Source organism: Kitasatospora sp. NPDC114501 (assembly GCF_055633695.1).
Genome location: NZ_JBVKDS010000008.1, coordinates 227,479 through 341,069 on the forward strand (window position 1 = coordinate 227,479; position 113,591 = coordinate 341,069).

At 72.9% G+C, this 113,591-nt stretch carries 96 protein-coding genes, 4 tRNA genes, 1 rRNA gene and 3 pseudogenes (2 of these 104 only partly in view); 65 read left to right on the forward strand and 39 right to left on the reverse strand.

Annotation, left to right across the window (positions count from 1 at the left end; translation table 11 throughout):
- The 12 genes from dnaN to ACZ7RU_RS17180 form a co-directional block, all read left to right on the forward strand.
- Positions 1–646, forward strand: partial view of a DNA polymerase III subunit beta gene (gene dnaN / locus ACZ7RU_RS17125; protein WP_470341749.1) — the 3' portion only. 485 nt of this gene lie to the left of the window's left edge; only the last 646 of its 1,131 coding nucleotides appear in the window; the start codon falls outside the window, past its left edge; the stop codon is at positions 644–646.
- Between the two features lie 169 nt (positions 647–815).
- Entirely contained in the window at positions 816–1,691 is an 876-nt protein-coding gene (gnd, locus tag ACZ7RU_RS17130; RefSeq protein ID WP_401081087.1) for a phosphogluconate dehydrogenase (NAD(+)-dependent, decarboxylating), read from the forward strand.
- Positions 1,692–1,732: 41 nt separating this feature from the next.
- Entirely contained in the window at positions 1,733–2,866 is a 1,134-nt protein-coding gene (gene recF, locus ACZ7RU_RS17135) for a DNA replication/repair protein RecF (RefSeq protein WP_470341750.1), read from the forward strand.
- A 133-nt stretch (positions 2,867–2,999) separates the two neighbouring features.
- Entirely contained in the window at positions 3,000–3,539 is a 540-nt protein-coding gene (locus ACZ7RU_RS17140) for a DciA family protein (protein ID WP_387760626.1), read from the forward strand.
- A gap of 268 nt (positions 3,540–3,807) precedes the next feature.
- Positions 3,808–5,823, forward strand: a complete 2,016-nt coding sequence (gene gyrB / locus ACZ7RU_RS17145; RefSeq protein ID WP_470341873.1) for a DNA topoisomerase (ATP-hydrolyzing) subunit B — start codon at positions 3,808–3,810, stop codon at positions 5,821–5,823.
- 131 nt (positions 5,824–5,954) lie between these two features.
- Entirely contained in the window at positions 5,955–8,492 is a 2,538-nt protein-coding gene (gene gyrA, locus ACZ7RU_RS17150) for a DNA gyrase subunit A (protein WP_470341874.1), read from the forward strand.
- A 225-nt stretch (positions 8,493–8,717) separates the two neighbouring features.
- Entirely contained in the window at positions 8,718–9,398 is a 681-nt protein-coding gene (locus ACZ7RU_RS17155; RefSeq protein WP_470341751.1) for a DUF3566 domain-containing protein, read from the forward strand.
- A 259-nt stretch (positions 9,399–9,657) separates the two neighbouring features.
- Positions 9,658–11,052: a class I SAM-dependent methyltransferase gene (locus ACZ7RU_RS17160; protein ID WP_470341752.1), complete on the forward strand. Its 1,395-nt coding sequence runs from the start codon at positions 9,658–9,660 to the stop codon at positions 11,050–11,052.
- Between the two features lie 16 nt (positions 11,053–11,068).
- A tRNA-Ile gene (locus ACZ7RU_RS17165) sits at positions 11,069–11,145 on the forward strand.
- Positions 11,146–11,247: 102 nt separating this feature from the next.
- Positions 11,248–11,321, forward strand: a tRNA-Ile gene (locus ACZ7RU_RS17170).
- A 410-nt stretch (positions 11,322–11,731) separates the two neighbouring features.
- Positions 11,732–11,860 (forward strand): DLW-39 family protein, encoded by a 129-nt coding sequence (locus tag ACZ7RU_RS17175; RefSeq protein WP_014137031.1) that lies wholly within the window; start codon positions 11,732–11,734, stop codon positions 11,858–11,860.
- 186 nt (positions 11,861–12,046) lie between these two features.
- A tRNA-Ala gene (locus tag ACZ7RU_RS17180) sits at positions 12,047–12,119 on the forward strand.
- A gap of 81 nt (positions 12,120–12,200) precedes the next feature.
- On the opposite strand, the gene ACZ7RU_RS17185 is transcribed toward ACZ7RU_RS17180, so the two are convergent.
- The gene (locus ACZ7RU_RS17185; RefSeq protein WP_470341753.1) at positions 12,201–12,938 is read right to left on the reverse strand and encodes a DUF5324 family protein; all 738 of its coding nucleotides are present in this window, start codon (positions 12,936–12,938) and stop codon (positions 12,201–12,203) included.
- 275 nt (positions 12,939–13,213) lie between these two features.
- On the opposite strand from ACZ7RU_RS17185, the gene ACZ7RU_RS17190 reads away from it, so the two are divergent.
- Positions 13,214–14,107, forward strand: a complete 894-nt coding sequence (locus ACZ7RU_RS17190; RefSeq protein ID WP_470341754.1) for a rhomboid family intramembrane serine protease — start codon at positions 13,214–13,216, stop codon at positions 14,105–14,107.
- 346 nt (positions 14,108–14,453) lie between these two features.
- Here ACZ7RU_RS17190 and crgA read toward each other — a convergent pair whose 3' ends face one another.
- Positions 14,454–14,702 carry a cell division protein CrgA gene (gene crgA, locus ACZ7RU_RS17195; RefSeq protein ID WP_470341755.1) on the reverse strand — a complete coding sequence of 83 codons (249 nt, stop codon included), beginning with the start codon at positions 14,700–14,702 and terminating at the stop codon, positions 14,454–14,456.
- 167 nt (positions 14,703–14,869) lie between these two features.
- On the opposite strand from crgA, the gene ACZ7RU_RS17200 reads away from it, so the two are divergent.
- From ACZ7RU_RS17200 to ACZ7RU_RS17220, 5 genes are all read left to right on the forward strand, one after another.
- Positions 14,870–15,634 carry a DUF881 domain-containing protein gene (locus ACZ7RU_RS17200; RefSeq protein ID WP_470341756.1) on the forward strand — a complete coding sequence of 255 codons (765 nt, stop codon included), beginning with the start codon at positions 14,870–14,872 and terminating at the stop codon, positions 15,632–15,634.
- A 69-nt stretch (positions 15,635–15,703) separates the two neighbouring features.
- A complete protein-coding gene (locus ACZ7RU_RS17205; protein ID WP_470341757.1) occupies positions 15,704–15,883 on the forward strand; it encodes a hypothetical protein in 180 nt (59 codons plus the stop codon).
- 55 nt (positions 15,884–15,938) lie between these two features.
- Complete coding sequence (locus ACZ7RU_RS17210) at positions 15,939–16,604, forward strand: aminodeoxychorismate/anthranilate synthase component II (protein ID WP_049656792.1); 666 nt, start codon at positions 15,939–15,941, stop codon at positions 16,602–16,604.
- 5 nt (positions 16,605–16,609) lie between these two features.
- Positions 16,610–17,713: a class E sortase gene (locus tag ACZ7RU_RS17215; protein ID WP_470341758.1), complete on the forward strand. Its 1,104-nt coding sequence runs from the start codon at positions 16,610–16,612 to the stop codon at positions 17,711–17,713.
- Positions 17,714–17,741: 28 nt separating this feature from the next.
- Positions 17,742–18,611 carry a class E sortase gene (locus tag ACZ7RU_RS17220; RefSeq protein ID WP_470341759.1) on the forward strand — a complete coding sequence of 290 codons (870 nt, stop codon included), beginning with the start codon at positions 17,742–17,744 and terminating at the stop codon, positions 18,609–18,611.
- A gap of 142 nt (positions 18,612–18,753) precedes the next feature.
- Here the strand turns inward: ACZ7RU_RS17220 and pknB are convergent, their stop codons facing one another.
- From pknB to ACZ7RU_RS17250, 6 genes are all read right to left on the reverse strand, one after another.
- Entirely contained in the window at positions 18,754–20,877 is a 2,124-nt protein-coding gene (pknB, locus tag ACZ7RU_RS17225; RefSeq protein ID WP_470341760.1) for a Stk1 family PASTA domain-containing Ser/Thr kinase, read from the reverse strand.
- Between the two features lie 259 nt (positions 20,878–21,136).
- On the reverse strand, positions 21,137–22,594 hold the full coding sequence (locus tag ACZ7RU_RS17230) for a peptidoglycan D,D-transpeptidase FtsI family protein (RefSeq protein ID WP_470341761.1): 1,458 nt from the start codon (positions 22,592–22,594) through the stop codon (positions 21,137–21,139).
- Positions 22,591–23,967 (reverse strand): FtsW/RodA/SpoVE family cell cycle protein, encoded by a 1,377-nt coding sequence (locus tag ACZ7RU_RS17235; protein WP_470341875.1) that lies wholly within the window; start codon positions 23,965–23,967, stop codon positions 22,591–22,593. Before ACZ7RU_RS17235 ends, ACZ7RU_RS17230 begins: the two co-directional genes overlap by 4 nt.
- 163 nt (positions 23,968–24,130) lie before the next feature.
- Positions 24,131–25,759, reverse strand: a complete 1,629-nt coding sequence (locus ACZ7RU_RS17240; RefSeq protein WP_470341762.1) for a PP2C family protein-serine/threonine phosphatase — start codon at positions 25,757–25,759, stop codon at positions 24,131–24,133.
- Positions 25,760–25,812: 53 nt separating this feature from the next.
- Positions 25,813–26,358, reverse strand: coding sequence for an FHA domain-containing protein FhaB/FipA (locus tag ACZ7RU_RS17245; RefSeq protein ID WP_470341763.1), 546 nt, complete (start codon positions 26,356–26,358; stop codon positions 25,813–25,815).
- 46 nt (positions 26,359–26,404) lie between these two features.
- The gene (locus tag ACZ7RU_RS17250) at positions 26,405–27,271 is read right to left on the reverse strand and encodes an FhaA domain-containing protein (protein ID WP_470341764.1); all 867 of its coding nucleotides are present in this window, start codon (positions 27,269–27,271) and stop codon (positions 26,405–26,407) included.
- 422 nt (positions 27,272–27,693) lie between these two features.
- Here ACZ7RU_RS17250 and ACZ7RU_RS17255 point away from each other — a divergent pair.
- Positions 27,694–27,777: transfer RNA gene (locus tag ACZ7RU_RS17255), tRNA-Leu, on the forward strand.
- A 103-nt stretch (positions 27,778–27,880) separates the two neighbouring features.
- Here ACZ7RU_RS17255 and ACZ7RU_RS17260 read toward each other — a convergent pair.
- Complete coding sequence (locus ACZ7RU_RS17260; protein ID WP_470341765.1) at positions 27,881–29,044, reverse strand: sensor histidine kinase; 1,164 nt, start codon at positions 29,042–29,044, stop codon at positions 27,881–27,883.
- Positions 29,041–29,694 carry a response regulator gene (locus ACZ7RU_RS17265; RefSeq protein ID WP_387760653.1) on the reverse strand — a complete coding sequence of 218 codons (654 nt, stop codon included), beginning with the start codon at positions 29,692–29,694 and terminating at the stop codon, positions 29,041–29,043. Before ACZ7RU_RS17265 ends, ACZ7RU_RS17260 begins: the two co-directional genes overlap by 4 nt.
- Before the next feature lie 349 nt (positions 29,695–30,043).
- Here ACZ7RU_RS17265 and ACZ7RU_RS17270 point away from each other — a divergent pair, with 349 nt between their 5' ends.
- Both ACZ7RU_RS17270 and ACZ7RU_RS17275 read left to right on the forward strand, forming a co-directional pair.
- Positions 30,044–31,873 (forward strand): phosphatidylglycerol lysyltransferase domain-containing protein, encoded by a 1,830-nt coding sequence (locus ACZ7RU_RS17270; RefSeq protein ID WP_470341766.1) that lies wholly within the window; start codon positions 30,044–30,046, stop codon positions 31,871–31,873.
- 194 nt (positions 31,874–32,067) lie between these two features.
- Positions 32,068–32,844 (forward strand): hypothetical protein, encoded by a 777-nt coding sequence (locus tag ACZ7RU_RS17275; RefSeq protein WP_470341767.1) that lies wholly within the window; start codon positions 32,068–32,070, stop codon positions 32,842–32,844.
- Between the two features lie 71 nt (positions 32,845–32,915).
- On the opposite strand, the gene ACZ7RU_RS17280 is transcribed toward ACZ7RU_RS17275, so the two are convergent.
- On the reverse strand, positions 32,916–35,789 hold the full coding sequence (locus ACZ7RU_RS17280; RefSeq protein ID WP_470341768.1) for an ATP-binding SpoIIE family protein phosphatase: 2,874 nt from the start codon (positions 35,787–35,789) through the stop codon (positions 32,916–32,918).
- A gap of 214 nt (positions 35,790–36,003) precedes the next feature.
- Here ACZ7RU_RS17280 and ACZ7RU_RS17285 point away from each other — a divergent pair, with 214 nt between their 5' ends.
- The 5 genes from ACZ7RU_RS17285 (at position 36,004) to ACZ7RU_RS17305 (ending at position 42,396) form a co-directional block, all read left to right on the forward strand.
- A complete protein-coding gene (locus ACZ7RU_RS17285) occupies positions 36,004–37,221 on the forward strand; it encodes a rhodanese-like domain-containing protein (protein ID WP_470341769.1) in 1,218 nt (405 codons plus the stop codon).
- Between the two features lie 92 nt (positions 37,222–37,313).
- Positions 37,314–37,976, forward strand: a complete 663-nt coding sequence (locus ACZ7RU_RS17290) for a DUF5819 family protein (protein WP_470341770.1) — start codon at positions 37,314–37,316, stop codon at positions 37,974–37,976.
- On the forward strand, positions 37,973–39,217 hold the full coding sequence (locus ACZ7RU_RS17295; protein WP_470341771.1) for an HTTM domain-containing protein: 1,245 nt from the start codon (positions 37,973–37,975) through the stop codon (positions 39,215–39,217). Before ACZ7RU_RS17290 ends, ACZ7RU_RS17295 begins: the two co-directional genes overlap by 4 nt.
- A 9-nt stretch (positions 39,218–39,226) precedes the next feature.
- Positions 39,227–41,398: an FUSC family protein gene (locus ACZ7RU_RS17300; protein ID WP_470341772.1), complete on the forward strand. Its 2,172-nt coding sequence runs from the start codon at positions 39,227–39,229 to the stop codon at positions 41,396–41,398.
- Between the two features lie 248 nt (positions 41,399–41,646).
- Positions 41,647–42,396: a TrmH family RNA methyltransferase gene (locus tag ACZ7RU_RS17305; protein ID WP_470341773.1), complete on the forward strand. Its 750-nt coding sequence runs from the start codon at positions 41,647–41,649 to the stop codon at positions 42,394–42,396.
- Between the two features lie 37 nt (positions 42,397–42,433).
- Here ACZ7RU_RS17305 and ACZ7RU_RS17310 read toward each other — a convergent pair whose 3' ends face one another.
- The 5 genes from ACZ7RU_RS17310 to ACZ7RU_RS17330 form a co-directional block, all read right to left on the reverse strand.
- Positions 42,434–43,780, reverse strand: coding sequence for a peptidoglycan-binding protein (locus tag ACZ7RU_RS17310; protein WP_470341774.1), 1,347 nt, complete (start codon positions 43,778–43,780; stop codon positions 42,434–42,436).
- Between the two features lie 206 nt (positions 43,781–43,986).
- Positions 43,987–44,898, reverse strand: coding sequence for a pyridoxamine 5'-phosphate oxidase family protein (locus ACZ7RU_RS17315; RefSeq protein ID WP_470341775.1), 912 nt, complete (start codon positions 44,896–44,898; stop codon positions 43,987–43,989).
- 21 nt (positions 44,899–44,919) lie between these two features.
- The gene (locus ACZ7RU_RS17320; protein WP_470341776.1) at positions 44,920–45,387 is read right to left on the reverse strand and encodes a VOC family protein; all 468 of its coding nucleotides are present in this window, start codon (positions 45,385–45,387) and stop codon (positions 44,920–44,922) included.
- Between the two features lie 189 nt (positions 45,388–45,576).
- Positions 45,577–46,605, reverse strand: coding sequence for an XRE family transcriptional regulator (locus ACZ7RU_RS17325; RefSeq protein ID WP_470341777.1), 1,029 nt, complete (start codon positions 46,603–46,605; stop codon positions 45,577–45,579).
- Positions 46,606–46,913: 308 nt separating this feature from the next.
- Positions 46,914–49,070, reverse strand: coding sequence for a S53 family peptidase (locus ACZ7RU_RS17330; RefSeq protein ID WP_470341778.1), 2,157 nt, complete (start codon positions 49,068–49,070; stop codon positions 46,914–46,916).
- A gap of 257 nt (positions 49,071–49,327) precedes the next feature.
- On the opposite strand from ACZ7RU_RS17330, the gene ACZ7RU_RS17335 reads away from it, so the two are divergent.
- On the forward strand, positions 49,328–49,894 hold the full coding sequence (locus tag ACZ7RU_RS17335; protein WP_470341779.1) for a CGNR zinc finger domain-containing protein: 567 nt from the start codon (positions 49,328–49,330) through the stop codon (positions 49,892–49,894).
- A gap of 124 nt (positions 49,895–50,018) precedes the next feature.
- Here the strand turns inward: ACZ7RU_RS17335 and ACZ7RU_RS17340 are convergent, their stop codons facing one another.
- The 3 genes from ACZ7RU_RS17340 to ACZ7RU_RS17350 form a co-directional block, all read right to left on the reverse strand.
- Positions 50,019–51,509 (reverse strand): FAD-dependent monooxygenase, encoded by a 1,491-nt coding sequence (locus ACZ7RU_RS17340; RefSeq protein ID WP_470341780.1) that lies wholly within the window; start codon positions 51,507–51,509, stop codon positions 50,019–50,021.
- Between the two features lie 145 nt (positions 51,510–51,654).
- Positions 51,655–53,355 (reverse strand): phenylacetic acid degradation protein PaaN, encoded by a 1,701-nt coding sequence (paaN, locus tag ACZ7RU_RS17345; RefSeq protein WP_470341781.1) that lies wholly within the window; start codon positions 53,353–53,355, stop codon positions 51,655–51,657.
- A 188-nt stretch (positions 53,356–53,543) separates the two neighbouring features.
- Positions 53,544–54,812, reverse strand: coding sequence for a hypothetical protein (locus ACZ7RU_RS17350; protein WP_470341782.1), 1,269 nt, complete (start codon positions 54,810–54,812; stop codon positions 53,544–53,546).
- 155 nt (positions 54,813–54,967) lie between these two features.
- Here ACZ7RU_RS17350 and ACZ7RU_RS17355 point away from each other — a divergent pair, with 155 nt between their 5' ends.
- Entirely contained in the window at positions 54,968–55,552 is a 585-nt protein-coding gene (locus tag ACZ7RU_RS17355) for a TetR/AcrR family transcriptional regulator (RefSeq protein ID WP_470341783.1), read from the forward strand.
- A gap of 18 nt (positions 55,553–55,570) precedes the next feature.
- Here the strand turns inward: ACZ7RU_RS17355 and ACZ7RU_RS17360 are convergent, their stop codons facing one another.
- Positions 55,571–56,032, reverse strand: a complete 462-nt coding sequence (locus ACZ7RU_RS17360) for an Lrp/AsnC family transcriptional regulator (protein ID WP_387759595.1) — start codon at positions 56,030–56,032, stop codon at positions 55,571–55,573.
- Positions 56,033–56,181: 149 nt separating this feature from the next.
- On the opposite strand from ACZ7RU_RS17360, the gene pdhA reads away from it, so the two are divergent.
- The 4 genes from pdhA (at position 56,182) to ACZ7RU_RS17380 (ending at position 61,483) form a co-directional block, all read left to right on the forward strand.
- Complete coding sequence (gene pdhA / locus ACZ7RU_RS17365) at positions 56,182–57,321, forward strand: pyruvate dehydrogenase (acetyl-transferring) E1 component subunit alpha (RefSeq protein WP_470341784.1); 1,140 nt, start codon at positions 56,182–56,184, stop codon at positions 57,319–57,321.
- Positions 57,321–58,322 carry an alpha-ketoacid dehydrogenase subunit beta gene (locus ACZ7RU_RS17370; protein ID WP_470341785.1) on the forward strand — a complete coding sequence of 334 codons (1,002 nt, stop codon included), beginning with the start codon at positions 57,321–57,323 and terminating at the stop codon, positions 58,320–58,322. The genes pdhA and ACZ7RU_RS17370 overlap by 1 nt, the downstream gene beginning before the upstream one ends.
- Complete coding sequence (locus ACZ7RU_RS17375; protein ID WP_470341876.1) at positions 58,322–59,629, forward strand: dihydrolipoamide acetyltransferase family protein; 1,308 nt, start codon at positions 58,322–58,324, stop codon at positions 59,627–59,629. The genes ACZ7RU_RS17370 and ACZ7RU_RS17375 overlap by 1 nt, the downstream gene beginning before the upstream one ends.
- 258 nt (positions 59,630–59,887) lie before the next feature.
- Complete coding sequence (locus ACZ7RU_RS17380; protein ID WP_470341786.1) at positions 59,888–61,483, forward strand: globin domain-containing protein; 1,596 nt, start codon at positions 59,888–59,890, stop codon at positions 61,481–61,483.
- On the opposite strand, the gene ACZ7RU_RS17385 is transcribed toward ACZ7RU_RS17380, so the two are convergent.
- Positions 61,484–62,026, reverse strand: a complete 543-nt coding sequence (locus ACZ7RU_RS17385; RefSeq protein WP_470341787.1) for an NUDIX domain-containing protein — start codon at positions 62,024–62,026, stop codon at positions 61,484–61,486. It lies immediately after the preceding gene.
- A 443-nt stretch (positions 62,027–62,469) separates the two neighbouring features.
- On the opposite strand from ACZ7RU_RS17385, the gene ACZ7RU_RS17390 reads away from it, so the two are divergent.
- Positions 62,470–62,895 carry an SsgA family sporulation/cell division regulator gene (locus tag ACZ7RU_RS17390; RefSeq protein ID WP_387726507.1) on the forward strand — a complete coding sequence of 142 codons (426 nt, stop codon included), beginning with the start codon at positions 62,470–62,472 and terminating at the stop codon, positions 62,893–62,895.
- Positions 62,896–62,988: 93 nt separating this feature from the next.
- Here the strand turns inward: ACZ7RU_RS17390 and ACZ7RU_RS17395 are convergent, their stop codons facing one another.
- Positions 62,989–63,369, reverse strand: coding sequence for a phage holin family protein (locus tag ACZ7RU_RS17395; RefSeq protein WP_470341788.1), 381 nt, complete (start codon positions 63,367–63,369; stop codon positions 62,989–62,991).
- 120 nt (positions 63,370–63,489) lie between these two features.
- On the opposite strand from ACZ7RU_RS17395, the gene ACZ7RU_RS17400 reads away from it, so the two are divergent.
- The 4 genes from ACZ7RU_RS17400 to thiC all read left to right on the forward strand — a co-directional run bounded on the left by ACZ7RU_RS17400 (position 63,490) and on the right by thiC (position 67,016).
- Entirely contained in the window at positions 63,490–63,807 is a 318-nt protein-coding gene (locus tag ACZ7RU_RS17400) for a cupin domain-containing protein (RefSeq protein ID WP_470341877.1), read from the forward strand.
- A gap of 47 nt (positions 63,808–63,854) precedes the next feature.
- Positions 63,855–64,526, forward strand: a complete 672-nt coding sequence (gene tenA, locus ACZ7RU_RS17405; protein ID WP_470341789.1) for a thiaminase II — start codon at positions 63,855–63,857, stop codon at positions 64,524–64,526.
- Positions 64,527–64,697: 171 nt separating this feature from the next.
- Positions 64,698–64,898 carry a DUF5326 family protein gene (locus ACZ7RU_RS17410; protein ID WP_387759609.1) on the forward strand — a complete coding sequence of 67 codons (201 nt, stop codon included), beginning with the start codon at positions 64,698–64,700 and terminating at the stop codon, positions 64,896–64,898.
- Positions 64,899–65,201: 303 nt separating this feature from the next.
- Positions 65,202–67,016 carry a phosphomethylpyrimidine synthase ThiC gene (gene thiC, locus ACZ7RU_RS17415; protein WP_470341790.1) on the forward strand — a complete coding sequence of 605 codons (1,815 nt, stop codon included), beginning with the start codon at positions 65,202–65,204 and terminating at the stop codon, positions 67,014–67,016.
- A gap of 342 nt (positions 67,017–67,358) precedes the next feature.
- On the opposite strand, the gene ACZ7RU_RS17420 is transcribed toward thiC, so the two are convergent.
- Complete coding sequence (locus ACZ7RU_RS17420; protein ID WP_470341791.1) at positions 67,359–67,745, reverse strand: VOC family protein; 387 nt, start codon at positions 67,743–67,745, stop codon at positions 67,359–67,361.
- A 178-nt stretch (positions 67,746–67,923) separates the two neighbouring features.
- Here ACZ7RU_RS17420 and ACZ7RU_RS17425 point away from each other — a divergent pair, with 178 nt between their 5' ends.
- Complete coding sequence (locus ACZ7RU_RS17425; RefSeq protein ID WP_470341792.1) at positions 67,924–68,850, forward strand: LysR family transcriptional regulator; 927 nt, start codon at positions 67,924–67,926, stop codon at positions 68,848–68,850.
- Positions 68,851–68,895: 45 nt separating this feature from the next.
- Here the strand turns inward: ACZ7RU_RS17425 and ACZ7RU_RS17430 are convergent, their stop codons facing one another.
- Positions 68,896–69,732 (reverse strand): helix-turn-helix transcriptional regulator, encoded by an 837-nt coding sequence (locus tag ACZ7RU_RS17430; RefSeq protein WP_470341793.1) that lies wholly within the window; start codon positions 69,730–69,732, stop codon positions 68,896–68,898.
- A gap of 101 nt (positions 69,733–69,833) precedes the next feature.
- On the opposite strand from ACZ7RU_RS17430, the gene ACZ7RU_RS17435 reads away from it, so the two are divergent.
- Together ACZ7RU_RS17435 and ACZ7RU_RS17440 are read left to right on the forward strand one after the other, a co-directional pair.
- Entirely contained in the window at positions 69,834–70,430 is a 597-nt protein-coding gene (locus ACZ7RU_RS17435; RefSeq protein ID WP_470341794.1) for an NADPH-dependent FMN reductase, read from the forward strand.
- Positions 70,431–70,500: 70 nt separating this feature from the next.
- Positions 70,501–71,169 (forward strand): annotated as a pseudogene (locus ACZ7RU_RS17440) (aldo/keto reductase); the annotation flags it as partial.
- A gap of 64 nt (positions 71,170–71,233) precedes the next feature.
- Here ACZ7RU_RS17440 and ACZ7RU_RS17445 read toward each other — a convergent pair.
- The 5 genes from ACZ7RU_RS17445 to ACZ7RU_RS17465 all read right to left on the reverse strand — a co-directional run bounded on the left by ACZ7RU_RS17445 (position 71,234) and on the right by ACZ7RU_RS17465 (position 76,909).
- Positions 71,234–71,797, reverse strand: coding sequence for a hypothetical protein (locus tag ACZ7RU_RS17445; protein WP_470341795.1), 564 nt, complete (start codon positions 71,795–71,797; stop codon positions 71,234–71,236).
- Positions 71,798–72,165: 368 nt separating this feature from the next.
- The gene (locus tag ACZ7RU_RS17450; protein ID WP_470341796.1) at positions 72,166–72,747 is read right to left on the reverse strand and encodes a hypothetical protein; all 582 of its coding nucleotides are present in this window, start codon (positions 72,745–72,747) and stop codon (positions 72,166–72,168) included.
- A 209-nt stretch (positions 72,748–72,956) separates the two neighbouring features.
- A complete protein-coding gene (locus ACZ7RU_RS17455; protein WP_470341797.1) occupies positions 72,957–73,862 on the reverse strand; it encodes a hypothetical protein in 906 nt (301 codons plus the stop codon).
- Positions 73,863–74,122: 260 nt separating this feature from the next.
- The gene (locus ACZ7RU_RS17460; protein WP_470341878.1) at positions 74,123–75,061 is read right to left on the reverse strand and encodes a metallophosphoesterase; all 939 of its coding nucleotides are present in this window, start codon (positions 75,059–75,061) and stop codon (positions 74,123–74,125) included.
- A 690-nt stretch (positions 75,062–75,751) separates the two neighbouring features.
- A complete protein-coding gene (locus ACZ7RU_RS17465) occupies positions 75,752–76,909 on the reverse strand; it encodes a LacI family DNA-binding transcriptional regulator (protein WP_387759635.1) in 1,158 nt (385 codons plus the stop codon).
- A 342-nt stretch (positions 76,910–77,251) separates the two neighbouring features.
- Here ACZ7RU_RS17465 and hisC point away from each other — a divergent pair, with 342 nt between their 5' ends.
- The 5 genes from hisC to ACZ7RU_RS17490 all read left to right on the forward strand — a co-directional run bounded on the left by hisC (position 77,252) and on the right by ACZ7RU_RS17490 (position 82,694).
- Entirely contained in the window at positions 77,252–78,331 is a 1,080-nt protein-coding gene (gene hisC / locus ACZ7RU_RS17470) for a histidinol-phosphate transaminase (protein ID WP_470341798.1), read from the forward strand.
- A gap of 363 nt (positions 78,332–78,694) precedes the next feature.
- Positions 78,695–80,098, forward strand: a complete 1,404-nt coding sequence (locus tag ACZ7RU_RS17475; protein ID WP_470341799.1) for an efflux RND transporter periplasmic adaptor subunit — start codon at positions 78,695–78,697, stop codon at positions 80,096–80,098.
- A gap of 8 nt (positions 80,099–80,106) precedes the next feature.
- Complete coding sequence (locus ACZ7RU_RS17480; protein ID WP_470341800.1) at positions 80,107–80,910, forward strand: ABC transporter ATP-binding protein; 804 nt, start codon at positions 80,107–80,109, stop codon at positions 80,908–80,910.
- Positions 80,907–82,118: an ABC transporter permease gene (locus tag ACZ7RU_RS17485; RefSeq protein WP_470341801.1), complete on the forward strand. Its 1,212-nt coding sequence runs from the start codon at positions 80,907–80,909 to the stop codon at positions 82,116–82,118. Before ACZ7RU_RS17480 ends, ACZ7RU_RS17485 begins: the two co-directional genes overlap by 4 nt.
- 12 nt (positions 82,119–82,130) lie before the next feature.
- Entirely contained in the window at positions 82,131–82,694 is a 564-nt protein-coding gene (locus ACZ7RU_RS17490) for a hypothetical protein (RefSeq protein ID WP_470341802.1), read from the forward strand.
- A 72-nt stretch (positions 82,695–82,766) separates the two neighbouring features.
- Here ACZ7RU_RS17490 and ACZ7RU_RS17495 read toward each other — a convergent pair whose 3' ends face one another.
- Positions 82,767–83,018 (reverse strand): hypothetical protein, encoded by a 252-nt coding sequence (locus ACZ7RU_RS17495; protein ID WP_470341803.1) that lies wholly within the window; start codon positions 83,016–83,018, stop codon positions 82,767–82,769.
- Positions 83,015–83,377, reverse strand: a complete 363-nt coding sequence (locus tag ACZ7RU_RS17500) for an ATP-binding protein (protein WP_470341804.1) — start codon at positions 83,375–83,377, stop codon at positions 83,015–83,017. The genes ACZ7RU_RS17495 and ACZ7RU_RS17500 overlap by 4 nt, the downstream gene beginning before the upstream one ends.
- A gap of 219 nt (positions 83,378–83,596) precedes the next feature.
- Here ACZ7RU_RS17500 and ACZ7RU_RS17505 point away from each other — a divergent pair, with 219 nt between their 5' ends.
- Positions 83,597–84,463, forward strand: a complete 867-nt coding sequence (locus tag ACZ7RU_RS17505; protein ID WP_470341805.1) for a helix-turn-helix domain-containing protein — start codon at positions 83,597–83,599, stop codon at positions 84,461–84,463.
- Positions 84,456–84,659, forward strand: a complete 204-nt coding sequence (locus tag ACZ7RU_RS17510) for a DUF397 domain-containing protein (protein WP_470341806.1) — start codon at positions 84,456–84,458, stop codon at positions 84,657–84,659. Before ACZ7RU_RS17505 ends, ACZ7RU_RS17510 begins: the two co-directional genes overlap by 8 nt.
- Before the next feature lie 55 nt (positions 84,660–84,714).
- Here the strand turns inward: ACZ7RU_RS17510 and ACZ7RU_RS17515 are convergent, their stop codons facing one another.
- Complete coding sequence (locus ACZ7RU_RS17515) at positions 84,715–85,149, reverse strand: VOC family protein (RefSeq protein ID WP_470341807.1); 435 nt, start codon at positions 85,147–85,149, stop codon at positions 84,715–84,717.
- 168 nt (positions 85,150–85,317) lie between these two features.
- Between ACZ7RU_RS17515 and ACZ7RU_RS17520 the strand changes: the two genes are divergently transcribed.
- From ACZ7RU_RS17520 to ACZ7RU_RS17550, 7 genes and pseudogenes are all read left to right on the forward strand, one after another.
- A complete protein-coding gene (locus tag ACZ7RU_RS17520) occupies positions 85,318–85,722 on the forward strand; it encodes a hypothetical protein (RefSeq protein ID WP_470341808.1) in 405 nt (134 codons plus the stop codon).
- 111 nt (positions 85,723–85,833) lie between these two features.
- A pseudogene (locus ACZ7RU_RS17525) lies at positions 85,834–86,361 on the forward strand (DUF6879 family protein).
- A gap of 205 nt (positions 86,362–86,566) precedes the next feature.
- Positions 86,567–86,758 carry a hypothetical protein gene (locus ACZ7RU_RS17530; protein ID WP_470341809.1) on the forward strand — a complete coding sequence of 64 codons (192 nt, stop codon included), beginning with the start codon at positions 86,567–86,569 and terminating at the stop codon, positions 86,756–86,758.
- Complete coding sequence (locus tag ACZ7RU_RS17535) at positions 86,742–87,254, forward strand: DUF6879 family protein (protein WP_470341810.1); 513 nt, start codon at positions 86,742–86,744, stop codon at positions 87,252–87,254. The genes ACZ7RU_RS17530 and ACZ7RU_RS17535 overlap by 17 nt, the downstream gene beginning before the upstream one ends.
- Positions 87,251–87,688 (forward strand): annotated as a pseudogene (locus ACZ7RU_RS17540) (helix-turn-helix domain-containing protein); the annotation flags it as partial. The gene ACZ7RU_RS17535 and the pseudogene ACZ7RU_RS17540, both read left to right, overlap by 4 nt.
- 124 nt (positions 87,689–87,812) lie before the next feature.
- Positions 87,813–88,598, forward strand: coding sequence for a methyltransferase domain-containing protein (locus ACZ7RU_RS17545; RefSeq protein WP_470341811.1), 786 nt, complete (start codon positions 87,813–87,815; stop codon positions 88,596–88,598).
- 583 nt (positions 88,599–89,181) lie between these two features.
- Complete coding sequence (locus ACZ7RU_RS17550; RefSeq protein ID WP_470341812.1) at positions 89,182–90,975, forward strand: RICIN domain-containing protein; 1,794 nt, start codon at positions 89,182–89,184, stop codon at positions 90,973–90,975.
- A gap of 68 nt (positions 90,976–91,043) precedes the next feature.
- Here the strand turns inward: ACZ7RU_RS17550 and ACZ7RU_RS17555 are convergent, their stop codons facing one another.
- Positions 91,044–93,260: a transglycosylase domain-containing protein gene (locus ACZ7RU_RS17555; protein WP_470341813.1), complete on the reverse strand. Its 2,217-nt coding sequence runs from the start codon at positions 93,258–93,260 to the stop codon at positions 91,044–91,046.
- Positions 93,261–93,525: 265 nt separating this feature from the next.
- Entirely contained in the window at positions 93,526–93,774 is a 249-nt protein-coding gene (locus tag ACZ7RU_RS17560) for a YceI family protein (protein ID WP_470341879.1), read from the reverse strand.
- 87 nt (positions 93,775–93,861) lie between these two features.
- On the opposite strand from ACZ7RU_RS17560, the gene aspS reads away from it, so the two are divergent.
- Positions 93,862–95,169, forward strand: coding sequence for an aspartate--tRNA(Asn) ligase (aspS, locus tag ACZ7RU_RS17565; RefSeq protein WP_470341814.1), 1,308 nt, complete (start codon positions 93,862–93,864; stop codon positions 95,167–95,169).
- Positions 95,170–95,251: 82 nt separating this feature from the next.
- Here the strand turns inward: aspS and ACZ7RU_RS17570 are convergent, their stop codons facing one another.
- On the reverse strand, positions 95,252–95,965 hold the full coding sequence (locus ACZ7RU_RS17570) for an IclR family transcriptional regulator (RefSeq protein WP_030246527.1): 714 nt from the start codon (positions 95,963–95,965) through the stop codon (positions 95,252–95,254).
- 230 nt (positions 95,966–96,195) lie between these two features.
- Positions 96,196–96,312, reverse strand: a 5S ribosomal RNA gene (gene rrf / locus ACZ7RU_RS17575).
- Between the two features lie 414 nt (positions 96,313–96,726).
- On the opposite strand from rrf, the gene ACZ7RU_RS17580 reads away from it, so the two are divergent.
- From ACZ7RU_RS17580 to ACZ7RU_RS17620, 9 genes are all read left to right on the forward strand, one after another.
- A complete protein-coding gene (locus ACZ7RU_RS17580; protein ID WP_470341815.1) occupies positions 96,727–97,515 on the forward strand; it encodes a response regulator transcription factor in 789 nt (262 codons plus the stop codon).
- A gap of 12 nt (positions 97,516–97,527) precedes the next feature.
- Positions 97,528–99,027 carry a sensor histidine kinase gene (locus ACZ7RU_RS17585; protein ID WP_470341816.1) on the forward strand — a complete coding sequence of 500 codons (1,500 nt, stop codon included), beginning with the start codon at positions 97,528–97,530 and terminating at the stop codon, positions 99,025–99,027.
- 256 nt (positions 99,028–99,283) lie between these two features.
- Positions 99,284–100,222: an LAETG motif-containing sortase-dependent surface protein gene (locus ACZ7RU_RS17590; RefSeq protein ID WP_470341817.1), complete on the forward strand. Its 939-nt coding sequence runs from the start codon at positions 99,284–99,286 to the stop codon at positions 100,220–100,222.
- Between the two features lie 225 nt (positions 100,223–100,447).
- Positions 100,448–100,888: a Uma2 family endonuclease gene (locus ACZ7RU_RS17595; RefSeq protein WP_470341818.1), complete on the forward strand. Its 441-nt coding sequence runs from the start codon at positions 100,448–100,450 to the stop codon at positions 100,886–100,888.
- Positions 100,881–102,239: an oxygenase MpaB family protein gene (locus ACZ7RU_RS17600; RefSeq protein ID WP_470341819.1), complete on the forward strand. Its 1,359-nt coding sequence runs from the start codon at positions 100,881–100,883 to the stop codon at positions 102,237–102,239. Before ACZ7RU_RS17595 ends, ACZ7RU_RS17600 begins: the two co-directional genes overlap by 8 nt.
- A 374-nt stretch (positions 102,240–102,613) precedes the next feature.
- Positions 102,614–104,158, forward strand: coding sequence for a cytochrome ubiquinol oxidase subunit I (locus ACZ7RU_RS17605; protein WP_470341820.1), 1,545 nt, complete (start codon positions 102,614–102,616; stop codon positions 104,156–104,158).
- A 34-nt stretch (positions 104,159–104,192) separates the two neighbouring features.
- Positions 104,193–105,263, forward strand: a complete 1,071-nt coding sequence (gene cydB / locus ACZ7RU_RS17610; RefSeq protein WP_470341821.1) for a cytochrome d ubiquinol oxidase subunit II — start codon at positions 104,193–104,195, stop codon at positions 105,261–105,263.
- A 4-nt stretch (positions 105,264–105,267) separates the two neighbouring features.
- Positions 105,268–108,759 carry a thiol reductant ABC exporter subunit CydD gene (gene cydD, locus ACZ7RU_RS17615; RefSeq protein WP_470341822.1) on the forward strand — a complete coding sequence of 1,164 codons (3,492 nt, stop codon included), beginning with the start codon at positions 105,268–105,270 and terminating at the stop codon, positions 108,757–108,759.
- A gap of 45 nt (positions 108,760–108,804) precedes the next feature.
- Complete coding sequence (locus tag ACZ7RU_RS17620) at positions 108,805–110,619, forward strand: sensor histidine kinase (protein ID WP_470341823.1); 1,815 nt, start codon at positions 108,805–108,807, stop codon at positions 110,617–110,619.
- Positions 110,620–110,926: 307 nt separating this feature from the next.
- Here ACZ7RU_RS17620 and ACZ7RU_RS17625 read toward each other — a convergent pair whose 3' ends face one another.
- Positions 110,927–111,769, reverse strand: coding sequence for an HAD family hydrolase (locus tag ACZ7RU_RS17625; RefSeq protein ID WP_401106285.1), 843 nt, complete (start codon positions 111,767–111,769; stop codon positions 110,927–110,929).
- Positions 111,770–111,930: 161 nt separating this feature from the next.
- Here ACZ7RU_RS17625 and ACZ7RU_RS17630 point away from each other — a divergent pair, with 161 nt between their 5' ends.
- Positions 111,931–112,137 (forward strand): hypothetical protein, encoded by a 207-nt coding sequence (locus ACZ7RU_RS17630; protein WP_470341824.1) that lies wholly within the window; start codon positions 111,931–111,933, stop codon positions 112,135–112,137.
- 115 nt (positions 112,138–112,252) lie between these two features.
- Here the strand turns inward: ACZ7RU_RS17630 and ACZ7RU_RS17635 are convergent, their stop codons facing one another.
- Together ACZ7RU_RS17635 and ACZ7RU_RS17640 are read right to left on the reverse strand one after the other, a co-directional pair.
- On the reverse strand, positions 112,253–112,966 hold the full coding sequence (locus tag ACZ7RU_RS17635; protein WP_470341825.1) for a hypothetical protein: 714 nt from the start codon (positions 112,964–112,966) through the stop codon (positions 112,253–112,255).
- Positions 112,967–113,060: 94 nt separating this feature from the next.
- Positions 113,061–113,591: the 3' portion of a hypothetical protein gene (locus ACZ7RU_RS17640; RefSeq protein WP_470341826.1), read on the reverse strand. It continues 324 nt past the right edge of the window; 531 of the gene's 855 nt are visible here — the last part of the coding sequence; its start codon lies beyond the right edge, outside the window — the gene reads right to left on this strand; its stop codon occupies positions 113,061–113,063.

The window sequence follows — 113,591 nt, forward strand, 5'->3', positions numbered from 1 at the left end:
CCGGATCACCCTGGCCGCCACCGACCGCTACCGCTTCGCCGTCCGCGAGCTGCTGTGGAAGCCCGAGCAGTCGGACATCTCCGCCGTCGCGCTGGTCCCGGCCAAGACCCTCCAGGACATCGCCAAGTCCCTGGGCAGCGGCGACACCGTCTCCATCGCGCTCTCCTCGGGCGGCGCGGGCGAGGGCCTGATCGGTTTCGAGGGCGCCGGCCGCCGGACCACCACCCGGCTGCTGGAGGGCGAGTTCCCCAAGTTCCGCAGCCTGTTCCCGACCGAGTTCAACGCGATCGCCGCGATCCAGACCCAGCCCTTCCTGGAGGCGCTCAAGCGCGTCTCGCTGGTCGCCGAGCGCAACACCCCGGTCCGCCTGAACTTCGAGGAGGGCGTGCTCACCCTCGAGGCCGGCTCCGGCGACGACGCCCAGGCCACCGAGCGGATCGAGGCCTCCCTGGAGGGCGACGCCATCTCGATCGCCTTCAACCCGGGCTACCTGGAGGAGGGCCTCAAGGCCATCGACTCCCCCTACGCCCAGCTCAGCTTCACCACCCCGACCAAGCCCGCGCTGCTCAGCGGCAAGGTCTCGGTGGACGCCGAGGAGGACAAGGCCTACCAGTACCTGATCATGCCGGTCCGCCTCTCCGGCTGATCCCCCGGTCCGACCGTCCACAGGCTGTGCACACCCGCTGTGCACAGCCTGTGGATGTCTCCCCCGTCCGGCCCGACCGCCGACGGGTGGGCCCGCTCCAGCGCGTAGGCTCAAGGAGCGCGGCAACGGCGCCGCCGGCAGGCACGTCACCACAGGTAAGGACTTGGTCATGGAGCTCGGCCTCATCGGTCTCGGCAAGATGGGCGGCAACATGCGCGAGCGGATCCGCCGCGCCGGCCACACCGTCATCGGCTACGACCGCAACCCTGACATCTCCGACGTCGAGAGCCTCCAGGAGCTCGTCACCAAGCTCCAGGGCCCGCGCGTGGTCTGGGTCATGGTCCCGGCGGGTGCCGCCACCCAGGCGACCGTCGACGAGCTCGCCGAGCTGCTCTCCCCCGGCGACGTGGTGGTCGACGGCGGCAACTCCCGCTGGACCGACGACATCAAGCACGCCGAGGCGCTGGCCGCCAAGGGCATCGGCTTCGTGGACTGCGGCGTCTCCGGCGGCGTCTGGGGCCTGGAGAACGGCTACGCGCTGATGTACGGCGGCGACGCCGAGCACGTCGCGAAGGTCCAGCCGGTCTTCGACGCCCTCAAGCCCGAGGGCGACTTCGGCTCGGTGCACGCGGGCGCGGTGGGCGCCGGCCACTTCGCCAAGATGGTCCACAACGGCATCGAGTACGCGATGATGCAGGCCTTCGCCGAGGGCTGGGAGCTGCTGGAGGCCGCCCCCGAGGTCACCGACGTGCGCGAGGTCTTCCGCAGCTGGCAGGAGGGCACCGTCATCCGCTCCTGGCTGCTGGACCTGGCCGTCCGCGCCCTGGACGAGGACGAGCACCTGAACAAGCTGCGCGGCTGGGCCGCCGACTCCGGCGAGGGCCGGTGGACCGTCGAGGCCGCGATCGACCACGCCGTGCCGCTGCCGGCGATCACCGCCTCGCTGTTCGCCCGCTTCGCCTCCCGCCAGGACGACTCGCCGCAGATGAAGATGATCGCCGCGCTGCGCAACCAGTTCGGCGGCCACGCGGTCGAGTCCAAGTAACCAGCAGGTCCTCCACAAGAAGGCGGGCGCAGTCCACAGCCATGCACGTCGCGCATCTGTCGCTCGCCGACTTCCGGTCGTACGCCCGGGCCGAGGTTCCCCTCGACCCGGGCGTGACGGCGTTCGTGGGGCCCAACGGCCAGGGCAAGACCAACCTGGTCGAGGCGATCGGCTACGTCGCCACCCTGGGCAGCCACCGGGTGGCCACCGACGCCCCGCTGATCCGGCTGGGCGCCGAGCGGGCCGTGGTCCGCACCTCGGTGGTGGACCGCGGCCGCTCCACCCTGATCGAGCTGGAGCTCACCCCGGGCAAGGCCAACCGGGCCCGGATCAACCGCTCCGACAACGTCCGCCCGCGCGACGTGCTGGGCCTGCTGCGCACCGTGCTGTTCGCCCCCGAGGACCTCAGCCTGGTCAAGGGGGACCCCGGTGAGCGGCGGCGTTTCCTGGACGAGCTGCTGACCGCCCGGGCACCCCGGCTGGCCGGGGTGCGGCAGGACTACGAGCGGGTGCTCAAGCAGCGCAACGCCCTGCTGAAGACCGCCGCGATGGCCCGCCGGGCCGGCGGCGGCAAGGGCGCCGACCTCTCCACCCTGGAGGTCTGGGACGGTCATCTGGCGCGTGCCGGCGCCGAGTTGACGGCCTTCCGGATCCAGCTGGTGGCCGCCCTTCAGCCGTTGGTGGCGGCCGCGTACGGGCAGCTGGCCCCCGGTGGCGGCGAGACCGCCCTGGAGTACCGCAGCTCCTTCGAGGGCGAGCTGCCGACCAGCCGCGAACAGGCCGAGGAGCAGCTGCTGAACGCGCTCCAGGCGGTCCGCAAGCAGGAGGTCGAGCGCGGCGTCACCCTGGTCGGCCCGCACCGCGACGAGCTGGTGCTCAAGCTCGGCCCGCTGCCCGCCAAGGGCTACGCCAGCCACGGCGAGTCCTGGTCGTTCGCGCTGGCGCTGCGGCTGGCCTCGTACGAGCTGCTGCGGGCCGACGGCGGCGAGCCGGTGCTGATCCTGGACGACGTGTTCGCCGAGCTGGACGCCGCCCGCCGGGACCGGCTGGCCGAGCTGGTGGCCGACGGCGAGCAGGTGCTGGTGACGGCCGCGGTCGCCGAGGACGTGCCGAAGGCGCTGTCCGGCGCCCGGTTCACGGTCTCCGACGGCGCGGTGCGCCGGATCGACGACTGACCGCCCCTCCCCTTCCCCTTCCCCTTCCTTCTCCTCCCGGACCGGTCGCACCGCACCCGGCCGTCCGTCGTCCGCGCCCTCCCGTACGCTGGATCGCTCAGCGTTGTCCACAGGCTGGGGAAAGGAGATCGCCGTGAGCGAGCCGGCGGAGAACTCCCCCCAGCCCGGTGCCCCCGCACCGACCGGCGCCGACCTCGCCCGCTCCGCGCTGCGGGCGGCCCGCGCCCAGGCCCGCCAGCGCGGCGAGCAGGTCCGGGAGAAGCGCGAGGCGAAGCGGCACGGCCTGCGCAGCGGCGCCCGCTCGGACGGCCGCGACCCCGTCCCGCTGGGGGCGGCGCTCAACCGGCTGCTGACCGAGCGCGGCTGGGAGTCCTCGGCCGCGGTCGGCGGGGTGATGGGCCGCTGGCCGCAGATCGTCGGCCCGGACATCGCCGCGCACTGCCACCCCTCTTCCTACGACGAGGCCGCCGCGGTGCTCACCGTGCAGTGCGACTCCACCGCCTGGGCCACCCAACTGCGTTGGCTGGCACGACAGTTGGTGGCACGTCTGAACCACGAGCTGGGGCACGGGACGGTCCGGACCATCAAGGTGCTCGGCCCGGCGGCGCCCGCCCGCGGCTACGGCCGGCTGCGCGCCCCGGGGAGCAAGGGGCCGGGCGACACCTGGGGGTGACCGGGACGTCGGCCCGCCGCCGGCGGCACGGATCGGATGGCGATCTTCCGGAACCCCTGACAGCCCTTCCAGGCGCCCTGGGCCCCCGGGTCGAGTATCGGGACATGTGCAGAGGGGATTCAGGGCGGCATATCTGCCCTCAAGGGCTGCCAAACGCCCATCTCTGTCAGTCGTACCGGTAGACTGAAAGCCAAACACTGTTGCTAGTGGCAACCGAGTCGAAACGCTGTGGTCGCACGCCCGCCCGCACGGGGTGGGCATGCGGCCCGTGCTGTGCCAGAGAGGGCGCTTCGTGGCCGATTCCGGCAACCCCAGCCAGACCCCAGACCAGTCCGACCAGGCTTCCTACACCGGTAGCAACATCCAGGTGCTGGAAGGCCTCGACGCCGTCCGCAAGCGCCCCGGTATGTACATCGGTTCGACGGGCGAGCGCGGTCTGCACCACCTGGTGCAGGAGGTCGTGGACAACTCCGTCGACGAGGCGATGGCCGGGTACGCCGACACCATCGACGTCACGATCATGGCAGACGGAGCGATCCGCTGCGTCGACAACGGCCGAGGCATCCCGGTGGACATCGTCCCCGGCCAGGACAAGCCGGCCGTCGAGGTCGTGCTCACCGTCCTGCACGCCGGCGGCAAGTTCGGCGGCGGCGGCTACGCCGTCTCCGGCGGTCTGCACGGCGTCGGCGTCTCCGTGGTGAACGCACTGTCCACCAGGCTCTCCGTGGAGATCCACAAGGACGGCCACATCTGGACGCAGGACTACAAGATGGGCGCCCCGACCGCCGCCCTGGTGAAGGGCGCGGAGACCGACCGCACCGGCACCACGGTGACCTTCTGGGCCGACCCGGACATCTTCGAGACCACCGTCTACTCCTTCGAGACGCTCTCCCGGCGCTTCCAGGAGATGGCCTTCCTCAACAAGGGCCTGTCCATCTCGCTGACCGACGAGCGCCCCGAGCACGTGGACGAGGAGGGCAAGCCGCTCACCGTCACGTACAAGTACGACGGCGGCATCGCCGACTTCGTCGCCCACCTCAACTCCCGCAAGGGCGAGGTCATCCACCCCTCGGTGATCGACTTCGAGGCGGAGGACAAGGACAGGGCGATCTCGGTGGAGATCGCGATGCAGTGGAACTCCTCCTACACCGAGGGGGTCTACAGCTTCGCCAACACCATCCACACCCACGGCGGCGGCACCCACGAGGAGGGCTTCCGCTCCGCGCTGACCGGCCTGGTCAACCGCTACGCGCGGGACAAGAAGCTGCTCCGGGAGAAGGACGACAACCTCTCCGGCGAGGACATCCGCGAGGGCCTGACCGCGATCATCTCGGTCAAGCTCGGCGAGCCGCAGTTCGAGGGCCAGACCAAGGACAAGCTCGGCAACACCGAGGCCAAGACCTTCGTCCAGAAGGTCGTCCACGAGCAGCTCAACGACTGGCTGGACCGCAACCCCAACGAGGCCGCGGACATCATCCGCAAGTCCATCCAGGCCGCCACCGCGCGCGTCGCCGCCCGCAAGGCCCGCGACCTGACCCGCCGCAAGGGCCTGCTGGAGTCCGCCTCGCTGCCGGGCAAGCTCTCGGACTGCCAGTCCAAGGACCCGTCCGAGTGCGAGATCTTCATCGTCGAGGGTGACTCCGCCGGCGGCTCGGCCAAGCAGGGCCGCGACCCGCGCACCCAGGCCATCCTGCCGATCCGCGGCAAGATCCTGAACGTCGAGAAGGCCCGGATCGACAAGGTCCTCCAGAACACCGAGGTCCAGGCCCTCATCTCGGCCTTCGGCTGCGGCATCCAGGAGGACTACGACGAGTCCAAGCTGCGGTACCACAAGATCGTCCTGATGGCCGACGCCGACGTCGACGGACAGCACATCCGCACCCTGCTGCTCACCCTGCTGTTCCGCTTCATGCGGCCGCTGGTCGAGTCCGGGTACGTCTACCTCGCCATGCCCCCGCTGTACAAGATCAAGTGGGGCAAGGACGACTTCGAGTACGCCTACTCCGACCGCGAGCGCGACGCCCTGATCGCCGCCGGGGTCGAGGCCGGGCGCCGGCTGCCCAAGGACGACGCGATCCAGCGCTTCAAGGGTCTCGGCGAGATGAACGCCGAGGAGCTCCGGGTCACCACCATGGACGCCGAGCACCGCCTGCTGCTCCAGGTCACCCTGGAGGACGCCGCCCGTGCCGACGAACTGTTCTCCGTGCTGATGGGCGAGGACGTCGAGGCCCGCCGCTCCTTCATCCAGCGCAACGCCAAGGACGTTCGCTTCCTGGACGTGTGACGCCTGCACCCCAGGCCCCGCACGTTCCAGTCCGCGTGAAAGGAAACTGACCACCAGTGGTCGACGACAACCGTCCCGAAGGCGACCAGCCCGAGACCCCCGAGCCCGCCGAGGCCACCGCCCAGGTGACGATGCGGATCGAGCCGGTCGAGCTCGAGACCGAGATGCAGCGCTCGTACCTCGACTACGCGATGAGCGTGATCGTCAGCCGTGCGCTGCCCGAGGTCCGCGACGGCCTCAAGCCGGTGCACCGCCGCGTGCTCTACGCGATGTACGACGGCGGGTACCGGCCCGAGAAGGGCTACTACAAGTGCGCCCGCGTCGTCGGCGACGTCATGGGCAACTACCACCCGCACGGTGACACCTCGATCTACGACACCGTGGTCCGCCTGGCCCAGCCGTGGTCGCTGCGGATGCCGCTGGTGGACGGCAACGGCAACTTCGGCTCCCCGGGCAACGACCCTGCCGCAGCCATGCGCTACACCGAGTGCAAGCTGATGCCGCTGGCCATGGAGATGATGCGCGACATCGACGAGGAGACCGTCGACTTCGCGCCCAACTACGACGGCCGCTCCCAGGAGCCGACCGTCCTCCCGGCCCGCTTCCCCAACCTGCTGGTCAACGGTGCCACCGGCATCGCGGTCGGCATGGCCACCAACATCCCGCCGCACAACCTGCGCGAGGTCGCCTCCGGCGCGCTCTGGTACCTGGAGAACCCCGAGGCCTCCGCCGAGGAGCTGCTGGACGCCCTGATCGAGCGGATCAAGGGCCCCGACTTCCCCACCGGCGCGCTGATCGTCGGCCGCCGCGGCATCGACGACTACTACCGCACCGGCCGCGGCTCGGTCACCATGCGCGCCGTCGTCGAGGTCGAGGAGATCCAGGGCCGCCAGTGCCTGGTGATCACCGAGCTGCCGTTCCAGGTCAACCCGGACAACCTCGCGCTGAAGATCGCGGACCTGGTCAAGGACGGCAAGATCGCCGGCATCGCCGACGTCCGCGACGAGTCCTCGTCGCGCACCGGCACCCGCCTGGTCGTCGTGCTCAAGCGCGACGCGGTCGCCAAGGTCGTGCTCAACAACCTGTACAAGCACACCGAGCTGCAGACCAACTTCGGCGCCAACATGCTGGCCCTGGTCGACGGCGTGCCGCGCACCCTGTCGCTGGACTCCTTCATCCGGCACTGGGTCAACCACCAGGTCGAGGTCATCGTCCGGCGCACCACCTTCCGCCTGCGCAAGGCCGAGGAGCGCGCCCACATCCTGCGCGCCCTGCTCAAGGCCCTGGACCTGATCGACGAGGTCATCGCGCTGATCCGGGCCTCGGCCAGCGCCGACGCCGCCCGCACCGGCCTGATGGGCCTGCTCGAGATCGACGAGCTCCAGGCCAACGCCATCCTGGAGATGCAGCTGCGCCGCCTGGCCGCCCTGGAGCGCCAGCGGATCATGGACGAGCACGACGAGCTCCAGCGCAAGATCGACGAGTACAACGCGATCCTGGCCTCGCCGACCCGTCAGCGGGAGATCATCTCCGAGGAGCTCACCGCGCTCGTCGAGAAGTACGGCGACGACCGGCGCTCCACGCTCATCCCGTCCGACGGCGACCTCTCCATCGAGGACCTCATCGCCGAGGAGGACATCGTCGTCACGATCACCCGTGGCGGCTACGTCAAGCGGACCCGCTCCGACCTCTACCGCTCGCAGAAGCGCGGCGGCAAGGGCGTGCGCGGCGCCCAGCTGAAGCAGGACGACATCGTCGACCACTTCTTCGTGACGACGACCCACAACTGGATCCTGTTCTTCACCAACAAGGGCCGGGTCTACCGCGCCAAGGGCTACGAGCTGCCGGACGCCGGGCGCGACGCCCGCGGCCAGCACGTCGCCAACCTGCTGGCCTTCCAGCCGGACGAGCACATCGCCCAGGTGATGGCCGTCCGCACGTACGAGGACAAGCCCTACCTGGTCCTCGCCACCCGGGCCGGCCTGGTGAAGAAGTCCCCGCTGAAGGACTACGACTCCCCGCGCTCCGGCGGCCTGATCGCGATCAACCTGCGCCAGGACGAGGAGGGCCGGGACGACGAGCTGATCGGCGCCGAGCTGGTCTCCGCCGAGGACGACCTGCTGCTGGTCTCCAAGAAGGCCCAGTCGATCCGCTTCACCGCGACCGACGACGCCCTGCGCTCCACCGGCCGCGCCACCTCCGGCGTCAAGGGCATGGCCTTCCGCGAGGACGACGAGCTGCTCTCGATGAACGTCGTCCGTCCGGGCACCTACGTCTTCACCGCCACGGACGGCGGGTACGCCAAGCGGACCGGTGTGGACGAGTACCGTGTCCAGGGACGCGGCGGCTACGGCACCAAGGCGGCGAAGATCGTCGAGGGCCGGGGCTCGCTGGTCGGCGCGCTCGTGGTGGACGAATCCGACGAGATCATGGCGATCACCCTCTCTGGTGGGGTGATCCGCACGAGGGTTTCCGAGGTTCGTGAAACCGGACGTGACACCATGGGCGTCCAACTGATCAACCTCGGAAAGCGCGACGCGGTCGTGGGCATGGCCCGCAACGCGGAGGCCGAGGACGAGGAGACGGCGGAGGACGAGGTGGCGGGTACCGAGTCCACCGAGACGGCCGAGGGTGCGGCGACGGTGGTCGACGGAGACGTCGAGGCCTGAGCCGAACCGCAGACCGGTGCTGCCGCGTTCGACCATGGGACGCGGCGGCACCGGACGCCGACCAGTTCCGGGCAATCCCGCCGGGCGCTGGATGACGAGTGACGAGGCAGGGCGGCGCCGCCGTCCTGGTGGGAAGTGCGGGAGGACCAGGTGAGTGGAGCCACGGGTGCTGCGGGAGGAACCTCCGGCGGCCGTCCGGGCGCACAGGGCGGGGGGTCGTACGGTGTGCCGCAGCCGCCGAACGAGCACTCGGCCGCGTCCACCTCGCTGATGCCACCGGTCGGCGGAGCGGGCCAGAGCGGTGCGACGTACGGGGGGCAGCCGCCCGTGCCGCCGAGCAGCCCGGCCCCCGGTTCGGGCGGCTTCTCGCAGCCGACCACGTACGCCAAGGGGCAGCCGACCCCGGCCCGGGGCACCCGGACCGGGGGCAGCACCCCGCCCGGCGGGACCCCGGTCGGCGGCGCCCCCGCCGCCGGCGCGGCGCGTCGGCCCGCCGCCGCCCCGCCCGCCGTGGCCGGCGGCGCCGGTCTCGGCCGGACGCGCAAGGCCCGGCTGCGGGTGACCAAGGTCGACCCGTGGTCCGTGATGAAGGTCAGCTTCCTGCTGTCGCTGGCCGTCGGCATCATCATCATCGTGGCCGCGGCCGTGCTGTGGATGACGCTGGACTCGCTCGGCGTCTTCGACTCGTTGACCAAGACCCTCAAGGACGTCACCGGCTCGGACAGCAGCGGCGGCCTCAACCTGATGGACTACGTCGGCTTCGGCAAGGTGATGACCTTCACCACGCTGATCGCCGTGGTCGACGTCGTCCTGCTGACCGCCCTGTCCACGCTCTCCGCGTTCATCTACAACGCGGCGGCCGGCTTCACCGGCGGCGTCGAGCTCACCCTGGCCGAGGAGGACTGATCCCGGCCGGATCCTGACCCCGGGTCAGTTCTCCGTCACAGGACGGAATGTACGGGCCCCACCGGCTGTTGCAGCCGGTGGGGCCCGTCGTCATTTCGGGTGACAGCCGGCCGCCCGCGGCGTGCCACCCGGAAACCGGGCGGCCGCGGTGGGCTTAGCTGGGTGCCGCCCGTCCCGCGCCCGGGAGTGCCGCAGGCCGCCCCCGGTCCGCCCGACCGGGTCAGCTGAGTTCCGCAGGACGACTGGACGGAGGCGCGCGGTGGCGAAGCTCGCAGGTCAACTGGTCGAGGCCCTGGAAGGGCTGTTGGGGGTCCCGGTACCGCTGCGGGTACAGGTCTGGGACGGCAGCGTCGCCGGGCCGCCGGGCGCGCCCACCCTGGTGCTGCGCAACCGCCGGGCGCTGCGCCGGCTGATCTGGCAGCCGGGCGAGCTGGGCCTGGCCCGGGCCTACGTCGCGGGGGACCTCGAACTCGCCCCCGGCACCGACCTGTACGAGACGCTCTCCGCCGTCGCCCTCTTCGCCGAGCGGCCGGACATCCGCGCCCGGGCCCTCGGGCCGCGCGACGCGCTCGGCGCCAGGGGCCGCCGGGTGCTCGCCGCCGCGCTGCGGGCCGGGGCGGTCGGCCTCGAGCCCGAACCGCCCCGCGAGGAGGTCCGCAGGGCCTCCGGGCGGCTGCACAGCCGCAGCCGGGACCGCGCGGCCATCAGCCACCACTACGACGTCGGGAACGACTTCTACCGGCTCGTGCTGGGCTCCTCGATGGTCTACTCGTGCGCCTACTGGACGCCGGAGGCGAAGAGCCTGGAGGCCGCCCAGGAGGCCAAGCTCGACCTCATCTGCCGCAAGCTCGGCCTGCGTCCCGGGATGCGCCTGCTGGACGTCGGCTGCGGCTGGGGTTCGCTGCTGCTGCACGCCGCGAAGCACTACGGGGTCACCGCGGTGGGCGTCTCCATCTCCCGGGAGCAGGTCGCGCTGGCCCGCGCCCGGGTCGAGGAGGCCGGGCTGTCCGACCGGGTCGAGGTCCGGCTCCAGGACTACCGGGAGATCGCCGACGGGCCCTTCGACGCGATCTCCAGCGTCGGGATGGCCGAGCACGTCGGCTCCGAGCAGTACCGGGTCTACGCCGAGGGCCTGTACCGGCTGCTGGTGCCCGGCGGCCGGCTGCTCAACCACCAGATCGCCCGCCGCCCCGACCTCCCCGGTGAGCAGCACCGCACCAGCCCCTTCATCGACCGCTACGTCTTCCCGGACGGCGAGCTCTCCCCGGTCGGTTCCACCGTGGCCCGGCTGGAGGAGGCCGGCTTCGAGGTCCGGGACGTCGAGTCGCTGCGCGAGCACTACGGGCTGACCCTGCGCGAGTGGGTGGCCAACCTGGAGGCGCACTGGACGGAGGCGGTCCGGCTGGTCGGCCGCGGCCGGGCCAGGGTCTGGCGGCTGTACATGGCGGCCTCCGCGCTGGCCTTCGAGCAGAACCGGATCGGGATCAACCAGGTGCTCGCCGTCCGCAGCACCGAGGAGGGCGCGGCGGGCCTCCCGCCGACCCGCGAGGAGTGGCTGCTGCGCCCCGCCACGGGTGCGGCGCGGCTGGTCGCGGGGGGCGCCGCCGCGGCCCCGGGCGATCCGGATTTGGGAGATCGGCGGTCGGTCCGCTAATCTTTCAGTGCGGCAAGGGCCTATAGCTCAGACGGTTAGAGCGCTTCCCTGATAAGGAAGAGGCCACAGGTTCAAGTCCTGTTAGGCCCACCACCGCGAAGGGCCCGGAGTGATCCACTCCGGGCCCTTCGACACGTCCCGAGATCGGACGGGGCCGCGGGCCGGCCGGAATCCGGTACGATCTCCTCTCGGTGAGGGCCTATAGCTCAGACGGTTAGAGCGCTTCCCTGATAAGGAAGAGGCCACAGGTTCAAGTCCTGTTAGGCCCACCTCCCCGAAGGGCCCGGAGTGATCCACTCCGGGCCCTTCGGCGTTTCCCGCCACGTTTCCCGCCAGGCCTCCCGCCACGCTTCCCGCCGTGTTTCCCTCCGCCGGGCCGGGGAGGGACGGTGGAGGGTTGGTGCCGCCGGGTGGCGATGTCGTGGGAGATGAGCCGTGGTGGCGGGGCCGGCCGGACCGCCCGCCAGGAGGTGCGCCGTCAATCCTGGGACCGGACCGCCGGGTTGGCCGTACCGGCGGCTGGTCACGATTGGGACACCGGTGTGTATCATCGGCCGCAAGGGCAGTCTGGCACCCGGCCGCCCTTTCGCGACGAAACGCAACTGGACTCGTCGGCCCGGTCAGTCCCGGCCGGATCCGGCTCTTGAGTCCACCAACGCAAGAAGGACGAGGTCCCGCGGTGAAGAAGCTTCTCCTGGTCGCCCTGGTCGCCCTCGGCGGCTTCTTTGTCTACCGTCAGGTCCAGGCGGACCGCGCCGAGCAGGACCTGTGGACCGAGGCCACCGACCCGGTCCCGGCCGGTCGCTGAGCCCCCGGCGATCTGACGATCGACGAACTCCGGAGGCGCCCGTCGGCGCCTCGCGGGCCGGCCGGCCCGGTCGACGCACCGGACCGGCCGACCCTCTGGAACGGCACTGCCGCAGGGGGACGGCGCTGGGAATCGCGCCGGAAACCGGTACGCTAGTGCCCGTTGGCACGCGCGCGGTGCCGTCGAGGGGCATTAGCTCAGTTGGTAGAGCGCTGCCTTTGCAAGGCAGATGTCAGGAGTTCGAGTCTCCTATGCTCCACAGTTCGCAGCAGTAGCCGATCGGCCGCCGACCAGGAATCCTGGTCGGCGGCCGATCGGCGTTTCCGGGGGTGCCGTGCGGTCAGCGCGGCTCCGGTCCGTCCTCGGCGGCGGTGCCGCCGTTCTCGGCGGACGGGGCGCCGTCCGTGGACTCGGCGGGGGCGTCCGGACCGGAGCCGTTCACCGGGGCGGAGGCGGCGTGCGCACCGGCCGGCCGGGGCTCCTGCGGGGCCGGGGGCTCGACCAGCCACTCCGGGTTGCTGTGCCGGCGCCACCACTGCCAGGCCACGATGCCGCCGCCGATCGCCAGCAGGCCGGCCACGGCGAGGCCGGTGGACAGCCGGTTGCAGTGCTGCTTCCTGGCGTTGCGGGCGGCCAGCTCGCTGATCTCGGCCGAGCTGACGTTGCCCTGGAGGGCGGTCAGCGCGGCCGCGCCGCGGGCCTGGGCCTCCTGGGCGACCGGGCCGACGGTCGCGCGGGCCTCCTCGACCGCCTGGGCGACCCTGGGGCCCACGGTGGCGCGGGCCTGGTCCGCGGCCCGGGCGGCGGACAGGCGGGCCGCCAGGGCGGCCTCCTGGGCCCGGTGGAGGGCCTTCAGGGTGTTCTGCTGGGCCTCCGGCGGCAGGCTGGCGAAGGCGTGGCCGAGCTGCGGGGCGAGGTGCCGCTCGTACTGGCTGCGGAGGCTGTGGGCGGCCAGCGCGGCCTTCGGCCCGAAGGCGTCCACGGCGGGGCCGAGGCGCTGCTTGGCGCTGTCCGCGAACTGTGCGGCGTTGTCCCGGGTCCTGGTGGCCGTCTCTCGGGCCGAATCCGAAAAGCTCACGAGTCTCTCCTCCTGGGTGGCGTCCTTTATGCACATATCCACCTGAATGCTGATCATGCATCCTGATTTGTCGGAAGGCACTCCGGATGGGCCGTACGCGGGGCCCCTGCGGGGCGGGCGGAGGGGGAGCGGGGACGGGGCGGCGTACCGGGGCAGGCGGAGGGCGCCGGGAGGCGGGCCCGGGGCGGGCGGCTGTGAAGGAGCCGGTCCGGGAGCCGGGGTGCGGCAGTAGGCTGGCGGTTTCGGAGGTCGTGTACGGGAAGGGGACTCCGCTGATGCTTCCGGACGAGCCGCGGTCGTCGGCCGATCGGTCCCCGGAGGCCGGGCCGCCCGGCTGCTACCGGCACCCGCAGACCCCCACCGGGGTCTCCTGCACCCGCTGCGAGCGGCCGATCTGCCCCCGCTGCATGGTGGCCGCCTCGGTGGGCTTCCAGTGCCCGGAGTGCGTCGGCGACGGCCGCGCCGGCTCGCGACAGGCGACCACCCGGTTCGGCGGGGCCCTGGTCGCCGACGGCGGGCTGGTCACCCGGGTGCTGATCGGGATCAACGTCGTGGTCTGGGTGCTGGCGGCCTACGTGCTCGCCCCGCGGCTGGGCCAGACCTGGTCGCTGTTCAGCGCCGGTCGGGACATCCTCGGCGGTCCGGCGGGCATCGCCGACGGCCCGGACCAGTGGTACCGGCTGCTGACCGCCGCCTTCCTCCACCTGGAGTGGTGGCACGTCGGGATGAACATGCTGGTGCTGTTCTGGCTCGGCCCGTCGCTGGAGGAGGCGCTCGGCCGGCTGCGCTTCCTGGCCCTCTACCTGGTCTCCGCCCTGGGCGGCAGCACCTTCGCCTTCCTGGTGGCCGGCGACTGGATGAACTCGGTGGGCGCCTCGGGAGCGGTCTTCGGGCTGATCGGCGCCACGATCGTGCTCCAGCTGCGGAACCGGGGCCCGCTCGGCCCGGCGATGGCGTTCCTGGTCTTCAACCTGATCGTCACCTTCTCCCGCCCCGGCATCGACTGGCGGGCGCACGTCGGCGGCCTGGTGCTCGGCTCGCTGACCGCGGCCGGTCTGATGTACGCCCCGCGCGAGCGCCGCGGCCCGGTCCAGGCGCTGGCGGTGGCGGGCGCGGTGGCGGTCGAGGCGGGGATGCTGCTCGTCGGGATGGCCCTGTACGGGGCCTGACGGGGCCCGACCTCTCGGACGTTTGTCCACAGCGGGTGCGGGGTTGTGCACAGGCTGTGCGACCGCCCGGTTGTGGACTGCTGTTCTACGCGCGTCCTGCTGTGCGGTTCTCCCGCTCCCCGGAGTCGTGCACAGCTGTGGACATGCCCTGCCGGGGAAGGTTATCCACAGGCCGGGGAGACTTTTCCCCAGTGTGGATAACCATGTGGATAAGCGTGAAGTCGGATGGTGGGGATAACCGGCCGGGTTCCCGCCCGGCTCCGGGCACGCCTGACCGCCGCCCCGGGACGAGCGATCCGGAGCGGCGGAAAACGGCTCGGAACCGAGCCTCAGGACGGGCGGGCCGTCACTTCCACTGGGTGGAGACGCCGAACCCGGCGGCGATGAAGCCGAAGCCGACCAGGATGTTCCAGTTGCGCCAGCCCTCGACGGGGTAGGTGCCGCTGGTCACGTAATAGGTGACGATCCACACCAGGCCGATCAGGAACAGTGCCAGCATCAGCGGGGCGACCCAACCACGGCCCGAGCTGATCTTCACCGCGGCCGTGGTCGGCGGGGTGTAGTCGGGCTTCTTGCGGAGTCGAGACTTCGGCACGAGGAGCTCTCCTGTCGATGCGCTGTGAGACCGCGCGGGGTGCAACGGGTGGAATCGGCCGGGTCGGCCGTGGAGAACGTCCTGGGGACCGCTCCGCCACCTGCCACCGGCGTCCGTTAGCGTAGTGGCTCTGCGGGTCTTGAGGAGATAAGGGTACGGTGACTAATTTGTCGATTCCCCCCGAGCCGGCCCGTACCCGCCGCTCCGGCACCCGAATTGTCGGCCGTGCCCTGACCTGCGCCGTCTTCGCGCTCGCCGGTCTGCTCTTCTACATCAGCGCGCAGACCGCCCGCGGCACCGACCTGCGGACCGACAACTCGCTGCTCAGCCTCGGCGACGTGGTCCGCCAGCGCAGCGCGCAGAACCAGCAGGCGCAGTCCCAGCTCGCCGACCTCCAGGACCGCGCCCGGCAGCTCACCGAGCAGCAGGGCCGCGACCCCGCCGACGCCGTCCGGCTGGACGGCCTGCGCTCCGGCGCCGCGCTGGAGCCGCTCCAGGGCGGCGGACTGACCGTCACCCTCAACGACGCCCCGCCGAACGCCACCGCGCGCATCCCCGGGGTGCCCGAGCCCGGCGTCAACGACCTGGTCATCCACCAGCAGGACATCCAGGCCGTGGTCAACGCGCTGTGGCGGGGCGGCGCCGAGGGCGTGCAGGTGATGGACCAGCGGCTGATCTCCACCAGCGCCGTCCGCTGCGTCGGCAACACCCTGCTGCTCCAGGGCCGGGTCTACTCCCCGCCGTACGTGGTCAAGGCGGTCGGGCGGACCGACGCCCTGCGCTCGGCCGTCGAGGCGGACCCGACGATCCGCAACTACCTCCAGTACGTCCAGGCGTACGGGCTGGGCTGGAAGGTCCAGGAGAGCGGCGAGCTGACCCTGCCCGGCTACTCCGGCACCACCGAACTGCGGTCGGCGGGCGGGCAGCAGTAGCGGACCCGCCCCGCGGCCGTGGACGGCGGGTCTACTCTTTAACCCAGTCCGCTACGTCGAGGGAGCACCATGTACGGCTGGATCTGGCGTCACCTCCCGGGGAACACCCTGGTCCGGTCCGTGATCTCGCTGCTCCTCGTCCTGGGGATCGTCTACCTCCTCTTCACCTACGTCTTCCCGTGGGCGGAACCGCTGCTCCCCTTCGGCGACGTCACAGTGGACGGCGGCGACGGCTCCGCGACCGGCTGAGCCGGCGGGCCCGGCACTCCCTTCCAGCACCGCACCCCACGGAGACCACGCGCGCATGACGACCCGGCCGACGACCCCGCCCCGCATCCTGGTGGTGGACAACTACGACAGCTTCGTCTTCAACCTGGTCCAGTACCTGTACCAGCTCGGCGCCACCTGCGAGGTGGTGCGCAACGACGAGGTGACCGTCGAGCACGCCGTCCGCCGCTCAGGCGAGGAGGGCTTCGACGGGGTGCTGCTCTCCCCCGGGCCCGGCGCCCCGGAGGAGGCCGGGGTCTGCATCGAGATGGTGCACCACTGCGCGCGGATCGGGCTGCCGGTGTTCGGCGTCTGTCTGGGCCTCCAGTCGATCGCGGCCGCGTACGGCGCGGTGGTCGGCCGGGCGCCCGAGCTGCTGCACGGCAAGACCTCGCCGGTCGAGCACGAGGACGGCGGGGTCTTCGAGGGCCTGCCCTCGCCGCTGACCGCGACCCGCTACCACTCGCTCGCGGTCGAACCGGCCACCGTACCGGCCGAGCTGGTGGTCACCGCGCGCACCGGGAGCGGCGTGATCATGGGCCTGAGGCACCGTGAACTGCCGGTCGAGGGCGTGCAGTTCCACCCCGAGTCGGTGCTCACCGAGGGCGGGCACCGGATGCTCGCCAACTGGCTCGCGGAGTGCGGCTTCCCGCAGGCGGTCGACCGGTCGGCCGGGCTCGCCCCGGTGATCGGCCGGGGCTGACCGGCGTGACCGCGCTGCGTCCGGAGGGGCGCTTCCAGCCGGAGGCGGGCCCGTACGGCACCGTGCAGCAGTACGGCGGGCCCGGGTACCAGGGCCCGGACGAGGGCACCGGGGGAGCGCCGTACCGGCAGGGGTACCCGGCGCAGACCGTGCCCGAGGACGCCTGGGGCGTGTACGAGCAGGCCCAGGAGCCCATCGTGGACGGGCCCGAGTACCCCTGGCTGCCCGACCAGACCCTCCAGCTGCGGCTGCCCCCGGACCTCGGCGGGCCGGCCGCCGAACCGGTCCCGACCGGCGGCCGGGCCGAGCGCCGCCGCGCCGCCCAGGGCCGCACCTCGCTGCGCTCCGGCAGCGGCCGGCGCCGGGCGGGCGGCCGGGCCGCCGGTCGGGTGCGCCCCAAGGAGTCCCTGCTGGTGGTGGCTGCCCGGGGCGTCGGCGAACTGTGCATCTCGCTCGGCGTGGTGATGCTGCTCTTCGTCGCGTACCAGCTCTGGTGGACCAACGTGCAGGCCGACGCGGCCGCCGACGGGGCCCGCAACCAGCTGGAGCAGCAGTTCGACGCGGTCGCGCCGCCCGTCCAGCCGGGGCAGCCCGGGCCGCCGGCCCCGGACCCGAACAAGCCCGAGGTGTTCGAGCCCAACAAGGGCTTCGCCATCGTCTACCTGCCCAAGCTGGGGCTGAAGTTCCCGATCGCGGAGGGCACCTCCAAGTCGGCGGTGCTCGACAAGGGCCTGGTCGGCCACTACGCCGGCACCGGGATGCCGGGCGACAAGGCGGGCAACTTCGCGCTGGCCGCCCACCGCAACACCCACGGCGAGCCGTTCCGGTACATCAACCAGCTCGGCAAGGGCGACAAGATCGTGGTGGAGACCGCCGCCGGCTACTACACCTACGAGGTCACCGGGGGCATCCCGGAGACCTCGCCCAACAACGTGGGCGTGATCAAGCCGGTGCCGAACGGCGCCGGGTACGCCGGTCCCGGCCGCTACATCACGCTGACGACCTGTACCCCGGAGTTCACCTCCAAGTTCCGTCTCATCGTCTTTGGCAAGATGATCGAGGAACGGCCGCGTGCCCAGGGCAAGCCGGCCGCGATCACGGGCGGGTAGCCGCCCGGCCCGGAGGGGGAGCAGGCAGATGCAGGACGAGACCGCGCAGTCGGCCGAACCGGCGCGGGAGGCCGTTCCCCCGCCCGAGCCGCGGGCCGGGCGGGGCCGGGGCAGGGCGCTGGCCGCGCTCGGGGTCTTCGGCGAGCTGCTGATCACCCTGGGCCTGGTGCTCGGCCTGTTCGTGGCCTACTCGCTGTGGTGGACCAACGTGCAGGCGGACCGCTCGGCCTCGGCCGCCGCCGACCGGCTGCGCAGCAGCTGGGCCGCCGGCCCGGCCCCCGGCTCCCCGGCCGTACCCGGCGCCGCTCCGGCCCCCGGCGCGTCCGGCGCCCCCGGTGCTCCCGGCACCGCAACCGCCGGTGCGTCCGGTGCCTCCGGCGCCGCGCCCGCGCCGGGGCAGTTCGCGGTCGGCGACGACGTGGGCTTCCTGCACGTCCCGGCGATGGGCCGGAACAACCAGGTGCTGATCCGGATGGGCACCTCCACCGAGGTGCTGGACGACGGCGTGGCGGGCGTCTACGAGCAGCCGTACCGGGCCGCCATGCCCTGGGACCAGGAGGGCAACTTCGCGCTGGCCGCCCACCGGGACGGCCACGGCGCCAAGTTCCACGACCTGGACGCCGTCCACAAGGGCGACGCGGTCGTGGTCGAGACCAAGGACAAGTGGTACGTCTACAAGGTGGACAGCACCCTGGCGGAGACGTCCAAGTACGACACCGGCATCGTCGCGCCCGTCCCGGCCCGCTCCGGCTACGCCGGCCCGGGCCGCTACATCACCCTGACCACCTGCACGCCGGTGTACACCTCGCGCTACCGGATGGCCGTCTGGGGGAGCCTGGTGCGGGTGGACGACATGGACGCCAGGCGCACCCCGCCGCCGGAGCTGCGGAACTCCTGACTCCCGGAGCCGCCGTACGGCTCTCCCGAGGGGCCGGGTACGGAAATGCCCGAGGGCCCGCCGCTGGTGTCGTGGCGGGCCCTCGGGCGTGCTCCGGACCGCTTCTCCTCCGGCTCAGTCGAACCAGGGGAATATCGGAGGCTTAGTGGTCCCCTTTGGGGGGCGTGGTGGTGGGGTCGCCCCCTTTGGTCGGCTCGGCCGCCTTGGTGTAGAGCTGGATCTGGGTGTTCGGGTCGACCAGGGTGCCGGCCGGCGGGTTGCTCTGCTGGACCGTCGCGTTCGGGTCCGGCGGACCGCTGGCCACGGTGTAGCCCAGGCCGAGCTTCGACAGCTGGGTGATGGCGTCCGACAGCTTGACGTTCGCCAGCGGCGGGACCTGGACCTTGTCCGGCGCCTTGTAGACGGTCAGCGTGATCTTGGTGTTGGCCGGGGCCTTGGTGTTGGCCGGGACCGACTGCGCGGAGACCGTGTTGACCTTGCTCGGGTCGGGCGCCGGCACGGTCTTCGAGGCGTCCACCTGGAAGCCGAGGCCCTGGAGGGTGGCCTGCGCGTCCTCCTTCTGGGAGCCGACCACGTTCGGGACGTTCACCTTGGCCTTGCCCTGCGACACGGTCAGCTTGATCGGCGTGCTCGGGTCGACGGCCGCGTTGGCCGCCGGGTCCTGGCCGGTGACGGTGTCCTGCGGGGCGTTGTCGTCGTCCTTGTACTCGGTGGTGACGTTGGCGAAGCCGGCGTCCGCGAGCAGCTTGACGGCCTGGTCCTTGGGCTTGCCGGTCACGCCGGGGAGCGGCGCCTTGGCCGGGCCCGAGGAGACCTGCACCGTGATGGTGGCGGTCTCGGCGACCTGGAGGCCCGCCGCCGGGTTCTGGGTGCAGACCTGGTCCTTCTTGACGTTGGCGTCCGGGCAGGCGACCTTCTCGCCCTCGGCCACCACGAGCTTCGAACCGGCCGCGGCGGCGGCCGTCTTGGCCTCGGCCAGGGTCTTGCCGACCAGGTTCGGTGCGGTGACCTTCACGGGGTCCTTGCCGCCCTTGTCGCCGAACATCGCCTGGGCGACGAAGAAGGTGCCCACCAGGACCAGCACGGCGGCCACCGCCAGCACGATCCAGGAGGTGTTGCTCTTCTTCGGCTGGTCGTCGCCCCGTCGGCCGCCGCCGCGGCCGTAGCCGTCGTCGTAGCCGTCGTTGCCGCCGCCCGCGGCGCCGGCGTAGCCCTGGCCGTAGCCGTCTTCCTGGTAGCCGCCCTGCTGCCCGTAGCCGGGCTGCCCGGAGGCCTGCGGCAGGACGGTGGTCGGGCCCCCGCCGGGCTGCTGCGGCAGCACGTTGGTCTGGCCGTACGGGTCGTGCGGCTGCGGGTAGCCGTTCTGGTCGTAGCCGTAGCCGGCCGCGCCCATGCCGTACGCGGCCTGCTGGGCGGCGGCCACCGGCAGGCCGTCGAGGAAGCGCTCGATGTCGTCGCGCATCTCGTCGGCGCTCTGGTAGCGGTAGTCGCGCTCCTTGGCGAGGGCCTTCAGCACGATGGCGTCGATCTCGGGGCGCACCTCGGGGTCGAAGACCGACGGCGGCTGCGGCTCCTCCCGGACGTGCTGGTAGGCCACCGCGACCGGCGAGTCGCCGACGAACGGCGGGCGGACGGTCAGCAGCTCGTAGAGCAGGCAGCCGGTGGAGTAGAGGTCGGAGCGGGCGTCGACCTGCTCGCCCTTGGCCTGCTCGGGGGAGAGGTACTGGGCGGTGCCGATGACGGCCGAGGTCTGCGTCATGGTCATCCCGGCGTCACCCATCGCACGGGCGATGCCGAAGTCCATGACCTTGACGTTGCCCTGCCGGGTCAGCATCACGTTGGCCGGCTTGATGTCGCGGTGCACGATGCCGGCCCGGTGCGAGTACTCCAGGGCCTGGAGGATGCCGATGGTCATCTCCAGCGCGCGCTCGGGCAGCAGCCGGCGGCCGGAGTGCAGCAGCTCGCGCAGCGTGGACCCCTCGACGTACTCCATCACGATGTACGGGATGGAGATGCCGTCGATGTAGTCCTCGCCGGTGTCGTACACGGCGACGATCGCGGGGTGGTTCAGGGACGCCGCCGACTGTGCCTCGCGGCGGAAGCGGGCCTGGAACGACGGATCCCGGGCCATGTCGGCCCGGAGCGTCTTCACTGCGACGGAGCGGCCGAGTCGGGTGTCATGGGCGAGGTACACCTCGGCCATGCCGCCGCGTCCGAGGACGCCGCCGAGCTCGTACCTGCCGCCGAGGCGACGAGGCTCTTCCATAGATCCGACCCTCTCCCTCACCCGCCGGTGAGGTTGTGACGTAGGTGTCCCCGCACGCTCTGGGTGACGCCGCGCGGTCCGCGACCGGTTCTCCGGCCGGGCCGTGCGGTGCCTCGCGGGCGGCAACGGGCACACCCGCTGCTGGCGGATACGCTACCGGTCGTACCGCATCGGACCTGAGTCAGCCGTCGGCCGATATCAGACCGGTATCCGGACGGGGCTGTCGTTCGTGACATTCCCCTCACCCCGGATCGCGCTCCTACTTGCCGAGTGCGGCCTGCATCACCGCCTTGGCGATCGGGGCCGCGAGCCGGCCGCCGCTGATGCCGTCGCGGTTCTGGGAACCGTCCTCGACCACCACGGCGACCGCGACCGACTGGCCGTCCGAGGTCTTGGCCCAGGACGTGAACCACGCGAACGGCAGTCCGGCGTTGTCCTCGCCGTGCTGCGCGGTGCCGGTCTTGCCGCCGACCTGGAGGCCGGGGATCTGGGCGTTCTTGCCGGTGCCGTTCTCGACCACCGAGACCATCAGGTCCTGCATCTTCTGCGCGGTGGCCGGGCTCATCGGCTGGGAGAACTGCTTCTCGGTGTGCTTGGAGATGGTGGTGAGCGAGGCCGAGCGCTCCTGGTCCACCAGGTACGGCTGCATCAGGCTGCCGTTGTTGGCGATCGCGGCGGAGACCATGGCCATCTGGAGCGGGGTGGCGCGGGTGTCGTGCTGGCCGATCGAGTCCTGGGCGGTGCCGTCCAGGCTGGGACTGTCCGGGAAGACGCTCTTCTCGGACCGGATCGGGGTGTCGATCGTGCTGTTGAAGCCGAACTTCTCGGCCTGCGCGCGCATCCGCTCCTTGCCCAGGTCCGCGCCCATCTTGGCGAAGACCGTGTTGCAGGACTGGTCCATCCCGGACTTGACGGTGGCGTTCTCGCAGCGCTCGTTGGGGCTCTCGTTCTTCAGCTGGGTGGTGGTGTACGGCAGGATGTACGGCTCCGGCGTGTCCGTGGCGTCGTCGATGCCCTGGTACCGGCCGTTCTCGAACGCCGCGGTCGCGGTGACCAGCTTGAAGGTCGAGCCGGGCGGATAGGTCTCCTTCAGCGCCCGGTTGAGCATCGGCTTGTTCGGGTCCGCGTTGAGGTCCGTCCAGGCCTTGGTGTCGGCGTCGTCGCCGCCGGCGAAGGTGCCCGGGTCGTAGGAGGGCGTGGAGACCAGCGCCAGGATCGCGCCGGTCTTCGGGTCGAGGGCGACCACCGCGCCCTTCTTGTTCCCCATGGCGTCGAACGCGGCCTTCTGGACCTTGGCGTTGATGGTGGTGACGACGTCGCCGCCGCGCTTCTGCTCGCCGGTCAGCATGTCCAGGGTGTTGCGGAAGAACAGCCGGTCGTCGGTGCCGGAGAGGATGCCGTCCTCCAGGTTCTCCAGCTGGTTGGAGCCGTAGGCCTGGGAGGAGTAGCCGGTCACCGGGGCGTACATCGGGCCGTCGACCCAGGCCCGCTTGTACTTGTAGCGCAGGCCGTTGACGTAGTCGGACTTCGTGACCGGCTGGCCGCTGACGATGATGTTGCCGCGCGGGTGGGCGTACCGGTCGTACAGCTGGCGCTTGTTGTTCTTGTTGGTCGCCCAGGACTCGGCCTGGACGCCCTGCACCCAGTTGGTGCGCACCATCAGGGCCAGGATCAGGACGAGGCAGAAGATCGAGACCCGGCGGATCGGCTTGTTCATCGGGCGGGTCCTCCCTGGCCCTCGGTGGCCGGGGCCGGTTCGGCCCCGGGGCGGCGGGCGCTGTCGCTGATCTTCAGCAGGATCGCGACCAGCGCCCAGTTGGCGACCACGGACGAACCGCCCTGCGCGAGGAACGGCATGGTCATACCGGTGAGCGGGATCAGCCCGGTGACACCGCCGGCCACGACGAACACCTGGATCGCCATCGCCGAGGAGAGGCCGACGGCGAACAGCTTGCCGAACGGGTCGCGGGCGGCGAGCGCGGTGCGTAGACCGCGCTGGACCAGCAGCGCGTACAGCAGGAAGATCGCCATCAGGCCGGTCAGCCCGAGCTCCTCGCCGAAGGAGCCCAGGATGAAGTCGCTCTTGGCGGCGAACGCGATCAGCCAGGAGCGGCCCTGGCCGAGGCCGGAGCCGGTGACCCCGCCGGAGCCGAGCGCCATCAGCGACTGGCCGATCTGCTCGGTGGCGCCCTTCGGCGGGTGCGGGTCGAAGGCGGCCATCGGGTCGAGCCAGGCGTTGATGCGGACCTTCACGTGGCTGGCGGTCGACGCGACCGCGACCGCGCCGCCGACCGACATCAGCAGGCCGAACAGGATCCAGCTGGTCCGCTCGGTGGCGACGTAGAGCATCACCACGAACAGGCCGAAGAACAGGAAGGACGTGCCCAGGTCGTTCTCGAAGATCAGGATCAGCAGGCTGAGCAGCCAGATCACGATGATCGGGCCGAGGTCGCGGCCGCGCGGCAGGTACAGGCCCATGAACCGGCGGCTGGCCAGTGCCAGGGCGTCCCGCTTGACCATCAGGTAGCCCGCGAAGAACACGGTCAGGATGATCTTGGCGAACTCGCCGGGCTGGATGGAGAAGCTGCCCAGCCGGATCCAGATCTTGGCGCCGAAGTCCTCCGCCCGGGACGGGAAGAAGGCCGGCGCGGCGAGCAGCACCAGGGCCACCACCATCGAGATGTAGGTGTAGCGCTGGAGCACCCGGTGGTCCTTCAGCAGCACCATCACCGCGATGAAGCCGGCGATCCCGAGGCCCGACCACATCAGCTGGTTCTCGGCCGCCGGGTAGTTGCCCCTGAGCAGCTTGCCCGCCTTGTCGAGCCGCCAGATCATCACCACCCCGAGCCCGTTGAGCAGGGTGGCGATCGGCAGCATCAGCGGGTCCGCGTACGGCGCGAAGCGGCGCACCAGCAGGTGCGCGACCACCGCCAGGGCGCCCATGCCGAGCCCGTAGCCGAGCATGCCGACGGGCAGCTTGCCGTCCATCGCGAGGCCGACGTTGGCGTACGCGAGGACCGGCAGCAGCACCGCGAAGACCAGCATGGCCAGCTCGGTGTTGCGTCGGTTGGGCGCCTCCTGGGGGGAGATCGTGGTGTTGCCCCGCCGACGGGGGACGGCGGCTCGGACGGCCGCCGCCCGGCGCCGGCCGGGCCGGGTGGACTCTTCGCTCAGGTCGTAGCTGCTCACGTGGTGACCGCTCCCTGACGGCCGGCAAGCCCGCTCGGGGCGGGCCCATGGCTGATCACGGACGTCACTGCTTCGGGCAGGAGTTGGCCCGGCTGAGTTCCTCTTCGGACAGCGGGGCCTGGTCGCCCTGCGCGCCGGCCGCCGGAGGAGTGGCGTTCGGCGCCGGGGCGGGTGCCACCGGGGCGGTCGGCGTCGGCGTGGCCGCGGGTGCGGTGGTCGGCGCCGCCGCGGCCGGGCCGCGGTTCTTCTCGGTCGGGGTGGGCGTGGCGGCCAGGTACACGGCCTGCGCCGCCGGGGTGGCCGGAGTGCCCGGGGCGGCCGGGGTGGCCGCCTTCGCGGCCCGCTGGCAGAGCTGGACCCAGCCGTCGAGTTCGTTGACCGTCGACTGGGCGTCCTTCATGCTGCCGACCGAGATGGTCTTCCGCACGTGGGCCTGCTGGTCCTCGGGCAGCCACTTCAGCTGGATCCGGCTGTACGAGGAGTGCACCGAGGACAGGCTCAGACCGGCCAGGTTCTGGTTGATGCCCTGGTAGATCGCGACGTGGTCGTCCTGGGTGCCGACGTAGTACTGGTCCTGGGTCCACCGGTAGCCGAACCAGCCGGCGCCGCCGAGCAGCCCGAGCGTGACCAGGACGGCCAGCGAGACCGTCAGGCCCTTGCGCCCGCGCTTGGCGGGGCGCTCCCCGTCGGGCGCCTCGGTGCCGTACACCGAGGGCTCGCCGGAGCCGTAGCCGTACTCGCCCTCGTAGCCTTCGGCGGGGCCGAAGCCGCCCTGGGCGGCGTCGTAGCCCTCCTCGTAGCCCTCGGCCGGGCCGAAGGCGCCCTGCGGGCCGCGGCCGAGGCCGGCGGCGCGGCCGGCCGGGGTGTCCGCGATCGAGCGGTCGGCAGCGGCCGAGGACGGCGGCGCGTCGGCGACCGCGCCGACCACCACCGGGACGTCGTTGAACTGGCCGCTCATGGTGTCCGTGGCGCCGACGTCGATGACGTCCGCCACGATGCAGGTGATGTTGTCCGGACCGCCGCCGCGCAGGGCGAGCTGGATCAGCTCCTGCACGGTCTGCTCGGGCGAGTAGTAGCTGCCGAGGGTGTCCTGGAGGGTCTGGTGGCTGACCGGGCCGGAGAGGCCGTCGGAGCAGATCAGGTAGCGGTCGCCGGCCCGGACCTCGCGGATCGACAGGTCGGGCTCGACCTGGCCGCGGCCGTCCAGCGCCCGCATCAGCAGCGAGCGCTGCGGGTGGGTCTCGGCCTCCTCGGGCGTGATCCGGCCCTCGTCGACCAGGCGCTGCACCCAGGTGTGGTCCTGGGTGATCTGCACCAGGGACCCGTCGCGCAGCAGGTAGGCGCGGGAGTCGCCGACGTGCACCAGGCCCATCCGCTGGCCCGTCCACAGCATGGCGGTCAGGGTGCAGCCCATGCCCTCCAGCTGCGGGTCCTCCTCGACCATCTGCCGGAGCCGGTCGTTGGCGCCCTGGACGGCGTCGCCCAGCAGGGTCAGCAGGTCGGCGCCCGGCACGTCCTCGTCCAGCCGGACGATCGAGCCGAGCACCTCGGAGGAAGCGACCTCGCCGGCCGCGGCGCCGCCCATGCCGTCGGCCACGGCCAGCAGCCGCGGCCCGGCGTAGCCGGAGTCCTCGTTCCCCTCCCGGATCAGTCCCTTGTGGGAGCCGGCGGCGAAGCGCAGCACCAGGGTCATGCGACCTGTGCCCCCCTCTGGGTCATGGACGGGATGCTGTCCCTCATGCGCTACTACTTCCGCAGTTCGATGACGGTCCTGCCGATACGGATCGGCGTACCCGGCTGGAGCGGGGTGGGCGCGGTCAGGCGCTGCCGGTCCAGATAGGTGCCGTTGGTGGAGCCTAGATCCTCGACCGTCCACTGCCCAGTCTGATCCGGATAGATCCTGGCATGCCGGGAGGACGCGTAGTCGTCGTCCAGCACGATGGTGGAGTCGTGCGCGCGGCCGAGCGTGATGGTCTGGCCCTGGAGCGCCACCGTGGTGCCGGCCAGCGAGCCCTGCACCACGACGAGCTGGGTCGGACCGCCGCGACGGCGCCCGCCGCCGCCCTGGGTCTGGCCCGCGGCGGGGGCGGCCTGCGGCGGTGCCGCGGCGCGTGCGGCGGTCGCGGTGGCCGCGCCGCCGCCCGTCGCGGCGCCGGCGCCACGACGGGAGGACCGCGGGTTCACCTTGGTGCCGAACAGGTCGCTGCGGATCACCTGGATCGCGACGATGACGAACAGCCACAACACGGCCAGGAAGCCCAGCCGCATGACCGTGAGGGTCAGTTCTGACATGACCGTCCCGCCAGTCGGTGAGCGAGGCGCGCGAACAATTCGGACACTACCCTTCGACCTGCCGGTAGACGATGGTGGTGGAGCCCACGACGATTCGCGAGCCGTCGCGGAGCGTAGCGCGCTGGGTGTGCTGTCCGTCCACCACGATGCCGTTGGTGGACCCCAGGTCGAGCACCATCGAAGGGGTGCCGGGCCGGATCTCGGCGTGCTTGCGGGAGACCCCGGGGTCGTCGATCCGCACGTCCGCCTCGGTCGACCGGCCGAGCACGCAGGCCGAGCCGGTGATCTGGTGCCGGGCGCCGTTCACCTCGACCCAGCGGCGCATCCCGGCGCCGCCGTGGCCCGCGCCGGGGAAGGCGCGGACGTTGCCGCCGGCGGGCGCGGGCTGGCCGGTGGGCATCGCGGGGGGCGCGGCGGGCGGCGGGGGCGCGTTGTACTGGCCGGCGCCGGGCTGCTGCCACGGTGCGCCGGGAGCCGGAGCGGCCGGCGGCCGGTCGTAGCCGGGCTGCTGCGGCGCGTACTGCTGCTGCTGGGGCTCCTCGGCGGCGAGGGTGCGGCTGCGCACCCGGTACAGCCCGGTGTCCAGGTCGTCGGCCTTCTCCAGGTTCACCTGGAGCGGACCCATGAAGGTGTACCGCTGGGCCTCCGCGTACTCGCGGACCATGCCGGCCAGCTCGGTGCCCAGCTGCCCGGAGTAGGGGCTGAGCCGCTCGTGGTCGTGCGGGCTCAGCTCGACGATGAAGTCGTTCGGCACGACGGTGCGGTCGCGGTTCCAGATGCTCGCGTTGTTGTCGCACTCGCGCTGCAGCGCTCCGGCGATCTCCACGGGCTGGACCTCGGACTTGAACACCTTGGCGAAGGTGCCGTTGACGAGACCCTCGAGCCGCTGCTCGAACTTCTTCAGCACTCCCATGGGGCACCCCCTTCCAGGGTTCGTTCGCCTGCCTGCCGGCCGGATCCCGCCCGGGACCCGGTCGCGCCTCCTACTTGCGGTACTTCCGTACTGATCGTATCCACGCCGGGCCCTTCCGTACGGTTCCCGGACCGTGTGGTGCCCGGGGGTGGGCTCGGACACACAGGGTGACGCATTTCGGGTACGGCACGCCAGGTGTGCCCGTCGGAGCGCCCTTCCGACAGTCGTACGGGTGTTCGTCGGGCATCGGTTCGGATGCCCGCGGCCTCCCCGGACAACGGATTCGGAGCAGCCCCCCAGGTCGTGCTAATGTTTTCCACGTCGGAAGGGCCGCCCGGAAGGGAAGCCGGACCAAGGAAGTGCGAAGTACCGATGGTACCGAGCAGTTCGGAGGATCGGTCGGCAACGAGGACAACACCCATGCGCGGGTGGCGGAATAGGCAGACGCGCTGGATTCAGGTTCCAGTGCCCGAAAGGGCGTGGGGGTTCAACTCCCCCCTCGCGCACAGCGAAGCCCCGCAGATCTACGGATCTGCGGGGCTTTCTCGTTGTCCGCTGCCGGTGGGCGCGGAGGCGGCCCGACGGCCGGGTCACCGCAGGGCAGCCGGGTCAGCCGGATCGCCCGGGCCGGCCGCGGTCGGCCGGGAGTTCGGCGCGGACCTCGAAGCCGCCGTCCGGGGTCGGTCCGGCGGTGAGGGTGCCGCCCAGCAGCTGGGCGCGCTCGCGCAGGCCGACCAGGCCGTGGCCGCCGCCCGGCAGGATCTCGGCCGGGTGCACCGGCGGGGCGTCGTTGCGGACCTCGACCCGCAGCCGGCGGCCCTTCGCCCGGACCCGCACGTGCACCGTCGCCTCCGGGGCGTACTTGGTGATGTTGGTGAGCGCCTCCTGGACGGTGCGGTAGGCGGCCCGTTCGACCGCCTCCGGCCACGGGCGGTCGCCGGGGACCAGCTCGGTGTCGGCGGCCAGCCCGCTCTCCTCGATCAGCCGGGGCAGGTCGGCCAGCCGGGGCTGGGGGGCGAGCGGGGCGTCCGGCAGTCCGCCGGTGCCGCGCAGCACCCCGACCATCTGGCGCAGCTCGTCCAGGGTCCGTACGGACAGTTCGCGGATGGTCCGGGCGGCGGTCACCGCGGCCGGGTCGGGGCTGCTCACCTGGAGCGCGCCGGCCTGGATGCTGATCAGGCTGACCTGGTGCGAGACCACGTCGTGCATCTCCCGGGCCAGCCGGCCGCGCTCGCTGATCAGCACGCGCTCGGCCAGCAGCCGGCTCTCCCGCTCCTGACCGCGGGTCAGCTGGTCCAGTCGGGCGGCCAGCTCCCGCCGGGTGCGGGCGAGCAGACCGGTGGCGGCCGGGCCGGCCGCCAGCATCACGGCCTGGATGGCGTCCAGCGCGGTGGCGCGGCTGAGGTCGAGGACGTCCGGGGGCAGCGGCCAGTGGAAGAACTCGACCAGGGCGAACAGGATGCCGCAGGGGACCACGATCCGGGGCCGGGGGCGCTCGGCGGCCACCGAGTAGACGGCCGTTATCGGGGCCAGCCAGATCTCGTCCACCCAGCTGCCCGGCATGGTGAGCAGCAGGACCGCCACCGGGAAGCGGCGGCGCCAGAACAGCGCGACGGCGGCCAGCGTGGACAGCGCCACCTGCCACCAGGCGGCCTCCCGGGCCACCAGGGCGGCGTCCAGCAGGGAGTAGAGGACGGGCAGCAGCAGCATCAGCCAGGGGGCGGTGCACCAGGGCGGCAGCCGTCTGGACGGCAGTTGGTCGGCGGTCGTCATGCCCCGTCGCCGGGCTTGGGCCGGACCAGACCGGCCCGGTGGGCCAGCACGGCGGCCTGGACCCGGTTGGCGGCACCGAGCTTGCCGAGGATCGCGCTGATGTGGTCCTTGACCGTGCCGGTGCCGAGGAAGAGCCGGTCGGCGATCTCGGCGTTGGACAGGCCCTCGCCGAGCAGCGAGAGCACGTCGAGCTCGCGGCCGGTGAGGGTGCGGGCCAGCGCGGTGGCCTCGGCGTCCGGGCCGCCGCCGTCCACGTAGCCGCCGATCACGGTGCGGGTGACGGTCGGGGAGAGGATGTTGCCGCCGGCCGCGAGCACCCGGACGGCGTGCACCAGCTGCTCGGGGGCGGTGTCCTTGAGCAGGAAGCCGGCCGCGCCGGCCCGCAGCGCGGTGCCGATGTACTCGTCGGTGTCGAAGGTGGTGAGCATCGCCACGGCGGGCGGGTCGGGCAGGGCGCGCAGGCGGCGCAGCACCGAGATGCCGTCGAGGTCGGGCATCCGGATGTCGAGCAGCACCACGTGCGGGCGCAGCCGCTGGACGTGCTCCTCGGCCTGACCGCCGGAGCAGTCGCCGACCACCTCCAGGTCGGTGGCGGAGCCGACGATCAGGCCCAGGCCGGAGCGGACCAGGATCTCGTCGTCGACGATCAGCACGCGGGTGGTGGTGATGGTGGCTCCTCGGTTCGGGCGGCCGGGTCGGGGCGGTCCGCGCGGGTCGTTTCGAGAGTAGGGCCTGCCGCTCGGGTCCGGTCGGATCAGGACGCGGCGTCGGGGGCGCCCACCCCCGCCGTTCGGCGGGGGTGGGAATCCGCTACCCGGTTCACGCGATTCTCAGGTTCGGTGGTGAAACATGGAGTTGGCTGACCCTTTTCCGGCCGCTTCTCCACCTCGGGCGGTCGGCCCGGGTGAGGTCGCCGGCCAGGCCGTCGGGCCCGAGCGGGCGCCCTGCGGCGGGCCGTTCGCGGATGCGCCCCACCATCTGATCGTTTGGAATTGAGCTGTGTCGTCCACTGTGAAGTCGGAGCCGTCCGCCACGTCCCCCGGCCCCCGGCTCGGTGGCGCGCTCGACCGCTGGCGCCCGAGGGCCGCCGCGGCGTCCGTCTGGTACCTGCGGCTGATCGCCCTGCTGAACGTGGCGACGGTGCTGCTGGTGCCGTTCCGTGACCAGGTCTACGAGCACAACGAGGGCGAGTACTTCACCCCGTACCTGATGACCGCCGGCCTGGCCAGCGCGGTGCTCTCGGTGTTCCTGGCGATCGCGATGCGGCGGCGCAAGCGGGCCGCGTGGATCTTCAACACCGCGCTCGGCGGCATGTTCGCGCTGCTGTACCTGACGGCCATGGTGGTGCCGGGCGAGAGCTTCGACACCCACCCGCTCAACTACGTCTCCACCGTCCTGACCTGCCTGTTCGTGCTGGCGCTGCTGATCGGGCGGAGGGAGTTCACCTCCAAGGGCGACAGCTCCAACCCGAAGACCGCGGCGGCCACCTTCGTCGGCGGGCTGGCGTTCGGCGGCGGCGTCGGCGCGCTGCTGGTCTGGCTGACCAACGAGCTGTCCGGCGCCGGATTCTGGGACCTGTTCCGGTACTCCGTCGGCCGCATGATCACGATCACCCCGTCCGAGCACCTGCGCTCGGTGATCGCCGCGCCGACCTGGGTGAACGCCGCGATCAACTTCATGGGCGCGGTGCTCTTCCTGCTGGTGCTGTACGTGGCCTTCCGCAGCCCGCGCGGCAAGGAGCTGCTGAGCGACGAGGACGAGGCGAAGCTGCGGGGCCTGCTGGACAAGCAGGGCGAGCGGGACTCGCTCGGCTACTTCGCGCTGCGCCGGGACAAGGCGGTGGTCTTCTCCCCCAGCGGCAAGGCGGCGGTCACCTACCGGGTGATCGGCGGGGTGTCGCTGGCCTCGGGCGACCCGATCGGGGACCCGGAGGCCTGGCCGGGGGCGATCGACGCCTGGCTGTCGGAGGCCCGGGAGCACGCCTGGGCGCCGGCCGTGATGGGCGCCTCCGAGGAGGCCGGGGTGATCTACGCCCGGCACGGGCTGGACGCGCTGGAGCTGGGCGACGAGGCGATCGTCGAGCTGGACGAGTTCTCGCTGGACGGCCGCGCGATGCGGGTGGTGCGCCAGGCGTACAACCGGGTCAAGCGGGCCGGGTACACGGTGCGGATCCGCCGCCACGAGTCCATCTCGGAGGCGGAGATGGCCGAGCTGGTGGCCAAGGCCGACGAGTGGCGCGACGGGGCGACCGAGCGCGGCTTCTCGATGGCGCTGGGCCGGCTGGGCGATCCGGGCGACGGGCGCTGCGTGATGCTGGAGTGCTTCGACGGGGACGGAGAGCTCAAGGCACTGCTGAGTTTCGTGCCGTGGGGCCCGGACGGGCTCTCGCTGGACCTGATGCGCCGGGCCCGGGACACCGAGAACGGCCTGATGGAGTTCATGGTGATCGAGCTGTTGCAGCGTGCCGAGGAGGTGGGGCTGAAGCGGGTGTCGCTGAACTTCGCGATGTTCCGCTCGGTCTTCGAGCGCGGTTCGCGGCTCGGTGCCGGTCCGGTGCTGCGGCTGTGGCGCTCGATCCTGGGATTCTTCTCGCGCTGGTGGCAGATCGAGTCGCTGTACCGCGCCAACGCCAAGTACCGGCCGATCTGGGAACCGCGTTACCTGCTCTTCGAGAAGAGCAGCGAGATTCCGCGGATCGGCATCGCCAGCGCCCGCGCCGAGGGTTTCATCGTCGCGCCCAGCCTTCCCGCCCTGTTCCGCCGCCGTCACGCCCGGGCCGCCGTGGTGGCGCCCCGGGTCCCGGTGGCGGCCCGGGACGGGAAGGGGTAGCCCTCCGCCGGGGGGCGGAGGGGGCCGGGCGGCCGAAATGGGGGGCTGATGGGGGGCCCGCCTCCCCCCAGAGGATGACCCCGCTCCACATCCGTGCCGATGTGGCTTTGTCAAGAGGCCTCTAATGTCGGAGTAGTCGAGAGTTTCGGGGATTCGGAGAAACGGCTGTGATTCACAGGACCCACGCGGGGGGCGTGCGAAAGGGGCCGCTGGCGATCGCCGGATCGGCCGCTGTCGCCGAGTGGGGAACGTTGTTCGCGACGGTCCGGGACGCGGTGGTGCGCAAGAAGTTCGCCGCCGTTCCGCTGGCCACGGCGGCGACTTTTCTGATCCTGCTGTTCAGCATCGTCCAGCACCTGCCGGGCGGCGAGCGTTTCGTCAACAACATCGGGGTGGTGCGGGCGGCGCTGCCGCTGGAGGTCTCGCTGCTGCGGACCCCGCTCTCCCTCTACGTGCCGGCGCTGGACCTTCCGGTCTGGGGGGCGCTGGCCCAGGTGTTCGTGGTCTTCGCGATCGCCGAGATCGTGCTCGGCCGGCGGATGACCCTGGTGGTCGCCTACACCTGCACCCTGGCGGGCACGCTGTTCGCCCGGGTCGGCGTGGCGATCGGGCCGCACCACCTGTTCGGCTTCCCGAAGTGGGTCGCCTACGTGCGGGACACCGGGCCCTCGGCCGCGGTGGTGGCCCTGGCGATCTGCATCGCGTTCCGCTGCCGGGCCTGGTTCACCGGCGGCCTGGTGGTGGCGGTGATGATCGGCGAGGCGGTCGTGCTGCCGAACCTGGCCGGTCTGGAGCACGTGGTCGCGGTGATCACCGCGCTGCTGATCGCCGTCTCGGTCGAGGTCTTCGGGGACTTCTGGCCGAGGGTGCTGGCCGGGGTCGGCGCCGCCGCCTCGGTGGCCGCGGCCGCCTCGATGGAGGTCGCGGTGGAGGCCCGGCGGCGCCGCTCGGCGGGAGCCGTCATCCCCTGACGGGAGTCGAGCGCTCCACCGGCCGCGTACGGGTGTCCGTACGCGGCCCTTTCGGTGTCCGGGGGCGGCCGTCAGGAGTGCGGGAGCGGCAGCTCGAACCAGACGACCTTGCCCACCGCCTTGCGGGCGGTGCCCCAGCGTTCGGCGAGCTTGGTGACCAGGGTGAGGCCGCGGCCGGTCTCGCCGAGCTGCTCGGCCGGCTCCAGCGAGGGCAGGTTGTGGTTGTCGTCGCTGACCTCGACGAGCAGCTTGTCCACCCGGATCAGCTGGAGCTTCACGGTGTCCCGGGCGACCCGGACGGCGTTCGTCACCAGCTCGCTGACCAGCAACTCGGTGGTGTCGCTGAGCGCCTCCAGGTGCCAGCCGGCCAGCTGCTCGCGCACCAGCGAGCGGGCCCGGCGGACCTCGCGGTGGTCCACGGTGAGGTCCCAGGTGGCCACCTCGGACGGGGCGACCCCGTCGAAGCGGGCCACCAGCAGGGCGACGTCGTCCTTGCGGTCGTCCGAGTGCAGCCGCCGCAGCACCTCGTCGCAGGCCTGCTCGGGGCTCTGTCGGGGGTCGATCAGGTTGCCGCAGAGCGCGGCCAGGCCGGCTCCTATGTCCCCGCCCCGGACCTCGACCAGACCGTCGGTGCAGAGCACCAGCATCGAGCCGTCCGAGACGTCGATGGTCTTGGCGACGAACGGCACCCCGCCGACGCCGATCGGTGCGCCGGCCGGGATCTCCAGCAGCTCGCCGGTGCCGTCCGGGTGCACCAGGACGGGCGGGACGTGGCCGGCGCTGGCCAGCTCGCAGGTCCGGTTGATCGGGTCGTACACCGCGTACAGGCAGGTCGCGAGGTGGTCGTCGCCGAGCTTGTGGGCCAGGTTGTCCAGGTGGCGCAGCAGCTGGCCGGGCGGCAGGTCCAGGGCGGCGAGGGTCTGCATGGCGGTGCGGAAGCGGCCCATCGCGGCCGCCGAGTGCAGGCCGTGGCCCATCACGTCGCCGACCACCAGGGCGACCCGGCTGCCGGGCAGCTGGATCGCGTCGAACCAGTCGCCGCCGACCTCGGCCCTGGGGTCGCCGGGCAGGTAGCGGTGGGCGATCTGCACGCCGGGGATCTGCGGCGGGCGGGTCGGGATCATCGAGCGTTGCAGTGTGGTGGCGACCCGGGCCTCGGCGCGGTGCAGCCGGGCGTTGTCCAGCGACAGCGCGGCGCGGACGGCCAGCTCCTTGAGGGTCGCGGCGTCGCTCTCGTCGAAGGGGGCGCGGTCCGGCAGCCGGAGCAGCTTGAGGATGCCCAGCACGGTGCCGCGGGCGGAGAGCGGCACGACCAGCATCGAGCGGCCGGAGACCACCGGGGCCAGCTGGGCACCGCCGAGCGCGATCGCGTAGTCGACCGCGACGTCCGCGCTGATCACCGGGACCAGCACCGGCTGGTTCAGCTGCAGGGCCATCCCGGGCGGGGTGTGGCGGGGCATGCTGACCAGCGAGCCCTCGGAGAGCACGTGGTCCCAGGCGCCGCCGGTCTCGTTGTAGACCAGGGCGACCCGGCGCAGCATGGTGTCGTCGTCCGGGCGGGCGGCCGGCAGCTCGGAGTCCGAGATCAGCCCGTCCACCAGGTCCACGCAGGCGAAGTCGGCGACCCGGGGGACCAGCACCTGGCACAGCTCGTGGGCGGTGAAGCCGAGGTCCAGGGTGGTGCCGACCTTGCCGCCGACCTCGTTCAGCAGGGCCAGTTGCTCGCCGGCCTGTCCGTTGGTGAGGAACGGGCTGAGCCGGCCGCCGGACAGGCCCTCGCCGGTGGCCGGCGCGGGGACCGGGACCGGGACGGGGACGGCGGCGGGCTGGGGCCGGTCGGTGGGCAGCGGCGGGTGGCCGTCGGCGGACGGCTCGACGGCGGTGTGCTCGATGGCGGCAGCTCCTGCGGTGGACTGGGGCGCCTCCCGGCCGGAGGCGGGAGGAGGGACGGACGGGCCGCCGACCGCGGCGCCGCCGACGGCGGCCACCGGCCGGACGGCGGACGGGACGGGGAACGGGACGGCGGTCGGGACGGGGAACGGGGCGGCGGGACGCTCGGCGGCCTCGCGCTGGCCGGGCAGCGGGCCGGCCGGCCGGCGGCGGGGCGTGCCCGGTTCGGGCTGCGGCGGGCCGAGCCGGGCGGCGCGCTGCTGGGGCGTCGGGTACCGGCGGACGAGGCCGGCGGCCGCGTGCGCCGTACCGGTCGGCGCGTCGGCGGGCAGCACCGGCAGCACGGTGGCCGGGTCCAGTCGCAGGGCGGGCAGCCCGCCCCGCTCCAGCGCCGCCAGCAGCGCCGGGCGGTGGGCGGCGGGCAGCAGCCGGGCCAGCGGCTCGGGCACCGGCCGGCCGGCCGGGGTGAGCGCCGCGGCCAGGGCGTGGAAGCCGCCCGGGGTGCCGGGTGCGGCGGCGAAGGGGAGCAGCCGCTCGCCGAGCGCGAGCCGCGGCCCGGTGGCGCGCAGCGGGCGGGCGTCGGCGGCCAGCGCCAGCAGTCCGCCGTACGGGCCGGGCAGCGGGTAGGCCCACCAGAACACGTCGCGCTGGTGCTCCTCGCGGTCGGTCACGGTCAGCCGGCCGATCCAGGGGCGGCCGTCGGCGGTCCGCTCGGCGAGGGTGTCGAAGGCGTCGCAGGGGCGGCGGACGGGGCGGCGTTCGAGCACCCGCGACTCCAGGGCGGGCAGCAGGCCGGAGGCCGGGCGGTCGTGGGCGACGTCGGCGCGGTGGCCGAACAGTTCCTCGGCGGCCCGGTCCCACCGGGCGATCCGGCCGGCCCGGTCGACCAGGACGGGGGCGAGCCGGACCAGGGCGGCCACCCCCGTCGGGTGGTCGCCCGGCGCGGTTCCGTCGCCCGCCGGCCGCGGTGTGGAGTTGGACTCGGCCACCATGGGTTCGCTCTGCTCCTGCCTGGCCGCCGCGCCCGGGGCGGCCGTATCTCCGGAGGAGGGCACGCTGTGCGGATACCAGCGAAGCACGGACCGGGCCGGGCTCGTCACCGAAACGGGGAGATTCCTCAGGATCGGTTGCGTGTCGTGTACCGCGCGCCGGTCCGTACCCCTGGTTCACCCGGACGGGGCCCGCGACCACGGCGGTAGGGTGGCAGGCCGGACCGCCCGTACGGGTGGCCCGTAGGACGCACTCGGCCGGACGAGACAGAGGCGAGAAGTGAGCGCGCAGAGCCCCGCCCGCTGGACGGACCCGGAGCAGCAGGAGCTGGAGGAGCGGGTCGCCGCCGCCGAGCTGGCCTGGCTCAGCATGGACGTGGACGTGCAGACGCTGCGGGTCGAGATCGACAACTTCGCGCTGATCCACCACCAGCTGCTCGGCCCGCTCTACGCCCGGCTGGACGAGCTGGACGCGCTGGTCGCCGAGGCCGTGGCGGCCCGCACCGGCCGGCCGGAGGACCTGCGCCGGGCCGCCGAGGCACGTCGGCAGGTCGAGGAACTCCCGGACCTGGACGCCCTGTTCGACTCGGTGCGGGAGCAGTCCGGCCCGGACGGGGAGTCGGCCCCGCCGCCCGCCGCGCCGGAGCGGGTGCGGCCCGGCAAGGAGGCCCAGCGGATCTACCGCGAACTGGTCCGCCGCGCCCACCCCGACCTGACCACCGACCCGGCCGAGCAGCAGCGCCGGGCCGCCTTCCTGGCCCGGGTCAACGAGGCCTACGCGTACGGGGACGCGGCCGCGCTGGGCGCGCTGGCCGCCGAGTGGTCCACCGCGCCGGAGGCGGCGCCCGCCGTCGACGCCCCCGACCGCGGGGACTGGCTGCGCCGCCGGCTGGACTGGCTGACCGCCAAGATCACCGAGACCGCCACCGAGCAGGTCCGGCTGGAGCAGACCCCGATGGGCCAGCTGCTCGCCCTCGCCCCGCAGGACCCTGACCGGCTGCTGGAGCAGCTCGCCGAGGAGCTGCTGGCCAAGGCCGCCGAGCGGCAGGCCGAGCTGCGGCGGCTGCTCGACGGCCCGGACCCGGCGGACGCCCCGTCCTCCGGAGCCCACGGCCCCGCGCCGGTGGGCGACAATGGCACGCACCCGAGCGAATCCCAGGAGAGCCACACGATGTTCCCGCAGATCCCCTCCGCCGACGCCGCCGCCGTGCCCGCCGACGCCGCCCTGCTGGACGTGCGCGAGCAGGACGAGTGGGACGCCGGCCACGTGGACGGCGCGCTGCACATCCCGATCGGCGAGGTGATCGCCCGCCTCGGCGAGCTGCCGGACGAGAGGCTGTACGTGCTCTGCCGGGTCGGCGGCCGCTCCGCGCAGGTCGTCCAGTACCTGGTGCAGCAGGGCCGGGACGCGGTGAACGTCGACGGCGGGATGCACGCCTGGCAGGGTGCGGGCCGTCCGATGGTGAGCAGCACCGGCCAGGAGGCCTTCGTCCTCTGAGGGCCCGGCACCCGTCCGGCCGTAGGGCAGGATGGGCGCGCGCGAGCGCGCCGGCACCGGGTCGGCGGCGCCCGCCGACCGGGCGGGGGGCCATGACCGAGACGACGGACCGGCCGGCTGCCGGGCGGCCCTGGTCCAGGCCCGCGCAGCTGGTCCTCGGCTTCGCCGGGGCGGTGCTGACCGCGGGCGCCGGGCTGTTCCTCGCCGCGGTGTTCCTGCACGTGGCGCCCGCCAACTCGGTGTCCCGGCAGTACCGGGAGGCGCTCGACGGCGTGGTGTACCCGGAGTTCGAGCAGAACTGGAAGCTGTTCGCGCCCAACCCGCTCCAGCAGAACGTGAGCGTGGACGCCCGGGTCCGCACCGTCGCCCCCGGCGGGGCCACCCGCACCCACGACTGGATCGGGCTGACCGCCCAGGACATCGCCGCGATCCGGGGCAATCCGGCACCCAGCCACGTCGAGCAGAACCTGCTGCGCCGGGCCTGGGACTTCTACGACGGCACGCACAACCAGCAGGACGAGACCCCGGCCTCCCCGCGCGGCCGGCTCGCCGAGCAGTACCTCAAGCGGATCGCCCTGCAGCGGATCGGCCGGACGGCGGACGGCGAACGGGTCCTGGAGATCCAGTTCCGGTCGACCGCGGCCACCGTCCCGCCGCCGTCCTGGAGCGGCGAGCCCGCGCCGCCGGCGCCCCGGGTGCGGGAGCTGCCGTGGTGGCCGGTGGCGGACGAGGACTACCGGGGACTGCTCGGATGAACGAGGCGACGGTGCGGGCCGGGCACCCGTACGGGACGGTGCCGCCGGAGGAGGCCGTACCGCGGCAGGGCGGGGACGGGCGGCCTGCGGAGCCGGGGGCGGCGGCACGGGCACGCGGGCCGCGGGCACCGCTCGGGCGGGCGGCGGAGGCCTTCACCGGGCGGGTGCTCGGCCGGCACCAGGCCGCGGTGGTGCGGATCGGCTTCGGACTGGTCTGGCTCGCCTACCTGCTGCGCGAGTGGCCGCACCGGCGGGTGCTGTACGGCGACCGCTCCCCCTGGTCGGCGGAGCTCGCCGAGCGGCTGCTGACCGACAACGGGGCGTTCACCGTGCTGCCCTGGTTCGGCGGACGGCTCTGGTTCGAGCTGGTCTACCACCTCGCGGTGCTGGCCGCCCTGGCCGTGCTGCTGGGCTGGCGGACCAGGGCGAGCACGGTGCTGTTCCTGGTCACCGTGCTGTCCCTGCAGAACCGCGACGTCTTCCTCGGCGACGGCGGAGACAACGTCGTCCACCTGATGGCGGTCTACCTGGTCTTCACCCGCTGCGCCGAGGTCTGGTCGCTGGACGCCCGGCGCCGGCGGCCCGGGCCGGCCGGGGTGGTGCTCTGGGCGGTGCTCGGCGCCGTCCTGGCGGCCTGCCAGTTCGGCGGCTTCGCCGGTGACAGCCTGACCTGGACCGACCGGGCCTTCCCGTACCTCGGCTGGTCGCCGCTGTTCTGGGGGTTGTGGGCGGTGGCCGGGCTCTGGTGGACGCTCGGCCGGCTGCGGCCGGACGGCGAGCCGCGGGCGGTACTGGACGCGCTGGCGAACATGGTGCACAACTGCGCGATGCTGGTGATCGCCGTCGAGGTGGTGCTGATCTACGCCACGGCCGGCTGGTACAAGGTGCAGGGCTCGCGCTGGCAGGACGGCACCGCGCTGTACTACCCGCTGCACCTGGACTACTTCACCCCCTGGCCGGGGCTGTCGGCACTGGTCGGCTCGGCACTGCTGCCGGTCTTCCTGGTCTCGTACGGCACCGTGATCCTCCAGGTGGCGTTCCCGTTCACGCTGCTCGACCGGCGGGTCAAGAACGTCCTCCTGGCCGTCATGGTGCTGGAGCACGTGGGGATCGCGGTGGTGCTCGGGCTGCCGGTCTTCTCACTGGCGATGATCGCGGCGGACGCGGTGTTCCTGCCGACCGGGGCACTGCTGTGGGTGGCGGCGCGGCTGAGCCGGATCCGACGGAGGTCCGCGGCCTAGGATGCTGGTATGTCCTGGTTCGCCGCACTTCGTGACACCGCGCGGACCGGGCTCACCCTGGACCGGGCGCTCACCGACCCCAAGCGGGCCCTGCGCGGGGCGGTCGCGGTGGCGCTGGTGCTCTTCCCCATCCTCGCGCTCGGCGGGGTCGCGCTCGCCACCTCGGCCGCGATGGGCGCGTTCATCGCCGGCGCGGCCACCTTCCAGCGCAGCTTCCGGCCCCGGGCCAGCCTCGCCGTCGCGGCCGGGGCCGGCCTCGGCATCAGCACCTTCCTCGGCTACCTCGCGGCCGGCGTCCCCGGGCTGTTCCCGGTGCTGCTCGCGGTGTGGGCCTTCGGCGCCGGACTGGCCTGGGCGATCGGGCCCACCGCCGGCGTGGTCACCACCAACACCGTCTCGGTGATGCTGATCGTCGTCCAGCTCCCGGTCAGCGCGATCACCGCGCTCGGCCACGGTCTGGTCGCCGCCCTCGGCGGAGTCGTCCAGGCCACCGTCATCACCGTCTGGCCGATCGGCAGCTGGACCGCCCAGCGCGAGGCCCTCGCCGACACCTACGCCGAACTCGCCGACTACGCGCGGCGGTTGCGGCAGGACCCGACGGCGCACGTGGACCCGGAGCCGTTCATGACGGCCCGCCACGCGGCCGCCCTCACCCCCTGGCAGGACCGCCACCGGCCGCCCGAACTGCGCGGCCTGCGCGGCATCGCCGAACGCATCCGGCCCACCCTCGCCGCACTCGCCGACCCCAAGGTCGGCGCCCCCGAGGAAGGGCCGGAGCGGGACCGGGCCCGGGAGGTGCTGGCGGCCGCCGCCGAGGTCATGGACGCCCTCGCCCGGGCGGTCCGCACCGGCGACCCGGTCCGGCTCCCCCGCTCCGCGCCCTCGCTCACCCTGGTCGGCTCGGACGACGGGCCGCGGCTCCAGGGGGCGGCCCGGCGCTCCGCCCGGCGGCTCGGCGGGCTGCTGCGGAAGGCCGCCGACACCCTGGACCGCAACGACGAGGACACCATCACCACGCCCGTGGTCGGGGCCGGCGGATCGCTGCGCAAGCCGACCATCGCCCGGATGCTGCCGGTCGCGGCGCGGGCCGTCCGGCGGCAGTTGCAACCGCGCTCGGCGATCTTCCAGCACGCCGTCCGGCTCGCCGGGGTGGTCACCGTCGCCTACCTGCTGGCCCGGCTCGCCGGGTTCCACCACGGGTACTGGGCGCCGATGACCGCCGCGATGGTGATGCGGCCGGACTTCGCGCAGACCTACAGCCGGGGCGTCGCCCGGCTGGCCGGGACGGTCGTCGGGGTCGCCGTCTCGACCCTGGTGGTGCAGCTCGCCCACCCCGGGGAGTGGGTGCTGGCCGCGCTGGCGGTGGTCTGCATCGGCGGGGCGTACCTGGCGTTCCGGACCGGGTACGCGCTCACCACCGTCGGGATCTCCACGTACGTGGTGTTCCTGCTCGGGCTGCAGGAGGGGAACCCGCTGGTGACGGCCGTCGAACGGGTCGGGCTGACGCTGCTCGGCGGGTCGATCGCGCTCGTCACGTACGCGCTGTTCCCGACCTGGCAGACCGCCCGGCTCGGCGAACGGCTCGCCGAGTGGCTGGCGGCGGCCGGACGGTACGCGGGGGCCGTCATCGCCTGCTACGAGGACCCGGCGGGGAGCCGGGGGCGGGCGGTGCGGAGCGCCCTGCTGGACTCGCGGGAGGCGCGCTCCGAACTGATCCAGGCGATGCAGCGGGCCGACGCCGAACCCGGGCGGCACGAGTCCGGGCTGGCCGGGGTGAGCCGGCGCCAGATCGACCGGGCCCGGGCGGCGGTCGGGGCCCTCGGGCGGGCGGCGGTGCTGCTGGAGGCCCATCTGCCGGCGGGCGACGCGGAGCCCGTGCCGGGGACCGCGGAGTACGCGGAGGAGCTGCGGCTGGCGACGGCGCTGGCGGCGGGGGCGCTGCTGACGGGGCAGGCGGTGGAGTTCGGGGCGGTGCGGGTGGCGCAGGCGCGGTTGGAGGAGGGGTTGGCGGGGGTGCCGGCGGGGGTGCAGCGGGATGTGGTGCGGGCGGGGACTCGGTTGGTGGGGCAGGCTCTGCGGGACTTGGAGCGGGCTTTGCGGGGGTCTTCTGAGGGGGTGGGCTTTCGGGAGGGTGGGGGGTCGGGGGCGGCTCCGGGGGTGGGTGCTGCGGGGGCTGGATGATTTTCAGACTGCCGGTGGCGTGGGTGGGGTCGTTGGGGGCGTTGGCAGTCTGAAAATCACCCGTCACGCCCCTCTCCGCACCCACCCCCTGCGCCGCCCCCTTCCGCAGCGCGTCCCTCTCGCGGGGGGAGGGGGGAGGGGGGTGGGTGCCTGTTGGTGGGGGAGGTCGGGGGTGCCTGCTGGTCGGGGAGGCGGGGGAAGGGTGTGCGTGGGTGGGGGTGGGGGTGGGGGGTGACAGAGTGAGTGGCATGGATGACGAGGTGGTGCGGGCGTGGCGGGCGGCTGAGCGGGGGGCGGGGGTGGTGGTGCTGGACGGGTTTCACGCGTTGAAGCACGCGTTGCGGTTCGGGGGGGAGGTGCGGGGGGTGTTGACCGTGGACCGGGGGGCCTTGCTGGGGTTGGCGGGGGAGTTGGCGCCGGATGTGGTTCCGGTGCTGGAGGGGCTCGCGGTGGAGGTGCCGGAGGCGGTGGTGCGGGGGTTGGTGCCGCGGCTGCATCCGACCGGGGTGGTGGCGTTGGCGGTGCGGCCGTCGGCGGAGGCGAACCGGGTGGTGCTGGGGGGTCGGCCGCGGAGGGCGCCGGTGGTGGTGTTGGAGAATCCGCGCAACCTGGGGAACGTCGGGGCGGTGATCCGGTTGGCGGCGGGGTTCGGTGCCACCGGGGTGGTGACCACCGGGGACCTGGATCCCTGGCACCCGAGCGTGTTGCGGGGGAGTGCGGGGCTGCACTTCGCCACCGCGGTGGAGCGGTTGGGTCTGTCGGAGCTGCCGGACGGGCCGTTGTTCGTGCTGGATCCGGAGGGGGCGGACATCCGGGACGTGCCGTTCCCGGACGACGCGCTGCTGGCGTTCGGTACCGAGCGGCACGGGGTGTCGGCGGAACTCAAGGGGCGTGCCGATCAGTTGGTGGCGGTGCCGATGCAGCCGGGGGTGTCCAGCTTCAACCTGGCGACCAGTGTGGCGATGGGACTCTTCCACTGGATGTCGGGGAAGCGCTGAGGCGCGGTGCCCGGGTGGGCACCGCGCCTCGGGGAGGTCAGGAGAAGAGCCGGCGCCAGGTGGCGGGGCCGGGGTAGCCGTCGGCCTCGCTGCCGCGCCAGCCCTGGGCCTGCTGGAAGGCCTGGACGGCACGGCGGTCGCTCTCCGTCCAGCGCGGGCCGGGGCCGACGCTGTACGAGGCGCCGAAGCCCTTGCGGACCAGCTGTTCGCCGAGCCGGCGGATGTGGTCGTTGCTCCGGCCGGGGCCGAAGTACTGCGCACCGGGGAAGGCGGAGGCCTCGGTGGTGGGCGGGGGCGGCAGCGGGGTGCCGCCTCCACCGCCGATGTCGCGGCCCTTGCCCTTGACCAGGTAGTCCCAGGTGTCCTTGCCGGGGATGCCGTCGGCCTCGCTGCCGCGCCAGCCCTGGGCCTGCTGGAAGGCCTGGGTGGCCCTGCGGTCGGCCTCGCTCCAGCGCGGGCCGGGGCCGGTGGAGTAGAACGAGCCGCCGCCGCGCTGCACCAGCATCTGGCCGAGCTTGGTGACGTAGGCGTTGTCGGCGCCGGGGCCGAACTTGTCGGCGCCGGGGAAGGCGGTGCTGGAGGTGCCGCCGCCGTCGTTGCTGCCGGAGGAGAGGCCGGTGTAGCGGTACGGGACGTAGCTGCCGGAGTTGTTCCAGTAGGCGTACGGGGTGGAGCGCTTCTTGGTGGAGGGTCCGGTCTGCTCGTAGGCGATGTACTTGGTGCGAGAGGAGTCGGCCCAGCCGCCGAAGATCGTCACGTGCGAACCGGCCTGCGGGCTGGCGGGGTTGTTGTAGACCAGGATGTCGCCGGGCTGGAGGTCGTTCCTGCCGATCCGCTCGGCGTAGTCGGGGAGGGTCCAGGTGGTCTGGCTGCTGCCCAGGCCCCAGGCCATCGAGACGAAGCCGGAGCAGTCCTGGCGGTAGCCGTCCGACCAGTAGCGGCTCATGCTGTACGGCACGCCCTGGTCGACCCAGGTCTGGGCGCGCTGGATGATCTGGGCCCGGGTGACCGGCGCCGCGGTGGCGCGCGGGGCGGCGAAGGTGCGGGCGCCGGGGGGTTGGCCGTAGAGGCCGCTGACCTCTCCCTGGGGGGTCTGCGACCGGGGGGCGCTGTTGCCGCCGGGCGTGGGACCGGGGGTCGGGGCCGGCGCCGCGGTGGCGGAGCCGGCGGCGGCCGCTCCGCCGCCGATCGCGGTGCCAACGGCGGCCACCAGGACGGCGGCCCGGCGGCGGACGCTGCGGGCGGCGGCGTGTCCGCCCTCGTGGACCGGTGCGGCGTGCAGCCGGGCGCGTCGGCGGGCGTTGCATCCCCCGCATATGCAGTCGTCCGCCGGCTCGACGTCGTCGAACGCCATGAGCGGGGACAGGGGGTCGGTCAGGGTCATGCTCCGCCTCTTTCCTGCGGTCTCTCCGGATCGCCGCCTGACGGCGGGACAGGAGTGGCCTTCCCGGGTCTATTCCGCGTGTTATCCGGACCAAAGTCCCAAAGTGGGCGGGATGCGTCACGGTGGGTTGGGCCGATCGGGTGAGATCGGTGCGACTCCCGGGCGTGGCGGGCGCCGAAAGGCGGCGGGGAGGGCGGACGGGCGGGTCAGCGCGGGATGGCGGGCGAGTACTCCGGGGCGGTCCAGGCCAGCGGGGTGGCGTCGGCCAGCTCGACCACGCCGGTGACGGTCAGTTCGACCATCCGCTCGGCGCCCGGCACGTCCTGCCGGGCCTCCTCGGACCAGTCGGTTCGGGCCTCACCGGTGACCAGCAGCGAACCGCCGGTCTCCCAGTCGGGCAGCAGCAGGCCGGCCCGCGGGTCCAGTTCCAGGTTGCCGAGCGTCAGGAACATGCTGTTGCCCGGGTACTCCGGCCAGCGCAACCGGTCCGGCGCCACCGGCTCCAGGAAGCCGGGGAAGCCGCCGCGGTGGGAGGCGTCCACGCTGCCGCCCGGCCCGGTGCTGGCGATGAAGAAGGTGTCCGCGGTGGCCACCGCCAGGCGCTGGGCGGTGGTCAGGACCGGGCCGGTGGCGACCGTGCGGGGCGGGCCGGCGGCCGGGCGGTCCGTCGGGGAGCGGCGCTGGATGTACTTCGGGCAGTTGGCGACCACCTCGTCGGCGTGCACCAGCAGCCCGCCCCGGCCGTCCGGGGCGGAGCGGCCGTTGAGCCGCATCCGGCGCCGGCCGGCCGGGTCCAGGGCGATGGTGCCGACCCGGGCCGGGCGGGCCAGCGCCTCGGCCAGCGGGTCGGCCGGGGCCGGGCGGGCGGCCACGGCCATGGTGCGTTCGTCCGGGGCCGAGAGGAAGCCAGCCGGGCCGGCCAGCTGGGTGGCCCAGACCCGCCCGGCCCGGTCGGCGGCGCCGACGACCAGCATCCGGCGCTCGGCCAGGAAGCGGGCGGCGACCGCCGGGACGGTGCCGCGGATCGCCCGGCCGGCGTGGTCGGCCCGCTCGGTCCGGCCGGCCCGGGCCTGGGCGGCCCGTTCGCCGGGGTGGTACGGCGTGCCGAGGGTGGTCATGGTCGGCTCCTGACGGTCGGTCTAGAAGAATCCGCAGGTCGGGGCGGCGGTGGTGGGGGCGGTGGCCTCGGTCTCGTCCACGCCGGTACGGGTGTAGATCTCCAGCCGGATGCCGTCCGGGTCGGTGAAGAAGATGCCGCCGGAGGCTGAGCCCTCGCTGTGCGGGACGACGCCGTCGTAGGCGAACTCGGCGCCCAGTTCGCGCAGCAGCTTCTCGGTGGCGCGGACCTCGTCGAGGCTCTCGACCTCGAAGGAGAGGTGGTGCAGGCCGGGGGCGGCGGGGGCGAAGGCGCCGGTGCTCTGCTGCCAGAGCGTCACCACCAGGCGGCCGTCGCGGCCGAGCAGGGCGTAGCGGCGCGCGGGGTCGGTGCCCTCGGCGGTGACGTCGAGGCCGAACACGGCGCGGTAGAAGTCGATAGAGCGGGCCAGGTCGGTGACGTTCAGACCCACGTGGCCGGTCTGCAGGGTGCGGAGCTGGGTGGTGGACATGCCTGGTCACTCCCGGAGGCTTCGGTGTCCGGTGAGGCTGCTGCCTAACCGGTATTCATGAGATTAGGAGTTAGGTGATGCATCGTCAACCGGTATTGAAGATCTGAACGGTTAGGTTGTGGGCGGGCATGCGAAAGCCCCGCCGGGCCTTCGGTGGCCGGCGGGGCTCGGGCGGGTCGGTGGAGGGGGTTAGGCCCACTCCCAGCGGATGCCGATGTGGCCCGGCTGCTGGTCCGGGGCCAGGACGTGGGCGCTCGCCGAGGCGCCGATCCAGAGTTGCTCGCGGCGGTGGTCGACGTCGGCGCCGGGCTCGCGGTCGTAGCGCTCGCAGTGGGCCGGGACGGCGGCCGGGTCGAAGTGCACCTGGAGCACGTACTCGCGGACGGGGGTGGCGAAGCGGCGGCTGTACTCCATGGTCGGGCCGCCGGGCGGGATCTCCACCTCGTACTCGAAGACCGTGCTGTCGCCCAGGCCGAGCGGGCGGTCCAGCATCAGCTCGGCGACGATCAGCCCGGCCTCCGGGCGGCGGCGCACCCGGCCCAGCCGGCCGTGCCGCACCGAGGTGATCTCCGGGCAGCCGGCCGCCTCCTCGTCGGCCATGTGCACCACCAGGCAGCGGCCGACGCCGCCGACCGTGGCGCGCACCACCTGGCGCATCCGCAGCAGGTTGCCGCGCCGCTCGGCGTCCACGTAGTAGGAGTCGTGGATGCTCAGCCGCTCCAGCTCGCCGGCCGGCGGGGCGTTCAGCTCGGCGAAGATGTTGGCGATCTCCTGCTCGCCCGGCCAGACGTCCTCCAGCCCGAGGTGGCAGGTGTTGGCGGCGGCGGCCCAGCGGCCGCGCGGGCGCGGCGGGCCGAGCAGCGAGGAGAGCGCGCTGTGCGGCAGGCCGAGCAGTTCCTCCAGCAGGTGGACGGCGCGCAGCGAGCTGGCCCGCTCGGGCTGGCTGCGGCCGCGCCGCCAGTAGCTCAGGGTGGTGACGCTGACCCTGACGCCGCGGCCGGCCAGGGCGGCGCGGATGCGGTCCAGGCTGAGGCCGCTGGCCTCGATGGCCAGGTGCAGGGTGTCCGCGAAGCCGCCGACCGGGGCGAGTCGGCCGGGGGACGGTGCGGGGGCGGCGGCGGGGACGACGGCGGGAGCCGGCCCGGGCGGACCGGGGTGCTCCGTGTGCGACCCGACCAGCCGCAGCCGCGCGGCGTCCTGAGGTTGCTGTGCGGCCATACGGTGACCCTCCCCACCAGGTGAGTTCGGTGGGACCGGGCCGGCGTCGGGACGCGCAGCCGACGGCTTCACCGAGCTTTGGGGAACCCTATGCACGGTCGAGAGGCTACGTCATCAGTCGTGCGTATGACAGTGGTCACGGCAGGTGGACCGAAGGGTTATCGATCTTGAAACAGTCCGGAAACACGGGCCGCCGGCCGGGCCCCGCGCGGCGTCGCGTCGGGGCCCGGGACGGACTCCGCCGGGGCGGGCCCTGACGGCTCCGCCCCGGCGGGGATCGGGTGGTGCGGTGTGCGGTCGGGCGGTGGTCAGCCGACGTTCAGCGCGACGTCGTCGATCACGAAGCTGGTCTGCTGCGACGCGTCCTCGACACCGGTGAACTTGACGGTCACGGTCTGGCCGGCGAAGGAGGTCAGGTCCACGGTGCGCTGGACGTAGCCGGCGGCGGCGTTCGCGTTGGAGTAGGTCGCCAGGGTGGTGCTGTTGGCCTGGACGGTCAGCTTGTCGTACGCGGTGGTGCCGGTCTCCGCGGTGTCGATGTGCAGCCAGAAGGTCAGCTTGGCGGAGGCGCAGCCGGCCGGGATCGAGACGGTCTGCGTCATGGAGTCGGTGTGGGCCGAGCCGTAGCCGTTCATCCAGGCCTTCCAGCTGCCCGAGTGGGCGGCCTGGGAGGAGCTGTTGTCGACCACGCCGCTGGAGGTGGTCCACGGGGTGGCGGTGCCGCTCTCGAAGCCGCCGTTGCCGACCAGCTGGGCGGCGGTGCAGCCGCCGGACGGCGGGGTGGTGGTGCCGCCGAGCAGGGCGGTGGTCAGCGCGTCGGCGACCGGGGAGCCCCAGCCGGTGACCTGGTCGTAGCCGGCCTTGGTGGAGAAGTCCTGGTTGGCGCCGGCGGTCACGTCGTGGAAGGTGCTGCCGTAGCTGCTGCTGTTCGCCACCGAGTACAGCCGCGGGCTCGCCTCGCCGAGGACCGGCTGGCCGGCCGCCTTGGCCTTCTGGTTGAACTGGGCCGCGTAGCCGGACCAGAGCGGCGCGGCGGCGCTGGTGCCGCCGTAGACCTGCCAGCCGCCGGCCGTGTAGATCGAGAAGCCGCTGGCCGGGTCGGCGTTGGAGGAGACGTCCGGGACGGTGCGCATGGTGCCGCTGACGCCGGTGCCGGTCTGCCAGCTCGGCTTGGCGAACACCGTGGAGACGCCGCCGCCGGCGGTGCTCCAGGCGCTCTCCGAGGAGTAGGTGTTGCTGCTGGACACCTTGAGGTTGGTGCCGCCGACACCGGTCTGGTGCGGGCTGGAGGCCGGGAAGTCGACGGCCTTGACGGACGAGCCGCTGGTGGAGCGGGTGCAGTCGCGGGAGCCGTCGTCGCCGGAGGCGGAGAAGATCGAGATGCCCTGGGCGGCGGCCTGCTTGAAGGCGTTGTCGACGGCCGTCATCGAGGAGGCGGTGGTGTCCGGCTCGCAGGAGCCCCAGGAGATCGAGATGACCGAGACCCGGTTGTCGGTCACGATCTTGTTGGCCATGTCGATCTCGCCCTGGTCGCTGTTGGGCGCCTCGTAGACCAGCTGGGTGGCCTTGGGCGCCGCGCCGCGGACGATCTCGCTGTCCAGCTCGACCTCGCCCTGGCCCTGGCCCGGCTTGGAGTCGTAGTTGGCGCCGTCGACCGAGACGGTGGTGACGGCCGGGCCGCTCAGGCCGAACTGGGAGTCGTAGGTGGTCAGGTTCGTCGACTTGTAGCCGTCGAACTCCCACAGCGCGACCGTCACGCCGGTGCCGTCCGCGCCGGTCCTGGTGAGGTTGTAGGCGCCGGTGTACTGGGCCGGGGACATGCCGCTCGGAGCGGCGGTGGCCGCGTTCGGGGTGACCGCGTTCGGCGTGGCCAGGCGGTTCTTGCGGACCGCGTGGTTGTCCAGGCCGCTGACGCCCTGGACCACGGCGGCCAGGTCGGACGGGATCGAGGCGGCGGCGTCGTTGGCGAAGAAGGCGCGCTGGAGCTGCGGGTCGAGGTACGCGCTCTCGTGCGTGCCGAAGGCCTGGGAGACCTGGGCGGTGGTGCCGTGGGCGTTGACCACCTGGCGGTTGGCGCTCACGTCGGTGACGGTCAGGCCCTGCTGGGCCAGGTACGTCCTGACCTGGTCGACGGCGGCCTGGGTCGGTCCGAACTGCGCGGTGAACTGCTCCGGCGTCAGGTAGTGGCCGTACTCCGGGGCGCCCGGGGTGGTGACCGCGGTGAGGAAGCGGTCCAGGGCGTCGGTGTTGCGCAGCTTCAGGCTGACGGACACCGAGATCTGCTGCTCCGCCGGAACGTCGCCCTTCTTCTCCGAGTGCGCCACCGCCGGATTCACGGTGTTCGGCAGGGCGACGCGCGGGGAGGCGTTGGGGGTGGCGGCCTGCGCGGTGGAGACACCGAGCGAGACGGCGGTCAGCGGCAGCACGGCTATCGCCGCGGCGAGGGCAAGGGAGCGGGGGCGCAACGGATCCTCCTCTGGCCGGCTGTGGGGGCCGGCAAGGGGCCAGGCGTTCAGGGGGTCCAGAACACTGGCTCGAACATGACAGAACCCGTGTGCGATTTGGCTCATGATCGGGCAATTCGTTGCTAAAAAACAGTCAACTGTGGACGTCTGGAAACTCGGTGGTTCCATTCAGTGAATGACCCGGATTCCGGGGAGGGTCCAGACCAATCCGGGCCGATCGGGCCGGACGTAGAATCGGTCCGAGCCGAGGGAGGACGATGACTGACGTGCAGCCGGACCCGAGGGACCCGCGACCGCTGATCGGCGAGCCGCTCGCGCTCGACCTGCTCAACACGCGCTGGGCCGGCACACCCGTCAACGACCTGCTCACCGGCGTCGAGGGGTACGCGGTCTGGCTCTCCTCCGCCGGACTGAGCGGACGCTGCGCGGCTGACGAGGCGGGCCTGGCGGCGATCCTCCGGGCCCGCGAGGCGATCCGGCTGGCCGCCCAGGACGCCCGCGAGCAGGGCGAGTTGGGCTCACCGGCCCGGGACGGGCTGGACGCGGTGCTGGCGCACGGACGGATCCGGCGGACGGCGGCACCGGGCGGGGCCGAGGACCGGATCGAGGTCGACCGGCCGGAGTGGCTGGCGCCCTGGCTGGCGGCGGACGGCTTCCTCGGGCTGCTCGGGCAGGGGGCGCACCGGATCAGGCAGTGCGCCCACGAGGCGTGCATCCTGCACTTCTTCGACGCCTCCCAGAACGGCCGCCGGCGGTGGTGCCGGATGGCGGTCTGCGGGAACCGGGCGAAGGCGGCGCGGCACTACGTGAAGGCGCGGGGTTAACCGACGACCGGACGCCGGACCGGGGCGCAAGGCGGTGGCGCCGGGGCGACGATCGGCCGACGGGCGGGCGAGGATCGGGCGACGGGCGGGCGCGCGGGGGGCCGCGCGCCCGCCCTGGGGCCGGTCAGGCCGGGGTGCCGAGCCAGTCGGTGAGGGCGGCGCGCAGCTCGCCCTGGCCCGGGTCGACGGAGGCCCAGGCGACGTAGCCGTCCGGGCGGATCAGCAGCACGGTGTCGCGCAGCTTGCCGTGCGGGTCGGCGGGGGCGGCGGAGACCATGCGGTCGGCCCAGGGCTCGGCGGCGACCAGCTCGTCATTGCTGACCAGGACGAACTTCCCGGCGCGCAGCGCCTCGTAGAGCCGCTCGGGGGCGGCCGGGGCACCCTCGACGGGCTTGCTCAGGGCGGTCAGCCGCAGGTCGGGGACGCGCTTGCCGACCTGCGGGTGGGCGTCCTTGGGAGCCGGGTAGGAGATGCCGATGCCGGAGACCAGCTTGGCGCCGCGCTCGGTGATCGGGTCGAGGTGCCCGCCCAGCGCGGTGAGCGCCCCGCGCAGGGCGCGGGTGGGGGCGGACTCGGCGAGCGCCAGCCGGATCAGCGCGCCGGAGGTGCGCAGGACCGTCTTCCCGACCGGGTGCCGCTCGGTCTGGTAGGTGTCCAGCAGGGCGTCGGTGGCATGGCCCCGGACCGCGGCGGCGAGCTTCCAGGACAGGTTGGCGGCGTCCTGGAGGCCGGTGTTCATGCCCTGGCCGCCGGCCGGGGAGTGGCAGTGCGCGGCGTCGCCGGCCAGGAAGACCCGGCCGGAGCGGTAGTTGGGGGCCTGCCGCTCGTCACTGTGGAAGGTGGAGCTCCAGCGCACCTCGTGCAGGCCGTAGTCCTCGCCGAGGATGGCGCCGACGAGGGCGGTGAGCTGCTCGGCCGAGGGGGTGGTGCCGTCCGGGTGGCGCTCCTCGCGGTCCCAGGCGATGACCCGGAACCAGCCGTCGCCGAACGGGGCGACGAAGGCGAAGCCGGCCTGGTTGGCGCCGACGGTGATCGCCTGGGCGGGCTCGCGCTCCAGCCGGACGTCGGCCAGCACCACCGAGTCGACCACCGACTCCCCGGGGAACGGGATGCCCAGCAGGTCGCGGACGGTGGAGTGGACGCCGTCGGTGGCGACCGCGTACGCGGCGCGGTGGCTCCGCCCGTCCCGGGTCTCCAGGGTCACGCCCTCGGCGTCCTGGTGCAGCCCGGTGACCTCGGCGCCGCGCAGCACGGTGGCCCCGGCCTTCTCCGCGCGCTCCAGCAGCAGCCGTTCGACGTTGTACTGCGGGGTGATCAGGACGAACGGGAAGCGAGTGGGCAGCGAGCCGAGGTCGATGCCGAAGCGGTCGAACATCCTCAGCTCGGCGAGCGGACGGCCGGTGGCGATCAGCTCCTCGGCCAGGCCCCGGGCGTCCAGCAGCTCCAGGCTGCGGGCGTGCACGGCGAAGGCCCGGGTGAGGTTGGACTCGGCGGCCCGCTTCTCCAGCACGGTGACGCCGACTCCGGCGGCGGCGAGATCGCCGGCCAGCAGCAGTCCGGTCGGTCCGGCACCGACGATCAGGACATCGGTTTCGGTCGTCGGCTTCACGGCCATGTACTCAGCTCCCGTTGTTCGGAGGACGGTCGGACGCCGTTCCCGGCGTTCTCCCAGCCTCCATCATCGCGGGCGCGGCCGGAGCTGTGAACCGCCGGGCCCCGGCGGTCGGTGACCGCCGGGGCCCGGCTGCGGATGGAGCGGCTCAGGCGTGGCGGCGGATCTCCACCGTGCGGAACCGGTTGGCGACGAACGCGCCGTCGCAGTAGGCCGAGTTGGCGGCCGGGTTGGCGCCGGTGCCGTGCAGGTCGGAGAAGGCCGCGGTCTGGTTGGGGTAGACCCCGCCGGTCAGGTTGAGCGAGAGCGAGACGCCGGCGTCCAGCGCCGCCTCGACCAGCAGCGCCTCCACCTCGGGCGAGGTGGTGTAGCCGGAGGCGGTCATGGCGCCCTTCTCGCGGACCGTGGTGCGCAGCAACTCGACGGCGGCGGCGGTGGATTCGACGGCGACGGCGAAGGAGACCGGGCCGAAGCACTCGCTGCGGAAGACCGCGCGGTCGTCCGGCTTGTCGGCGTCCAGCTTGACCAGCGCCGGGGTGCGGACGGTCGCGCCGGGGAAGTCCGGCGAGGTCACCGCGCGCGGGGCGAGGGCGAGTTCGCCGTACTCGCCGCCGGCCGCGGCCGCCGAGCGCTGGAGCACCCCGGGGTTGACCACGGCGCCGAGGATCGCGGCGGCGCGGGCGTCGTCGGAGAGCAGGCCCTCGATGGCGCCGGCCAGGTCGGTGACCACCTGGTCGTAGGACTTGTCGCCCTGGTCGGTGGTGATGCCGCCGCGCGGGATCAGCACGTTCTGCGGGGTGGTGCACATCTGCCCGCTGTAGAGCGAGAGCGCGAAGGCCAGGTTGCCCAGCATGCCCTTGTAGTCGTCGGTGGAGTCGATCACCACCGCGTTGACGCCGGCCTTCTCGGTGTACACCTGGGCCTGCCTGGCGTGCTCCTCCAGCCAGTCGCCGAAGGCGGTGGAGCCGGTGTAGTCGATCATCCGGATCTCCGGGCGGACCGCGAGGGTCGCGGCGACGGTGCCGCCCTCGTGCTCGGCGGCCAGGCAGACCAGGTTGGCGTCGAAGCCGGCCTCGGCGAGCACCTCGCGGGCGGTCCGGACGGTCAGCGCGAGCGGCAGCACGGCCCGCGGGTGCGGCTTGACCAGCACCGGGTTGCCGGTGGCCAGCGAGGCGAACAGGCCCGGGTAGCCGTTCCAGGTGGGGAAGGTGTTGCAGCCGATCAGCAGCGCGAGGCCGCGTGGGACGACGGTGAACTCCTTGGTCATCACCAGCGGCTCGCGCTTGCCCTGGGGCTTGGTCCAGCCGGCCTGCCGCGGCAGCCGGGTCTGCTCGGCGTAGGCGTAGGCGACGGCCTCCAGGCCGCGGTCCTGGGCGTGCGGGCCGCCGGCCTGGAAGGCCATGCCGTAGGCCTGGCCGGTGGTGTGCATGACGGCCTGGGCGAACTCGTGGGAGCGGGCGTTGATCCGGTGCAGGATCTCCAGGCAGACGGCGGCGCGCTCCAGCGGGGTGGCGGCGGCCCAGCCGGGGCGGGCGGCGGTGAGCGCGGCGATCAGCGCGTCCGGGCCGGCGTGCGGGTAGGTGATGCCCAGCTCGACGCCGTACGGGGAGGCCTCGCCGCCGACCTGGTCGCCGTCGGTGGGGTGGCCGTCGAGGGTGAAGGGCTTGCCGAGCAGGGCGTCGAAGGCGGCCTTGCCGTCCGCCGGGCCGCTCTCGCCGTACGCCTTCGGGAACTCGGGGTAGGGCGACCAGTAGTCGCGCTCGGCGGCGGCGGCGAGCGCGGCGTCCAGGGTGGCCTGGTGGCGCTCGACCAGCTCGCTGACGAGGGGGTGGGTGACCGCTGCGGACATCTGTGCGCTCCTCGGAGGGCCTCGAAAAGCAGGACGGGACACGTCACAGAGTAACCGAACGATCGGTCGGCTCAAGAGGGGCGGCGGAGGGGATCCCGGGAACGCGCGAGACGGCGGGGATCCCCCGGGAACGCGCAAGGGGGCGCGTCCGTGGCGGACGCGCCCCCGTGGGCTCGGACGATCCGGGTCTACGGCACGCCGAGCTCGAAGATGAGGTACCCGGCGTACCAGCCGGAGGCGACCGCCCCGGTGCCCAGGACGGTGGCCAGCACCGGCAGGCTGAGCTTGCGCATCCCCACCGCCAGCGCGATGAACAGCGGGAACACGGGCATCAGGTAGCGCGAGACGTTGCCGAAGATGCCCAGGCTGCCGAGCACCGAGACGATCGTGGCCAACGTGTAGGCGGTCAGCACCAGCGGCGGGCGCAGCCGGACCAGCAGCACGATCAGCACCGGCAGGCTGAACACGATCAGGGTGGCGAGGAGGTCCGGCGCCGGGAAGCCGTAGGGGTAGTCGGCGCGGCCCAGCAGCACCCCGCGGATCGCGTGCCAGGTGCCCTGGCCCCAGTCGAAGTAGTGCATCCAGGCGTCCTGCTGGATCCGGAAGTAGCCGCCCCACTCGCCGGTCCGCCAGCCCACCCAGCCGACGTAGCCGAGCAGGCCGAGCGGGGCCATCAGCATCGCCGCCACCGGGCGCAGGACGCCGCTCTCCCGGCGGTACAGCGCGACGATCGCGGCCAGGCCGACGGCGCCTATCAGGGCCGCCGAGGTCGGCCGGTTGAGCCCGGCGACCAGGGTGATCGCCCCGGCCGTGAGCCACTGCCCGGTCATCACGAAGTAGCAGGCCCAGGCGGCCAGCGCGACGAAGAGGGAGTCCGAGTAGACCGCCCACTCGGCGCCCGAACCCGGGACGATCGCCCACAGGCCGGCCGCGATCACGCCCGACCGCACGTCGCCGGTCAGCTTCTCCACCACGGCGTAGATGCCGGCCGCGGCGAACAGCGAGGCCACCACCGATACCAGCATCCCGGCGCCGTACAGGCCCAGGCCGGTGCCCTCCGAGACCAGCCGCATCAGGCCCGGGTAGAGCGGGAAGAACGCGGCCGAGTTCTGCTCGATGGTGTAGCCGAGCGGGCCGTTGGGGATCGGCACGAGCGCCGGGTGGTAGCCGAACTGGGCCACCTGCTGGTACCACCAGCCGTCCCAGCTGGCCACCACGTCCCAGGGGTTGGCGCCGCCGCCGAACCGGGCCGGCTTCTTGGCGTAGTCACCGGCGAAGGAGAGCAGCTTCATGAAGACGGTGAAGCCGACCAGCTTCAGCACCGCGTAGCACCACACGGCCGGTCCGAACCGGACCACCAGGGCGCGGCCGCGCTCCTGCCAGCTGCGCGCGGCGCCGTCCGGTTCCTCGCTGCGCTGCTCTGGCACGTCGGAGGCGACTGCCGGTATTGCGTTCATCAGCCGTGGACCCCAGTGCTCTGGACGTGAACGGATCGTCCGGAGAGTCTAGGGCCTGCCCCTTGCGGTTGGTGTGGACCATCGGGCCTTCCGGCCGGTGTGGACCGGCGGGCCCCGATCGCGTACCGCCGCGGGCGGCCGGGGATACTCGGAGGATGGCCGATCACACCACGCGCACCGCCTACACCGTGGAGTCACTGCTCGCGGTGACCGTCGACGTCTTCAACGAGCGCGGCTACGACGGCACCTCGATGGAGGACCTGTCCCGGGCGGCCGGGATCTCCAAGTCCTCCATCTACCACCACGTGCGCGGCAAGGAGGAACTGCTGCGGCTGGCGGTCGGGCGGGCGCTGGACGGGCTGTTCGCGATCCTGGCCGAGCCGGCCGCGGTCGCGGGGCCGGCGGTGGAGCGGCTGGAGCACGTGGTGCGGCGCACCGCGGAGGTGCTGCTGGCGGAGCTGCCGTACGTCACGCTGCTGCTGCGGGTGCGCGGCAACACGGCCACCGAGCAGTGGGCGCTGGAGCGCCGGCGGGACTTCGACCACCAGGTCGCCGAGCTGCTGCGGGCGGCGGTCGCGGACGGCTCGCTGCGCGCGGACGTGGAGCCGCGGCTGGCCACCCGGCTGCTGTTCGGGATGATCAACTCGATCGTGGAGTGGTACCGGCCGGGGCTCAAGGCCGCCGACGGCGTCGCGGACGCGGTGGTCCACCTGGCCTTCGACGGGCTGCGGGCGCGCTGACCGTCCGGAGCCGGCCGCTCAGAGCGGCGGCACCTGGTCCGTCTCCTCGAAGACCAGCATGGTGCGGGTGCCGAGCACCTGGGGGATGGACTGGATGCTGCCCAGCACCAGCTCCCGCAGGGCCTTGTTGTCGGCGGTGTGCACCAGCAGCAGGACGTCGAAGTCCCCGCCGACCAGCGCGATGTGCGCCACCCCCGGCAGCTCCAGCAGCTGCTCGCGCACCGTCCGCCAGGAGTTCTGGACGATCTTCAGGGTGACGTACGCCGACGCGCCCTGACCGGCCCGTTCGTGGTCCACCCTGGCGGTGAAGCCGCGGATGATGCCGTCCTCGACCATCCTGGAGATCCGGGCGTACGCGTTGGCCCGGGACACGTGCACCCGCTCGGCCACCGAGCGGATGGAAGCGCGACCGTCCTGTTGCAGCAGCCGCAGGATCGAGCGGTCGACCCGATCGAGCCTGGACGTCTGTTCAGCCGACATGACCCCCCACCCCCACCGTTTGGACGTACTGCCACCAGTCGACCGCCGAACAGGCCGAATGTCCACCACCTTGTCACGCTTCTGGTCAAGATGAACAGACGACCGAACAATCGGTAGGGAGCCCCCGCCACCCCTGGAGGTGCCCCGAGATGACCGTTCTCGACCACAGACACCACACCGGCGTGCCCGGTTGGCTGCCCGGCGCCACCGCTCCGCGCACCGACCCGGCGCCCCTTCTCCCGGACCTCTCCCCCGTCCGGGCGCTCGGCACCCCCGCGCTGGAGAAGTACGACCCGGCCCTGCTGCGCGAGCTCTACCGCCGACTGGTCGTCGGCCGCCGGTACAACCAGCAGGCCACCACCCTGACCAAGCAGGGCAGGCTCGCCGTCTACCCGGCGTCCACCGGCCAGGAGGCCTGCCAGGTCGCCGCCGCGCTGGTGCTCGGCGAGCGCGACTGGCTCTTCCCCAGCTACCGCGACACCCTCGCCGTGGTCTCCCGGGGCGTCGACCCGCTGGAGGCGCTGACCCTGCTGCGCGGCAGCGCCCACACCGGCTACGACCCGCGCGCCAGCCGCACCGCCCCGCTCTGCACCCCGCTCGCCACCCAGGCCCCGCACGCCGTCGGGCTGGCGCACGCCGCCCGGCTGCGCGGCGAGCCGGTGGTCGCGCTGGCGATGCTCGGCGACGGCGGCACCAGCGAGGGCGACTTCCACGAGGCGCTGAACTTCGCGGCCGTGCTGGGCGCCCCGGTGGTCTTCCTGGTGCAGAACAACGGCTACGCGATCTCCGTCCCGCTCAGCGCCCAGTCCGCCGCGCCGAGCCTGGCCCACAAGGCCGTCGGCTACGGCATGCCCGGTCGGCTGGTGGACGGCAACGACGCGCCCGCCGTGCACTCGGTGCTGACCGAGGCGGTCGAGCGGGCCCGGGCCGGCGGCGGCCCGACCCTGGTCGAGGCGCTGACCTACCGGATCGACGCCCACACCAACGCCGACGACGCTACCCGCTACCGCACCGAGCCCGAGGTGGCCGCCTGGCGGGAGCACGACCCGATCCTGCTGATGGAGCGCGCGCTGCGCGGCCTCGGCGTGCTGGACGACCGGCTGGTCCGGGAGGCGGCCGACGAGGCGGAGGCGCTGGCGGCCCGGATGCGGGCCGAGTTCCACGCCGACCCGGACCTGGACCCGATGTCGCTCTTCGCCCACGTCTACGCCGAACCGACCCCCCAACTGCGCGAGCAGGCCGCTCAGTTGGCCGCCGAGCTGGCCGCCGAGGCGGAGGTGGCGGACTGATGGCGACCGCGACACCCGTGCGCACCGCGTCCATGGCGCAGGCGCTCAACTCCGCGCTGCGGGACGCCATGCGCGAGGACCCGGCGGTGCACGTGCTCGGCGAGGACGTCGGCGCGCTCGGCGGCGTCTTCCGGATCACCGACGGGCTCACCGCCGAGTTCGGCCCGGAGCGCTGCCTGGACACCCCGCTGGCCGAGGCCGGCATCCTCGGCACCGCGATCGGCATGGCGATGTACGGGCTGCGCCCGGTGGTCGAGATGCAGTTCGACGCCTTCGCCTACCCGGCGCTGGAGCAGCTGTTCTCGCACGTCGCCAAGATGCGCAACCGCACGGCGGGCAGGCTTCCGCTGCCGATCACCGTCCGGATCCCGTACGGCGGCGGCATCGGCGGCGTCGAGCACCACAGCGACGCCTCCGAGGCGTACTACACCAGCACCCCCGGCCTGCACGTGGTCACGCCGGGGACGGTGGCCGACGCGTACGGGCTGCTGCGCGCCTCGATCGCCTCCGACGACCCGGTGGTCTTCCTGGAGCCCAAGCGGCTCTACTGGGGCAAGGCCGGGTTCGACCCGACGGCGCCGGTCGAGCCGATCGGCCGGGCGGTGCTGCGGCGCACCGGCACCTCCGCCGTGCTGATCACCTACGGCCCCTCGCTGCCGGTCTGCCTGGAGGCGGCGGAGGCGGCGCGGGCCGAGGGCTGGGACCTCGCGGTGCTGGACCTGCGCACCCTGGTCCCGTTCGACGACGAGACGGTCTGCCGGGTGGTGCGCTCGCTCGGCCGGGCGGTGGTGGTGCACGAGGCCAGCGGCTTCGGCGGCACCGGGGCGGAGATCGCCGCCCGGGTCACCGAGCGCTGCTTCCACCACCTGGCCGCGCCCGTACTGCGGGTCACCGGCTTCGACGTCCCGTACCCGCCGCCGATGCTGGAGCACCACCACCTCCCCGGGGTGGACCGGATCCTGGACGCGGTCGCCCGGCTCCAGTGGGAGGACCGAGGATGATGCCCGTCGTACGGGAGTTCCGGCTGCCCGACCTCGGTGAGGGGCTCACCGGGGCGGAGGTGGTGCGCTGGATGGTCGAGGTCGGCGACGTGATCGCGGTCGACCAGCCGGTGGTGGAGGTGGAGACCGCCAAGGCCGTGGTGGAGGTGCCCTGCCCGTACGGCGGGGTGGTCACCGCGCGGTACGGCGAGGAGGGCGAGGAGATCGCCGTGGGCGCGCCGCTGGTGACGGTCGCGGTGGGGCCGACGGAGGGGGGCGTTCCCGGCGTTCCCGGCGTTCTCGGGGCTTCGGACGAGCCCGTCGCCAGGGCCGCGGAGGTCGAGCGGCCGCTGGTCGGGTTCGGGGTCGCCGAGCCGGGGCGGAGCGGGCGGCGGCGCCGGGTCGGGTCGGGTGCTGTTGCTGTGCGGGAGCCGGTCGCTCCGGCGGTTCCGGCGGTTCCGGTCGGGCCCGCGGTGGTGCCGGTGATCTCGCCGCTGGTGCGGCGGCTGGCCCGGGAGCAGGGGGTCGACCTGGCCGCGCTCACCGGCAGCGGGCCGGACGGGCTGATCATGCGCGCGGACGTCGAACGGGCGGTCGCGGCCAGGGTGGCCGCTCCGGCGCCCGCCGGGCCGGCCGCGCAGGACGGCGTGGTCCCGCTGCGCGGGCTGCGCAGGGCGGTGGCCGAGAAGCTCAGCCGCAGCCACCGGGAGATCCCGGCGGCGACCTGCTGGGTGGACGCGGATGCCACCGAACTGATGGCTCTGCGAAGGCAGTTGAACGCCACGCCGGGGCCGAAGGTGAGCGTGCTGGCGCTGCTGGCGCGGATCTGCACGGTCGCGTTGGCGCGCTTCCCGGAGCTCAATTCCTCGGTGACCGAGGACGGTTCGGGCATCGTCCGGCACTCGGCGGTGCACCTGGGCTTCGCCGCGCAGGGCGAGCGCGGACTGGTCGTCCCGGTGGTGCGGGACGCGCAGGGCCGCAGCACCGAGCAACTCGGTGAGGAGCTGGGCCGGTTGACCGAGGCGGCGCGCAGCGGCGCGCTCACCCCGGCCGAACTGACCGGCGGGACCTTCACGTTGAACAACTACGGGGTGTTCGGCGTGGACGGCTCCACCCCGATCCTCAACCACCCGGAGGCGGCGATGCTCGGCGTCGGCCGGATCGTCGCCAAACCCTGGGTCCACCAGGGGGAGTTGGCGGTGCGCGAGGTGACCCAGCTGTCGTTCACCTTCGACCACCGGGTCTGCGACGGCGGGACGGCCGGCGGCTTCCTGCGCTTCGTCGCGGACTGCGTGGAGCAGCCGGGGATGCTGCTGCGGCAGCTCTGAGCAGGGTCGTTTCCGGGCCGGGCGGCGCGGTCGCCCTGGGTGTGCGGAGGGGCACCCAGGGCGACCGCGGACCGAGGAGAGTAGCGCGTTCCGGGCCCGGATGTCCGGGCTTCGCGTGATTCGTCGGCCGGGCCGTCCGGCCGTGCCACGCTGCCTTGGCGTCAGCAGAGACAGGCCAGGTGGCGCAGGTCGGCCGGAGGCGAAACGATTCTCTTGGGTACTCGAAACGTAGCGGTGAAGTCCCGCGGAACAGTCCTGGTGCGCACCGCGCACGGCTCGGCGGGGGTCGCCTCCGTCCCGGGCCTGTCGGAGTCCGCGTCCCTGTCGGAGTCCGCGTCCGGGAAGGGCCCGTCGCGGCGTCCGGCCGTCCGGCCGCCGGTGCCGCTGGACCCGCCGGACCGGCCGCCGGTGGGGACGGCGGACGCGCCGACGGCGGTGCTGCCGCCGGTGCCGGTGCCGGTGCCGCCGGTCTCGCTGCTGGAGCCCGTCCGGCCGGTGATCCCGGCCCGACCGGTGCAGCCGCCGGCCGTCCCCGCGCCCGCCGCCCCGGCCGCTCCCTACCGCCCGCTGTTCGTCGACGCGCCCGGCCCCAACTGGGTCGGCCCGGGCGACCGGTGGAGCGACGCCTGGGGCGTGCGGGCCCCCGCCGGGCAGCTCCAGGCCGCGCCCGTCGCCGCCGCGCTCCCCGCTGCCGGGTGGGGCCGGGGCGCCGACCGGCCGCTCTCCGCCCGGGACGTCGAGCTGGTCCGGGCCGGCCTGGCCGCCGTCGAGCCGGTCGCGGACCGGGCCACCGCGCACTTCTTCGCGCTGCTCTTCCTGCGCCACCCCGAGCTGCGCTCGCTCTTCCCCGCCGCGATGGACGTCCACCGCGACCGGCTGTTCCGCACCCTGCTGGCCGTCGTGCGGGAGATCGACCGGCCGGCGGCCCTGCGCGCCCTGCTGGCCGGGATCGGCCGCGGCCACCGCCGGTACGGCACGCTGGCGAGCCACTACGCCGCGGTGGAGGAGTGCCTGGTGCAGACGCTGGCCCGGTACGCCGGCGGCCGCTGGGACGCCGAGGCGGAGTCGGCCTGGCGCCGCGCCTACCGGATGGCCTCCTCGACCGTGATCGAGGCCGCGGAGGAGGACGCCCGCACCTCGCCGCCCTGGTGGCAGGGCGAGATCGTCCGGCACGAGCGCCGCACCCGGGACGTCGCGGCGATCACCGTCCGGCCGGACCAGGCGTACCCGTTCCGAGCCGGGCAGTACGCCGCTCTGGAGACGCCCTGGTGGCCGAGGGTCTGGCGGCACTACTCCTTCGCCGCCGCGCCCCGCCCGGACGGACTGCTGACCTTCCACGTCAAGGCCGTCCAGGCGGGCTGGGTGAGCAACGCGCTGGTCCACCGGGCCGCACCCGGGGACGTGCTGCGGCTCGGCCCGGCGGCCGGCTCGATGACCGTCGACCACGCGGCCGGGCCGGACCTGCTCTGCCTCGGCGGCGGCACCGGCATCGCGCCGATCCGGGCCCTGGTCGAGGAGGCCGCCGCGCACGGCGCGTCCGGCCGCCGGGTCGAGGTGTTCTACGGGGCCCGCCGGGCCGAGGAGCTGTACGAGCTGGCCGGGCTGCGCGAGCTGGCCGCGCTGCACCCGTGGCTGACGGTCCGCCCGGTGCTGTCCGGCGGCGGGCCGGCCGGTGGCCTGCTGACCGGAGAACTGCCCGAGGTGGTGGGCCGGTTCGGCCCGTGGGCCGATCGTGAGGCGGTGCTCAGCGGACCGCCGGCGATGGTGCACCGGGGCGTGGGCGTGCTGGTGCGCGCCGGGGTGCCGGCCGAGCGGATCCGGCACGACCTGATCGGCGACCTGGCCGCCGGGTGATCACCCGAGATCGGGTGCCAGGAGTGCGCGGATGCCCTCGATGTTGGCCGCCAGGTACGCCCGCAGCCGGGGCGGGACCACGTTCACCGAGGTGACGCCCTCGCGGGTGAACGGCAGCCGGACCACCTCGTACTCGCCGTTGGGGTCGGTCACCTCGGGCCCGTGCCGCCGGCTGAGGTCCATCGAGGCGAGCCGGCAGACGAAGAAGTGCTGCACCTTGACCCCGTGCGGGTGCAGCAGGGTGCCGTCGTCATGGTGGGTGTGGCTGATGGTGTCGACGAAGGCGGGCACCACGTCCACGACCTTGCCGCCGAGCTCCTCGTCCACCTCGCGGTGCAGCGCCTCGACCACCGTCCGGTCCTCGCGCTCGACCCCGCCGCCGGGGGTGATCCAGTACGGGTGCGGCGAATCCGGCCGGACCCGCCGGATCAGCACGATCGAGGCCGGGCCGTCCGGATCGTCCGGATCCAGCTCCAGCAGGATCGCCCGCGCGGTGCGCTTGACGACCGGGCGCGGTGGCGGAGTGCGGTTCTCGGGATCCATGGCCACCTCCGGGACTGGCGCGTTGTGCGGGAGTCTCCCGCGCCGGGGAGGGGGCGAAACCCGGGGAACGGGTCGAAACACGCCGGGAACGGGTCGAAACGCCGACCTGGTCGGGTGCATCCCTTCGGGACCCCGCTGTGCTGCAATGAGCAGCCATCGGGCACACGGGAGGCTCCGCTCCGCATGCCCGTGCTGGGCAGGGACCTGTACGAGGGCCTCGGGCCGGGCCGTCGTTCATTCTCTGACCGGACTTGGTCTAGACCGATCCGGATTCGTTCACCATTTGAAAAAGCACGCCTTGTCCATCACATCCGCAAACATGGACGATGGTGATCGAACGTGGATTGGTTGCATAAACCGTCACAAAAACCGTCGAAACCATGTCCGGCCGCCATCGGACCAAGCGAACCGACGGCGCGGGCTGAACGAGAGGTACTGGCGCCATGCAGCACAGCACAGTCCAGGGTCACCTGGTGATGAACCTCGTGGTCTCGCACGAGCTCTCCTTCCGCCTCCCGGTGGACCTGGCGTACGAGGCCGACGACCCGTACGCCGTCCGGCTCACCTTCCACCTGCCCGGCGACGCCCCGGTCACCTGGTACTTCGCGCGGGAGCTGCTGCTCGACGGGATCAGCGGGCCGGCGGGCGAGGGCGACGTGCACATCCGCCCGGTCGGCGAGGAGCTCTCGGAGGTCCGCATCGTGCTGCGCTCGCCCGACGGCGACGCCCTGCTGTGCGCCTCGTCCGCGCCGCTGATCGCCTTCCTGGCGCGCACCGACCGGCTGGTGCCGATGGGTCAGGAGTTCACCGGGCGGGACATCGACGCCCAGCTCGCCGACCTGCTCAAGGGGCGTGAGAACGCGGGGTGAGCGGTCCGGCAGGCGACGCAGGGACGAGGAAGGGGCCCGCACCCGGTGGAACACCCGGGCGCGGGCCCCTTTCGGCCGTCCGCACGGCACCGGTCAGTCGTCGTCCAGGGCCAGGTGCAGACCCCACGACACCAGGCTGATGATCAGTGAACCGACCAGCGCCGAGACGAAGTTGTTCACGTGGAAGTCCAGGCTCAGCTTCCCGGAGGCCCAGGAGGTGAGCAGGAGCATCAGGGCGTTGATCACGAAGGTGATCAGGCCCAGCGTGAGGATGAACAGCGGGAACGAGAACAGCTTGACCACCGGCTTGATCAGCCAGTTCACCACGCCGAAGACGACGGCGACGCCGAGCACCGTGAGCGCCTTGTGCTGCCAGTCCGCGTTCCCCTGGGCGAGTTGGATGCCGCTGACGATCCAGGCGGCGACCCAGATGGCCGCCGCGTTGATCAGTGTCTTGATGACGAAACCCTTCATGCCGCCCAAGCCTGACAGGAACCCCCGTCCCGGCGGAACCACCACACGGCGGGGTGGTGTTGAATGCCCCTGGTCCGGGAGGTGGACGGACCGGTCCGCGAACGAGGGAGGACGGCGGCGGTGAAGCTCTTCCGGCTGGACGAACTGGACGCCGAACGGGCGGCCAACGACGGCGCGTACCTGCGGTTCCTGCGCGAACCGCGGATGTCCGCCGGACTGTACGCGCTGGCCCCCGGCGACACCGACCCCCAGACCGCGCACGACCAGGACGAGATCTACCAGGTGATCAGCGGCCGGGCCGAACTCACCGTCGGCGCCGAGACCGCGACGGTCGGGCGCGGCACCGTGGTGTACGTGCCGGCCGGCACCCCGCACCGGTTCCACCACGTCACCGAGGAACTGCGGGTGCTGGTGGTGTTCTCCCCGCCGGAGGACTGAGCGCCCGGCCGCCGGGGGGTGCGCGGCCCGCCGGTTAGGGTCGCGTCATGAGCACCAAGACGCTGACCGAAGAACTCTGGGCGGCCATCGAGCCGGTGTACGCCGAGATCCTCGCCCACCCCTTCCTGGCCGGGCTCACCGACGGAACCCTGCCGCGCGAGGCCTTCCGCCACTTCGTCGTCCAGGACTCGCACTACCTGCGCGACTACGCCCGCGCGCTCGCCGTCTGCGCCGCCAAGGCGCCCGGCGAGGAGGACGTCCGGGCCTTCGCGGACGACGCGGTCGGCGCGCTGGCCGCCGAGCAGGGCATGCACGCCGAGTTCCTGACCGCCTTCGGCGGCAGCGCGGCGGAGGCCGCCGCCGAGCCGGTGCTGCCCACCACCCGGGCCTACACCAGCTACCTGCTGGCCACCGTCTACGGCGGCTCCTTCGCCGAGGCGGTCGGCGCGGTGCTGCCCTGCTACTGGATCTACGCCCGGGTCGGCGAGGCACTGCTCGCCCAGGGCTCGCCCGACCCGCTCTACGCCAAGTGGATCTCCACCTACGGCGACGAGGCCTTCCAGTCGGTGGTCCGCCGGGTGCTGGCGCTCACCGACCGGCTGGGCGAGGAGCTCTCCGCGGCCGAACGCCGCAGGGTGGTCGAGCACTTCGTGACCACCTCGCGCTACGAGTGGATGTTCTGGGACGCCGCCTGGCGCGGCGAGCGCTGGCCGGTCTGAGCGACGGAGCTCGGGGGTCACCCGGGGGGTCGGGATCGGGGTGATCTCGGGGTTCTCTCCGGGCCGCCGGGCCTCGTTCCGGCACTTGCGCCACCGTACGATCGAAGTACCGAAAGCAAGCGGGATGCGGCACCGGACGGCGGCCGACCCGAGGGGAGAAGAGGAACCGACATGGCTGAGCTCTGGAAGTCGCTGCCCTCCTGGGTGCGCAACATCGTCATCCCGGTGCTGGTCCTGGTGCTGGCCTGGAACGTCGTCGCCTTCGTCTTCGGCGTCGTCGGCGCACTGCTCTCGATCGTGATCAAGCTGCTGGTGGTGGTCGGCATCGCGGCCGCCGTGGTGGTCCTGGTGAAGAAGGCCGCCAGGAGCTGACCCGCCACCCCGCAACGCCGCCCTGAGGCCCGGCCCCCTTCCACGAGGGGCGCCGGGCCTCGGCCGTTCGCCGGTGGCCCACGCGGTGAGACGGCCGGGCAGGCGGGCCGGGAGGCGCTCTGGACCTGCGGCGATCCGCTCGCTACGGTGTTGGGCGTCGTGTGCAGGCAACACCGCCTGCGACGCGGGAGCTCGGAGCACCGGGCTGAGAGGGCGCTGACCGGGACGTCGACGGACGGACCGACGGCTGCGTCGACCGCAGGAACCTGACCGGGTAATGCCGGCGTAGGGAGTAGAGGTCAGATGACCACGTTCGAAGCACAGCCGCAGTCTGCCCAGGGCACCCCCAGCAGCGAGCGCACCGGCTACCCGACCCCGGCCTGGCGCAAGGCCCACCGCGAGGGATCGCGCCCCGACCTGCGCGTCCCGTACCGCGAGGTGCGGCTCACCAACGGCAGGACCGTCCCGCTGTACGACACCTCCGGCCCGTACACCGACCCGTCCTACGAGCCCGACGTGCGGCGCGGCCTGCCCGCGCTGCGGGACCCCTGGATCCGCCAGCGCGGCGACGTAGAGGAGTACGACGGCCGCGAGCCGCGTCCCGAGGACGACGGGATCAAGCACACCTCGCCGCGCGGCGGGAACCTGCGCAACCTGGACGCCGTCTTCCCCGGCCGCCCGCGCCGTCCGCTGCGCGGCCGCGACGGCGTCGCCGTCACCCAACTCGCCTACGCCAAGCGGGGCGTGGTGACGCCGGAGATGGAGTTCGTGGCGCTGCGGGAGGGCCTCGCGCCCGAGTTCGTGCGCGCCGAGGTGGCCCGCGGCCGGGCCGTCATCCCGGTCAACGTGAACCACCCGGAGGTGGAGCCGGCCATCATCGGCACCAACTTCCTGGTGAAGATCAACGCCAACATCGGCAACTCGGCCGTCACCTCCTCGATCGAGGAGGAGGTGGAGAAGATGACCTGGGCCACCCGCTGGGGCGCCGACACCGTCATGGACCTCTCCACCGGCCGCAACATCCACACCACCCGCGAGTGGATCCTGCGCAACTCCCCGGTGCCGATCGGCACCGTTCCGCTGTACCAGGCCCTGGAGAAGGTGGACGGCAAGGCCGAGGAGCTGAGCTGGGAGGTCTACCGGGACACCGTCATCGAGCAGTGCGAGCAGGGCGTCGACTACATGACCGTCCACGCCGGCGTGCTGCTGCGGTACGTCCCGCTCACCGCGCGCCGCAAGACCGGCATCGTCTCGCGCGGCGGCTCGATCATGGCGGCCTGGTGCCTGGCGCACCACCGGGAGAACTTCCTCTACACCAACTTCGAGGAGCTCTGCGACATCCTCGCCGCCTACGACGTCACCTTCTCGCTCGGTGACGGGCTGCGCCCGGGCTCGATCGCGGACGCCAACGACGAGGCGCAGTTCGCCGAGCTGAAGACCCTCGGCGAGCTCGGCCGGATCGCCCGCGAGCGGGACGTCCAGGTGATGATCGAGGGCCCGGGCCACGTCCCGATGCACAAGATCAAGGAGAACATGGATCTCCAGAAGGAGATCTGCGACGAGGCGCCGTTCTACACCCTCGGCCCGCTGACCACGGACGTCGCCCCCGGCTACGACCACATCACCTCGGGCATCGGCGCCGCGATGATCGCCTGGTGGGGCACCGCGATGCTCTGCTACGTGACCCCCAAGGAGCACCTGGGCCTGCCCAACCGGGACGACGTCAAGACCGGCGTGATCACCTACAAGATCGCCGCCCACGCCGCCGACCTGGCCAAGGGCCACCCCGGCGCCCAGGCCTGGGACGACGCCCTCTCCGACGCCCGCTTCGAGTTCCGCTGGGAGGACCAGTTCAACCTGGCCCTCGACCCGGAGACCGCCCGCGAGTTCCACGACGAGACCCTCCCCGCCGAGCCCGCCAAGACCGCCCACTTCTGCTCGATGTGCGGCCCGAAGTTCTGCTCGATGAAGATCAGTCAGAAGATCCGCGACGAGCACGGCGACGGTTCCACGGCCGTCTCCACCGAGTTCGACGCCGAGGCCCTGGCCGGCATGGCCGAGAAGTCCGCCGAGTTCGCGGCCCAGGGCAACCGGGTCTACCTCCCGCTCGCCGACTGAGGCAGGAGCCTGGCACCTGAGCGCCGCCCCGAGAGGTTCGCTTCTCGGAGCGGCGCTTCGGCGTTCCCGCTCCGGGAGGCTGCACGCCGACCTCGGCGCCTACGACTCCCAGTACGTCGCCCTGGCGGAAGCCCTGGGCGTACCACTGCTCACCAGCGATGCGAGGCTCGAACGCGGCGGTGCGGCGAGGTGCGAGATCGAGGTCTTCGCCTCGCTCCACCCCTGACTGACACAGCCCCGTGCGGTGGCGCCCCGGGAGGCGTGGCCTTCCGGGGCGGTGTCGCGCCGGAGGTCGGTGGGCCCGCCCCGGCCCAACCCCGTGGGGCCGGGGCGGGAGTCTGGTCAGGCGGTGGCGTCCTGGGGGTACCAGCGGAGTTCGACCGTGTTGCCGTCCGGGTCCTGGACGTAGACGGAGGTGGCGGTGCCGCGGGCGCCGTAGCGGGGGACGGGGCCTTCGAGGACGGTGAAGGTGCCCGCGTCGATGACCTCCTGCCAGTCGAGGGGTTCGACGGTGAGGCAGATGTGGTCGACGTTCGACTCGTTCCTGGGGCCCTTGGCCAGGTCGATGACGGTCTCGGGGCTGACGCGGACGGACGGGAACGACACCCGGCCGGCCCGCCACTCGTCGACCCGTACGGGGGCCAGGCCGAGGAGGCCGGTGTAGAAGGCCAGCGAGCGCTCGACGTCGGCGACGTTGAGGACGAGGTGATCGAAGGCTACGACGCGCATGGTGGGCACCTTCCGGATGCGGGGGAGAAGGGCGGGTAGGGGCACGGGGCGGTCGGCGCCGGCGGGTTCCCCGCTCGGCCGGTGACGTGTTCAACGATCCCCTGGTCCGGGCGTGGGATCAATGCGCGATCACCGTACGATCGTTGAGCCGGATTCAACGATCGAGGGGTGGGGCGGGATGCTGGAACGGCTGGAGGCCGAGGTCTTCCTCACGCTCGCCGAGGAGCTGCACTTCGGCCGGACCGCCGAGCGGCTGCACCTGACCACCGGGCGGGTCAGCCAGGTGGTGAAGAAGCTGGAGCGCCGGATCGGCGGTCCGCTCTTCGACCGCACCAGCCGGTCGGTCGGGCTCACCGCCGTGGGGCGGCAGTTGGCCGACGACCTGGTCCCGGTGGTGGCGGCGATGGCGGAGGCGCTGCGCCGGGCGGAGGACGCCAGCCGGGGTGTCACCGGGGAGCTGCGGGTGGCGTTCCTCGGGGAGTGGACGGCGCCGGTGCTGCTCAAGGCGGCCGCGCTGTTCGGCGAGCGGCACCCGGAGTGCCGGGTGGACGTGCGGGAGGTGCAGCTCTCCAGCTCCCGGGCCAGCCTGGTGGACGGCTCGATCGACGTGCTGATCGCTTCCTACCCGTTCGACGGCATGGCCCGCGGGCCGGTGCTGCTGACCGAGCGGCGGGTCCTGGCGGTGGCCGCCGGGCATCCGCTGGCCGTGGAGCCGTCGGTGTCGGTCGAGGTGCTCGCCGACCACCCGGTGGTGCAGTACCCGGCCGTCACCTCGGTGACCTTCAGGCGCGACCGCACCCCCGACCGCACCCCGTCGGGCCGACCGGTGCCCAAGGGGCCGTCCGGCAGCACCTTCTCCGAGATGCTCAGCCTGGTCGCGATGGGCCGCGGTGTGCTGCCGGTCGGCGAGCACTCCCGCCGCTACTACCCGCGTCCGGACGTCGCCTACGTGCCGATCCACGACGCGCCGCCGATCGAGCGCGGACCGGTCTGGATGGAGGGCAACACCACCGCCCGGGTCCGCGCCTTCGTCCGGGCGGCCGCGGACGCCGCCGGGGTGCGGGCCGACGGGGCGGCGCCGCCGTGCGTGGCGCCGGCGGGGTGACGGTGCGGCCGGGGCGACCGGTGCGGCCCGTCGCGAAGGCGGTCGTCAGGAGATCGCGCGCAGCCGGACCGGCCCCGGGGTGAGCAGCCGGTCGAGGTGGGCGGCCGTCTCCTCGTCGGCGGGGAGCAGGACGAGGAGCTGCTGGGCGTCGTCGGGGAGGTCCAGGGTCTCGCGCAGCAGCCGCAGTTCGGGGCCGGACGGGTGCCGGAGGCGGAGCGGGCCGCGGCGGGGGACGAGGTGGTTGCCGAGTCGGCGGGTGAACTCGGGGCCGGCGGTCTGGGCGAGTTCGGTGCTGAGCCACTCGGCGGATTCGACCGAGGGGCCGAGCCAGATGTCGAAGGCCTGTTCGTCGGCGATGTCGTCCCAGTCGGCGAAGAGCGTGCGGGCGCGCGGGTCGGTGAAGACGTAGCGGGTGAGGTTGGGCGCCGGGGTGTCGAGCAGTCCGGCGGCGCCGAGCACGGTCGCGTAGCCGCTGGTGTGGGCGAGGACGTCGCCGAGGCGGTTGGTGACGGCGGCGATGCCCGGTTCGAGCAGGCGCAGCGTCTCGCGGACGGTGGGGCGCAGTTCGCGCGGGGCCGGCGCTGGCCGGGTGCGGCCGGCGCACGCGCCGCCGGTGATCTTGGTGAGGTAGCGCAGGTGGTTGCGCTCTGCGGGGTCGAGGCCGAGGGCGTCGGCGAGGGCGTTGACCACGGCGGTGGAGGGGTTGCGGTCGCGGCCCTGTTCCAGCCTGGTCAGGTACTCGACGCTGATGCCGGCCCGGACGGCGAGGTCGGAGCGGCGCAGGCCGGGTGCGCGGCGGCGGCCGTGGTCGGGCAGGCCCAGCGTCTCGGGCTGGATGCTGTCCCGCTTCGCGCGGATGAAGTCCCCCAGTGGTGTGCCCATGTGACGAGCGTAGGGCTGATCACCGCGCGGAGGGTGGCCCTGCGGGGGCCAGCCTGGACACGGCCTGGTCGGGACCGTGCGGCGGGCGGAGGGTGGTGGCCATGGAGACGAACACGCACAAGATGGTGATCATCCTCGGCAGCGTCCGGGAGGGCCGGTTCGGTCCGGTGGTGTCCTCGTGGGTGGCCGAGCAGGCCGCCGCGCACGGGGGCTTCGAGATCGAGGTGGTGGACCTCGCCGAGGTCGAGCTGCCGCTCGGACTTCCCGCCGCCTCACCGAAGTTCGCGGGTGACGACTACCCGCGCCCGGCCGGGATGGCGAAGCTGACCGAGGCCCTGGAGGGCGCCGACGCCTTCGTCGTCGTCACTCCGGAGTACAACCACAGCTACCCGGCCTCGCTGAAGGCCGCGATCGACTGGCACTTCACCCAGTGGACGGCCAAGCCGGTCGCCTTCGTCAGCTACGGCGGCGCGGCCGGCGGCCGGCACGCCGTGCTGCACCTGGAGAACGTGCTGACCGAGCTGCACGCGGTGACCATCCGGGACGGCCTGGCCTTCCCGAACTACTTCACCGCCTGGTCGGACGGCCGCCCGGACGACCCGCAGGCGCCCGGCTACGCCAAGGTCCTGCTCGACCAACTGTCCTGGTGGGCCGGTGCGTTGAAGGCCGCGCGGGCCGCCGCGCCGTACCCGGCGTAGTCGCGGAAGCAGAGGGTCGGAGCACCCGGAGAAGGGGGAGGACGATGGACTACCTGAAGCCGGCCGGTCCGGGCTGTCCCGGCGGGCGGTCCTGGAGCAGGTGGACGGCTCGCTGGCCCGCCTCGGCACGGACCACATCGACCTCTTCCAACTGCACCGCTTCGACCCGGCGACGCCGGTGGAGGAGACGGTGGCGGCGCTGCGCGAGGTGGTCGAGGCGGGGAAGGTCCGGTACGTCGGGGTCTCCTCGATGTGGGCCTGGCGGTTCGCGGAGCTGCGGCACGCGGCGGCCGTGGCGGGCGGCCCGCCGTTCGTGTCGATGCAGCACCAGTACAGCCTGGTGCAGCGGGAGGAGGAGCGGGAGATGTTCCCGTTCCTCGCCGACCAGGGCGTGGCCAGCCTGGTCTGGTGCCCGCTGGCCTCGGGCCGGCTGGCCCGGCCGTACGGGCAGGGCACCACCCGCTCGGCCGGGGACCCGGTGGCCGGACGGTTCTTCGCGGACGTCGACCGCCCGATCGTGGACGCCGTCCAGCGCGTCGCGGAGGCCCGCGGCGTCCCGATGGCGCGGGTGGCGCTCGCCTGGGTGCTGCGCAACCCGGTGGTGGCCGCCCCGGTCGTCGGTGCGACCCGGCCGGACCACCTGGACGACGCGGCGGCCGCCCTCGGCCTCGGTCTCACCGACGCCGAGGCGGCGGCCCTGGAGGCCCCGTACACGCCCCGGCTGCCCACCGGTTTCTGAGGTTCCGAGGCTTCCGAGGCACCTGACGCCTCTGAGGCATCTGAGGCCTCCGAACCGCGACGGCTCAACTCGCCGTGCGCCGACGGTAGTAGTGCACGGTGAGCGCGGCGAGCAGCGGGCCCCAGGCGGCCAGTGGCAGGTAGCTGGCCCAGAACACGACGGTCTGCCAGCCGTGGGTGATCAGCCCCAGGTCCCGGTCGCCCCGGATGGTCAGGCCGAACGAGAACATCACCATCGCGTACGGGAAGACCATCAGCGCCGCCGAGCCCAGTCCGGCCGGGACCACGGCGGCGAGCACCGGGACCGGGCGGCCGCCGAGGACGGGGACCCAGCGCGGCCAGACCTCGCCCCAGCGGGCGACCAGGCCGAAGCAGAGCAGGGCCAGCCCCTCGCTGACCACGCTGAGCGCGAGGATGTACGCCCAGCCGCCGTCGAACGAGCCGGCGGCCCGGTCCGGGGGCGTCGGGCCGTGTTCGAGCAGTGGCAGGTCGAGGATGAAGCCGCCGATCCGCCAGAGGCAGGAGGGCAGGACGGCCAGGCTGATCGCGTACCCGGTCCGGACCGCCCAGCGGGGCACACCCGGTACGGGGGTGCCGTGCAGTCGTGCCGCGATCGTCCGTGCGCCCATGGTTTCCGCCTCCCGACTGGGCGGACGCCGTCCGTCCGCCACCGGTACCGACCCTCCCGGAGAACGCCGGCGGGGGCGTCCTCACCCGGGCCGAATCCGGGCCGGACCCGCTCCCCCGGGCGAGGGAGCGGGGTGCGCCCGGCGGTCGGCGTCGGCGGCGGTCGGCGTCGTACCCGGGTATGACGCGGGTCCGGCTCCCCGGTGCGACGACCGGCCGGGTCACGGCGCGGGATGGTGGCGGTGCGGCTGACGTACGGTCAGAGGCCGTCCACGGCTGGGGGTCCTGCCGCGGCAGCGGTCTGAGACGGTGCCGGTGGTCTGAGACGGTGCCGGTGGTCCGGAACGGCGGCCGCGGTCCTCACTCCGGGTCAGGGCAGCAGCAGCCCCCAGGGCACGAACACCAGCCCGGCCAGCAGCAGGACGCCCAGCCGGACCCGGTCCGCGGTGGTGGCGGCGGCCAGGGCGGCCCGCTCCCGCCGGGCGCCGGCCGCGGCGACGGCGGCCGCCCCGAGCGCGAACAGCGCGAGCAGCTGGACGGCCAGCCAGACCACCGGGCGGCCGAACAGGACCGGGCCGGGGGACATCGCGGCGGTGAGCACCAGGAAGAGCAGGTAGCCGAGGGCGCCCAGGCCGGCGGCCGTTCCGGCGAGGGCGGCCCAGCGGGCGGCCCGGGGCAGGGCGGCCGGGCGCGGGCGGCTGCGCGGGCGGCGGAGGGCGCCGGTCAGCGCGTAGCCCGCGAAGCCGGTCAGGCAGAGCAGGGTGGCGACGGCCTCGAACCAGGTGGACTCGTACCAGGGGAGCGGGTCGGGTGCGCGGCCCAACGGCGCGGCGCCGGACGGTCCGGCGGTGGGGAGCAGCACCGGCAGGGCCACCAGCAGGACCGCCAGCAGGGCGGTGACCGGCGGCAGCGCCGGTCCGGTGCGGGACGGTCGGACGGATCCGGTGCTCATCGCTGGTCTCCCCCGGGCGTTCTCCTCTGGTGGGTCCAGCCTGGCGGACGGCGCGGTTCGGGGCGATGGTGGCGGCACCCGGACCGGGGGTGGGGATGTCCCCCGGAAGGGGCCGCCGAGCTGGGTGAACGCCGACCTGGGGAACGCCGGCCCGGGACCGCGGGCCCGGGACCGCGGGCCCCGGAGCGCCGGCTCCCCGAGCGCCGGGCTCAGCGCACCTCGTCGGGCCCGGTGAAGTCGGGCGGCGTGTACCCGGGCCCGGTGAAGTCCGGCGGGGTGAAGGTGGCCGGGCGGGCGGTGCGGCCCTCGGGGTCGGTGAGCCCGTCGGGCCCCGGGCTGGTGAACGCGGGCGAGGTGTACCCGGGGCTGCTGAAGTCGGGGCTGCTGAAGTCGGGGCCGGGGGTGTCGGGCCCGGCGGTGTCCTGGCCGGTGGCGTCCTGGCCGGTGGTGTCGGGTCGGGCCGCCGTGCCGGGCACCGGCGGCAGCGAGTCGAGCAGGTACGGGACGAGGCCGCGCTCGCGCAGGGCGGTGCGCCACTCGCCGTGGGCGTCGCCGAGTTCGGCGGCGAGCTCCGGGTCGGTGCCGGCCGGGGCGCTCGCGGGGCCGTCGCGCAGGGCGGTGAGCAGCAGCCCGATGATGCCGATGGCCATCGCGGCGACCCCGGCGGCGAGCGCCACCCAGCCGGCCGTGATCAGGGAGCCGGCCAGCGCCGGGTCGGGGTCGGCGGCGCGCAGCAGGTAGCCGATCAGCAGCAGGAACAGGGCGGCGGCCCAGGCCAGGATCGGGGTGAGCACGGTGAGGACGGGGAAGAGCCCGGCGCCGCCGCTCCCGGAGCGCAGCTGGGTGAGCAGCCCGGGGGCGACGGGTTCGCTGCCGGGCGGCGGCGGGGGCGTGCTGTGCAGGCTCTCGCGCAGCCGGGTGTAGTGGGTGTACTCGGTGGCGGCCGCGGCGTTGACGCGGTCGGCGTCGCGCAGCGCGCGGATGCGCAGTTGGTCGCTGGTGAGCGCGCCGGGGGCGCGCAGGGCGGTGAGGACGGTGCGGTCGCGCAGGGCTTCCGTGAGGAGGCGCTCGTACTCCGGGCGGTCCTCGGCGAGCAGTGGCGGGGGGTTGGACATGGGGACCCCGTTCGTGCGGACCCCGTTCGCTCCGCCCCGGGGGCGCGCGGCCCTCAGGACGCCGAAACGGGCGCGGAGGCGGGCCGCCGGACGGGCGGCCGGGTGTGGTGTGCCTCATGGTAGGGGCGGGCGCGCCCGGGCTGACAGTCGGTTTCCGGAATTTCGCGCCCCCGGACGCGCGCGTGCGACGACCCGAGCGCCGGGAACAACTGTTCTATGACGATGGTCGGTTGACGATCGGTCGGTGGTTCGCGGACGCCTCAGTCGATCGGCAGCCGGGCGACCAGCAGCCGTCCCTCCATGGTGACGCCGCCGTCCATCGCCACCGCGAGGTCGTCCGCGTACACGTACGGCCCGGGGATGTGCGGCGGCTGGCCGTCGTCGTTGTGCACGGCGCCGGTGAGGTACGGGATGGGGCTGTGCCCGTGCACGATCCGGCTGCCGCCGTAGGTGTCCAGCAGCTCGTGGACGGCCAGCGGGCCGGCGTCGCCGCGGAAGGCGAACCGCTTGGTGAAGCGGCGGAAGCAGTCCCACCACTCGTCCACGCTGCCGTCGGCGAGCAGTCCGTGCACCGCGTCGTTGACGTCGGGGATGGACTCGCCGTACTCCAGGTACGCGGTGGTGTCGGAGTGCAGCAGCAGGTGGCCGTCCTCCAGCGCGATGGCGGGCAGCCGGGAGAGCCAGCTGATGTGGTGCGCCTCCAGCCGGTCCAGGTCGTTCTGCTGGCCGCCGTTGAGCCGCCAGGCGGCGAGGAAGGAGGCGGTGCCGGCGGTGGACTGGACGGGCTCGTCGCCGTACCTGGCGGCGCCGAGGAAGAGCAGTTCGTGGTTGCCCATCAGCGCGCGGCAGTAGCCGCCGGCCGCGGCGGCCTCGGCGGCCAGCTGCATGACCAGGTCGATGACGCCGATGCCGTCGGGGCCGCGGTCGGTGAAGTCGCCGAGGAACCAGATCCGGGCGCGGCCGGCCGACCAGTGGCCCTCGGCGTCGATCAGGCCCTGGCCGTGCAGCGCGGCGCGCAGCTCCTCCAGGTAGCCGTGCACGTCGCCGACGACGTAGACCGGGCCGGGGGGCTCGCCGGGGCCGGGGGCCGGGTACGGGTAGGTGGGCACGGCGGGGTCGGGCAGCGGCGGGCCGAGCTCGATGGTCGGCGGGTCGTCGCGGCCGTCGAGCTGGAGCGCCGGGGAGGGCTGGTCGGGCAGGGTGGGCTCGTAGCCCTTCTGCTCCTGGCCGTCGTAGCCGCCCTGGTCCGGAGCGTCGTAGCCGTTCTGTTCCCGGCCGTCGTAGCCGCCCTGGTCCGCGCCGTCGTAGCCGTTCTGCTCCCGGCCCTCGTAGTTCGGCCGCTCCTCGTACCCGGTGCGGTCCTCGTACCCGGCACGGTCCTCGTATCCCGGGCCCTCCTCGTAGCCGCCCTGTCCCTGGTTCGAGAAGGCCGGGGTCTGGTCCAGGCCGACCCCCTGGGCGTGCACGGTGTGGCCCTGGCCGTCGGCGGGCCAGTGCTGCTCCAGGTAGCGGGCTCCGCCGTAGCCGCTGTAGGTCTCCCCGTCGTACGTCCCCCCCTCGTAGGACGGGGCGGGGTAGCCGGTCGCGGGGTCGGGTTCGTAATAGGTGCCGTACGGCAGCACGTCGAGGTCCGGCTGGTGGCGGGGGCCCGAGTGGGGGTGCTCGGGCCCGGGGAAGCGGTCCTCGGGTGTCATTCGCCCATCATAGGAAGACCACTCTCCCGGCGTCGTCACCTGGTGGGTATCCAATCCTCCGGAGCGTCAGCCGGGCGGTCCCGCAAGGTCCGTTTTGTCCCGGCTGGTACGGTCTCGTCAGCTCTGGTCGCCTGCTCGTCACGGCCCTCGGCCCGCTCCCCGCGGGCCGGTCCCGAGCCGGGAGGGCGCAGTGGTCTACACCTCGCCCGGGGCCCGGGGCGGGCTGACGGTGGTGCGCGGACTCCGGCGCTGGGAGGACGCGCGGACGATCAGCTCGGTCGGCATCAGGGTGCCCGGCGGCGGCCCGGTGCCGGCGGTGCGGAAGCGCGGCGGGAAGAGCCGGGCGATGTCGACGCCCGTCCCCGAGTCCACGCCCTCGATCGCGTCGATGAGCAGGTTGACCACCGTGGTGCCGATCTTGCGCGGCTTGAGCGAGAGCGTGGTGATCGGCGGTTCGGTGGCCGCGTAGACGTCGCTCTCGCTACAGCAGACCAGCAGCAGGTCGTCCGGCACCCGCAGGCCGTACCGGCGGGCGGCGGCCAGCAGGTCGGTGCCGTTGGGGTCGAACAGTCCGTAGACGGCGTCCGGCCGGTCGGGGCGGGCGAGCAGCCGGTCGGCGGCGACGGCGCCGGCCGCCGGGTCGTGCGCGGGGTAGGTCTCGTACACTGGCTCCTGCCCGACCTTGGCGCACCAGCCGAGGTACGCCTCGGTGGAGAGCCGGGTGTAGGTGTCGGTGCTGGTGCCGGTGAGCAGGCCGATCCGGCGGGCGCCGGCCTCGGAGAGGTGGTCGAGGATGCCGAGCACGGCGGCCTCGTGGTCGTTGTCGACCCAGGCGGTGACCGGGCAGTTGCCGGGCTTGCCGTCGCTGACCACCGGGACGCCGGACCGGTACAGCTCGCTCACCAGGGGGTCCTGGTCGGGCGGGTCGATCACCACGGTGCCGTCCAGGGCGATGTTGCCCCAGACGTCGTGGCGGGAGGAGGCGGGCAGCACCACCAGCGCGTAGCCGCGGCCCAGGGCGGCGCTGGTGGCGGCCCGGGCCATCTCGGCGAAGTACGCGAACTCGGTGAAGGTGAACGGCTCTTCACCGTAGGTCGTGACGGTCAGCCCGATCAGGCCGGACCGTCCGGTGCGCAGGGTGCGGGCGGCCGCGGAGGGGCGGTAGCCGAGGCGCTCGGCGACCTCCCGCACCCGGCTGCGGGTCTCGTCGGGCAGGCGGCCCTTTCCGTTCAGCGCATCGGAGACAGTGGTGATCGACACTCCGGCGGCTGCTGCCACATCCCGGATGCCGGCCCGTTCCAGACGCCTTGAGGTGGTGGGACGCCGACCGCTCTGGTTGGCTGCTGCTGTCATGGCGGACCGATCGTATGGCTCCTGACAAGGGTCTGTGACCGGCGCATCGGGAGCCCGTGGAGATACGTTTCTCCAAGAGTGAGCCGGGGTGCGCCCCTTCGATACCCGCCTGAAACCAGCACTCTTACCTCTGACATGTGCCAAAGGAACCGGGCAGAATGGCTGATCTGCGCCTGTAACCCGGCCGGGCATCTCACTCCTACGGGTGAGGGCGGTCGGTATCGTGCAAGGCACCCGACCGGGGTGGTCCGGGTGCGACACGAGGTCCCGGGCACGGAGGCGAACCCGTCCGTGGCGGGCGAGCGCACCGGAGAGTTCCGCAACTGGAAACGGAGTACGACCGTGAGCAGTGGTACGTCAGCGCAGGGCCCGCGGCTGCGGCCGACCCTCGACGGCATCCCCACGTACAAGCCCGGCAAGCCGGCCGGCGCCGACGCCTACAAGCTGTCCTCGAACGAGAACCCCTACCCGCCGCTGCCCGGCGTGCTGGAGACGGCGGTCACCGCGGCCGGTTCGTTCAACCGTTACCCCGACATGGGCGTCACCGAGCTGACCTCGGTGCTCGCCGAGCGCTTCGGGGTGCCCGCCGAGCACATCGCCACCGGCACCGGCTCGGTCGGCATCGCCCAGTCGCTGGTGCTCGTCACGGCCGGCCCGGGCGACGAGGTGATCTTCGCCTGGCGCTCCTTCGAGGCGTACCCGATCGTCGCCACGGTCGCCGGGGCCACGCCCGTCCCGGTGCCGCTCAAGGCGAACGGCGACCACGACCTGGACGCGATGCTCGCCGCGATCACCCCGAACACCCGGCTGATCTTCGTCTGCAACCCCAACAACCCCACGGGCAACGTGATCCACCGCGCCGAGCTGGAGCGCTTCCTGGACGCCGTCCCGGGCGACGTCCTGGTCGTGGTGGACGAGGCCTACATCGAGTTCATCCGCGACCCCGAGGTGCCCAACGGCATCGACCTCTACCGGGACCGCCCGAACGTCTGCGTGCTGCGCACCTTCTCCAAGGCCTACGGCCTGGCGGGCCTGCGGGTCGGCTTCGCGATCGCGCACGAGCCGGTGGCCACCGCGCTGCGCAAGGTCGCCACCCCGTTCGGCGTGAGCCAGCTCGCCCAGAACGCCGCCGTCGCCTCGCTGCGCGCCGAGGAGGCGCTGCTGGTGCGGGTGGAGGCGCTGGTCGAGGAGCGCACCCGGGTGGTGGCCGGGCTGCGCGCCCAGGGCTGGGAGATCCCGGACTCGCAGGCCAACTTCGTCTGGCTCTGGCTGGGCGAGCGCTCGCAGGAGTTCGCCGCCGCGTGCGCCGAGGCCGGCGTGGTCGTGCGGCCGTTCCCGGAGGGCGTGCGGGTGTCGATCGGCGAGGCCGAGGGCAACACGATCTTCCTGTCGGTGGCGGAGGCCTTCCGCAAGTCGCTCTGACCTCTCGTTCTGACCTCTCGTTCTGACCTCTCGTTCTGAGCTCTTGCTCTGACCTCTTGCTCTGGCCTTTCGCTCTGGCCTTGCTCCGAGCTCTCGCTCGGGGCCCCGCAGGGGCGCGTCGGATCTCCGGCGCGCCCCTGCGGCGTTCCGTGTGGCTCCTCCTTCCGCGGCTCCTCGCACGTTCTCCCGGAAGGCTGTGGATCACTGGGAGCCCGCTGGGAGTTCGGCCAACGGCCGGCCACGGAGCGGCCAAGGCGCCGACGGAGGACGGGGCATCCGCCCGGAATGCCCGGATCCGGCCGGTCAGTCTTCTCCCAGCCGGTGCCCAGGACTCCGCAAGAGCCCACCGGGAAGCTGTCCGGCATGAAGGTGCTCCCACGGCGGCGAGGCGCCGTCCTCGTCAACTCCGCGCTCGGCGTGGCCCTGCTGGGCGGTGCCGCCCTGGTGTACGCCACGGTCAGCGGCAGCTCCGGACCGGCCGCCGCCAGGCCCGCGACCCGTACCGCGACGGTGTCCAAGGGCACCGTCCTGGCCACCGTGTCCGGAACCGGCACCCTGGTCTCACCGACCGACGCGGCCCAGGACTTCACCACCGGCGGCCGGCTCACCGAGGTCAAGGTCGCGGTCGGGGACGCCGTGAAGAAGGGCCAGGTGCTCGCCACCGTCGACACCACGGCGGCCCGGCAGCAGGTGGACGCGGCCGAGGCGGCGCTCACCACCGCCGAGGCCAACCTCGCCAAGGCCCAGGCCGGGGTCACCACCACGACCACCGAGCCGCTGCCGGGGGCCGGCTCCGGGGCCGCCACCCCCGGAGCCGGCAGCGCCGGTGGCGCTCGCGGGGCGGGCGGGAGCGGGGCGGGCGGGAGCAGTACGCCCGCCCCGCAGACCACCACGATCACCACCACCAAGGTCGACGACGCGGCCGTGGCCCAGGCCCAGCAGCAGGTCACCACCGCGCAGACCAACCTCGCCAACGCCCGGGCGGCGCTGGCCGGGACCACCCTGACCGCCTCGGTGGACGGCACCGTCGCCTCGATCGCCGGCAAGGTCGGCGACACCGTCGGGGCCACCGCCTCCGGCTCCTCCTCCACCGGCAAGTCCACGGGCACGGCCACGAGTCCGACGGCCGCCCCGAGCGGCTTCATCGTGCTCACCAACCCGACCGGGATGCAGGTCACCGCCAACTTCTCCGAGCTCGACTCGCTCAAGCTGAAGAAGGGCGAGGCGGCCACCGTCACCCTGAACGCCCAGTCGGACACCAAGCTCAACGCCACCGTCCTGTCCGTCAGTTCGCTGCCCAGCGGCAGTGGCGGCAATGGCGGCGGTGCGGGCTCCGCAGCCGTCCAGTACGCGGCCACGCTCCAGCTCGGCGGCGACACCAGCACGCTGCGCACCGGCCTGAGCGCCACCGTCCAGGTGATCACCGGCGAGGCCGACAACGCGCTCTCGCTGCCCACCTCCGCCCTGTCCGGCACCGGCGCCTCGCGCACCGCCACCCTGGTGCGGCCGGACGGCGCCTCCGAGCGGGTCACCGTCGGCGTCGGGGTCGAGGGCGACAGCACGGTGCAGGTCGTCTCCGGGCTGAAGGAGGGCGACAAGGTCGAACTCCCCACCACCAGCGGCGGGAACGGCTTCCCGAACGCCTCCTTCCCGGGCCTCGGCGGCAACCGGGGCTCCGGCGGCGGCTCGGTCTTCCCGGGCGGCGGCGGGTCCGGCGGTGGCGGTGCGGCCGGCGGTGGCGGGGCCGGTCGCGGCGGCAGGGGCTGAGGCCGGTCATGCGTCACGTCATCGACAAGCGCGTCCCGGCGCACCCCCTCCCGGTGATCCGGATCCGCCGGCTCACCAAGGCGTACGGGCACGGCGACGCCACCGTGCACGCGCTGCGCGGCCCGTCCGACCCCGCGAGCGGCGAGCCGCTGGGTGTCGACCTCGACGTCGAACAGGGCGACTACGTCGCCGTGATGGGCAGCTCGGGCTCAGGAAAGTCCACCCTGATGAACATCCTCGGCTGCCTGGACGTCCCGACCTCCGGCCGCTACCTGCTGGACGGCACCGACGTCGGCCACCTGGACGAGCGGCAGCTCGCGCTGGTGCGCAACCGCAGGATCGGCTTCGTCTTCCAGTCCTTCAACCTGGTCCCCCGCACCACCGCCCTCGCCCAGGTCGAGCTGCCGCTCGCCTACGCGGGCGTCCGCACCGCCGAACGGCGCCGCCGGGCGATGGCCGCGCTGTCCCTGGTCGGGCTCGCCGACCGGGCCGGCCACAAGCCCAACGAGCTCTCCGGAGGCCAGCAGCAGCGCGTCGCGGTGGCGCGGGCGCTGGTGACGGCGCCCGCGATGCTGCTCGCCGACGAGCCGACCGGCAACCTCGACAGCCGCTCGACGGAGGAGGTGCTGGCGTTGATCGACGGGCTCAACGCCACCGGCCGCACGGTCGTGCTGATCACCCACGAGGACGAGGTCGCCCGGCACGCCAAGCGGGTGCTGCGGCTGGTGGACGGGCAGATCGTGAGCGACCTCCGGCAGGCCCCGGTGGAAGGCCCGCCGCCCGCCCTCCACGAGGCGGAGGTGCCGGCGTGATCCTCTGGCAGACGCTCCGCTTCGCGGTCGGCGGCTTGGCCGCCAACAAGGTGCGCTCGGCGCTCACCATGCTCGGGGTGCTGATCGGCGTGGCCTCGGTGATCCTGCTGCTGGCGGTCGGCAACGGCTCGTCGGTGGCGGTGAAGGAGTCGATCACCTCGCTCGGCACCAACGCGCTGACGGTCAGCTCCGGTTCGGCGAGCGGCGGCTCCCGCGCCGCCTCCTCGGTGAAGAAGCTCACGGTCGCCGACGCCAAGGCGCTGGCGAGCGGCTCCTCGGCCGACGCGATCAGGTCCGTCGCCCCGGTGGTCACGACCGGCGGGACGGCGCTCTACGGGAACATCTCGTACAACCCGGGTTCGATCGTCGGCACCTACCCGTCGTACTTCGAGACCGCCAACCAGAAGGTCGCCCACGGCGAGTACTTCACGGACGACGATGTGCTCGCCTCGCGCAAGGTCGCGGTGCTCGGCGCGACGACGGCCAAGCAGCTGTTCGACACCGAGGACCCGGTCGGCCGGGCGGTCGTCCTCGGCGGCACGCCGTTCACCGTGGTCGGCGTGCTCCAGGCCAAGGGCGGCAGTGGCTTCACCGACCCGGACGACGTGGTGATCGCCCCGCTCCCGACGGTGCAGAACGCCTTCACCGGCTTCGGCCCGGTCAACCAGATCCTGGTGCAGGCCGCGTCCGCGGACAGCACCGTCCGGGCGCAGTCCGAGATCACCCGCGTGCTGCTCGGGACGCACGCCATCGCCGACCCGGCCAAGGCGGACTTCCGGATCACCAGCCAGGCCTCGCTGCTCACCGCCCGGGAGAGCACGACCAGGACCTTCACCGTGCTGCTCGGCGCGGTGGCGGCGATCTCGCTGCTGGTCGGCGGGATCGGGATCACCAACATCATGCTGGTGACGGTCACCGAGCGGACCAGGGAGATCGGCATCCGCAAGGCGCTCGGCGCCCCGCGCGCGGTGATCCTCGGGCAGTTCCTCACCGAGTCGACGCTGCTGTCGGTGATCGGCGCGGGGCTGGGAGTCGCGGCCGGGATCGCCGGCTCGCACTTCAGCGTCGTCGGCATCAGGCCGGTGGTGATCCCCGAATCGGTGCTCGGCGCGTTCGCCATCGCCGTCGCCATCGGGCTGTTCTTCGGCAGCTACCCCGCCAACCGGGCCGCCTCACTGCGGCCGATCGACGCCCTCCGGCACGAGTAGGAGATCCACGACATGAACCAGGCCGACCAGGTCGCGCTCCTCGCCACCCCGCCGGACGCCCGCGACGTGAGCGCGGAGCTGGCCGCCCCACCCCGGCGGAGGCTGCCGTGGCTCAGCCTGGGGCTGGCGGGCGGCGTGATCGCGACCAGCGCGTTCGCGGGCGGGGTCTGGTACCAGAAGGACCAGGGGACGTCCGGAGGGAAGTCCGCCGCCCGGCCGGCTGCGGCTGCTCAGGGCGGTGGCTACGGGCAGGGCAACTCCCGCCGTGGGGGCCAGGGGCAGGGCGGACAGGCCGGACAGGCCGGTCTCACCCGGGGCACCGTCAAGGCCGTCGACGGCACCACCGTGTATCTGACGGATGCCAACGGCAACACCGTCAAGGTCACCACCGGCGACGCGACGAAGGTGCAGCTCACCAAGGAGGGCAAGGTCGCCGACCTCCTGCCGGGCCAGAGCGTGACCGTCGTCGGCACCCCCGACGCCGACGGTGGCTACACGGCCAGCCAGTTGGTCGAAGGATCCGGTGTCGGAGTCGGTGTCGGAGCCGGAGTGCCGAGGAGCCCGTCCGGCGGCTGACCCGGAGCCGACGGACGACCGCGAGGCCCTCGCCCCTTTTCGATGGGCGAGGGCCTTCGCGCGTTCAGAGGTTCACCGGTGCCACGCCGCGTCCCGGTCCAGGTCCCGGAGCAGGTGGAGGAGGTTGAGGAGGGTGCTCACGGGCGCGTTGCCGAAGTCGACCAGGATGCGCCCGTCGAGGGTGGACTCCCCGGCCGAGGCCGAGCCCCAGAGGAGGCCGTAGGGGAGGCCGCGCCGGTGGAGCTCGCCGAGCAGGGCGGTGATGTGGGCGGGGGTGAAGTCCCGCATCCGGGGGTCGTCGGGAGCGACCGGTTCCCGGGTCACGCGATGGAGTCCAGCTCGTACCAGACGGTTTTGCCGCGCTTCTGGGGGTCCACGCCCCAGCGGTGGGTGAGCCCGGCGACGAGCTGGAGGCCCCGGCCGCTCTCGGCGAGGAGGTTGAGGGCCTGCTCGTCGGGGAGCTTGTCGCTCTCGTCCGCCACGCAGACCCGGAGGGTGCGGTCGCGGAGGGAGAAGTAGACGACGGGCGAGGCGGTGTGGGCGTGCCGCCACGCGTTGACGATCAGTTCGCCGAGGGCGAGTTCGGCGTTGAAGATGGTCTCGGTGTCCCAGGCGGCGCGGGTCAGGACGTCCCGCAGGGCCTGCCGGGTGAGAGTGAGCGAGGGGGTGTTGAGGGTGCACACGGGAACCTCCGGGAGGCTGTGGCGTGGGGAGTGGGAGCCGTGAGCCAGGCCAGGGGGGTGGTTGCTCTTCGGCGGGAGGGCAGCAGGCGCCTACTGCGCTGAACCAAGGCGTGTCTGACGACCCATCGGATCGTTCTGAGAGTGACGATATCGTGATCCGCCACAGATTTGTGGCGATCGGCGCGAAGTTCCCCCGAACGGGGCTGGCAGACTGGTCCCATGGCCCTTCGATCGAACCCAACGCTCCGCCAGCTGCGGTTGGGTGCCGAACTTCGCAGGATGCGGGAACAGGCCGGTCTCGGCGGCAGCCAGCTCGCCCGCGCACTGGGCATCAACCCCGCCCATGTGACCCAGATGGAGAGTGGCAGGACCGGCATCAGCGTCGAACGCCTGCGCACGATCGCCGCGTTGTGCATGTGCGTCAACGAGCCGTTGATCGATGCACTGGCGGACATCATCACGGACCGCGACAAGGGCGGCTGGTGGGAGGAGTATCGCGGGAACCTCTCGCCGGACTTCCTTGAGGTCGCCGAGATCGAGGGACGCGCGCGCAGACTCTCGACCTACACCATGGCCTTCATGCCGGGGCTGCTCCAGACCAGCGCCTACGCCTCAGCCATCTTCGCGCGGGACTTCCCACCGCTCCCGAGTCACGAGGTCGAGCTGAGGACTGCCTTCCGCATGCAGCGGCAGCGCATCGTCCGGTCCGGGACAACGCCGTACTCGGCGTACATTCATGAGGCTGCGCTGCGTATGCAGTTCAGTGGGCCCAAGACCCAAGCCGAACAACTCGGCAGTCTCATCGAGGATTCCGAGCGGCCAAGCATCTCTATCCGAGTCCTGCTGTTTGACGGTGACACGCTTCCGCTGACCCACGAGAACTTCACGTACGCCGAAGGGCCGATCCCTGAGCTGGACACGGCGCAGCTGGACTCAGGTCTTGGAATCGCGCTCTTCGATGCGCCGGCCCACATGACGCGGTTCCGTACCCTGCTCGCCCGGATCGACTCGGCGGCCCTCTCGGAAGACGAATCCCGAGAGTTCATTCGATCCATCAAGAAGGATATGGAAAGCAAGTATGCGTAACTCCGTTTGGCAGAAGTCCAGCTACTCGGGTGCCAACTCCGAATGCGTCGAGGTTCGTGCCGCTGATGGTGCGATCGAACTGCGCGAGTCCGACGAGGGCGACGTCATCGTCCGCACCACCGCCGCCAAGTTCGCCGCCCTCCTCCAGGGCGCGAAGGCCGGCGACTTCGACCACCTGACCGGCGCCACCGCCTAGCGAACCGTTTCGGCGGCCCCTTGCTCCTCCGCAAGGGGCCGCCGATCAGGGGTGCTCAGTCGAGGCAGAACTCGTTGCCCTCGACGTCCTGCATGTTGAGGCACGACTCGTTCTTGTCGTCGGCGAGCAGCAGTCGTCCGCGAGTCGCGCCCAGGGGGAGCAGTCGGGCGCACTCGGCCTCCAGCGCCGCCAGGCGTTCCGCTCCCACCAGTCCGGTGCCGACCCGCACGTCGAGGTGGACCCGGTTCTTGACGACCTTGCCCTCGGGGACGCGCTGGAAGTACATGCGCGGGCCCGCGCCCGTGGGATCGCTGGCGGCGAACCAGGCGTCCTGCTCCTCGGGCGGCAGCGAGCGCTGGTACTCGTCCCAGGTGTCGAACCCCTCGGGGATGCGCGGCGGGAGGTATCCCAGGGCCTCGCACCAGAAGCGGCCGACGCGCTCGGGCGACGCGCAGTCGAAGGTGATCTGGACCTGCTTGACCGATGTCATCGGGCCACCATAGCCATGACCAGAGAGCCGCGTCGCACAGTTTTCGTCACGAACCCCGCAGGTGAGGGGGTGGGGCTGGACCCACCCCGTCGTGGGGCTGGACCCATACCGGGCCGCGCGCCCGGTCCGTAGCGTCGTTCCCACCACGACGACGGAGGGAAGAGAACCATGGCGACCACGACCCACCACCAGGACACCTTCACCACGGTGAAGAAGTGCATCGGGCTCTTCGGGGCCGTCGGTGCGATCGTCCTCGGCACGGTCGCCGTGATGGCGGCCACCGGCCACGGGACGACCCCGTTCATGTGGGTCCGCGGCGCGATCCTCCTCGCGCTCGCCCCGTTCTTCCACCGCCTGGCCACCCGTGCCGCCGAGGGATCCCACCAGGCCTTCGACCGCCTCCGCACCCTCTCCACCGTGCTGCCGATCGCCATCATCGCGGTGGACTCGGTCCCCGGCCTATGCCCGCCCTGGTACGCCGTCCTCCAGGGCCTCTCCGCCCTCGCCCTGATCGCGGTCGCCGTCCTCACCCGCACCCCCGCCCTGAAGGCCGCCTTCCCCAAGGCCGGCTGACCTGCACCGCCCCGCAGTCGCTCCCGAGTACCTACGCTTTGATGCCTCGTCACCGACCATGAGCCTCGGGTGGGTTACTCCCATCCAGTCGAGCTCCCCGAAGGGCAATTCATGGCAGCATCGCGCAGGACACTCGGCGACTGGTTCGGCACCTTCGCCGTCGAGGCCTTCAGGCTGGAGACGCTGGACGACTACAGCCAGTCCGGTGGCATCGAGGCGTTCCACGCCTTCCTCGCTGGTGAGGAACAGCCGGACGACTACAAGAACGCCGGGTGGGTCAAGACGGTGGCTGCTGCCACGTAGGCCGGCAAGCGCATGTACAGGGTGCACATCCTCTCGCGCCCGCTCACCCCGTACCTCAGGTTCGAACTTGGCTGGGGGTACCGGCGGAACGCCGAGGCAGGTGAGGAGTTCTTCATCCTCGACACCACCGACCGGGAGAACCCGCTCCCGGACGCACCCGACTTCTGGATGTTCGACGACCAGGCCGTCGGGGCCATGAGCTACGACGACCACGGAAAGTACCTCGGCACTGACTTCACCACGAGCGGGCGCCTGCCGGAGTTCAGGGCCTGGCGCGACCTCGCACTCGACCACGCCGAACCGTTCGCGACCTGGTGGTCCCGCCATGGCGAGTGATCCGCCGGAAGTCCTTCACAGCCCGGGCGGTCGATGACCGGGCGGCCCGGGAGACAGAACCCGGCGTACAGGCCGACTTGGGGAGCCGGGCTCGCTTCCTTCTCCGAGTGTGTCTAGGCAGGAACGTGAATGATCCTTGCTGGCCTTCTCGCGCACTCCCTACGCTTCTGGTGGTCACCAACCCGCACAGCACGTGGAGGGGAACATGGAGCTCACGCGGATCGCGGGCGGCGACCCGAACTGTCGCAACGACGACTGTCCGACGATCTACACCACCGACCGGGGCACCATCGCCGTCCAGGGGTACACGGTGGAGCGGCGGACGCCCGAGGGGGAATCGGTGGTGGAGAACCCCGAGGACGTGTTGTGGGAGGCGTTCCGTGCTCTTGGACGGTGACTCCTGGCGCCCGTTCTTCGACTCGTTCGAGCATGAGGCATTCCGGCTGGAGACCCGGAGTTCCTACGCCATGCCTGGCGAGGACGAGGAGTTCCAGGAGTTCCTGGCCACGGGAGAGTTGCACATCCCGGCGGATGACCCGTGGCTCGCACGCGTGCGGTACTACCGTGCGACCGGGCGGTGGATCGGGCGGGTCCACGTCCTGACCAGGCCGCTGTCGGACTATCTGCGCTACGAGTTAGCCGCCTACACCTATAACGTCGAGGCCGGCGAGGACATCCGGATCCTGGACCTCACCGGACGTGAGAACCCCGGGCTTCCGGAGCAGGACTTCTGGATGTTCGACAGCGCGAAGGTGGTCGACATGAAGTACCGCTCCGACGGTACGCAGATCGGCCGGGATCTCCTGGAGAGCCCTGACCTGGAGCAGTACCGGCGATGGCGTGATCTCGCCTTGTCCCTCTCGGTCCCGTTCACGGAGTACTGCGCAGATTGACCCTCGATCCCGGTAGGGCCGGAGAGCAACGTCGAGACCTTGCAGCGGCGCTCAAGGAGCTTCGACGTGCCTCCGGCCTTTCCGGTGAGCGCCTTTCCGTGCGGTGCGGCATGAGCCAGAGCAAGATCTCCCGTATCGAGACCGGGAGAGCGCTACCCACGGTCGTCGATGTCCAGCAGATCATCGCCGCCCTGGGCATAGATGATGACCTGGCCCAGGAACTGCTCGACCTGGCCAGCGTGGCCAATGCCGAATACGAGGACGTCCGTACCTCCGTCCGCCGTGGCCTGCATGTTCGGCAGCGCGAGCTGGCGGCTCTCGAACGTGGCACCCAGCACATCCGGTATTTCCTGCCCTCGATGCCGTCCGGTCTGCTTCAGACGCCGGAGTACATGCGCACGGCCATGGGCCCGCCGGTCAAACCTGCCGAAGGTGATGTGTCCCGGGCCATCGCCCTGAAACTCGAACGCCAGGCCGTCCTCTACGACGAGAGCAAGCGCGGCCGGCCCGGAGGGAGTGAGGGGAGCAGCGACGTCCTCGTCCACGTTGCCGAGCCTGATGGCCGACATGCTCGACGCGCTGGACGTCCGCCCCGGGGACCGGGTGCTGGAGATCGGCACGGGGACCGGCTACAACGCCGCCCTGCTCTGCCACCTCGCCGGGGACCGGCACGTCACGACCGTCGACCGCACCGAGCACCTGGTGGCCACCGCCCGTATCCGACTGGGTGAGGCGGGTTTCGGGCCGACGGTCGCGGCGGCCGACGGAGCCGACGGGTACCCGGACGGCGCGCCGTACGACCGGATCATCGCGACCTGCGGAGTCCGCCGGCTGCCCCGGGCGTGGCTCGACCAGTGCGCGCCGGGTGCTCTCCTCGTCGCCCCGGTCGGCGGCGCGGTGGCCAGGCTCACCAAGCTGCCGGACGGGCGCGCGGTGGGGCGGTACCTGCACCGTCCGGCCGCCTTCATGCCGCTGCGCGACGGGACGGAAGCGGACCGGGACGTGGCTGCGGGGCGAGGAGAAGGCCGGACCACGGAGACCGACGCCCACGTGCTGGACGACCCGGGGTTCGCGTTCTGGGCCGACCTCCACCTCGGGCCCACCGTCGTCCGCGACGGCCATGTCCTCCGTGACACCGTGGACGGCTCGACCGCCCACGCGAGGGGCCGCACCGTCGTCCTCGGCGGCCCGCGCGACCTCTGGCGGGTCGTCGAGGCAGCCCACCGCTCCTGGCTCGACCGGAACCGTCCGCGCCGCGAGTGGTTCACCGTCGAGGTCGGCCCGGCGGGCCGGTTCACGGGCTACGCGGCTCCGGACGGCAGCACCCTCCGGTGGTCCGGCTGAGGGTACGCAGCCCTCCGCAAGGGGCGCGCCGGTGGGTGCTGCTCCGGGCCGGACGAGGTGGGCGCTCGGGCCCGAACCGAGGAAGCACCTTGGCCGGGGGTGGATTCGCACGGCCTCCAGCGAGAACGGATCCCGCCTCATGGCAATTGCTCTGCGCAGGACGCTCGCCGTCGCCGCGCTCGCGCTGACGGCCTCCTTCGTGCCTGTCGGCGGGGCCGGGGCCGTCGGTCCATGTACGGGGTACGTCGGGCCGCTGCCCGTCCCTTCAGACGGGGTGCGGCGACGACGAGCGGTCCCGGTCGGCAGGAGTCCGGAGAACATCGCGCGGCCGCGGCAACCTTCTCGGGGACGGTGGCAACTGGGTGGTGTCCGGCCAGGCGGTCCGGTCAAGAGGCCACGGCTGAAAGAGAGCATCGACATGTTCCCTCGCCCATCCACGTCGTCGGAGGCGTCTCCTCCCAGCGGCGGCGCCCGCCGTGGCCGCCCCTCGCTCCGTTCAGCCGTTCCGGGGCGACGGCAGAAGCACCGTGGCCGTCGGCTGTACCAGCGTCGGAGTCTCTGGGCGGCCGTCGCCCTGGCGGTCGTGGGCGGGTCCGTGGCCGTGGTCGGCACGGCCTCGGCGGGCGTCGTGGACACGAAGGCCTGGTACATGCTGGTCAACCGCAACAGCGGCGAGGTGCTGGACGGCCTCGGCTACGCCACGCACGACGGTGCGGCGGTGGCGCAGTGGGCCCGTCACGACGGGACCAACCAGCAGTGGCGGTTCATCGACTCGGGTGACGGGAACTACCGGCTGCAGAACCGGAACTCCGGCAAGGTGCTGGACGACTACAACTGGTCGAAGACCGCCGGCTCCGAGCTGGTGCAGTGGCGCGACCTGAACGGCGTCAACCAGCAGTTCCACCTGGAGAAGTCGTCGGAGGGCTACGTACGTCTGATCAATCGCTTCAGCGGCCTGGCCGTCGAGGTCCAGAGCGGCTCCAAGGCCGACGGGGGCCGCGTCGCCCAGTACCACGACTGGGGTGGCGCCAACCAGCAGTGGCAACTCGTCCCGGTCGGGAGCGGCGGCGGCGCCGGGAGCGCGGGGAGCTCCGGCAGCAACGGGAACACCGGGAACGCCGGGAGCACGGGCGGCACCGGGAGCTCCGGCAGCACCGCCACGCCCACCAAGCCGGGCGGCAGCGTTCCGACGGGCCAGACCCCGAGCGGGACCCGCCCGCCGGGGGCCTCGGCCTCGGCCCCGCCGGCGACATCTCCGGCCCCCGGCGGCGGCAGTGGCGGTGGTGGCGGCGACGGCTCGGCGAAGACCTTCATGGGCAGCAGCACGGTGCTCCTCGGCGGCATGATGGAGGACGCCACGGCGAACGCCGCGCCGTTCGACGTGCGGTACGCCTACATCCACAGCCGGCCCGCGCCCTCGTCCGACGCCTACACGGCCTCGCGCTGCAAGGCCGAGTGGTCAGGCTGGTGGGGTTGCTGGACCGGCGACACCACGGCGCCCGGCACCCAGGTGACCCTGAACAACGACCGCGCGTCCAAGGCGACGTACCAGGGCAAGCCGCGCCCGCAGAAGTACCTCTTCACGTGGTACTCGCTGCGCGACCTCGGAGACATGGCGGGCCAGGGCGACGGTCCCGGCGAGGTCCAGGCCATCAACCGGACCGACCTGCTCACCAAGTACCTGGACGACTACCGCTTCTTCCTCCAGAAGATCGGCAACGCGCAGGACATGATCGACATCGAGCCCGACTTCTGGGGCTACGTCCGCTCGCTCGGCAACCCGCACCAGGTCTCCGCCCAGGTCAAGGCGGCGAACCCGACGGACTGCGGATCGCAGGAGAACAGCGCCTCCGGCCTGGCCCAGTGCATGATCGCGATGAGCCACAAGTACGCGCCCAACACCGGCGTGGGCCTGCACCTGTCCTGCTTCGACTGGCAGCAGAACACCCCGCAGTGCGTCAAGGACTACGCGGACCTCGGGGCGAAGAACGCCGACTTCCTCGTCACCGACGTGACGGACCGCGACGCGGGCTGGTACGCGCTGCCCGCCCACGGCAGCAAGGACACCTTCTGGAACGACCAGAAGGGCTTCGCCGCCCTCGCGTTCTACAGGACGATGTCCGAGTCGGTGGGCAAGCCGGTGGTCCTGTGGCAGGTCCCCCTGGGCAACATGGCGGGGAACAACACCCCCGGCCACTACAAGGACGACAAGGTCGACTGGTTCTTCTCGCACATGGACCAGGTGGCGAACGCACACGTCGGCGCCCTCCTGTTCGGCGCCGGCTGGTCGGAACAGACCACGCCCGAGACCGACGGCGGAAACCTGATCAACAAGACGACCGCGTACCGCAACTCGGGTGGTACGGCGCTCAAGTAGGCGCCCGCACGTACGCCGCCCCGCCGAGTCGGTGCCCGGCGGGGCGGCGTCACGTGCGGCGGGTGCGGTCAGTGCGGCTGGTCGGGCGTCTGGGCGGTGGCCGCCGGGCCGGTGGGGGCCGCCGGGCCCGTCGGGGCGCCGGTGGCGTTCGGGTCGGGCTTGGGGGCCGGGTCGGGGATGACGGCCATCGGCAGGGACTGCTTGGGCGTGCCGCGCAGGGCCTGGTTCATGGCGTCCCGCCAGATCGGGCCGGGGCCGTCGGCGCCGAACACCTCGGTGCGGTACTTCCCGTTGATGGTGATGTTGCGCATCTCGACGCCGCCCTTGGGGCCGCCGAGCCAGACGGCGGTGGCGAGTTGCGGGGTGTAGCCGTTGAACCAGGCGGCCCGCTTGCGGTCCGAGGTGCCGGTCTTGCCGGCGATCTGGCGGTTGTCCTCCAGGTTGAGCGCCGCGCCGGTGCCGTTGTTCTCGGTCACGCCGTTCAGGATGGTGTTCAGCGCGCGTGCCGTCTCGTCGGAGAACGCCTTCTCGCAGTGGCCGGCCGGGACGGGGACGTCCTTGCCCTCCACGGTGGTGATCCTGCTGATGGCGATCGGGGCGCAGTTGGTCCCCTGGGCGGCGAAGGTCGCGTAGACGTTGGCCATGGTCAGCGGGCTCATCTCCTCGACGCCGAGGGCCATCGCGGGGACCTCCTCCAGGGGCTTGCCGCTGGCCTTGGCGGTGATGCCGAGCTTGTTGGACATCTGCTTGACCGCGCAGAGACCGATGTCCTTCTCCATCTGCACGAAGTAGGTGTTGACCGAGAGGGCCATCGCCATCTTCAGCTGGTAGGGGCCCTTCTCGTTCGGCGACTCGTTGGGCACCATCGTCTTGGGGCGGGTCTGGTTCCGCCAGGTCCCCTCGCAGGTCTTCATGTCCGGGTACTCGATCTTGTTCTCGGACGGGTACTCCTGGGTCGCCGGCAGGCCCGCCTCCAGCGCCGCGGCCGCGATGACCGGCTTGAACGTGGAGCCGGGCTGGAAGCCGTTGCCGCCGCCCATCGCCGCGTCGACGTTGAGGTTGACGACGGTCTGGTTCTTCTCCTCCGACAGCCCGTAGGGACGGGTCTGGGCCATGGCGAGGATCTTGCCGGTGCCGGGCTCGACCATGGAGACGGCGGCGGAGACGCTGTCGGTGACCCGCACGTTGGAGCTCACCGCGTTCTGGGCGGCGGCCTGCTTGCCGGGGTCCAGCGTGGTGAAGATGTTCAGGCCGCCGGTGTTCCAGAACTTCTTGCGCTCGTCGGCGCTCTTGCCGAAGGCCGGGTCCTGCTTGACGACGTGACGCACGTAGTCGCAGAAGAAGCCCATCCCGGCCTGGGCGGTGATGCAACCGTTCTGCGGGGCTTTGTAGTTCAGGCCCAGCGGGGCGGCCTTCGCCTCCTTCGCCTGGTCGGCGGTGAGGTGCTTGTTCTCCAGCATCTTGTCGATGACGGTGTCGCGGCGGTTCTGCGCGGCCTGCGGGTGCAGCTTCGGGTCGTACTGGGACGGGTTCTGCACCAGCCCGGCGAGCATCGCGGCCTCGGCGACGGTCAGGTCCTTGTTGCTCTTGCTGAAGTAGCGCTGGGAGGCGGCCTCCACGCCGTAGGCGCCGTTCCCGTAGAAGGTGATGTTGAGGTAGTTGGTGAGGATCTGCTCCTTCGGCAGCTCCTCCTCCAGCTTGATGGCGACCTTGAGCTCCTGGATCTTGCGGCCCAGGGTCTTGCGCTGGGCCTCCAGGACGGCGTCCCGGTCCTCCCCGGCCTGCTCGACGTTGACGTTCTTCACGTACTGCTGGGTCAGTGTCGAGGCGCCCTGGGAGGCGGTGCCGCTCTCCGCGTTCTTGCTGATGGCACGCAGGACGCCCTTGAGGTCGACGGCGCCGTGCTCGTAGAAGCGGGCGTCCTCGATGTCGACCTGGGCCTGCCGCATGAACGGCGACATCTGATCGGCGGTCAGGACCGTGCGGTCGCGCTCGTAGACCTTGGCGATCAGCCCGCCCTTGGCGTCGAAGATCTGGGTGGCCTGGGTGAGCGGCGGGGTCTTGAAGTCGGCGGGGACGTCCTCGAAGCCTTCCGCCGTGTTCTTGGCCGTCAGCCCGATGCCGCCCGCGACGGGTAGGGCGAGCCCTGCCAGCAGCACACCGGACACGACGCTCACCCCCAGGAAGGTCGCACCGAAGCCGGCCAGCCGGAGCGGCGCGTTGCGGGACGGCCTGCGGTCCGCGTCCTCGGAGGAACTCCATATCGGGGGGCGATTCGATTCCATTCCCGGATGCTAACTCCTGGGAGTCGTCCGGCAAGTGGTTTTTCGGGCACGGTTGTCACGGCTGTGCAACAGGCTCCAAAGGGGCTCCGAAATCGGCTTCGAAAAGGCAAATCGTATACGTATTGAATGGTTTCGGAGGAATTCGGCGGCCAGTGCTCGACGCGGCCCGTCGCGCGTGCGGCGGCCTCCCCTCCCGTGGTCCTGTCATCCCTTGGATGCGGTGAGCGGGGCGAAAGGTTGCGCCCGTGGTCGTCGGGCGACCGGCTCATCCGGCGTCGGAGCCGGTCTCCAGGACCGCCTCTACATCCACCTCCACGTCGACCAGGTTGCGGACCACCGTGCCGCCCCGGTCCACCACGTCGTTCCAACTCACGCCGAAGTCCTGGCGGTTGATCCGGGTAGTGGCGGTGAAGCCGGCACGCCGCCGGGGGCTGACCGGGCGCGTAACGCCGCGGACGGTGAGCCGCCCCGTGCCTCGAACCCGGGAAATCCGGGCGACCGCGGCCGGCTTGATCCTCTACGGTGAACGGGCCCAGGGCGGCCGTCTACCGCCCGTCGACGTGGCGCGACCAACGCGCCCGCAACCCGGGGAGTCGCCGCCATGACGCGCACCCTTGTCTCGGAACTGCCTGCACGCCTCGGCGAGACGGTCACCGTCTACGGGTGGGTGAACACGCTGCGGTTGCAGCGGCGCATCCAGTTCGTCCTGGTCCGCGACCACACCGGGCTGGTGCAGGTCACCCATCCGCGCGGTGGGGAGGGCGACGCCGTCGAGGCGGCCTTCGAGGGCGTGACGGTCGAGTCCGCCGTGAAGATCACCGGCACGGTGGTCGCCAACCCGCAGGTCAGGCTCGGTGGCCTGGAGATCGTCCCGTCCCTCGTGGAGGTCGTGTCGCCGGCCGAGCCGAAGCTGCCGATCGACGAGCGGACCGGCATCGACCAGCGGCTGGACTGGCGGTTCCTGGACATCCGGCGCCCCTCCCAGCGCCTGGTCTTCGAGGTCCAGACGACCGTCGAGCGGGCGATGCGCGAGGTGGCGGCCGAGGAGGGCTTCACCGAGCTGCACACGCCGAAGCTGATGGGGACGGCCTCCGAGTCGGGCGCCGAGGTGTTCGAGGTGGGTTACTTCGGGCGGACCGCCTATCTGGCCCAGTCCCCGCAGTTCTACAAGCAGATGGCCATCGCGGGCGGCATCGACCGGGTCTTCGAGATCGGGCCGGTGTTCCGTGCCGAGCCGTCGTTCACCTCCCGGCACGCCACCGAGTTCACCGGGGTCGACGTCGAGATCGCCTGGATCGACGGGGTCGAGGACGTGATGGCCTTCGAGGAGCGGATGCTGCGCCGAGTCCTGGCCGCCGTGGCCGAGCGGCACGGTGCGGCGATCACCGAGCACTTCGGCACCCCGGTGACGGTCCCCGAGCTGCCGTTCCCCCGGATCACGATGGCCGACGCGCTGGCCAGGCTCCGCGCCACCGGCTGGGACCCGGAGGGCGTCAAGGACGACCTCGACCCCGAGGGGGAGCGCGCGCTGTGCGGGCTGGTCGCCGAGGAGACCGGGCACGAGTTCGTGTTCGTCACCCGGTTCCCGGCCGCCGTCCGGCCGTTCTACCACCTGCGGCCGGAGGACGACCCGACCGTCACCGAGTCCTTCGACCTGCTGTGGAAGGGCGTGGAGATCACCACCGGCGCCCAGCGCGAGCACCGGTACGACCGGCTCGTCGCCCAGGCCCGGGAGAAGGGGATGGACACCGGGCCGCTCTCCGGGTACCTCGACTGCTTCCGCTACGGCACCCCGCCGCACGGCGGGCTGGGGCTCGGCCTGGGCCGGCTGCTCATGCTGGCCCTGGGGCTGCCGTCGATCCGGGAGGCGACCTTCCTCTTCCGGGGCCCGCACCGCCTCGAACCGTAGCGGGAAGAAGAGAGCGGAACGGGCCGCGCCCGAGGAGAGACGTTCCTCGGGCGCGGCCCGTTCGCGTTCCGGCCGTCTTCCGTCAGCTGCGGCGGAGGGCCTCGGTGAGCCGGTTGGCGGCCTCGATGATGGCCTGGGCGTGCAGGCGGCCCGGGTGGCGGGTCAGCCGCTCGATGGGGCCGGAGACGGAGACCGCGGCCACCACGCGGTTGGAGGGCCCGCGGACGGGGGCGGAGACGGACGCGACGCCCGGCTCGCGCTCCCCGATGGACTGGGCCCAGCCGCGGCGGCGGACGCCGCTGAGCGCGGTGGCGGTGAAGCGGGCGCCCTGGAGGCCTCGGTGGAGGCGCTCGGGCTCCTCCCAGGCGAGGAGCACCTGGGCGGCGGAGCCGGCCTTCATGGGCAGGGTGCTGCCGACGGGCACGGTGTCGCGCAGGCCGGAGAGCCGTTCGGCGGCGGCGACGCAGATGCGCATCTCGCCCTGGCGGCGGTAGAGCTGGGCGCTCTCGCCGGTGACGTCGCGCAGATGGGTGAGGACGGGGCCCGCGGTGGCGAGCAGTCGGTCCTCGCCGGCGGCGGCGGAGAGCTCGGACAGGCGGGGGCCGAGGATGAAGCGGCCCTGCATGTCCCTGGTGACCAGGCGGTGGTGTTCGAGTGCGACGGCGAGTCTGTGGGCGGTGGGGCGCGCCAGACCGGTGGCGGCGACCAGCCCCGCCAGCGTGGCGGGGCCCGACTCCAGTGCGCTGAGCACCAGAGCGGCCTTGTCGAGAACGCCGACGCCGCTAGTGTTGTCCATACCATGATATTGCAGTCTCAGTTGGCGAGACGCAAGTCTGTTTCGATGTTCGCCATCCTCTCAGATGCCCGCAAAGCGGCTCTTCCGGGACTCGGCGTCTCACATGCTGGATCCGCCGGAGGGTGCGCGGGGGGCGTCGGGGCACGGGGCGGCCGGGCGGAGAAACGGCGGGAGAACAGCAAAAAGCCCCTGCCGTGTCACTGTCGGACACGGCAGGGGCCGTAAGAAGAATTCGGCGGCGTCCTACTCTCCCACAGGGTCCCCCCTGCAGTACCATCGGCGCTGAAAGGCTTAGCTTCCGGGTTCGGAATGGAGCCGGGCGTTTCCCTCTCGCTATGACCACCGAAATGATCGGGCCGGGCAATTGCTCGAAAGCATTGCCTTCGCCTCGCGGCAAATCATAGCAGGAGGAAAACGGACGGGATTCGGGCCGGCCCTCGTCCCCGCCCGCCGGAACCCCGCCTGCCGGGACCTCGCCCGGCCCGCTCAGTAGCCGGCGCCCTGCCCCAGCCGCTCGCGCGCGGCGCCGAGCCGCAGGGGCGAGCCGCAGGGGTGAGGCGCAGGGGTGAGGCGCGTCACGTCCCGCGCGCTCCCCGTCCGTCGTGTTCACGCCCGTGCGCACACCACCGAGCCCACCCCTGTGCGCCGATCGCCCAAAAACCGACCGATAAGGTGTTAATCCAACATTCATCCATGCCGCATAGCCTCCGGGGGCTAGCCTCATGCTGAACGTCATCGTCCGACCGGGAGGCGAAAGCCCCGTGCAAGGCACTGTCACCACACCAGGCGGCCCCACGGTGGCCGGGGGCCAGGGCGAAGCGTTCCTGCTCGTCGTGGACGACGAGCCCAACATCCGCGAGCTGCTCTCCGCCTCGCTGCGCTTCTCCGGCTTCCGCGTCGCCTCCGCCGCCACCGGCACCGAGGCGCTCGAACTGGTCGCCGCCGAGCGCCCGGACCTGGTCGTGCTCGACGTGATGCTCCCCGACCTCGACGGCTTCACCGTCGTCGAGAAGCTGCGCGAGCGCACCAGCCGCGGACAGATAGCCGGCCCGGCCCACGGGCACCCCGGCGACCACCTGCCGGTGCTCTTCCTCACCGCCAAGGACGGCGTCGGCGACAAGGTGCAGGGCCTGGCCGCCGGTGCGGACGACTACGTCACCAAGCCGTTCAGCCTGGAGGAGCTGATCGCCCGGATCCGCGCCATCCTGCGCCGGGCGGGCGGGCCCGCCGAGGACGGCCGGCTGGTCGTCGCCGACCTCACCCTCGACCCGGTCGCCCACGAGGTCACCCGCGGCGGCACCCCGGTCTCGCTCTCCCCGACCGAGTTCAAGCTGCTGCACTACCTGATGGCCAACGTCGGCCGGGTGGTCTCCAAGGCGCAGATCCTCGACCACGTCTGGGCCTACGACTTCGGCGGGGACCTCTCCATCGTCGAGTCGTACATCTCCTACCTGCGCCGCAAGCTTGACTCCGGCCCGGTGCACGGCCCCAAGCTGATCCACACCGTGCGCGGCATCGGCTACGCCCTGCGCCGTCCCCCGCAGGGCTGACCGGGCCCGCTCGTGTTCGCCCGGTTCTCCTCCCGGCTGTCGCTGCGCGCCCGGCTGCTGGTGCTCGCCCTCGCACTGGTCACCACCGGGCTCGCGGTCAGCGACGCCTTCGTGCTCGGCACCGTACGGAGCCAGCTGGTGCATCAGCTGGACGAGCAGCTCCAGCGGTACGGGCCGCCGCTCTCCCGCAAGCCCCCCGGCCAGCTGACCGCGCCGACCGCCGGCCGGCCCGCCGTCGCCGGCCGGCGGGTCAGCCTGCCCAGCCAGTACCTGGTGGAGTACCTCTCCTCGGACGGCAGGGTCCAGGCGGTGATGCGCCAGCCCGTCTCCGACACCGACCCGGCGCCCCAGCTGGCCGGCCTCGACCCGACCCGGACCGCCCCCGACGTCCCCTTCGACCTGCCCGACCAGCGCGGCCAGCACAGCTGGCGGGTGCTGGTGCTGCCGCTCCAGGCTCCCCGCGGGCAGGCCGCCAACCCCAGCGCGTACGCCTCGCCGACGGCCACCCCGACCCACGTCATGGTGGCGGTCTCCCGCGAGGACATCGACGCCACCATCGGCAAGCTGAGCACCTCCTTCCTGGCCATCGGCGGCGGCGTCCTGCTGCTGATCGCCGGGCTCGGCTTCTTCGCGGTACGGGCCGGACTGCGGCCGCTGCGCCGGATCGAGGAGGGCGCCGAGCGGATCGCGGCCGGCGAACTCTCGCACCGGATGCCGGAGCTCTCCCCGGGCACCGAGGTCGGCCGGCTGTCGATCGCGCTCAACGGGATGCTCACCCAGATCGAGGCCGCCTTCGCGGCCCGCGCCGAGTCCGAGGCCCGGATGCGGCGCTTCGTCGCCGACGCCTCGCACGAGCTGCGCACCCCGCTGGCCGGCATCCGCGGCTTCGCCGAGCTGTACCGGATGGGCGCGCTGCCCACCGACGCCGACGTCAAGCGGACCATGAGCCGGATCGAGAGCGAGGCCGACCGGATGGGCGCCCTGGTCGAGGACCTGCTGGTGCTCGCCCGGCTGGACGAGGAACGCCCGCTCGACCTCGCCCCGATGGACCTGCGCACCCTCGCCGCCGACGCGCTGCACGACCTCACCGCCCTCGACCCGAGCCGCCCGGTCGCGCTCACCGGCCCGGCCGGCACCGGCGCGCCCGGTGCGGCGCCCGTCGTCGGCGACGAGGCCCGGCTGCGGCAGGTGGTCACCAACCTGGTCGGCAACGCGGTCAAGCACACCCCGGCCGGCACCCCGGTCCGGATCGGGGTGGGCGCCGGCTCCGGCGGCATCTGCCTGCTGGAGGTCGCCGACTCCGGCCCCGGCCTCACCGAGGAGCAGGCCCGGCAGGTGTTCGACCGGTTCTTCCGGGTCGACCCCTCCCGCAGTCGCGACAACGGCGGCGGCGCGGGCCTCGGCCTCGCCATCGCCACCGCCCTCACCCACGCGCACGGCGGCACCCTCACCCTGCGCACCGCCCCGGGCGAGGGCGCCACGTTCCGCGTCGAACTGCCCCGCCAGCGCTGACCGTAATTCCCGAGCGCCGGACTTTCCCGCCGGCCCCGCCCGAAAGCCCGGAATCCGGGCATTCGGGGCGCGGATTTCCCGTCGAATTTGTCGACTCGTCAATTCTCCGGCGAACCGGGAAGCCGCAGTGCCCGAACGTTGCCGGAATCCGGCATGGAGCGTCAAGAAAGCGTGTGCCTATGATCAACGCTGTCCGGCCGTCAGAATCCTGCCCGGCCGGGACATGTGCATTCCTTCAGGCCCGAAAGGGGTCATCGTGAACCTCCGCCGTTCGCTGGTCTCGGCTGCCGTCGTCGCCGCCGTCGTCTCGCCCGCCGTGCTCTCCGCGGCACCCGCCTTCGCTGAGTCGGCCGGGGTGGCGCAGACCCGGAGCGACAACGGTTCGATCGCCGAGCTGGAGCAGGCCGCCGCCAACGCCGCCAAGGCCTACGAGGCGGCCGTCGCCAACGAGGCCAGGGTGCAGGCCGAGACCTCCGCCTTCCTCGACAACTCGCAGCCCTACCTGGGCAGGTACCAGGAGGCCCAGGCCGCCGCGGTGGAGGCCGCCGCGGCCAAGGCCACCGCCGAGAAGGAGGCCAGGGAGGCCGCCGAGGCGTACGGTTCCGCCTCGGACGAGGACCTGCCCAAGGCCAAGGAGCGGATGCTCAAGGCGTTCGCCGCCGCCAACGCGGCCATCGCCGCGGACGAGAAGGCCAAGGCCGCCGTGACCGCCGCGCGCAACGCCATGTCCGACGCCAGGGTCGAGTCGGTCCGGCGGATCCACGTGGCGCAGCAGGCCACCGAGGCCGCGGCCGCCGCCAAGGCCGCCGCCGACAAGGCCCTCGCCGACGCCAGGGCGGCCGCCGAGAAGCCGGTGGAGAAGCCCGCCGAGAAGCCGGCCGAGCAGCCTGCGGAGAAGCCCGCCGAGAAGCCGGCCGCCGTCACCCCGGCTTCCAACACCACCACCACGGCCCAGACCACCGCGCCCAAGACCACCACCACCACCGCCAACAAGGCGGCCGCTTCGACCACTTCGACCACTTCGGTCACCACCACCTCCACCCGGGCCACCACCGGCTCGGCCACCGAGCTCGCCGAGACCGGCTCCAACCCGGCCACCCCGTACCTGGCCCTGGGCGCCGGCCTCGCGATCAGCCTCGGCGCCGCCGCCCTCTACGTCTCCCGCCGCAAGCCGGCCACCGGCCGCACCTCCTGACCCACCCCGTCCGCGCCCGCTCGGGAGGAGGGCGCGACCACCCGGAACCGCAGGACGGGCCGTCGGCCCGTCCTGCGGTTCCGCCGTTCCCGGCCCTGAAACTCCTCGATCGGGTGAACCAACCGCCATTCACCCCCCGGCCCCTCGGTCGTGTGCGATCGTCCAGCCGTTGCTTGTGCGGACTCGCGCGGGCTGATCACACAGAACGGGAAATGGGGTGTTCCGATGAGCGCGGTTGCTATCGAGGAGACCGGCGTGGACTTGGACCAGGCGCTGTGGGAGATGTGGAAGTCCATGGACGTCCCCGAGGGCATCCATGTGGAGATCATCAAGGGGTTCGAGGAGATCGAGCATCCCGACGGCTCGGGGCTGCCGGCCTCCGGAATCCCCCTGGTCGTCGAGACGGTCTCCCCCGGTGCCGAGGGCCGCCGTCGCGACCACGTGCTCAAGCGCCGCGCCTATGCCGCTGCCGGAATCCCGGTGTACGTGATCATCGACGACCACGACGACGGCGGCGCGGTGACCGTCCTCAGCGGGCCGGACCCCGAGCACGGTGACTACGCCTCCTCGACCCGCGTCCCCTACGGCAAGGAGGCCGTGATCCCCGAGGGCCCCGCCAAGGGCTTCGTGATCGGCCCCGACATCACTGGCGAGCGCCGTGGCTGACCGCGGCGCGTCGTTCAGGCGGGACCTGTCGGAGCGGCGGGTCGTGCTGGTCGCCTGGCGGCTGCTGGTGCTCCAGGCGGCGGACCCGGTGGTGTCGGCGGGGATGGTGGAGCACTCGACGTACCGGACGCACCCGTGGCGGCGGGTGGACCACACCCTGGGCAGCGGGCGGCGGCTGTTCTACCAGGACGCGGAGACGCTGCGCCGGGAGGTCGCCCGGCTGGAGCGGGCGCACAAGCGGATCCGGGGGACGGGGCCGGACGGGCGCCCGTACGACGCCCGGGACGCGGGGGCCAGGGCGTGGGTGCTGCTGACGCTCTTCGAGTGCGTGGTCGCCATGCGCCGACTGGGCGGGGACCCGTACGACGCGGTCGAGACGGCGCAGGCGTACGCGGAGTTCCGGGAGGCGGTCGCCGCCTTCGGCCTCCCCGAGGGCGAGATCCCGGCCACCGTGGGGGAGTTGCCGGCCTACTTCGCCCGGTACGCGCGGGAGCGGCTGGAGTTCACCGAGGCGGCGCGCTTCCTGTTGTGCGATCTGCTGCGCGAGGCGCCCCGGCCGCGTCGGCTCCGGTTCCTCGGCGACGCGGGCTGGCGGGTGGTGCGCCTGGTGGTGGCCCGGGCGGTCCGCGAGCTGACGGTGGCGGACCTGCCGCCGGTGGTGCGGGAGCGGTTCGGGCTGGTGCGCACCCGGCGGGCCGCGCTGCTGTCCGCCGTGCTGCACCGCGGCGCGGGCGCCGTCGTCCCCCTCCTCCCGGACCGGCTGCGCTACCGCGACCCGGGGCCGTCCCGGCCGAAGCGCCGCCGCCCGCACCGGGATTCCCGCGGGCCCCGGGTGGACCGCTTCTTCCGCGAGGTGCTGGACCAGACCGGCGACGGCTTCGTCACCGCGCACGACCTGCGGGCGATGGCGCACAACGTGTGCTGGCAGCTGGAGCTGGACGAGGCCGGTGAGGCCCGGGTGTACGAGGCCTTCGACACCTGGTGGGAGCAGCTGCGCGCGGTGATGGACGCCGACGGGGACGGGCGGGTGAGCCGGGAGGAGTTCGTGGCGGCCACCCTGGCCGGCTGCGACCGGGACGAGGCCTACCTGGAGCGGGGGCTGCTGCCCGCGCTGCGGGCGGTGTTCACCGCGGCGGACACCGACGGCAGCGGCTTCCTGGAGTTCGACGAGTACCGCGCGGTGTTCGGAGGGGAGCGGGTGGACCCGGTGGAGCTCTCGCACGGTTTCCGCCGACTGGACGCCGACGGGGACGGACGGATCACCCGGGAGGAGTTCCTCGCCGGCTTCAGCGGGTTCTTCACGGCCCGCGCCGACTCCGCCCCGGGCACCGAGCTCCTCGGCCGGGCGTAGGAGCACGTCCCTCCACCCGGCGGCCCGGGACGGCGCCGGCGAGCCCCGCTAGCACGCCCCGCCCGCCGACGCGAGCGGGGCGTCGGCCTGTCAAGCGCCGGTTCGGACAGGATCCACGCCAGGTCCGCCCGGTCGTTCGTTGCCCCGGCACCCTCCGGTTCCGCAAACTGTGCGCATCGTCACGCGCCGCTGCGCCGTGTCAACCCCACCCCGCCTGGGATTCCTTCGTAAGGATGATGGATACTGACCCTTGTGAACGTGTTCACGTTCACAAGCGGACAAGTTTGCGCGGTCGGGCAACGGTCCACGGCTATGGACGAAGTTTGTCCGGAAGACGCCCGCCATCACGCGGGCAGGTTGGGAGAGAGGGCGACGTGGAACTGGCAATCGCTCACGAGACCATCGCCCGATGGCAATTCGGGATCACCACCGTCTACCACTTCCTCTTCGTCCCGCTCACGATCAGCCTGGCCGCGATCGTGGCCGGTCTGGAGACCGCCTGGGTGCGGACGAACAAGGAGAAGTACTTCCACGCGACCAAGTTCTGGGGAAAGCTCTTCCTCATCAACATCGCGATGGGCGTGGTCACGGGCATCGTCCAGGAGTTCCAGTTCGGCATGAACTGGTCCGACTACTCCCGCTTCGTCGGCGACGTCTTCGGCGCCCCGCTCGCGATGGAGGCGCTGATCGCCTTCTTCTTCGAGTCCACCTTCATCGGCCTGTGGATCTTCGGCTGGGACAAGCTGCCGAGGAGGATCCACTGCGCCTGCATGTGGATGGTGTCCCTCGGCACCGTGCTCTCCGGCTACTTCATCCTGGCCGCCAACTCCTGGATGCAGCACCCCGTCGGCTACGCGGTCGACCCGGTCACCGGCAAGGCCCGACTGACCGACATCGTCCAGGTGCTGTTCCAGAACACCACCCTGGTGGTGGTCTTCCACACCCTGACCGCCGCCTTCCTCACCGGCGCGGCCTTCGTCGTCGGCATCTCCTCCTTCCACCTCTGGAAGGCCAAGCGCAAGCCGGAGACCGCCGACCCGAAGCGGACCGCCGCGATGCGCACCTCGCTGCGGCTCGGCCTGGTGCTCGCGGTGGTCTTCGGCGCCGGCACCGCGCTCAGCGGCGACTCCCTGGGCAAGGTCATGTTCGAGCAGCAGCCGATGAAGATGGCCGCGGCCGAGGCGCTCTGGGAGACCCAGTCGCCGGCGCCGTTCTCGGTCTTCGCGGTCGGCGACGTCGGCAAGGGCCACAACTCGGTCGCCCTGGAGGTCCCCGGGGTGCTGTCCTTCCTCGCCCACAGCGACTTCAGCTCCTCCGTCCCCGGCATCAACGACACCGCGGCCGCCGAGGCCGCCCGGCACGGCGGCGACCCCAAGGACTACATCCCGAGCATCTTCGTCACCTACTGGGGCTTCCGCCTCATGATCGGCTTCGGGATGACCTCCTTCCTGGCCGGCCTGATCGGGCTGTGGACCACCCGGAAGAAGCTCTTCCTGCGCCCCGGGTTCCGCACCGGCGAGACCGAGGTGCCCCGGCTGATGATCACCCCCGGGCGCGAGCTGGGGCCGCTGCTGACCAGGTGGAGCTGGCGGATCGGCATCCTGACCATGGGCTTCCCGCTGATCGCCAACAGCTTCGGCTGGATCTTCACCGAGATGGGCCGCCAGCCCTGGGCCGTCTTCGGCCTGATGACCACGGCCAGCGCGGTCTCCCCCAACGTCGGCATCGGCACCCAGGTCGGCGCGCTGGCCACCTTCACCGCGCTGTACGCGATCCTGGCCGTCATCGAGGTCCGGCTGCTGGTCAAGTACGCCAAGGCCGGCCCGGAGGTGACCGAGCAGCCGCCCACCAAGGACCCGTCGCTGCGCGGGCCGTCCTCGGACGAGGACGCCGACAAGCCGCTCGCCTTCGCCTACTGAGGCGCCGGGACCACCGGGGAACTGAGGATCTGACATGCAACTCCACGACGTCTGGTTCGTGCTGATCGCGGTCCTGTGGATCGGCTACTTCTTCCTGGAGGGCTTCGACTTCGGGATCGGCGTGCTCACCAAGCCGCTGGCCCGCAACACCGCCGAACGCCGGGTGCTGATCAACACCATCGGCCCGGTCTGGGACGGCAACGAGGTCTGGCTGCTGACCGCCGGCGGCGCCACCTTCGCGGCCTTCCCGGACTGGTACGCGACGCTCTTCAGCGGCTTCTACATCCCGCTGCTGGTCATCCTGGTCTGCCTGATCGTCCGCGGCGTGGCCTTCGAGTACCGGCACAAGCGCGACGGCGAACGCTGGCAGCGGAACTGGGAGGAGGCCCTCTTCTGGACCTCGCTCATCCCGGCCTTCCTCTGGGGCGTGGCCTTCGCCAACATCGTGCGCGGCGTGGACATCGACGCCCAGAAGAACTACACCGGCGGCCTCTGGGACCTGCTGAACCCGTACGCGCTGCTCGGCGGCCTGGTGACGCTCGCCCTGTTCACCTTCCACGGCTCGGTGTTCGCCGTGCTCAAGACCGTCGGCGAGATCCGCGACCGGGCCCGCCGGGCCGCCCTGTCGTCCGGGCTGGCCACCGCCGTGCTGGCGCTGGTCTTCCTGGTCTGGACCCAGGCCGAGCACGGCAACGGCCGCAGCCTCGCCGCGCTGGTCGTCGCGGTGGCCGCGCTGGTCGCAGCCCTGGCGGCCAACCAGCTCCGGCGGGACGGCTGGGCGTTCGCGCTCTCCGGGGTGACGGTCGCGGCCGCGGTCGGGATGCTCTTCCTGGCGCTCTTCCCGGACGTCATGCCCTCCACCCTGAACCCGGAGTGGAGCCTGACCGTCAGCAACGCGGCCTCCTCGCCGTACACGCTGAAGGTGATGACCGTCGTGGCGGCGGTCTTCACCCCGCTGGTGCTGCTGTACCAGGGCTGGACCTACTGGGTGTTCCGCAAGCGGATCGGCGTCCAGCACATCCCGGGCCACCACGGCCACAACAGCCGCGACGGCGACAGCGGGCACGACGGGCAGCGCCCGGCCGCCCCGGTCGACCAGGCCTGACGCCGTGAAGCCCGTCGACCCCCGCCTCCTCGGGTACGCCCGCACCACCAGGGCCTTCCTCGCCGGATCCGTGCTGCTCGGCGCGGTCGGCGCGGCCCTGGTGGTCGCCCAGGCGAGCCTGATCGCCGAGATCGTCGTCCGCGCCTTCCAGCGCGGGGCGACGCTCGGCGAGCTGACCACGCCGCTGCTGCTGCTCGCCCTGACGGCGGTCGGGCGCGGGCTGGTCGGCTGGCTCACCGAACTCACCGCGCACCGGTCCGTCGCCCGGGTGAAGTCCACCCTGCGGCGCCGGCTGCTCGACCACGCCACCGCGCTCGGCCCGTCCTACCTGGCGGGCCGGCGCACCGGCGAACTCACCACCCTCGCCACCCGCGGCGTCGACGCGCTGGACGACTACTTCGCCCGCTACCTGCCGCAGCTGGCGCTGGCCGTGGTCGTCCCGGTGATCGTGCTGCTGCGGATCGTCGGCGCCGACTTCACCTCGGCCGCGATCATCGCCGGGACGCTGCCGCTGATCCCGGTGTTCATGGTGCTGATCGGCATGGCCACCCAGTCCCGGATGGACCGGCAGTGGAACACCCTCGCCCGGCTCTCCCACCACTTCCTCGACGTGGTCGCCGGGCTGCCCACCCTCAAGGTGTTCAACCGGGCCCGCAGCCAGGCCGCCACCATCGCCCGGATCACCGCCGACTACCGCCGGGCCACCCTGCGCACCCTGCGGATCGCCTTCATCTCCTCCTTCACCCTGGAGCTGCTCTCCACGCTGTCCGTCGCGCTGGTCGCCGTCACCGTCGGCTTCCGGCTGGTGGACGGCACGCTCGACCTGGAGACCGGGCTGCTGATCCTGGTGCTCGCCCCCGAGGTGTACTTCCCGATCCGCCAGGTCGGCGCGCTCTACCACTCCAGCGTCGAGGGGCTGACCGCCGCCGACGAACTGTTCCAGGTGCTGGAGACCCCGCTGCCCGCCGCCGGCACCACCCCGGCACCGGACCTCGCGGGCGCCGTGATCGCCGCCGAGGGACTGGTCGTCCGGCACCCCGGACGCACCGAGCCCGCGCTGGACGGCGCCCGGCTCACCCTGCGTCCGGGCTCCAGCACCGCGCTCACCGGCCCCAGCGGCGCCGGCAAGTCCACCCTGCTGGCCGTGCTGCTCGGCCTCACCGCGCCCACCTCGGGCACCGTCCGGATCACCGCCGCCGACGGCCGCCCGTACGACCTGGCCGAACTGGAGCCGGAGAGCTGGCGGCGGCAGATCGCCTGGGTGCCGCAGCACCCTCACCTGTTCGCCGGGACGGTCGCCGAGAACCTGCGGCTCTACCGGCCGGAGGCCACCGACGAGCAGCTCCGGACGGCGCTGCGGGCCGCGCACGCGCTCGACTTCGTCACCGACCTGGCCGCCGTCCTGGGGGAGGACGGCGCCGGGCTCTCCGCCGGGCAGCGCCAGCGCCTCGCCCTGGCCCGGGTGCTGCTCGCCGACGACCGCCCGCTGGTGCTGCTGGACGAGCCGACCGCCAACCTGGACGGCGCCTCCGAGGCCGCCGTGGTGGACGCCGTCCGGACGCTCGCCGAGGACCCGGCGCGCACCGTGCTGGTGGTCGCGCACCGGCCCGCCCTGCTGGCCGTCGCGGACGAGCGGGTCCGGCTGGCCGGTCCCGCCACCGCCCTGACCGCCGATCCGGTCGTACCGCTCGCCCACAGCGGCCTCCCGACGCCCGCCCCCGCCGTGCCCGAGGAGCCCGAGCCCGAGGGCGGCACCACCCCCCGGCTGGCGCTCTCGATCCTGCTCGGCGCGCTCGCCCTCGGCTGCGCCGTCGCGCTGATGGCCACCTCCGGCTACCTGATCTCCCGGGCCTCCCAGATGTCGCCGGTGCTCCATCTGATGATGGCCGTCACCTCGGTGCGGGCCTTCGGCATCGGCCGCAGCGTCTTCCGCTACGCCGAACGGCTGGTCTCGCACGACGCGGTGCTGCGCACCCTCGGCACCCTCCGGGCCGCCGTCTACCGGCGGCTGGGCGGGCTCGCCCCGGCCGGGCTGCCCGCCTTCCGGCGCGGCGACCTGCTCTCCCGGCTGGTCGCCGACGTGGACGCGATCCAGGACCACTACCTGCGTTGGCGGCTGCCGGCCGCGGTGGCGGGCCTGGTCGCCCTGGCCTCGACGGTGGCGATGGCCGCCTTCCTGCCCGCCGCCGGGCTGGTGCTCGGCCTCGGACTGCTGCTCGCGGGCGGGCTGGTGCCCGCGCTGGCCGCCCGCTGGTCGGCCGGCGCCGAGCGGCGCCAGGCCCCGGCGCGCGGGCGTCTGGCCACCGCCGTGGTGGACGCCCTCACCGGCACCGCGGAGCTCACCGTGGCCGGCGCGCTGCCCGGCAGGCTGGCCGCCGTCCGCACCGCCGACGCCGCGCTGACCGGGCTGGCCGCCCGTTCGGCCGCCACCACGGCGCTCGGCACCGGGCTGATCGCGCTGCTCACCGGCCTGACCGTGACCGCCGCGGCCGCCGTCGGCGTCCAGGGGGTGCGCGACGGGGCGCTGGCGCCGGTCTGCCTGGCCCTGGTGGTGCTCACCCCGCTGGCCGCCTTCGAGGCGGTCACCGGGATGCCGCTCGCCGTCCGGGCCCGCCAGCGCAGCCGCGCCGCGCAGGCCCGGCTGGACGAGGTGCTGAACGCTCCGGCGCCGGTCGACGAGCCCCTGGACCCGGCGCCGCTGCCCGGGCAGCCGCTGCCCGTCGCGGTGCGCGGGCTGACCGTACGGCACCCTGGGCAGTCGGTGGACGCGCTCGCCGGGCTGGACCTCGACCTCGCGGCCGGCCGCCGGATCGCCGTGGTCGGCCCGTCCGGCTCCGGCAAGACCACCCTCGCCCAGGCGCTGCTGCGCTTCCTGGAGCCGAGCGCCGGGACGGTGACGTTCGCCGACGGCCGTCCACAGGCTGTGGACAGTCGCGCGCTGGCGGGCGATTCGGTCCGCCGGGTGATCGGGCTCTGCGCCCAGGACGCCCACGTCTTCGACAGCTCGCTGCGGGAGAACCTGCGGCTGGCCCGGCCCGGCGCGCGGGAGGACGAGCTGCGCGCCGCACTGGCCGCCGCCCGGCTGCTGGAGTGGACCGAGGGCCTGCCGGACGGCCTGGACACCATGGTCGGCGAGCACGGCGCCCGGCTCTCCGGCGGCCAGCGCCAGCGGCTGGCGCTCGCCCGGGCGCTGCTCGCGGACTTCCCCGTGCTGGTCCTGGACGAGCCCGCCGAGCACCTCGACCTGCCCACCGCCGACGCCCTGACCGCCGATCTGCTGGCCGCCACCGAGGGCCGCAGCACCGTGCTGATCACCCACCGGCTGGCCGGGCTGGACGACACCACGGTGGACGAGGTGCTGGTGCTGGACGGCGGACGGGTGGCCGAGCGGGGCCGCTGGTCGGAGCTGGTCGCCGACCCGGACGGGCGGCTGCACGCGATGTGGCGGCGCGAGCGGGAGGCGGACGGGCTGCTGGAGCCGGTCCCGTCCCGCTAGCCGCGCCACCCTTCGGCCGAAAAGCGTACAAACTAGGCTTTCTCCATGGACTCCACGCCGGACATCCCCGAGGCCACGCCCGAGCCGACACCCCATCGGGTGCCCGAGATCGCCTCGCTGGGGCTGGACACCCTGGTCACCGAGGTCGCCGAGCGCCTGCAGTCGGCCGCCGCGGTCACCGACCGGATGCAGCGGCTGCTGGAGGCGGTGGTCTCGATCGGGGCCGGGCTGGACCTGCACGCCACCCTGCACCGGATCGCCGAGGGCGCGGCCGAACTGGTCGACGCCCGGTACGCGGCGCTCGGCGTGATCGCCCCCGGCGGCACCGGCCTGGCCGACTTCATCCACGTCGGGATCGACGACGGGACGGCCGCCGCGATCGGCGAACTGCCCGCCGGCCGCGGCATCCTGGGCGCGCTCATCGACCGACCGGAGCCGCTGCGGCTGGCCGACCTCGGCACCGACCCGCGCTCCTCCGGGTTCCCGGCCCACCACCCGTGCATGAGGACCTTCCTGGGCGTGCCGATCCGGGTCCGCGCGGAGGTGTTCGGCAACCTCTACCTCACCGAGAAGAAGGGCGGCGGCGCCTTCACCCCCGAGGACGAACAGGTGGTGCACGCCCTCGCCGCGGCGGCCGGCGTGGCCATCGAGAACTCCCGGCTGTACGAGGAGGGCCGCCGCCGCGAACGCTGGATCGCCGGCGCCGCCGCCGTCGCCACCGCCCTGCTCTCCGCCGAGCAGGCCGAGGCCGCGCTGACCGTCGCGGCCGAGCAGGTGCGGGAGCTGGCGGACGCCGCGCTCGGCATGATCCTGCTGCCGACCGGCCCGGAGGGCGGCGGCGAGGGCGACGGGCAGATGCGGGTCGCGCACGCCTCCGGTGAGCTGGCCGAGTACGTCCGCGGCGAGCTGCTGCCCGAGGAGAGCTTCGGGGCCCGGCTGCTCGCGGGGGAGAGCGTCTACCTGGACGACATGTCCAGCGACCCGACCGTGGTGATCCGGCTGGCCCGGCGCTTCGGCCCGTCCATGGCCGTGCCGATGGTCGCCGCCGGCCGGGTGCTCGGCGGGCTCTGCGTCTGGCGCCCCTGCGGCGCCCTGCCGTTCACCGACAGCGAGAAGCAGCTCGCCGAGACCTTCGCCTCGCAGGCCGCGCTCGCCCTGCGGCTCGCCGAGGGCCAGCGCGACCAGCAGCGCCTGGCCGTCTTCCAGGACCGCGACCGGATCGCCCGCGACCTGCACGACCTGGTGATCCAACGGCTGTTCGCCACCGGGATGATGCTGGAGAGCGCCGCCCGGCGGGCCGTCGTCCCCGAGGTGAAGGTCGGCATCGGCAAGGCGGTGGACGAGCTGGACGCCACCATCCAGGAGGTCCGCACCACCATCTACGCCCTCCAGCACGACAACCACGGCGACGCGCCGGACACCCTGCGCACCCGGGTGCTGCGGGAGGCCAGCCAGGCCGCGGCCGCGCTCGGCTTCAAACCCTCGGTGAGCTTCGTCGGGCCGGTGGAGAGCCTGGTCGGTGAGAAGACCGGCCGTCAACTGCTGGCCGCGCTACGGGAGATGCTCTCCAACACGGCCCGGCACGCGCGCGCCTCCCGGGTCGGCGTGGAGATCGACGCGACCACCCACCTGGACGAGGGCGGCCGACCGGTGGGCGGCGACCCGGAGTCGCTGGACCGGGGCGGGCGGCCCGGCGTGCTGCTCACCGTGACCGACGACGGGGTGGGCATTCCGGCGGGCGGCCGGCGCAGCGGCCTGCTCAACCTCACCCGGCGCGCCGAGGCGCTCGGCGGTGACGCCTGGCACGAGAGCGGGCCGTACCGGAAGGGCACGATGGTGCGCTGGACGGCCCGGCTCTGAGCGTTCCCGGACCGTTCACGACCGGGACCGGTGAACGTCAGACGAGGGAGAACTTCCGGACCAACAGCGCAAGTTGTGAACGTCCTGGGCTTTCGGGGGCTCCGTGTGCCCACGCTGCCAAGCTGCTCACCGTCGCCGCGCCGGCGACCTCCGTCGCGACCGTCGCCGGCGGCACCGCCGTCGCCGACCCGGCCGCCGGTGTGACTCCGCGCGCCATCGACGTCGTGGGTAGCGGCAGCCCGCGCGACCAGCGGACCTCGGACCACGTCACGGCCGCTTCGGCTGGCGCCTGCGGGGCGGCGCCTCCCTACCGGCCGAGGAGCCGCTCCAGCACCGCCGCGACGCCGTCCTGCTCGTTGCTCACGGTGTGCAGCGGCACCGCCGCCAGCACCTGCGGGTGCGCGTTGGCGACGGCGTACGCGGTGCCGGCCCAGGCCAGCATCTCCAGGTCGTTCGGCATGTCGCCGAAGGCCACCACCTCGCTCCGGTCGATCCCGCGCGCGGCGCACCAGCGGGCCAGCGTGCTGGCCTTGGTGACGCCGGGCGCGCTGATCTCCAGCAGCGGGATCGCCGCGGAACGGGTGATCTCGGCCAGGTGCCCGGCCGCCTCCCGGGCCTCGGCGAGGAACTTGTCCGGGTCGAGGTCCGGGTGCTTGGCCAGCAGCTTGAACAGGCCCCGGACCGGCCCGCCGGCCCCCAGCAGCTCCTCCGCCGGGCCGACCTCGTGCTCCAGCTCGTCGCCCCACATCGGCACCGCGTACCCGGCCTCGCGGGCCCAGCCGCCCGGGTGCTCGAAGGCGAACGCGGTGCCGGGCAGCTTGGCCCGCAGCGCGTCGACCACCGCCAGGGTGGTCTCCACCGGCAGCGGGAAGGTCTCCAGCAGCTCGCCGCGCCGTACGTCCACCACCGCGCCGCCGTTCGAGCAGATCGCCACCCCGTGGCCGCCGATGTGCGGGCTCACCTGCTGCATCCAGCGCGGTGGCCGCCCGGTCACGAACACCACCTGCACCCCGGCCGCCTCGGCCGCCGCCAGTGCCGCGGCGGTGCGGTCGGTGACGGTACCGCCGGAGCAGAGCAGGGTGCCGTCCAGGTCGGTGGCGATGAGGCGGGGCGCGGTACGGGGTTCGGTCACCGCTCCATCTTCGCCCATCGGCGCGGTCGGGTCACCGTCGCGCAGCGGCGGCCGCGAGCCGTCCGCGCCGTGATCAAGCCCTTCATGCTCCGTTTCCGGCCGATCCGCCCGCACCCGGGGTGTCCGGCCGACCACGGCGGGCATGACCTCCCGCGGCCACCCCGTCGGCAGGAAGAGCCATGCCCACACGCCAGCTCCGCGACCAGCCGCTCCCGACCACCCGCCACGACGGCCGCCACGGCCATGACGGCCGCGGCCGGCAGGCGTCCGACGCCTCGCGCGACCCGGTCCTGCTCGGCGACGTCCTCTTCCACACCCTCGCCGAACTCGCCCGCCGCACCTCCGCTCCGTCCCTCCCCGCCCAACGCACCCGCGCGCACCCGTAGCGCACGCCTTCCCGGAGCGCGGCCCCGCCCGGGGGCGGACGGCCCCGGGCGTGCGGGCCTCTTCGACGGGTCGGGGCCCGCTCCGCCGCCGGCGCGGGCGGAGCGGGGCCGCGGTTCAGGAGCGGAGGCGGTCCAGTGCCGCGGTGACGATGCCCTCGACGGTGGTCGGGGCGGCGGTGGGCCGGCCGGTGAGCTCGACGACGGCCACCCTGGTGCCGCTGCGCAGGACGGCGGCCCCGCCGCTGACGGTGCCGTCGCCGTTGTAGGCCTGGTACCAGCGGGCGGTGCCGCCGGCGACGGTCAGGGTGTGGGCCGCGCCGTAGTACCAGTGACCGGCGGGCTCGTCCTGGCACTCCTGGAGGAGCCCGACGAGCTGCTGCTCCCAGGCGTCGGCCGCGGTCCCGGTGGGGGCGCTCGCGGCCGACTCGGTCAGCCGGCCCTCGGGGTCGAAGGTCCAGGTCACGGACGCGTACCCGGTGGCCTCGCCCTTGGTCAGGTCGCGCATCGTCCCCTCGCCGGTGCACGCGGACAGCCCCTGGCGTCCGGTCAGCGACACGGTCGCGCCGACCGGGTTCAGGCCCTGCTGGAAGTCCTCGCTCTGGACGAGGCCGGCGGAGCCGAGCCGGGGCGCGGCGCCCGCGCCCGTGGCCGGGTGGGCGGGGACCGGCTGGGCGGCGACCGCGGCACCGGGCGCGGCCCCGGCGGCGGTGGCGGTGGCCGACTGGGTGCCGACGACGCCGGCCGTGATCAGCGCGGCGGCGAAGCAGGCCGCGGCGGCGACCCGGTTGCGGCGAACGGACTTCTGCTGGACGGTCTGGTTCTCGGTCATCTGGTCCCCCTGCTGGTCGGGACGCCTGCTGCGTCCTCGTACAACCGGGGAGATGCCGCCGGTGAAGGGAAAGTTGGAGGCCTGACCCGCTGTTTCACAGCTGTGACAGAGCGGTCCTGACGACGCGGTCCATCGCGGCCGTGCCCAGGCAGGCGTGGACCTCCAGCACTCCGTAGTGGGTGCCGCTGCGCAGCACGGCGATGCCGCCGCAGGGCTCCTCGGCCTGGGGCGCCCTGCCGGTGGTGTTGAGCGATCCCTGGTAGACGCCCATCCAGCTCGCGACGATGTCCGGGGCGAACCGCACCGTCGTGGTCCTGCCGTAGACCCAGTGCCCGGGCGGTGCCTCCTGGCAGTGCACCAGCTCCAGCAGCAGGTGCTCGGCGTAGTTCTGTGCCAGGGAAGGGCTCTGGGCCTCGGCGGCGACCTCGCGGGCGACCTGGTCGACGCGCTCGGCGGCCAGTGTGGGGTCGCTCGGGTCGGTGCGGGGGCTGGTCATCAGTCCGCGGTAGTGGGCACCGGACCCGCCCTGGGGCGGGGTGAGGGTCTGCTCGCCGGAGCAGGCCGAGTCGGCGTAGATCCCGTCGCCGTACCGGTCGGTGACGCGGATCCGCCCGATGTTGATGTC

Excerpts from the sequence above, each read along its gene's own strand:
- gnd (WP_401081087.1), top strand. The coding sequence starts at position 816 with ATGGAGCTCGGCCTCATCGGTCTCGGCAAGATGGGCGGCAACATGCGC.
- recF (WP_470341750.1), top strand. The coding sequence starts at position 1,733 with ATGCACGTCGCGCATCTGTCGCTCGCCGACTTCCGGTCGTACGCCCGG.
- gyrA (WP_470341874.1), top strand. The coding sequence starts at position 5,955 with ATGCGGATCGAGCCGGTCGAGCTCGAGACCGAGATGCAGCGCTCGTAC.
- ACZ7RU_RS17190 (WP_470341754.1), top strand. The coding sequence starts at position 13,214 with ATGCTTCCGGACGAGCCGCGGTCGTCGGCCGATCGGTCCCCGGAGGCC.
- ACZ7RU_RS17205 (WP_470341757.1), top strand. The coding sequence starts at position 15,704 with ATGTACGGCTGGATCTGGCGTCACCTCCCGGGGAACACCCTGGTCCGG.
- ACZ7RU_RS17210 (WP_049656792.1), top strand. The coding sequence starts at position 15,939 with ATGACGACCCGGCCGACGACCCCGCCCCGCATCCTGGTGGTGGACAAC.
- ACZ7RU_RS17220 (WP_470341759.1), top strand. The coding sequence starts at position 17,742 with ATGCAGGACGAGACCGCGCAGTCGGCCGAACCGGCGCGGGAGGCCGTT.
- pknB (WP_470341760.1), bottom strand. The coding sequence starts at position 20,877 with ATGGAAGAGCCTCGTCGCCTCGGCGGCAGGTACGAGCTCGGCGGCGTC.
- ACZ7RU_RS17230 (WP_470341761.1), bottom strand. The coding sequence starts at position 22,594 with ATGAACAAGCCGATCCGCCGGGTCTCGATCTTCTGCCTCGTCCTGATC.
- ACZ7RU_RS17240 (WP_470341762.1), bottom strand. The coding sequence starts at position 25,759 with ATGACCCTGGTGCTGCGCTTCGCCGCCGGCTCCCACAAGGGACTGATC.
- ACZ7RU_RS17245 (WP_470341763.1), bottom strand. The coding sequence starts at position 26,358 with ATGTCAGAACTGACCCTCACGGTCATGCGGCTGGGCTTCCTGGCCGTG.
- ACZ7RU_RS17250 (WP_470341764.1), bottom strand. The coding sequence starts at position 27,271 with ATGGGAGTGCTGAAGAAGTTCGAGCAGCGGCTCGAGGGTCTCGTCAAC.
- ACZ7RU_RS17260 (WP_470341765.1), bottom strand. The coding sequence starts at position 29,044 with ATGACGACCGCCGACCAACTGCCGTCCAGACGGCTGCCGCCCTGGTGC.
- ACZ7RU_RS17290 (WP_470341770.1), top strand. The coding sequence starts at position 37,314 with ATGACCGAGACGACGGACCGGCCGGCTGCCGGGCGGCCCTGGTCCAGG.
- ACZ7RU_RS17295 (WP_470341771.1), top strand. The coding sequence starts at position 37,973 with ATGAACGAGGCGACGGTGCGGGCCGGGCACCCGTACGGGACGGTGCCG.
- ACZ7RU_RS17300 (WP_470341772.1), top strand. The coding sequence starts at position 39,227 with ATGTCCTGGTTCGCCGCACTTCGTGACACCGCGCGGACCGGGCTCACC.
- ACZ7RU_RS17305 (WP_470341773.1), top strand. The coding sequence starts at position 41,647 with ATGGATGACGAGGTGGTGCGGGCGTGGCGGGCGGCTGAGCGGGGGGCG.
- ACZ7RU_RS17310 (WP_470341774.1), bottom strand. The coding sequence starts at position 43,780 with ATGACCCTGACCGACCCCCTGTCCCCGCTCATGGCGTTCGACGACGTC.
- ACZ7RU_RS17315 (WP_470341775.1), bottom strand. The coding sequence starts at position 44,898 with ATGACCACCCTCGGCACGCCGTACCACCCCGGCGAACGGGCCGCCCAG.
- ACZ7RU_RS17320 (WP_470341776.1), bottom strand. The coding sequence starts at position 45,387 with ATGTCCACCACCCAGCTCCGCACCCTGCAGACCGGCCACGTGGGTCTG.
- ACZ7RU_RS17325 (WP_470341777.1), bottom strand. The coding sequence starts at position 46,605 with ATGGCCGCACAGCAACCTCAGGACGCCGCGCGGCTGCGGCTGGTCGGG.
- ACZ7RU_RS17335 (WP_470341779.1), top strand. The coding sequence starts at position 49,328 with ATGACTGACGTGCAGCCGGACCCGAGGGACCCGCGACCGCTGATCGGC.
- ACZ7RU_RS17340 (WP_470341780.1), bottom strand. The coding sequence starts at position 51,509 with ATGGCCGTGAAGCCGACGACCGAAACCGATGTCCTGATCGTCGGTGCC.
- paaN (WP_470341781.1), bottom strand. The coding sequence starts at position 53,355 with ATGTCCGCAGCGGTCACCCACCCCCTCGTCAGCGAGCTGGTCGAGCGC.
- ACZ7RU_RS17350 (WP_470341782.1), bottom strand. The coding sequence starts at position 54,812 with ATGAACGCAATACCGGCAGTCGCCTCCGACGTGCCAGAGCAGCGCAGC.
- ACZ7RU_RS17355 (WP_470341783.1), top strand. The coding sequence starts at position 54,968 with ATGGCCGATCACACCACGCGCACCGCCTACACCGTGGAGTCACTGCTC.
- ACZ7RU_RS17360 (WP_387759595.1), bottom strand. The coding sequence starts at position 56,032 with ATGTCGGCTGAACAGACGTCCAGGCTCGATCGGGTCGACCGCTCGATC.
- pdhA (WP_470341784.1), top strand. The coding sequence starts at position 56,182 with ATGACCGTTCTCGACCACAGACACCACACCGGCGTGCCCGGTTGGCTG.
- ACZ7RU_RS17370 (WP_470341785.1), top strand. The coding sequence starts at position 57,321 with ATGGCGACCGCGACACCCGTGCGCACCGCGTCCATGGCGCAGGCGCTC.
- ACZ7RU_RS17375 (WP_470341876.1), top strand. The coding sequence starts at position 58,322 with ATGCCCGTCGTACGGGAGTTCCGGCTGCCCGACCTCGGTGAGGGGCTC.
- ACZ7RU_RS17385 (WP_470341787.1), bottom strand. The coding sequence starts at position 62,026 with ATGGATCCCGAGAACCGCACTCCGCCACCGCGCCCGGTCGTCAAGCGC.
- ACZ7RU_RS17390 (WP_387726507.1), top strand. The coding sequence starts at position 62,470 with ATGCAGCACAGCACAGTCCAGGGTCACCTGGTGATGAACCTCGTGGTC.
- ACZ7RU_RS17395 (WP_470341788.1), bottom strand. The coding sequence starts at position 63,369 with ATGAAGGGTTTCGTCATCAAGACACTGATCAACGCGGCGGCCATCTGG.
- tenA (WP_470341789.1), top strand. The coding sequence starts at position 63,855 with ATGAGCACCAAGACGCTGACCGAAGAACTCTGGGCGGCCATCGAGCCG.
- ACZ7RU_RS17410 (WP_387759609.1), top strand. The coding sequence starts at position 64,698 with ATGGCTGAGCTCTGGAAGTCGCTGCCCTCCTGGGTGCGCAACATCGTC.
- thiC (WP_470341790.1), top strand. The coding sequence starts at position 65,202 with ATGACCACGTTCGAAGCACAGCCGCAGTCTGCCCAGGGCACCCCCAGC.
- ACZ7RU_RS17420 (WP_470341791.1), bottom strand. The coding sequence starts at position 67,745 with ATGCGCGTCGTAGCCTTCGATCACCTCGTCCTCAACGTCGCCGACGTC.
- ACZ7RU_RS17425 (WP_470341792.1), top strand. The coding sequence starts at position 67,924 with ATGCTGGAACGGCTGGAGGCCGAGGTCTTCCTCACGCTCGCCGAGGAG.
- ACZ7RU_RS17430 (WP_470341793.1), bottom strand. The coding sequence starts at position 69,732 with ATGGGCACACCACTGGGGGACTTCATCCGCGCGAAGCGGGACAGCATC.
- ACZ7RU_RS17435 (WP_470341794.1), top strand. The coding sequence starts at position 69,834 with ATGGAGACGAACACGCACAAGATGGTGATCATCCTCGGCAGCGTCCGG.
- ACZ7RU_RS17445 (WP_470341795.1), bottom strand. The coding sequence starts at position 71,797 with ATGGGCGCACGGACGATCGCGGCACGACTGCACGGCACCCCCGTACCG.
- ACZ7RU_RS17450 (WP_470341796.1), bottom strand. The coding sequence starts at position 72,747 with ATGAGCACCGGATCCGTCCGACCGTCCCGCACCGGACCGGCGCTGCCG.
- ACZ7RU_RS17455 (WP_470341797.1), bottom strand. The coding sequence starts at position 73,862 with ATGTCCAACCCCCCGCCACTGCTCGCCGAGGACCGCCCGGAGTACGAG.
- ACZ7RU_RS17465 (WP_387759635.1), bottom strand. The coding sequence starts at position 76,909 with ATGACAGCAGCAGCCAACCAGAGCGGTCGGCGTCCCACCACCTCAAGG.
- ACZ7RU_RS17475 (WP_470341799.1), top strand. The coding sequence starts at position 78,695 with ATGAAGGTGCTCCCACGGCGGCGAGGCGCCGTCCTCGTCAACTCCGCG.
- ACZ7RU_RS17480 (WP_470341800.1), top strand. The coding sequence starts at position 80,107 with ATGCGTCACGTCATCGACAAGCGCGTCCCGGCGCACCCCCTCCCGGTG.
- ACZ7RU_RS17490 (WP_470341802.1), top strand. The coding sequence starts at position 82,131 with ATGAACCAGGCCGACCAGGTCGCGCTCCTCGCCACCCCGCCGGACGCC.
- ACZ7RU_RS17505 (WP_470341805.1), top strand. The coding sequence starts at position 83,597 with ATGGCCCTTCGATCGAACCCAACGCTCCGCCAGCTGCGGTTGGGTGCC.
- ACZ7RU_RS17510 (WP_470341806.1), top strand. The coding sequence starts at position 84,456 with ATGCGTAACTCCGTTTGGCAGAAGTCCAGCTACTCGGGTGCCAACTCC.
- ACZ7RU_RS17515 (WP_470341807.1), bottom strand. The coding sequence starts at position 85,149 with ATGACATCGGTCAAGCAGGTCCAGATCACCTTCGACTGCGCGTCGCCC.
- ACZ7RU_RS17520 (WP_470341808.1), top strand. The coding sequence starts at position 85,318 with ATGGCGACCACGACCCACCACCAGGACACCTTCACCACGGTGAAGAAG.
- ACZ7RU_RS17530 (WP_470341809.1), top strand. The coding sequence starts at position 86,567 with ATGGAGCTCACGCGGATCGCGGGCGGCGACCCGAACTGTCGCAACGAC.
- ACZ7RU_RS17545 (WP_470341811.1), top strand. The coding sequence starts at position 87,813 with ATGGCCGACATGCTCGACGCGCTGGACGTCCGCCCCGGGGACCGGGTG.
- ACZ7RU_RS17555 (WP_470341813.1), bottom strand. The coding sequence starts at position 93,260 with ATGGAATCGAATCGCCCCCCGATATGGAGTTCCTCCGAGGACGCGGAC.
- aspS (WP_470341814.1), top strand. The coding sequence starts at position 93,862 with ATGACGCGCACCCTTGTCTCGGAACTGCCTGCACGCCTCGGCGAGACG.
- ACZ7RU_RS17570 (WP_030246527.1), bottom strand. The coding sequence starts at position 95,965 with ATGGACAACACTAGCGGCGTCGGCGTTCTCGACAAGGCCGCTCTGGTG.
- ACZ7RU_RS17595 (WP_470341818.1), top strand. The coding sequence starts at position 100,448 with ATGAGCGCGGTTGCTATCGAGGAGACCGGCGTGGACTTGGACCAGGCG.
- cydB (WP_470341821.1), top strand. The coding sequence starts at position 104,193 with ATGCAACTCCACGACGTCTGGTTCGTGCTGATCGCGGTCCTGTGGATC.
- ACZ7RU_RS17620 (WP_470341823.1), top strand. The coding sequence starts at position 108,805 with ATGGACTCCACGCCGGACATCCCCGAGGCCACGCCCGAGCCGACACCC.
- ACZ7RU_RS17625 (WP_401106285.1), bottom strand. The coding sequence starts at position 111,769 with ATGGGCGAAGATGGAGCGGTGACCGAACCCCGTACCGCGCCCCGCCTC.
- ACZ7RU_RS17630 (WP_470341824.1), top strand. The coding sequence starts at position 111,931 with ATGCCCACACGCCAGCTCCGCGACCAGCCGCTCCCGACCACCCGCCAC.
- ACZ7RU_RS17635 (WP_470341825.1), bottom strand. The coding sequence starts at position 112,966 with ATGACCGAGAACCAGACCGTCCAGCAGAAGTCCGTTCGCCGCAACCGG.